The organism is Vibrio sp. 1641 (assembly GCF_033339995.1).
In the GTDB taxonomy this organism is placed as follows: domain Bacteria; phylum Pseudomonadota; class Gammaproteobacteria; order Enterobacterales; family Vibrionaceae; genus Vibrio; species Vibrio alginolyticus.
Map to the genome: position 1 here is coordinate 1 of NZ_JAWOVP010000011.1, position 115,343 is coordinate 115,343.

Below are 115,343 nucleotides of genomic sequence, written 5' to 3' on the forward strand. Positions count from 1 at the left end.
AGTTGGTTAGAATACCGGCCTGTCACGCCGGGGGTCGCGGGTTCGAGTCCCGTCCACTCCGCCACTTATATTAAGCCTCAGTCGAAAGACTGAGGCTTTTTTCGTTTTGGTTACCTGACTTACCTTAAACCCACTTTCATATTGAAACCTTGCATCGAGAGGCAGGCTTCCCTCTGGCGATGCTTTCTAAGCCCTGTCATGAGTGAAGTGGAACGCAGTTTTGTGTGGTTTCTGCAGTCTCGAGCGCTAGTTTTGAGCCTCTTCATTCACCAAAGCTCCTTTTATTCGATATTAGAAAATCTAGTTATGTGACAGAGTTTAATTGTTTGAAGTGTCGCTTGTTTCTAATTTGAAAATAGGATGACTTTGAATACAAGTTTAGTCTCACTGAGATCAAGAGGGAGGGGGCTAAATTTCTGTTAAGGCTTTGATCTACTGAATGCTAGCTCAGTTTTATCTTGGTGAGGTTGCTAACCTGTTTGGGTTCTGAACGCAATCACCCTAAATGTCTCTTTCTCATAAAAATACAAACTCGCTCATTGCTAAGTATTGTGGAAGTTTAGCTTTGATGTTTGCGAGGAGCCTATATTGCCAAGGGAAGAGAAGTGATACAGATGAAAATGGGTAAATTAAAAGGCTCGTCTATGAATACTATCTATCGGCAATAGTTAGTATCTATGAAAATGTAGCGTAGCGATTCTTAGTATATTTGAGGGTATATCAAAGAATAAGGAGCATTCGTCCTTGAAGGGGAGTCTGAAAATTAGTTATGAAAAAAGCAGCTAGGTAGCTGCTTTTTATTTATTAAGTTACGTGTCTTTAAGAGTCCAATGGCTCCGTATGTTCCGGAGTGGTTATTGCTTGGTTATTCTCTTCCATCTTCTTCTCTTCTGCTTTTGCTTTTTCAATCATTGGAGTGATTGTTGAGCCTTGAATGAGGATAGAGAAAACAACGACGGAGTAGGTCATTACAAGAATAATCTCTTTTACATCGATTAACTTATCTTGAATCACCCAAATACCAGATGGAATGGAAAGTGCCATTGCCAATGCAAGGCCCCCGCGTAAGCCGCCCCACGTCAAAATACGCACTGACCATGGATTATATTTTCTGTAACGTTTAAAGCCTATGTAAGAAAGAAATACACTTAGATAGCGAGCTGCTAGTACAAGAGGGACCGAAATAGCCATCATGATCCAGTCTTCTTTGTGGAATTCAAATAGCAGCATCGACATACCGATCAGTAGGAATAACACACCATTCAAGAACTCATCAACAAGCTCCCAAAAATGGTCAAGGTGATCTTCACTCTCTTTTGAAAAGCCAATAAAGCGTGTCCAGTTGCCAATCATAATACCGGATACAACCATCGCGAGTGGGCCTGATACATGGATGTATTCAGCAAATGCGTAACCTGCTGTTGGGACACCAATGGTAAGTAACAATTCCATTGAGTGATCATCGGTGGCACTGATCAAGTAGTGGAATAGCAAACCGAGGACGAAACCATATGTGATACCACCGATAGCTTCTTGGATGAAGAGCAAGGTGACACTACCTACAGTTGGTGCCTCAGTGCCAAATGCAATCGTAAATAGAGTGACGAAGATAACCAAACCGAAGCCATCATTGAAGAGCGATTCTCCTTCAATCTGAGTGGAGATACGTTTAGGAGCATCTAGTTTTTTCACAATAGCCAATACAGCGATTGGGTCAGTTGGCGATATTAGAGCACCAAATAGTAAGCAGTAGACCAAATCAAATTGGATGCCAATTAACTGACAAAACCCATACAGTGCAAATCCAATAAAGAACGTGGAAAACAGTGTGGCTCCAAGGGCTAAAACAGTGATCTCCCACTTTTGATCTTTAAGGTTCGGGAGTTTGATGCCTAGTCCACCAGCAAATAGTAAGAAGCCAAGAATGCCTTTGAGCAAGAAATCTTCGAAGTTAATCCTTGTGACCGTCTCCGTCGCAATTTCGGTGAGATGGAACCAGTTGTTTTGACCCGCAATTAAGATTAGAAGTGAAAGCACCATTGAACCTGCAGTAATCGCAATGGTGGTTTGCATCTTTCCTATCTTGCTGTTTACAAAAGCAATTAGCATCGCAGCTGCGGATAGAAAACATAAAGTATGATAGACCGACATAGAGCTCTCTATTTGTAACATTTTATGAATGGAATTCTCGGCTGATGCTGCTTAAATAGCAAACATTTTTTCGTGATTATTTTGTAAGTTAAGAAGGATATAAAATAATCATTAATTCTACGTTTAGACGTCTAGACTCCTGAAGTTTGTGTGATAGGATGGAAAGATAACTAAAGGAATGAGGCTGTACTGTGGGAAGTAACGTAAGACAACAGATTGAAGCTCAATTGAAGCAACGTATTCTTTTGATTGATGGTGGTATGGGAACCATGATTCAAGGGTACAAACTTGAAGAGCAAGACTATCGAGGAACGCGCTTTGCGGATTGGCATTGTGATCTAAAAGGTAACAACGACCTGTTGGTTCTAAGTCAGCCTCAACTTATCAAGGAAATTCACGCTGCATATTTAGAAGCGGGTGCAGATATTCTTGAGACCAATACTTTTAACGCAACAACCATTGCGATGGCTGACTACGAGATGGAAAGCCTAAGTGAAGAAATTAACTTTGCAGCTGCCAAGCTTGCACGTGAAGTTGCAGACGAATGGACCGCAAAAACACCCGATAAACCACGTTATGTCGCAGGGGTTTTAGGGCCGACAAACCGAACTTGTTCTATTTCTCCTGATGTAAATGACCCCGGATATCGAAATGTTTCTTTCGACGAGTTAGTTGAGGCTTACTCTGAATCGACTCGAGCGCTTATTAAAGGTGGTTCAGACCTTATTCTTATCGAGACCATCTTCGATACGCTTAACGCTAAGGCTTGTTCATTTGCTGTTGAAAGTGTGTTTGAAGAGATGGGGATTGAGTTACCTGTGATGATCTCGGGGACTATTACTGATGCTTCCGGTCGGACATTATCCGGTCAAACCACAGAAGCGTTTTACAACTCATTACGTCATGTTAAACCTATTTCGTTTGGTTTGAACTGTGCACTTGGTCCAGATGAGCTGCGTCCTTATGTTGAAGAGCTCTCTCGTATATCAGAATCTTTTGTTTCCGCTCACCCAAATGCTGGGCTTCCGAATGCATTCGGCGAATACGATTTGTCGCCAGAAGATATGGCTAAGCATGTTAAAGAGTGGGCTCAAAGTGGCTTTTTAAACTTGATTGGTGGGTGTTGTGGTACAACTCCTGAGCACATTCGCCAAATGGCACTCGCGGTTGAAAATATCGCCCCTCGTCAATTACCTGAACTTCCCGTTGCTTGTCGCTTGTCTGGCCTAGAGCCACTCGCTATTGATAAAGACTCTTTATTTATCAATGTCGGTGAGCGTACGAATGTAACCGGTTCTGCGCGTTTTAAGCGCTTAATTAAAGAAGAGCTGTACGATGAAGCGCTCGATGTGGCTCGTCAACAAGTTGAAAATGGCGCTCAAATTATCGATATCAACATGGATGAAGGCATGTTGGATGCACAAGCTTGTATGGTTCGCTTTTTAAACCTTTGTGCGTCAGAACCTGAAATCTCAAAAGTACCAATCATGGTTGACTCTTCCAAGTGGGAGGTTATTGAAGCCGGTCTTAAGTGCATCCAAGGCAAAGGCATTGTTAACTCGATCTCTCTCAAAGAAGGCAAAGAGAAATTCGTTGAACAAGCTAAGTTGATCCGCCGTTACGGTGCGGCTGTGATTGTGATGGCGTTTGATGAGATTGGGCAAGCAGATACACGTGAGCGCAAAGTAGAAATTTGTACCAACGCTTACCGAATTCTTGTTGATGAAGTGGGCTTTCCACCAGAAGACATCATTTTTGACCCAAACATTTTTGCCATTGCTACGGGGATCGAGGAGCATAATAACTACGCGGTGGATTTCATTGAAGCCGTTGGCGATATCAAACGTGATTTACCACATGCGATGATCTCGGGTGGTGTTTCTAACGTCTCATTCTCTTTCCGTGGCAATAACTATGTACGTGAAGCGATTCACGCGGTGTTCCTCTACCACTGTTTTAAAAATGGTATGGATATGGGGATTGTGAATGCGGGTCAGTTAGAAATCTACGATAACGTGCCTGAAAAATTGCGTGAGGCTGTGGAAGATGTCGTTCTTAACCGTCGTGATGACGCCACTGAGAGATTGTTAGATATCGCGGCGGAATATGCAGGCAAAGGGGTAGGTAAAGAGGAGGATGCCTCTGCACTTGAGTGGAGAACTTGGCCTGTTGAAAAGCGCTTAGAGCACGCGTTAGTGAAAGGAATAACTGAGTTCATCGTTGATGATACCGAAGAGGCTCGTGTCAAAGCTTCAAAGCCATTAGAGGTGATTGAAGGCCCACTAATGGATGGGATGAACGTCGTCGGAGACTTGTTTGGTGAAGGTAAAATGTTCCTTCCTCAGGTCGTAAAATCTGCCCGAGTGATGAAGCAAGCAGTCGCGCATCTCGAGCCCTACATCAATGCAGAAAAGCAGGTGGGACAAACAAACGGTAAGATTTTGCTAGCGACGGTCAAAGGTGATGTACATGATATCGGGAAAAATATCGTTGGCGTTGTATTGCAGTGCAATAACTACGAAATTATCGATCTTGGTGTCATGGTTCCTTGCGAAAAGATCTTAAAAGTAGCGCAAGAAGAAAACGTCGATATTATTGGTTTATCAGGGTTGATCACGCCTTCATTAGACGAAATGGTGCATGTTGCAAAAGAGATGGAGCGTCTCGACTTTAACTTACCTCTTCTCATCGGTGGCGCAACAACGTCAAAAGCCCATACAGCAGTTAAGATTGAGCAAAATTACAAGCATCCAGTGGTTTACGTGAACAACGCCTCACGTGCAGTGGGCGTATGTACTTCTCTTTTGTCAGATGAACGTCGCCCTGAATTTGTTGAAAAACTTGAAGCTGATTACGAACGAGTACGTGATCAACATAATCGAAAGAAACCGAGAACCAAACCAGTGACATTAGAAGCTGCTCGAGCGAATAAAGTTGCTATCGATTGGGAAGCTTACACCCCTCCAGTGCCTGTTAAGCCTGGCATTCATATCTTCGATGATTTTGATGTGGCTATATTACGTCAATACATCGATTGGACACCATTCTTTATGACTTGGTCACTTGTGGGTAAGTATCCAACAATTTTCCAACATGAAGAAGTTGGTGAAGAAGCAAAACGTTTATTCGAAGATGCCAACGAGTTACTTGATCGAGTTGAGCGAGAAGGCCTGTTAAAAGCGCGTGGAATGTGTGGCTTATTCCCTGCTGCGAGCGTGGGGGACGACATTGAAGTTTATGCTGATGAAACTCGTACCGACGTTGTGAAAGTATTACGTAACTTGCGACAACAGACCGAGAAACCAAAAGGATTCAACTATTGTTTATCCGACTACATCGCATCTAAAGAGTCGGGTAAACATGATTGGATAGGGGCATTTGCTGTCACTGGTGGTATTGGTGAACGAGAGCTTGCTGATGAATACAAAGCACAGGGAGATGATTACAACGCAATTATGATTCAAGCGGTGGCGGATCGCCTAGCCGAAGCGTTTGCTGAGTATTTGCATGAGCGTGTCCGTAAAGAAATTTGGGGTTATGCTGCGGATGAAGATTTATCTAACGATGATCTCATTCGTGAAAAATACCAAGGTATTCGCCCTGCACCAGGTTATCCAGCGTGCCCTGAGCATACTGAAAAAGGACCGCTTTGGGAGCTACTTAATGTGGAAGAGAATATTGGCATGACTCTAACCTCCAGCTATGCAATGTATCCGGGCGCGTCAGTCTCTGGTTGGTATTTCTCTCATCCTGACTCACGTTACTTTGCGATCGCACAGATCCAAGAAGATCAGCTAGAGAGTTACGCCGATCGTAAGGGGTGGGATAGGATCGAGGCTGAAAAATGGTTAGGGCCAAACATTAACGGTTAAATTGATGTTTACCTCGTCCAAATGTAACAACTAATGAAACGACAAAGGGCTGCAGATACGCAGCCCTTTGTTTTATTGAGTTGAACTTACTTCTCAAACAACTCAGTGTGGAGTTTTTGTATGGCTTGTTTCGATACTGATTCATGGAGCAAGAAGCATAAGTTGTGAGGGCTAGCGCCATAACAAATCATGCGTAGGTTAAAATCTTCTAGCGTGCCAAAAACCTGTTTCGCGTAGCCTTTACTCTCACTCATGTTGTTACCAATTAGGGCAACGAGGCATAGGTCACGTTCAACTTCTACCTTACATAACTCTTCTAACTCTTCTCGTACAGCTTGCGGCAGCTGCGGCGCGCCGCCGGATGTATCGGTTTGATCAAGTGTTAACGATACACTGATTTCAGATGTTGTGATCAAATCGACAGATATCTTATGCTTTGCAAGGATCTCAAAGACCTTTGCTAAGAAGCCGTATGCGTGGAACATATTGGCGCTGCGTAGCGTTACCATGGTTTGGTTACAACGCAAAGCTAGCGCACGGAATAACGGTGAGCTTTCGACTTGGTGGCGAATCCAAGTTCCCCCTTTTTCAGGCTCTTTCGATGACCCCACAAATACCGGAATGTCGTGGCGCAATGCAGGTACTAGCGTAGAAGGGTGAAGGATTTTAGCGCCAAAGTTAGCCATTTCTGAAGCTTCACTAAAGCTGATCTCGGGAATTGGTGAGGCTTTTGGTGCAATTCGCGGGTCTGTTGTGTAGATACCCGGAACATCAGTCCAGATTTCTAGCCCTGCCGCTTTAACGCTCTCAGCAATTAAGGCGGCGCTGTAATCGCTGCCCCCTCGACCTAATGTTGTTGTATTACCGGCTTCGTCAGATCCTATGAAGCCTTGAGTAACAACAACGGATTGTTGGCAAAGTGGTACGAGTTTATCTTGCGCAAGCGTCGAAATTGCTTCAATGTTTGGCTCCGCGCGACCAAAGTTGTCATCAGTACGCAGCACATCGCGGATATCAAAGCGCACTGCTTGAATGCCTCGCTCACACATTAACTGAGTTAGAATGTGCGTCGACATGAGTTCACCACATGCGACTAAATGATCGGTTAACTTCGCACTAGCTTGGATAGATGCAGCCTCGGCCAGGCTGGTTACGGTATCTAATATGCCATACACCTCGGCAGCAGTTTTCGTGCTGTCTTCGAGCTGAGTTAAAATGGCGTCATGAATGTTGGCCAGATTTTGCAGCAGCTCAGTACGGTGCGTTTGATCCTGAACGCCGTTGGCGAGTTCTACCAATAGGTTGGTGACGCCAGAGCAAGCGCTGCTCACGACCAGGCGAGTATTTGGATTGTTTTCGATAATGGTGGCGCAACGACTCATTGCCTCAAAGTTGGCAACACTGGTTCCACCGAATTTAGCTACGTTAAATGCGCTCACTGCGTTCTCCCACGACTTCCTAAAAAATTGTACATCCAATGTTTAGTGAGAAAAGGAACAGAGCAAAAAGAGAGGTATTTAGAATGCTATTTGAAAAATTTACCCTCAGAAGCCCTTCATCAGACTGCGCTGATGACAGTTGATGGGATTCAGCCCAATTCAACCGACAAGTCAAATCCTGCAACTTTGACTTACCTCGGCACTACTCCCCCTCAATGATTGGTGTTGGAATTGCGGTTCCACAAATCATCTACCTGGGTAGCGCTCCTCTTCTACATAAAGCTCAAACATTGAACGGTTTTGAGGCCTTAATGTCAATCAATATTTCAACCTTTATGGTGTTTTTTATTAACGATTTTGTGACACTGGTTTGACCTCCATACTTACGGCTAATTGCTGATAGAGGAAAAATCTATTAGGGTGAAGAACCCTACACCTGAGCCATGTTATTGAATAGAACTTTTAGAATGCTCAGGATAAAAGATAATCAAGGAGCTGACATGTCGATCCAAAGCTTTATTCCGCCTCACCGTATTTTAATGGGACCTGGTCCTTCTGATATTTATCCTCAAGTGTTACAAGCACTAAGCCGTCCTACTGTAGGTCACCTTGATCCTCTGTTTATCGGTATGATGGATGAGCTCAAGCAGCTATTGAAGTATGCCTTTCAAACTGACAATGAATTCACTATTGCGGTTTCAGCGCCAGGTAGTGCAGGGATGGAAACCTGCTTTGTAAACTTGATCGAGAAAGGCGATAAAGTGATCGTCTGTCGTAATGGTGTATTTGGTGAACGCATGCGCGAAAATGTCGTCCGTGCTGGTGGCGAAGTTGTTATCGTCGATGATGAATGGGGGACACCTGTTTCCATTGATAAAGTCGAGCAAGCACTCGAACAGCACCCAGATACAAAAATTCTTGCTTTTGTGCATGCGGAAACCTCAACTGGTGCAGTCAGTGATGCTCAAGCATTGGGTAAGCTGGCGAAACAGCATAATGCATTATCTATTGTTGATGCGGTGACATCGCTTGGTGGTGTGCCGTTAAAAGTGGATGAATGGCAACTGGATGCGGTTTACTCTGGTAGTCAAAAATGTTTGTCATGTGTACCTGGGCTCTCACCAGTGACGTTTTCTCCTGCCGCGATTGAAAAGATTCAAGCAAGAACAACACCAGTACAGAGTTGGTTCCTCGATCAGAGTTTAGTTTTGGGGTATTGGAGTGGAGAAGGCAAGCGTAGTTACCATCATACGGCGCCAGTTAATAGCTTGTATGCGCTTCATGAAGCTTTATTGATACTGAAAAATGAAGGATTAGAAAACGCTTGGGCTCGTCACCAACTGATGCATGAAAAACTCAAAAATGGCTTACAAAAGTTAGGCTTTGAATTTGTTGTGGACGAAGCCCATCGGTTGCCACAATTAAATGCGATTTACGTGCCTGAAGGAATTGATGAAGCAAAAGTTCGTGCTCACTTGCTAGAAACCTATAACCTAGAAATTGGTGCAGGCCTTGGGGCATTAGCTGGTAAAGCGTGGCGTATTGGCTTAATGGGTTACGGCGCTCGATCTGAAAACGTTGCGCTGTGCTTAAAAGCGTTAGAAGAGTCACTCACTGAATAAAATCATACAGCAATGAGATAAAGAAAAGCGAAGGTCATCCCTTCGCTTTTTGGTATTTATTACTCAGCTCCTGAAGTGGGGGCTGGTGAGGCAGAGATTGCTTGAGAAGGTGGTTGGTAATTGACGTCACTGAAATCAATCTTCGGGAACAAAAACTGCGCTTCAGCTCTAATTTGCTCCGCTTTACTTGAGTCATCTAAGCCTTGGTAGGCCAAAATCAAATTATTATAAAATGCAGGGCGAGGCTTATCTTTGATGATTTTTAGCGACCAATTGATATAAGGCTGAATCAAGGTTGCGTCTTGTTGGTACAGCCCAAGGTTTAAAAACGTGCTATAGACATCCCAATCAAACCTGTCTTTCCAAACCACAGGGTTACTGACTTGATTCAGAATATCAGGGTTAGTTGGTCTAGTGGTCTCAAACTTCGTCAATACATAGTTCGTATGTAATGCGCTTACCATGTAAAACGTAAACGCAACGGGAAGTACCAAACTAAAAACACGCAGCAAGCTTTTGGTCACATTACTAAAGCCGACTTGTCGATAACGAGAGACGCGCTGATCGACCCAGTACAGTAGGATAACGAAGATCAACCAATGCACGAGAGAGTGGTAGAAAGGGTATTCCAGTTGTGAGTGCAATATGATAGGTATAAACAAGGCCAGCAACGCAAGACGAGTTCCGCGTTTGGCTTGATAGATTCGATACAGTACCAGTGCCATCGCTAAGAAGATGCCGAGTATTGGCAGCAAGCCACCTTCTACTCCCCAGTAAAGTAGCTCATTATGCGGATGATCCATTGCTGGCAAACCAGCTGGGTAATTCTCATTTAGGGCATGTTGACGAGCCGTATACAGCATGTACTCAGATTCAAACTTACCATATCCATAACCAGTAAAAGGCTTTTCAATCACCATGTCTAATGTTTGCGGAAAAGTATACGCTCGAGGAGACTCCATATTTACTTTTTCTGCGGCTAACCCACCCCCATCAGGAAAGGCAAGATGCATGACAACGACTGAGAATAAGAGCCCACTTACAAGTGACACAACCCAGCGGATAAAGCGCCCTTTGGTTGCAAAACGGTACATGTATGGAATGACCAACAACACGGCGATGACCGAGGCTAACCAACCAGTGCGTGAAGCCAACGCCACAATTAGTGGTAAAGTTAAAACTGGCACGGCATAGAGAAGGTAAACATCGCTTAACTTACGGTCGTATTTGTAGGGCTGACGTGCAAGTAAATAGCTGGCAATCACCAACCCTGTCGCAAGAAAGCTGGCCATTACATTGGGCTGTTGGAAAATACCATAAGGACGATTGGCCACCGTGTCGTAACCAAACGGATTGCCTGGTTTGAGATGCAGATATTGTGTCAAACCAAAAATGGCTTCGATAACAACCGCAAGGACAATGAACCATAATAGGCGTTGGCGATGTTTATTACTGAAATGAAATTGTTGTAAAACAATAAAGAACAGGACACCACACCACAGGCCTATGAGCTTATTGGCTGCCAAGCTGCTATTCGCATTTGGGTACAGAATGGGCACTGTCATGATAAGGGCACTAATGAACAAGCCGATGGTTAGTTTTGAGTAACGTAGCACTCGATTATTCGCGAGTTGGTAACACCCAATGCCTAATGCAAAGCTAAAAGCAATCCAAGTTGTCGCATTGAACGAAAGCGAAAGCCCCGAACCGCCGGGGTTGGGCATGAAAAAGTGCATTGCCAACACAAATAGTGTTGCCAAGGCAATGAGAAACTTGCGATTGAGGGGAACCTGTACTTTTTCGGGAGAAAGCTTTGTTCCACTTACATGTATAGTAGCCATAGTTATTGCGTTGTTTTGAATGAAAAAAGACCAGCACTTGCTGGTCTCGATACTTTACCTGTTTTTTCTACTTCAACATAGGCTTGAGGAAGTGAGCTGTGTGCGAACCCTCGATTTGCGACACATCTTCCGGAGTGCCTTGAGCGATTATCTCGCCGCCACCCTGACCCCCTTCAGGACCAAGATCGATAATCCAGTCCGCAGTCTTAATGACGTCCAGGTTATGCTCGATCACCACGACAGTATTTCCGTGGTCGCGAAGTCTGTGCAGTACAGTGAGCAACTGCTGGATATCATGGAAGTGAAGGCCGGTTGTTGGTTCATCCAAAATGTACAAGGTTTTTCCTGTATCACGTTTGGATAGCTCTCGCGCCAGTTTCACACGCTGTGCTTCACCACCGGAGAGTGTTGTTGCCGCTTGACCCAATCGTATGTACGACAAACCGACATCCATCAGTGTTTGTAGTTTGCGAGCGATGGCAGGAACTGGATCGAAGAAGGTGCGTGCATCTTCGACCGTCATTTCTAGCACTTCATCAATAGTTTTACCTTTGTAACGTACTTCGAGCGTTTCACGGTTGTAGCGTTTACCTTTACACACATCACATGGCACATAAACATCTGGTAGGAAATGCATTTCTACTTTGATAACACCGTCACCCTGACAGGCCTCACAACGACCACCGCGTACGTTAAAACTAAAACGGCCCGGTTTGTAACCGCGAGAACGCGACTCCTGTGTGCCTGCAAACAGTTCACGGATTGGTGTAAAGATCCCCGTATAGGTTGCAGGGTTAGAGCGAGGTGTACGGCCAATTGGGCTTTGATCGATATCGATGACTTTATCGAAGTGCTCTAGACCTTTAATCGATTTATAAGGTGAAGGCTGAGCCGTTGTCGCTCCGTTAAGTTGGGTATGCGCAATTTTAAAGAAAGTATCATTAATCAGCGTTGATTTACCTGAGCCAGATACTCCTGTAATACAGCTGAATAACCCAACAGGAATTGAAAGATTAACGTTTTTAAGGTTATTACCTGTAGCGCCTAATAGCTCAACCGTTTTTTTCGGATCTCGCGGCGTGCGATCTTTCGGTACTGCGATTTCTTTAACACCACTTAAGTACTGACCTGTCAGAGAATTCGGATTCGCGACTATCTCTTCCATGGTGCCTTCCGCAACAACATTACCACCATGTATGCCAGCACCAGGACCAATATCTATGACATGATCTGCACAGCGAATCGCATCTTCATCGTGTTCTACCACAAGTACGGTATTACCTAAATCGCGCAAATGAGTCAGTGTTTTTAGGAGTCGTTCGTTATCACGCTGGTGGAGGCCAATCGACGGTTCATCTAAGACGTACATGACACCAACAAGACCTGCACCAATTTGGCTTGCTAAACGAATACGTTGAGCTTCACCGCCTGATAAGGTTTCTGCACTGCGTGATAAGTTTAGGTAGTTCAAACCGACGTTAACTAAGAATTGCAGGCGGTCGTTGATTTCCTTCATCACTTTTTCAGCGATTTGGGCGCGTTGACCTTCCAGTTTCAAGGAATGGAAGAATTCCAATGCATCAGCAATGCTGAGTTCAACAATCTCAGGTAGTGTCGTATCAGCAATAAACACGTTACGTGCTTCAAGGCGTAGACGAGTACCGCCACAGCTTGAACAAGATTTAGTGGAGATGTATTTCGCGAGCTCTTCACGGACAGAGTTGGATTCTGTATCACGATAGCGACGTTCTAGGGTATTCAGAATACCTTCGAATGGATGGCGCTTAACGCGAATATCGCCACGATCGTTGATGTATTTAAACTCAATCTCAGTACGACCAGAGCCCTTTAGAATGACATCTTGCGTTTTCTTTGGCAGAGAATTAAAAGGGGCATGGAGGTCAAAACCATAATGATCGGCCAATGAGGTGAGCATTTGGAAGTAGTAGTAGTTCTTTTGATCCCAACCGCGAATCGCACCTTGTGCCAAGCTTAATGAATCATCTTGAATGACTCGGCTTGGATCGAAGTATTGTTGAACACCCAAGCCATCACAAGTGCCACATGCTCCAGCAGGGTTGTTGAATGAGAAAAGTCGCGGCTCTAACTCTTGCATGCTGTAACCACATTGTGGACAAGCGAAGTTGGCGGAGAAAATAATCTCTTCACCGTCGCCATCCATTGGCGCGACAACTGCAATTCCGCCTGATAATTCGAGTGTTGTCTCGAAAGATTCGGCCAAGCGCTGTTGTAAGTCTGGACGAACTTTAAAGCGGTCTACCACAACTTCAATGGTGTGCTTTTTATGTAGTTCAAGGGTTGGAGGATCGGAAAGATCGCAAGTTTCTCCATCAATACGCGCACGAATAAAGCCTTGAGCCGCTAAGTTCTCAAGCGTTTTAACATGCTCACCTTTACGTTCTTTGACAATAGGTGCCAATAGCATCATTTTGCTGCCTTCCGGCATCTCTAGGACTTTGTCCACCATTTGGCTGATGGTTTGCGCAGCAAGAGGAGCATGATGCGTTGGACAGCGGGGTTCGCCCACACGAGCATACAATAGACGTAAGTAGTCGTAGACTTCGGTAATTGTACCGACGGTTGAACGCGGGTTATGAGAAGTAGACTTCTGTTCAATAGAAATCGCGGGTGATAACCCTTCAATGTGGTCGACATCGGGTTTTTCCATCAGAGACAAAAACTGACGAGCGTAGGCAGAGAGAGACTCTACGTAGCGTCGTTGGCCTTCTGCATACAATGTATCGAAAGCGAGAGAGGATTTACCGGAGCCACTTAGTCCAGTAATGACAATCAGTTTATCGCGAGGGATTGTAAGATTAATGTCTTTAAGGTTATGGGTTCGGGCACCGCGAACTTCTATTTTATCCATCGTTTTTGCTCTATGTATAACCAAGTGGGGCAAGTATTACATAGTGTGAGAAATGTGCAAAGAAAATTACTGGATAAAAAAACAGTAAAGTAAAAAGCCCAGCTTTGTGCTGGGCTTTCGATACAGTAATTTCGTACTACGACGATGCTTTATACAGCTTTTTGTGTTGCGTGCTTACCTAGCTCAGAGGTTTTTTCATCTTTTAGATACAGGTTTTCAAAACAATAGTTAGTTGCTTCGATGTAACCTTCAACGCTACCACAGTCAAAGCGTTTGCCCTTGAATTTGTAAGCCAACACACAGCCCGCTTTTGCTTGCTTCAGCAGCGCGTCAGTGATTTGAATTTCACCACCTTTACCAGGTTCGGTGTTTTCGATCAGTTCAAAAATATCGGGAGTCAGGATGTAGCGGCCAATGATAGCAAGGTTGCTAGGCGCCGTGCCTTTCTCTGGTTTTTCTACCATGTCGTCTACGCGATAGATGTCGTCTTTGATCATTTCACCAGAGATAACGCCGTATTTGTGCGTTTCTTCGGCTGGTACTTCTTGTACTGCAACGATAGAACAGCGGAACTGCTTAAATAGTGCCACCATCTGAGCCAGTACGCCCTCTTGCTCGTTCACACAAAGGTCATCAGCAAGAACAACAGCAAATGGCTCATCGCCTACCAATTCTCGTCCAGTTAGAATCGCGTGGCCCAAGCCTTTCATTTCGCGTTGACGTATATAAGTGAAGTTTGCAGATTCAATGATTTCACGGATATCTACCAACAGCTCTTCTTTGTTGGTACCGCTAATCTGATGTTCCAGTTCGTAGTTCTTATCAAAGTGGTCCATGATCGAGTGCTTGCCACGACCTGTCACAATACACATGCCGTTCATACCAGCTTGGATTGCTTCTTCGACACCGTATTCAATAAGCGGTTTGTTAACGACTGGCATCATCTCTTTTGGCATAGATTTCGTTGCCGGTAGGAAGCGTGTGCCATAGCCTGCAGCAGGGAACAGACATTTTTTTATCATTGGGGGAATATCCTATCTCGTTTTTATCAAGAATCTGCGCATAACTTTAACACGAGAGGTATCAATGAATCATGAATAAAGTAGGAAAAAATGTGAGACTCGGTGCGGAAAAAAGATGAGCGACTCGTCATTTCAGTTATCAGAGCCGCTAACATTGCATCACGACATTAAGTTTTGGTCTGCCCAGGCGATTGCCTGTACTCGGTTCTTTACGGATAGCTTTTTGAATATCTGATACAAGTGCGATTTGATGGTGAATTCACTGACGAATAACTCTTCGGCCATCTGACTGTTCGAGGCGCCAGCTTGTAGGCAACGCAGTACTTGTAGCTCACGAATGGTTAGGTCTACCGTAGCTGGTGCAGTATGAGTATTAATGACATTGCGGTAATAGTGTAAAAGTTGACTGGTTACATTACGCGGCAGCCAGTTTTGACCGTTAACAATGCCTTTTAACCCTTCTCCAATTTGCTCTAGCGTATCTTCAGAATAAAACACACCTTTTAATTGACCAAATGAAAGAAGTTCATCTGTGGTTAGTCTTTTAGGCACGTTGAAGACAACGGTTTCAAAGTTTTTCCATACAAGAGGCAAATTTTTGATCGATTGAACAAGTGATTTATGTTCACTGAAGTCGATCAGTAGAATTTTATTACGGTGTTGTGGCTTGGCTTCCATGAGTGCTGCGGTTGAAATCACCGGGATGCTCATATCAACGTACTTTTCGAGTGCCGCCACTTTTTTTTGCGCATTATCTTCCATACTGATCAGAAATAGCTTTCTTGCGTAAGCCGACTTTCTCACGTGTTCCAATCTCCCTGGGTTCAATAGAAGCCATAAACTGGCATTAAAGAGAGGCCATAACCATCGCTTTACTGAATAAATGCGTTCGAATTCAAAGCTTCACGAAACGATGTCTGCAATGCGAATCAAAAATGCTACACACGTAAGTTGAAATACGATTTGGGTTCTAGAGGATGACTCAATAGATCACAATGGTATTAGACTTTAATCAAAACATTAAAGCGTGCTATTCTAATGCGCTAAAATTTTATATATCCAGAGTGAAACGGAGCACATCATGGCCAGCCGTGGAATTAACAAAGTTATTTTGGTGGGGAATCTAGGTAACGACCCTGAAATTCGTTACATGCCGAATGGCGGTGCAGTAGCAAACATTACTATTGCGACTTCTGATTCATGGCGTGATAAAGCGACTGGCGAACAGCGCGAAAAAACGGAATGGCACCGTGTTGTGTTGTTCGGCAAACTTGCGGAAGTAGCAGGTGAGTACTTGCGTAAAGGCTCTCAAGTTTACATTGAAGGGCAACTGCAAACTCGCAAATGGCAAGATCAAAGTGGCCAAGATCGCTACTCAACTGAGGTAGTTGTTCAAGGCTTCAATGGTGTTATGCAAATGCTTGGCGGTCGTGCTCAAGGTGGCGGCGCACCAATGGGCGGTCAACAGCAGCAACAAGGTGGATGGGGTCAGCCTCAACAGCCAGCTCAGCAGCAGTACAATGCGCCTCAGCAACAGCAACCACAACAACAGGCTCCGCAGCAACCACAGCAGCAGTACAATGAGCCACCAATGGATTTTGACGACGATATCCCGTTCTAAATTCTGCTTATGCTTGAATCGAAAAGGCCGCGAATATCGCGGCCTTTTTTATTGTCGCAATCTAATGATTTCACAGGCTTCTCTTGGCAAGGTTAGGCGTAACAATAAAACTTATCAATGAGTGTGATTTTCTTTATGCTCCAGCCTCTCACTATCAGACTAATCCGATTGTTTGATGAACTCTTATCAAGTATAAATATTTCAATAAGGTATATGATGAATAAAAAAGGAATTTGGTATTCATGAGGTATACCCCAACTCTTAAGTTAAGCACACGGCTGGTGGCCTTTGTCACCATGATCGTTATCTGCGCCATGTTTATCTTGTTTGTCGGTGGCACCCTCTCTTTTAAACGTCTTGGGCAGGAATATCTCACCCATTATTTAGAAGGGATCGTAGAGGTGGTCGACAAGGAGATGGAAGATCCTGACGCCGCTTATTCTATGCAGCGCTGGATGCCGAAAATGCTGCAGGCTTCCAATATTGTCGAAATGACGTTGTCGACCAACAACGCCGTTGTTTATCGCTTCAAAGATACTTCTCATCAAATGGAAGCGTCAGTCTTGTTTGAGGCTGAGTACCAGTTGACTCACAATCAAGATTACACGATTCACTTTAAAGCAATTCCCCCTTACTTAGGTTACAGCTACTCAATGCAGGCGCTTTGGTCGATCACGCTTGCCGTTATATTGATCATCTTCTGCTTAATGCGCGGCGTGGCATGGCTTAAAGAGCAATTAGAAGGCTCTGAAATGCTCGAAGAGCGAGGCAGAATGATCCTGGCTGGTAGGGTGGAGCAGTATGCCAAAGGTGACAAAAAAGAATGGCCTTACACCGCCAGTGAAGCGCTCGATGTATTAATCGAAGAGTTACAAGATGCGCGTCAAGAGCGAAGCCGATTTGATACCTTTATTCGAACTCAAACCTTCCTTGATAAGCTAACCGGTACCGCTAACCGAGTGTTATTTGATAGCAAGTTGGAATCGGCGTTACTAGAAAGTGGGGCTCGCGGCGCCGTGTTGCTAGTGCGTATTCAAGACTGGAAACTGGTTGAAGAAGAGCAAGATAAGCAAATTACGGATGAGTTTATTGTTGAAGTTGGGAGTTTATTGTCCAATTTAGTTCAACGATACCCAGATGTTGTATTTTCCCGTTATTACGATGCTGATTTTGCGCTTTTTCTACCGCACCAAAGTGCGAAAGATGTGGCTAACCTTGCCTCGCAATGCATTCGCCAGTTAGAAAAGTTAATGCCGCCAGAGCCACTTGATCCAGACAACTGGTGCCATATTGGCATCACCACTTATAAAGAAGGTGAGCGACACAGCCAAATCATTGATGAAGCCGAGACTGCTTTGCGTAGTGCGCAACTACAAAATAACAATAATTGGAGTCGCTTCAAAAAATGGAACCACGATGAAGAAGCTCGCGGAAGTGTGAGGTGGAGAACGTTATTTGACACAGCACTTACACCTGAAAGTGTGATACTCTACGCACAATCTGTGCACCCAATAAGTGACGCGACGCATAAAAAATCATTATATGAAGAGTTAACATGTCGGATTCGCGATCCTGAGAATGGGATTGTTAAAGCGTCTCGGTTCATTTCTGCGATCAGACAGGTTGGTTATGAAGCGCAAATGGATAAGTCGGTTATTAATAAATTCTTAAGAGAGTTTAAGGATAATTTTGATAACTCAAGATCGTATGCGCTCAATTTGAATGTAACGCCATTTTCTAACCGAGAGTACTTTAAATGGTTTCGTGATGAACTCTTACAGTTGTCACGTGAGCAGAGAAAGTGTCTCAGTTTTGAGTTTGTTGAAGCACAATTTGTAAGACACTTAGACTTTATGCGACCAGTCGCTAAAATGCTGGCCGGTTTGGGGTGCCACTTAATGGTTGGGCAGGCTGGGCGTACCATCGTCAGCACTCACTATTTAAAAGAAGTGGATATTCGTTACCTTAAACTTCATCGCAGTTTAGTAGCAAAAATCGACCAACGACATGAAAACCAGCTATTTGTCCGCAGTATGCTAGGTGCGGCGGCAAACAGTAAAACTAAAATTATAGCAGTGGGAATTGAGAATCAGAACGAGCTCAACACATTAATTGAGCTCGGGGTTTATGGTGGGCAAGGGCGTTACTTTTCTGCGGAGCAGCAGTTTCTTCCTCGTCCCCAAGCGTTGCCGAATTCTCAATCAGAATCCCAAGTTAAATTGGGAAGACGAAATCGCTGGCGGAAAAAATAAAGATAATAATCATGGATTTCAAAGCACTATTCGACAAGCTTAAGCGATCATCTAGTGGTGATCGCTCCTGCTTTTTGGTTATTCAGCCAGACGCCGTTTATTTATCATCTTCAATCAAAAGTAGTCGTCCATACCAATTTGATATTTCTGAGTCCAATTGGGAAAAAGCCGTTGAGCAAGCATTGAGCGTTGCAGCGAGTACGTATGATTCATTAACGGTTATTCTTTCTCATAACTATTACCAGATGTACCAAATCGACAAACCGGTCATGCCGCGTCAAGAATGGCCAGCCGCATTACCGTTTTTGTTGAAAGAACTGATCTCTGAGCGTGCTATCGACATTATTGCCGATGCGGTCGAGTTACCGAATTCAACCAAAGTGCAAGCATACGTCTTATCGCGAAAAATATTGGATAAGATTGTGTTACTGGCCAGTCGAGCCCAGTTACCATTAGAAGCCATTCTTCCTGAAGACGATATTTGGGGAGAGACTGCTGGTGAACTAGGAAACTTCCTATTATTACAACGCAGTGTGCGTGGTCATTTCCGTATAAGCGCTTTTGTCGAAAATACTATTGCGTTCCACCGCTCTATTCGCAGTGTGACGCCACCGTTAACGGGGGTTCCGTCTAGCGATTTACAGATGGACAGTCTGTCGTTAGAACTGCAACGTTCGATTGACTATCTTTCATCTCAGTTACGCCACGTGCAATTACATCAATTGAAAGTGTGCTGTGATGAAGAGGATGAGAGCGAGCTTGTTCAGGCTCTGAACTACCGTTTAAGTACTAAGGTTTCACCGTTATTACCACCAGAACATGAGCTATCAGGACATGTTTTGGCTGACACTGCGGCTACTTCAAATACTCGACGCGTCAACTTATATCCCGATTACTTAAAGCCGAAAAAAGAGCTCCTGACGCTAAAAAATATCGCGTTATCTTGGGGCGTTGCGGCGGCTGCAATTCTATTTTCTTACGGTTATGTCACTTGGCAGAGCAGCGGTTTGGAAGATGAGATTGCTATTGTAAAAAGTAAAGGCGATATCATGAAGTCAGAGCTTGAACGTTATCAAGTCAAGCTACGTAAACATCAACCTGACAATAATAAGCTGGCAGCTAAAGCCCGCTTAGAGCGTGAAGTCAAGGCGAAGCGAGACTCGCTTAAAGCTGTCGGGAAATACGATGACTCGCAACGCACGGGTTACTCTGGCGTGATGCAATCATTAGCGAAGCTAGGAAACCAAGAAATTTCTTTGTCCGAAATTCGAATCAATACCCATACCTTAGACCTGAAGGGGCTAGCGAAAAAACCGAGCTCAGTGCCAAATTGGGTCAGCCAATTTAAAAACGAAATTAGCTTGGTTGGTCGAACGTTTGACGGCGTCAAAATAGGTCGAAATGATAAGGATATTGTGACGTTTGAACTAAAAACGCGCGAGGATAAAGAGAAATGAACGAATTCTGGCTCTCATTAGAAGGGCGCTTTGGCGAAATGAGTACGCGTGAAAAAGTGCTCACCGCATTGTGCGGTTTAGTTGTTGTGATCATGTTGCTCTTTACGCTGGTATTGGAGCCAAAGCTTAACGAGATCATCAGTAATGAGAGGCAACTAAGTAATTTAAAGCAAGCCAATCAAAAGATTGAAATCGATACGCTACGTATTCAGGCGCAACTTAAGAAAGATCCAAATGCTGAGATTGATCGCGCGATATCTAATCTGTTAGCTGAGAGTCAGCATCTTTCGATGCAATTAGCGGAGATCATCGAGCATCTTATTACACCTTCGCAAATGGCTGAGCTGCTTGAAAATGTGTTGGAGCAGCAAAGTGGCATTCACCTTTTGTCTCTGCAAACCTTGCCATCTGAGCCAATAACGGAAGATAAAGAAGCATCGCAATACTCTGGTTACTACGTGCATCCTGTTCGTATGGAACTGACTGGTGACTATTTTTCTATTGCTAATTATCTGAATAAATTGGAGAGCCTTCCTGCGAGTTATTACTGGCGCAGCTTTAGTTATAAAGTCGAAGAGTACCCGAAAGCGAAGCTTGTGTTAGAAGTCTACACACTAGGATCTAGAGAGGAGTTTATTGGTGGTTAACAAACTCATCATCTCATTGCTTGTTATGGCAGCGGCAGGAACCGCTTGGGCAAACCAGGACCCAACGGCCCCACTTGGTTGGGAAAAGCCAGCGGTTGAAACGTCAGCGAAACCAAAAGTTAAACGGTATCGACTGCCTAAGCTCAACAGTATTGTGTGTAAGCCAAGTACTGATTGTATCGCGATTATGGATAACAAACTTGTCGAAAAAGGCGAGCTATTTAAGGGTTATCGCGTCGCGAGCATTAATAGTGAATTTGTAACTTTAAAGCGTGGTAACCGTCAGTGGGACCTAGAGCTTTTTGATTTAAACGTAAAACAATAATAACCAGAGCCCGATCAGATATGCGCAAATTAGTTGTAGGAATAACGATTGCTTCTTTAATGGGATGTTCAATGGGTCATCGGAATCCAGTGGAAGTTAAAGAAGCGCTCAATGAATCGATCAATCAAGCGAACAGCCGCACATTGGAAGAAATCCCTTCTTCTGTTGAGGCAGACTTGATGCCAAATTTAGACTCGAACGTTGCATCAGAGCAAGGCACCTCGAAGCGTTTTCGTATTCAAGCGAATGCGGTCGATGCAAGAAGCTTTTTCGCCTCATTAGTGAAAGGCACTGAGTACAGCGTGGCGATTCACCCATCGGTACAAGGTAATATCACCGTCAACTTGTCAGATGTGACATTGGATGAAGTTCTGAATGTCGTACAGAATATGTATGGCTATGACGTGGTGAAGTCTGGCAAAGTTATTCAAATCTACCCAGCAGGTATGCGTACTGTGACCATTCCAGTCGATTACCTGCAGTTCAAGCGTTCTGGTCGCTCATTAACCAGCATTGTTACGGGCTCTGTAACCTCGGCTGGTACGTCTAATTCTGGTGGTAGCTCAGACAGTTCTGACTCGTCAGACTCTAACAATGGAAACAACAACGATAGCTCGACCACATCTACGGGTGGTACACGCATTGAAACCATCACTGAGAGTGACTTCTGGCCTATGCTGCAGCAAGCTGTTGCGAATCTAATTGGTTCAGGCAAAGGGCAAAGTGTGGTTGTAACGCCACAAGCGGGAGTTATTACGGTTCGAGCATTTCCAGATGATATTCGCGAAGTACGCGAGTTCTTAGGTGTATCGCAGGAGCGCATGCAGCGCCAGGTCATTCTTGAAGCTAAAATCCTAGAAGTGACGTTGAATGATGGCTACCAACAAGGCATCAACTGGTCAAACTTATCGGCGTCAATTGGTAACTCGGGTAGTATCGTAGTCAACCGCCCTGCATCGGCATTACCACCATTGGATGCGATTGGCACGCTCTTGGGCGGTCAAACCAACGTGACTATTTCGGATGGTAACTTCAATGCAGTGTTGAGCTTTATGTCTACGCAAGGTGACTTGAACGTCCTTTCGAGCCCTCGTATTACCGCTGCCAACAACCAAAAATCTGTCATCAAAGTCGGTACCGATGAGTACTTTGTTACCGAGCTATCGAGTAATGCAGGCAACGGTGAAAACTCAAATGCAGTTCCTGAAGTGGAACTGACGCCATTCTTCTCGGGTATTTCCCTCGATGTGACTCCGCAAATTGATAACAAAGGCAATGTGTTCCTGCATGTTCACCCCGCAGTTATTGAAGTTACAGAAGAAGTGAAGCAATTGAACTTGGGCGGAGATTTCCAAAACATCCAACTGCCATTAGCGAAAAGCTCTATTCGTGAATCAGACTCGGTTATTCGTGCTAAAGATGGCGATGTTGTGGTTATCGGCGGGTTGATGAAACAGCAAAATCGTGAGCTTGTTTCTAAAGTCCCATTTTTGGGCGATGTACCAGCATTGGGGCATTTGTTCCGCAACGTGAATAACGTAACTGAGAAAACAGAATTGGTCATCTTGCTAAAACCGACCGTAGTTGGCGTGAACTCTTGGCAGAAAGAGCTAGAGCGCTCTCGTGATCTGCTGCAAGAGTGGTTCCCAGATGCGCAATAAGCGCTGGGAAAGGTTCTGTTTTTCAATAGGTTTGTGATTCGAGTATGTACTTGTCACACTTTGGATTCCGAGTTCAGCCTTTTTCGTTAACCCCAAATACAGAAATGTTCTTGGGGTTAGTCCCTCACTATGAGGCGATCCAAACCATCCTAGCCGCCGTGCAAATGGGAGAAGGGGTGATTAAGGTGACGGGAGAAGTAGGCACTGGAAAAACCATGGTATGCCGTAAGCTGATCGAGCAGATTGAATCTGAAGTTGAGCTTATTTACTTACCCAATCCAGTGTTGAATGGGGAACAGTTGCAGTTTGCTGTCGCCAGAGAGTTGGGTATCGAGAACGATGATCCGCTGCGTATCGTTTCCCTCATTCAAGAGCACTTGATTCAAGTACATGCCTTGGGAAAGAAAACCGTCTTGATCGTTGATGAAGCGCAAGCTCTTTCCCCACAAGCTTTAGAAACATTGCGTCTATTTGGCAATCTAGAAACGGAACAAGATAAGCTCATTCAATTGGTGTTATTCGGACAACCTGAGTTGGATGAAAGATTAGCTAACCATGAGCTAAGGCAATTTCGTCAACGCATTACGTTTAGTTGCCAGTTACGTCCTCTCTCTATCGATGAAGGCGTGGCTTACATCAATAATCGTTTAGATAAAGCAGGCAATGGGGCGCACATTTTTTCTATTGAACAGAAAAAAGCGATTTGGCGTTCATCCATGGGGATTCCGCGCTTGATAAACCAAATTAGCCACAAGTCGTTGCTTGCTGCATTTAATGATCGTTGCACACTATTAAAAAATCATCACGTTTACGCCGCTATGCACGATACGTTTGATGCCCGTAAACCTAAGTTTAAAACACCCGTATTTTGGGGATGGAGTCAACCTTGAGTGCCATCAATAAAGCATTATCAGAACTTGCTGAAAAAACATCGCCGTCAGAGCTTACTCGTGCGGAGATTCCAAGTGTCTCACGCAGTAAACCTTGGCTTTGGCTTGTCGCCGGTTTTTCGTTAAGCCTTGCGGTTGGTAGCTGGGCGGTCTCTCGCGGTCCTGTCCCTTCAGGCGAGCTATCACAGTTTCAAACCGACGCTATGCCACTGTCGTCTGTGAATGTCTCACCAATTGTTTCATCGGAGCGCACTCACTCGCCAACGAGTAAAATGACGCCCGATACAACTCATGTGGTTTACACCAAACCAGCCACGCAGCCAGTAGCGCAACAGCCTCACATGCAAGAGACTGATAGGTTCACGCCAAGATCTGAGATAAATACCGCCTCTGAAGAGGCAGTTTTACTCGCGCAGTTAGCAACGATGCCGAGCGAGGAACAATACGATCCCGTAACCCACACGACATCAGAAAACAGCTCAATGCGTATTGAGCAGGTTGAGCTTACACATCGTCAGCTTTCTCTTAAGGCAGTTAGTCGAGCGGAAAAAGCACTCGATGCTAACGATATGCAAACGGCGTTATCGGCTTATGCCGAGGCGTTGCGTTATGAGCCAATGAATGCAGACACGCGTCAAAAGCTATCAGCGTTGTACTTTGGTAAAGGTGACACGCGTAAAGCATATGAGATTATTCAAGAAGGTATCAACCTAGATACGAACAACCAAGTACTTCGCTTGGCCTTGTCTAAGTTGTTAGTGAAAGCTAATCAACCTGAAGCGGCGCTGAGCCCGCTTGTTCATTTGCCTCCAGTACCAAGTCGAGATTACTTGGCGATGCGTGCGGCATTGGCACAAAAACACAAGCAAAATGACATTGCGCTTGAGAGCTATCAACTCCTAACTCAGCGTGAGCCGGAAAACGCGCGCTGGTGGTTAGGTTTGGCTATTCAACAAGAGCGCGCCCTGGCTTTTACTGCCGCGATCAACTCTTACAACCAAGCTCTGGGTAAAGTTGGCATTTCGAATCAATCGCAAGCATTTATCCGTGACCGTTTGAGCATCTTGAAAGAGTTGGAGAGCGCACAATGAAAATTCAGTTGAGAAAACGCTTGGGCGATCTTCTGGTTGAGGAAGGTATCGTCTCTGAAGAACAAATCCAGCAAGCACTAAACGCACAACGCAGTACCGGGCAGAAGCTAGGGGATGCGTTAATTGACCTTGGCTTTATTACCGAAAAGCAAATGTTGGACTTCTTGTCTCAGCAGCTTGGTTTGCCACTGATCGATCTTGGTCGTGCACCTGTGGATGCCGAAGCCGTGCAGATTTTACCTGAGGTACACGCACGTCGCTTACGTGCGATGGTCGTTGCTCGAAATGGGGACACACTGCGCGTTGCTATGAGTGACCCTGCGGACTTGTTCATCCAAGAATCATTGATGAACTTGTTAGGTCAATACAACCTTGAGTTCATTGTTGCTTCAGAGCGTCAGCTTATTTCAAGCTTTGACCGTTATTACCGCCGTACTAAAGAGATAGCCTCCTTTGCTGAACAGCTGCATGAAGAGCATAAAGATGTACAAAGCTTTGATTACGGTATTGATGAGGCCGACAGTGAAGAGGTTACCGTTGTAAAGCTGGTTAATTCCATGTTTGAAGATGCGGTACAGGTTGGAGCTTCGGATATTCATATTGAGCCAGACGATCAAGTATTGCGTTTACGCCAGCGTATTGATGGCGTATTGCATGAAACGCTCTTAAATGAAGTGAATATTGCATCGGCTTTGGTTCTTCGACTGAAGTTGATGGCACACCTAGATATTTCTGAAAAGCGCTTGCCGCAAGATGGCCGATTCAATATCAAAGTTCGTGGCCAATCAATTGATATTCGTATGTCGACGTTACCAACGCAGTACGGAGAATCCGTAGTAATGCGTCTGCTTAACCAGTCCGCTGGTTTGCGTCCGTTAGAAGAGTCGGGCTTGCCGCCAGACTTGCTTGCTCGCTTACGTCGACAGTTGGCGCGTCCGCATGGCATGATTTTGGTTACCGGGCCGACAGGTTCCGGTAAAACCACCACGCTTTACGGCGCATTGAGTGAGCTCAACGAACCTGGGAAAAAGATCATTACAGCAGAGGACCCGGTTGAATATCGTCTGCCTCGCATCACTCAGGTACAGGTTAACAGTAAGATCGATCTAACTTTCTCGCGTGTTCTGAGAACCTTTTTACGTCAAGACCCAGACATCATTCTTGTTGGTGAGATGCGTGATCAAGAGACGGTAGAAATTGGTCTGCGAGCTGCACTAACGGGTCACTTAGTATTGAGTACTCTCCACACCAACGATGCTGTCGACAGTGCGTTACGTATGATCGATATGGGTGCGCCGGGTTACTTGGTTGCTAGTGCAGTCAGAGCCGTGGTGGCGCAGCGTCTTGTGCGCCGAGTTTGCCCAGATTGTAAAACAGAAGACCACTTAGATGAGTCTCGCCAGCAGTGGTTAGCTGGGCGTTTCCCAAATCAAGTTAGCACCATTTTTTATAAAGGCGCAGGTTGCCAAAACTGTAACTTGACTGGTTATCGAGGCCGAATCGGTGTGTTTGAAATGCTCGAACTTGAGCAAGAGATGATGGATAAATTGCGCGCCAATGATGCGGTTGGCTTTGCGCAAGCCGCGCGCCGCTCAGAAAACTATAAGCCACTGCTTGCTTCTGCAATGGAACTGGCGCTACAAGGCACCGTCAGTTTGGATGAAGTGATGACCCTAGGTGAGGGTGATGCTTCTGGTAAGACTGATCCCATTTTCATATAGGTAAGTGAATGCCAACTTTTCGTTATCAAGGCCGCACGCTAGACGGCTCATCCACTAACGGCAAAATCGAAGCAGTGAACTCAGAAGCTGCGGCGGAAGCATTGATGAATAAAGGGGTCATCCCGCTCAATGTACGTTTAGAGAAAGAGTCGGCAAAAAGCCAAGTGAGCTTATCTAAGCTGTTTGTGCCTGCTATTCCGTTGGAAGTAATTATTCTTTTCTCTCGCCAGTTGTTTAGTTTGACTAAAGCTGGCGTACCTTTGCTGCGCTCTATGCGTGGCTTGTTGCAAAATTGCGAAAACAAACAGCTTAAAGAGGCGCTAGAAGATGTCGTTTCTGAACTGAGTAATGGCCGAGGTTTGTCTTCTGCGATGCAGCAACACAGTAAAGTATTCAGCCCACTGTTCGTTTCTATGATCAACGTCGGTGAGAATACGGGTCGGCTTGACCAAGCGCTATTGCAACTGGCGAATTACTACGAACAGGAACTTGAGACTCGTAAACGCATTAAAGCGGCGATGCGTTATCCGACGTTTGTCATTATCTTTATCACCATTGCCATGTTTGTATTGAATATCTTGGTGATCCCTGAGTTTGCATCGATGTTCATGCGCTTTGGGGTGGAGCTACCATTGCCGACGCGTATTTTGATCGCGACTTCTAATTTCTTTGTTAATTATTGGGTGTTGCTGGTTGTGGCAATGATTGGCGCGTTTACGGTGTTCAGAGCGTGGGTGGCGACGGCTGATGGTCGGGAGAAGTTCGATAAGTTTCGGCTTCGGCTGCCAATTGTAGGCGATATCGTTAATCGTGCGCAGCTTTCTCGTTTTGCCAGAACCTTTTCGTTGATGCTGAAATCAGGGGTGCCACTTAACCAGTCTTTGGCTTTGGCCGGGGAAGCCTTAGGGAACCGTTTTTTAGAAAACCGAATTCTTGAGATGAAGTCCGCGATTGAAGCGGGTAGCACCATTTCAGTGACGGCCATCAACAGTAAAATATTCACCCCATTGGTGATTCAGATGATTGCAGTAGGTGAAGAAACTGGTCGTATTGATGAGCTGCTGCTGGAAGTGTCGGATTTTTACGATCGAGAAGTCGATTACGATCTAAAAACACTGACCGCAAGAATAGAACCATTACTTTTGGTGATTGTCGCAGGCATGGTCATGGTGCTGGCATTGGGTATCTTCCTACCAATGTGGGGAATGCTCGACATCATCAAAGGCGGCTAATGCGTGGTTGAAAATCAAAGCCGAGCAACGCTTATTGTGTTTGGGGTTATTGCTACGATTATGGCGGTGGGTTTGGCGGTCAAATTACGTCCTGTGACCGAGCAAGCACAAGTAACTGGAGCGAAGTTAGCGAGAGTTTGGATGCAAGATAGTGTTCAGCGTTATCGTCAAGCTTGGCTAGTACAAGGCGAGCCAGAACATATGCTGATGGATGGCTTAAACCTTACTATGACTGAGGACGGGTTAGTGTCTCCCTTTACTCAGCAAGGTGTATTAGATTGTGGTTATTGGCTAGCGGTGCATTACCCCCAACGTAAAATAATGACCAACAAGTTAATAGATATCAGTGGAGTCATCAAAACTGATCGTTATGTCTGTCAATACACTTATGAAAATGGTCAGTCGATTGTAGTTATTTCAACAGCTAATCAACTGAAAATAGACGTCGAAATGTCGGCGGAGTGAATTTTTTGACACCTAATCACTATAATTGGTATTGAAAGTCGGTATAATGCAATCATTACCATAAGTAAGAAGCTGTAATAGAGGGTAAACAATAATGTGTTTTTCTCATTGCAGCATGAACTGAATAATGGCGAATCGTCATTCTGCTCAAGCGGTAGATACAGTATCCACTTCACGGTCAGTTTTAGTGAACGTTGCTGCCCCAAACCGTTTTGACAATATCCAAAATGGTCGCGTGACCTAAACGAAACTTTGCAGTTGTACTGCATGCTTACATAGAGAGAGTAAACAATGAAAAGACAAGGTGGTTTCACCCTTATCGAATTAGTAGTGGTAATTGTAATCCTAGGTATTCTAGCGGTCACTGCAGCACCACGTTTCCTTAACCTGCAAGATGATGCCCGTAATGCAACTCTAGAAGGTCTTTCTGGTGCAATCAAAGGTGCTGCGGGTATTGTATATGGTAAGGCTGCAATTGAAGGGGTAGAGGCTCAAGCGAAATCTGCAATTTCAGTTGGTAGTAATAGCATCAGCCTTGTATATGGTTATCCGTCAGCAACTAGTGCATCGATTAACCCGCTTGTTGATGGGCTGCAAGATGGTGGTGACTTTATTGCAATCAGCGGTGACGGTGATGATGCTTATTTTGGTATCAGTGGATACACCAAAAGCTGTGTTCATTACCAAAAGGCAGCAGAAGATGATGTGCCAGCAATTAAAGTAGTAGATAATGACGACAGTAACGTGTGTGATCCTACTAAGTAAGTCAATTTTGCTTTCAAAGGCCAGCTAGTCTGGCCTTTATCTCCTTATTTTGATGAATCTCGGAATAGCTCATATGCGTAAATCATCGGGTCTTAGTGCAATAGAGTTTGTGGTTGTGCTGATTATCTTGGGGGTGATCGGTTATGTGGTATTACCAAGATTTATCAGCTTCGAGCCAGAAACTTACGAAGCGAAGTGGGAGCAAACCAAGCAGACCGCTGAGCACGTTTCTGAAACGCTGAGCAATAAAGAAACTTACGATCGAATTGAAGAAGAGATTGGTCGTTCAAAAGGGCAAAATAACTAGACATTGGTTATTTGTTCGTCTGTTCACACTTCGAATCGAAAAATTATAAACCTATCATTAATCTCATAATTTCATCGTATACTTATCTCGCTTGTTCTAAGCCTAAGGTTGGGTTATGAAAATTCGCAGCTCTGCATTAGGGTTCACGTTAATGGAGTTAATCCTCGTGATTGTTCTCCTCTCTATCCTTTCACTTTTTGTAGCCAGCCGTTTTATGGGATCTGGCAATTTCTCTGCATATGCATTACAAGAACGCGTGATTTCTGTGATTCGCCAAGTGCAGGTGAATCGTATGCAGTCGAATATCAGCATCCCAAACAAGTCTTATCCTGAAAGGTGCCTACCTAGTAGCTACGAAGCTGGAGAGGACTCTAGCTACACTAATTTTTGTTTGTCGATTACAAGCTCTTGCATAGGGTCTAGTGCTGCATGCGGCCTGGCTAGCAAGGTAAAAGACACTCGTAGTGACATGGTTGTTGATAAATCCGCAAAGTTTTCACTGACCAACGCTGTAACTAATCCAATCGAGTTTGATTTATTGGGTAATCCAATAAACTCAGCGAGTGGTGGGGTTTCAATCCTGATTGAAGATAAGCATGGTCGAAGCCGCTGCCAAGTTGAAATTAATACTCAAGGTTATGTTTCAAAAGGTACATGCTCATGAAGAAATCTAGTGGCATGACTTTGATAGAAATGATCATCGCGATTGTTTTAATGGGCATTGCGATGGTGGCGTTTACTTCTTTTCTTGTCCCTCAAATTCGAGATTCCGCCATGCCTCATTATCAAACCCGCGCGGCCGCATTAGGCCAAGGTTTCATGTCTCAGATATTGGCGCGAGGCTTCGATGAAAACAGCGACTTTGATGGTGGCACCGTTCGGTGTGGTGAGAATGGAGTGAGCTGCACTGACGTAAATAAATTAGGTGCGGATAAAAAACTAGACGGTTCCTTGGAAACAACGCCTAGTGATTTCAATGATGTCGATGACTATATCGGGTGTTGGAGCACATCTACAACGGCTTCTCAGTGTGATGGTATCCCTAGAGGGAATATTAGTGATGTACTTGGTGCGGACAGTACTGAGCAGTACAAAAACTTTAGATTAGAAATTAGCGTTGCCTATGATGATCTGACGGATAAAGCTCCCGATGAAATAACCGAATACAAAAAAGTAACATTAAGGATTTTTGCGGGGAACACGCAGCCCCTTACTTTAACAGCTATTAAGGGGAACTACTGATGAAAGATCGTGGTTTCACCTTAATGGAAATGATAGTTACGATTGTGGTCGGCAGCTTCATCATGTTGGGGATAGCTGGGTATGTCCAGTTAGGAATGAAAGGTTACGCTGATACTATCGATCGCCAACGAATACAAACACAGGCTCAGTTTGTTTTAGAAAAGATGACGCGTGAAATCCGCCATGCTGTACCTAATAGTTTTCATGTGCCAAAAGGAACAACTAATTGTCTAGAGTTTGTGCCGATTGAATATTCTGGTTTTTACACGTTTAAGAATAACGACTTAGAGTTTTTGCTAGGTAATGACTCAACGCTTAATCCTATTCCTGCGAATCGCAGGATGGTGATAAATCCGAGCCGATATGAAGATTTACAATCAACTTCTTCGCGAAATATAGCCATTGGTGGTTTAGCTAAAACAGGTAAGGTTTTTGTTGTTAGTGGGGGGGCAAGTACGATTACGGGATCCTCTGTTTCTAGCCGTCTTTATATTTATCAAGAGAAGTCGGAGGTTCGCTACTGTTTTGATACCAAGCGAGTTACGCGAAATGGTATTACGGTTGCGGATAGTGTCGATACGTCCGTAAGTGGTATGCGTTATCTAGAGCCAACTCTGCAACGAGGTGGTTTAGTTCATATCAATTTAGAGTTTGAGCAGGATGGTGAATGTAGTGTGTATCAACAAGATGTGCAGGTGCTCAATGTCCCATAGAAGAAACTCCAGCGGAAATGTACTAATCATCGTGTTGTTCGTCATTATTGTAATGGGATATTTGGCTTCCTCTTTAATGAAAGTGACATGGTCGAATCAAAGCGGATTAACAAGAGAGTTTTTGGGAACAAAAGCTTGGTTTGTTGCTCAGTCTGCAAATGAGTGGGCATTGACCAAGATGTATCCGTTAAATGCCAGTACAACAGATATCGCGACCGTATGTAGTGGGGAGGTCAGCGGTGCCGTTCCGCTGGTAGCTGTGGGAAGTGGGTGCAAGGTTAATGCGATGGCATGTACAAATATAGGTACTTTCAATGAGGGTACCCCTGATGCTGAATCTCTTTTTAAGGTGCAGGCCACGGCAACGTGTGGTTCTGGGGCTACACAGGTACAGCGTCAGCAAGAGGTTTGGGTAAAGGATTAGAATAATGAAAAAGACCATACTATTTTTAATTTCGCTATCACTATCTGCCTTTTCATACGCGGATACTTGGCAAGCTACGGAGTCTTGTTCGGTCCATCTAAAAGAGTCATTTTCGGTCGAAGCTAATTACCAGGTGGCAGTGAGTAATGGTGCTATTTACTTGAAAAAGCAGGGAAAGGGCAACGTCACTCTCTATCCGCTCTGGTCCGTTGAAAACTACTACCGCAGCTCTTACCGAGGAATATTCCATGAGCAGGATCTGGAGCCCGGCCAGAAGTACGTAGTTCGTATTGAATATGATAACGTTGCGAAGCATGGACATACGTATACGGCGGATTTGGCTTATTTGCTTTATAAAGAAGGCTTGCTTGTAAAAGAAGTTACCGCTAAAGGCCAATCTTTTTCACAAGTTTCAGATAGCGCTGACGTTTTGTTTGAAATCGGTAATGGGTTATCTGATTTAGATTGTGAGCCTGGGGCAAGGCCTACTCCTCCCATCCCTCCAGCATCAAGCTTTGCTGTACCGGATCACGTGTGTCAACTTTTCCCTGAACCTATCCAAGGCTGGCAGCAGGAAGAAAGCAAACTGATTGTGACTAATTCAACTGTCAGGACGTTGGGCTGGTCTGACGAGTATCTTGCCGACAACCGTAACTATTATACCTATAAACAAAACTGGAACAGCGGCAGCGAGTGGCCAAACCTGCGTGTGGGTTTTGATAAGGGGGAGCAAGCCTCTAACTTATATCAGTATGGAACACCCCAGATATGTAACGGTATGGGCTGTTTCCCGGGTGACGGTCTGGGTGGAAAAGATGAACAATCTGGTCATGATGGCCTAGTTGAGGTGCGTAAGGCGCTCAAACCTACGGCGTTGAATGTTAAATTTAGTGCCAGTAAGAAACTGACCATTCGTATGCAGCCAGAGGATAGTAACTATTACGGTAAGGTTTGTTCCCCATCATCAGATTTATGTGGTTATCAGCAGAGTGGCAACGACGTCACTATTTATCTTAAGCGCGATGTGCGACGGTTAGATATCAACGGCTACAACACCGATAAAACAGTGGAGTTAAAAATCGACGGTGAGCGGAAGATCAAAAATCTGGTGTATGAGTCAGGGGATCATTTGTCGCTTTACTTAACTGATAACGCAGTGTTGACGGTGAAGCGGTTTAAAAATAAGGGCGCTAAGCCTAAGCTAATTTTTGGCAGTGATGTTACCTGGAACGTGGTCGGTACAGACCAAGCGCCAGGCTCGTATACCGGAAATGATGCGGACTTCAAACTCGAAGATGCCTATTTTGACTACCGCACTACGCAAAATGATTTGGTATTACCGGTGATCTATGGGCCGCAAGCCAGCGCGCACTTCAAAACTGCTGCCTCGCAACAGTTTAAAGGCTTCATTATTGCTAAGAGCTTGGTGCTGGACACCAGCGAGCAAATTTATGGTGCAGTCACAAGCCGTTGGCTTGATATGCGAGGTTCAACTCAAGTTGTCAAACCGGACTATCCGCAGCCGTGCTGGACGCCGCCGCAGCCTAAGCAGTGTAAGCCATTACCACCCGAAAACTTCGATAACGGCAGCCTGGCCAACTGGTCAGTGATGGGTTTTGAAAGCAGTACCCAGCCGCAGACGAACAATGGGCGTTTCAGGCTGAATGAAAGTATACGTCGTCAGGCAACGGCGTCGGCCTACAATTATGTCTTTCCATCGGCACAAAACTATTTGCAGATTGAGTTTGATCATTACGCCTTTGGTGGTGATGGTGCTGATGGTATAGCTCTGGTGCTGTCGGATGCCAATGTGCTGCCGAAAACCGGTGCCTTTGGCGGCCCGCTGGGCTACGGGATGAAGCTGCAGAAAAACCACAGCGAAGAAGTGACTAAAGACATTGAAGGCTTTGCTGGAGGTTGGCTAGGAATCGGTCTTGATGAATACGGTAACTATTACCGTACTGGTGGAGAGGTTGTTGATAAATATTCACCACGAAAACAGAACTTGATAGGTGTTCGTGGTCCCGGCTCCACGGACTCAAATGGTCAGTGGCTTAAGGGCTATAAATACATTAAGGGCTATGAACCTAGTCGAAAAGATCTGCCAGTTGAAGATATTGATGGTCCCCGCAGTGGCTTACATAAATACAGAATCGTGCTCAACTCACGTGAGTCAGGTAAATATTATCTCACGGTCGAAAGAAAAATAGATACAGGAGAATGGAAAACACTAATCGAGAAGTTTGATGTACTTCAGCAGGGCAGCTTTAATACGGTGCCAGAGAACTTCCGCCTTTCTGTCACCGCATCAACCGGTTGGTCGACCAATACTCATGAGATTGATAACTTCCAGGTTTGTGCCGATGAGGCCATCCCACTGACCGAAGGCATCCACCACTTTGAGTTTGATTATTCGGGCTCAGGCAGCACTTGTCAGGCCTCTCAAGTGGAGCTGCGAGCGTGCATGAATGCGGACTGTAGCAAGCGCTATCCGCGCGACGCATACAATAACGGGATGCTTAAGCCACTCAATGTGACGCTGACGCCTTCGGCGGGGCATGACATTGCTAACTGGGTCGGTGGTACACAGGTAACTGTTCAAAACCAGAAGGAATTAGCGCTACAGGCTTCGGAATCTGGCACTATTACCATGGGCGTGGCCAGCAGCTCGGTACCGCAGTTTGGTTTTGAAGGTGCACGCTGTCGTATTAATGGCGGCGAGCTCTTGGCAGAGAACTGTGAGGTGACTTTCGTTAAGAATGTTTTAGCGGTCAACGTGGCCGATGTGGTGGCCAACCGCCAGAGCCAGGGTGAGGATCACTTGTCGTTCTGTTCTGCTCAGGCAGATGCGGACGGTGAGTCGCGCAACGTGAGAATGTCGATGGCGTATGAAGTTGCACCGGTTGATAAAACTCAGCCGGTGTCGATCTGGTACAAGAGAAAGGTCGGCAACAACACGGTCGACTGGACAAGTGAGCCAACTTTACTTAAGACACAAAGTACAGTGTTGAAAAATGTGTATTTTGACTCGCAGGGCAAGGCGTACTTTAAAATTAAGTATCCGGAAGCAGGTAAAGTGAAGCTCAATGCGAGCGTCGATGGTGTGGGCGATTCTGCTGGCTTTGCCAGCTTTGTCAGCTTCCCTGAGTATCTGAAGCTAACAGCAACCAAAGCGGATAAAAACGGTACCTGCACCAAGGCCATTTCTGGCTGTAGCAACAGTTTTGTTGCCGCTGGTGAGTTGTTTGACCTGACCGTGACCGCCTATCAGGCGGCGGATGAAAATACAGAAAAGGTCGCCAAAAACTACCAGGAGCCGGCCATTACCATCGCCAACAGCGTGAAATACCCGGCTGAGGGGGCGTCAGCCACGCTGTTGAATACCTCATTGCCGGAGGGGAGCAAATGGGCCAATGGTAAGGTGATGCTGCCGCAGTCGGTCTCGGAAGTCGGCGCATTTGAATTTAGCGTAGCTGCACCAGTTGCGAGTGATGAAAACGGCAAACCGCTGGGTACCTCAAGCTATTTAGGTAGTAGCGCGTTCAAAATTAAGGATGCAATAGCGACAATAGGTCGCTTCTATCCGGCTTACTTTAACGTTACGGAAACCAACTGGGACTATCCGGATAACCAGGGAGAGTCGGCCTACATGGGGCAGGCTTTCGATTCGGTAAGCTTTGCTGTGACCGCCTATAATGCCAGTGGCGGCGCGACACAAAACTACGGTTTGTTTGCTAGTGGATTAAAAGCCGATTTCTATCTGTCCGGTGAACATTCGGATCGCTTGAATATCGCGAATGCGGATCTCGGCGATAAAAACTGGAGCGGCGCGGTGTGGCGTAAGCAGTGGGATAATTCGGTTCAATGGAGCAAACCAATTTTGCCCGATGGGCCGTTTAACTCGAAAGTGGTGGCGGACAAATCTACCAGTACCACGATTAGCCTATCACTGAGCAATTCTGGTGGTAAAACCAGTAGCTATGTTGACCCGACATTATTCAGGTTTAAAAGTAGCGTTAACGGCAATGAACAATTGACTACCAGCGTGGCACAAGTGTTGCTGGCACAACCGGATGTTCGCTTTGGTCGCGTTGATCTAGATGATGTAGGTGGTAATCAAGGTTCGACATTACATGTGCCACTTCGAGTTGAGTACTGGAATGGTAGCCGCTTTATTGCTAACTCTGATGACAGCCAGACAAAAGTTATGGGATTGATGGAAAAGGATTCCTTGAGTCACATTTGGCCGACAGATAACAGTGCAAAAGAGGTAACTCTAGGCGATGGCGGGACTGTTTCTTCAGGTTCTTCTCGCTCTATTACTGCAACTCAAGCTGAACCATACCGTCAGCAAACACGCGTTTGGTTAGATCTTGATGATTCAAAAAATGGCTTACCTTGGCTCAAGTACAACTGGGACAATAAGAAAGCTGGTGAAGAAAACCCATCCTCCGTCGTCACCTTTGGTATTCATCGTGGTAACGATCGCGTGATTTACCGTGGTGAGCCAGGGTTAACCGGACAGTAACAACTTAGGTTTTTGCCCTTAAGTTAGGAAACTGCAAGAAATTGAGGCTTTCTGCTCATGTTTGTGTACCAATACCTTGCTGTGACAGCGAGGCATTGGTACATTTAGAGCAATTTTTGTCTTCTATATTTTTGCAGGATGAGCGAAGAGTATGTTTAAGAAACTTCGTGGCATGTTTTCTAACGATCTATCTATCGATTTAGGTACAGCCAACACTCTAATTTACGTAAAAGGGCAAGGAATTGTCCTTGATGAACCTTCTGTAGTTGCTATTCGTCAAGATCGTGTAGGTTCTGCAAAAAGCGTTGCTGCAGTCGGTCACGCAGCAAAACAGATGCTTGGTCGTACACCTGGCAACATTTCCGCTATTCGCCCAATGAAAGACGGCGTAATCGCTGACTTCTACGTAACCGAAAAAATGCTTCAGCACTTTATCAAGCAAGTGCACGATAACAGCATCCTAAAGCCAAGCCCACGTGTTCTTGTTTGTGTTCCTTGTGGTTCTACCCAAGTTGAGCGTCGCGCAATTCGTGAATCAGCACTTGGTGCTGGTGCGCGTGAAGTTTACCTAATCGACGAGCCAATGGCGGCGGCAATTGGTGCTGGTTTACGCGTATCTGAGCCGACAGGTTCAATGGTGGTCGATATCGGTGGTGGTACAACTGAAGTTGCCGTTATCTCTCTAAACGGTGTGGTTTACTCATCGTCTGTACGTATCGGTGGTGACCGCTTTGATGAAGCTGTGATCAACTACGTACGTCGTAACTACGGCAGCTTGATTGGTGAAGCAACGGCTGAAAAGATCAAACACGAAATCGGTTCTGCTTACCCTGGTGATGAAGTTCAAGAGATTGAAGTTCGCGGTCGTAACCTTGCAGAGGGTGTGCCACGCAGCTTTAGCTTGAACTCAAACGAGATCCTAGAAGCGCTTCAAGAGCCGCTATCTGGCATCGTATCAGCAGTCATGGTTGCACTAGAACAGTGTCCACCAGAGCTTGCTTCAGACATTTCTGAAAACGGTATGGTACTAACCGGTGGTGGTGCACTACTTAAAGACCTAGACCGTCTACTAATGGAAGAAACTGGTATTCCTGTGGTTATCGCGGAAGATCCACTAACGTGTGTTGCGCGTGGTGGCGGTAAAGCTCTAGAAATGATCGACATGCACGGTGGCGATCTGTTCTCTGAAGAATAAAGGTTTAGGTGAAGCTCATGTCGGGCTTCACCTTCATTTCTGCTCTCTCTGTAATTCAAACATGCTCCATACCTAAAAGTATTTAGTTAAGTATTTTTAGGTTGCCAAGTAAGGCTCAATAATCATGGAAGCAATCAGGTCAAAAACAAGATGAAACCGATTTTCGGCAGAGGTCCGTCTCTGCAATTACGTCTGTTTTTTGCTGTCATCGTGTCGGCGAGCTTAATGCTGGCCGATAGTCGTCTAGATACGTTTTCCAACGTTCGATACCTACTAAACAGTATGGTTGCACCGATTCAGTACGCAGCGAATTTGCCTCGTAGTATGTTCGATGGCGTATTTGAACGTTTTAATTCTCATCAGGCATTGGTTGAAGGCAATCGCAGCTTAAAGCGAGAAGTGTTGCGCCTGAAAAGCGAGCTTATCTTGCTCGACCAATATAAAGAAGAAAACCAACGCCTACGTAAGTTGTTAGGATCTTCATTTGTCCGTGATGAAAAGAAAGTCGTGACAGAAGTAATGGCGGTTGATACTTCACCTTATCGTCATCAAGTGGTGATCGATAAAGGCCGTATTGATGGTGTTTACGTTGGTCAGCCTGTTATCAACGAGAAAGGCATTGTTGGTCAGGTCACGTTTGTCGCAGCGCACAACGCACGTGTTCTTCTGCTAACGGACGCGAAAAATGCAATTCCTGTCCAGGTGATCCGCAATGATATCCGAGTGATCGCATCGGGCAATGGGGAAATGGATGAAATCCAACTAGAGCACATTCCAACCAGCACAGATATTCAGGTTGGTGATTTATTGGTGACATCCGGTTTAGGTGGCATTTACCCTGAGGGATATCCAGTCGCGACGGTTACCAATGTGGATCACGATACGCGTCAAGAGTTCGCTTCAATCAAGGCTGAGCCGGTTGTGGAGTTTGATCGCTTACGCTACCTACTGCTGATTTGGCCGAATGAAGACCGTCAACACAAAGTACTGCGGTCCAATGTAGATGAAGGGTTAGAGCAAGAACAAGAGGTAACCGATGGCCAATAATGTATTGAGTAGCCGAATGGTGATTGGCGTCAGTTTCTTCGTTGCGCTGGTACTGCAAACCATTCCATGGCCAGGTGTGTTAGATGTGTTACGTCCGTCATGGTTGTTCCTTGTCACGTGTTATTGGGTGTTGGCACTACCGCACCGAGTGAACGTCGGAACTGCGCTAGTGTTGGGCTTATTGTGGGATATCTTGATCGGCTCAACGCTTGGAATTCGTGGCATGATGATGTCGATCGTTATCTACCTTGTGGCGCTGAATTTCCTGTTGATTCGCAACATGGCATTGTGGCAACAGTCGATTTTAATTGCCTTTTTTACTGCGTTATTGGAAGTTTTGATATTCTGTGGGGAATATTTGAACCAGGACGTAGTATTTAATCCATTATCTCTGTGGACGGCGGCAATAAACTGTATACTTTGGCCATGGATGTTTTTATTAATGCGACGAGTTCGTCGTGCATGGCACGTAAGGTAAAGCGGTGAAGAAAAGCTTATCTCTCGTTCTCGCATCGGGTTCTCCGAGAAGAAAAGAGCTGCTTGCTCAACTGGGTTATGATTTTGAGATCGTATTGCCTGATATTGAGGAAGCCAAACAGGCTCATGAGCAAGCACGAGATTACGTGTTGCGTCTTTCTTTGGAAAAAGCTCAGGCAGGCTTAGCGTTGGCTAAGCCTGATTCCGTTGTATTGGGCTCTGATACGGTCGTAGTATGCGATGACCGTGTGCTAGAAAAACCAAAAAGTTTTGAAGATTCAAAGCGTATGCTTACTGACTTATCCGGTCGTCGTCATCAAGTGATGACTGCGGTGAGCGTTGTATCATCGGAACAACAACATTCAGTGGTCGTTACCACTGACGTGTGGTTCAAACCACTGACTCACGAAGAAATCGAACAATATTGGCAGTCAGGAGAGCCATGCGATAAAGCTGGAAGTTATGGTATTCAGGGACTCGGAGGGCGATTTGTCACCCGAATCGAAGGCAGTTATCACGCTGTAGTAGGCTTACCTTTGTTCGAAACCGATCAGCTAATTCAAGAATTTTTATAATTGTTTTGAGGTGTGCACATGAGTGCAGAATTGCTGCTTAACGTGACCCCGAGTGAAACTCGTGTGGCCATGATTGAAGGTGGAGTACTACAAGAAATACATATCGAGCGCGAATCGCGTCGCGGTATTGTGGGCAATATATACAAAGGCAAAGTAAGCCGAGTGTTACCAGGTATGCAGGCGGCTTTCGTCGACATTGGTTTAGATAAAGCGGCGTTTTTACATGCGTCAGATATTGTTCCTCATACCGAATGTGTGGCAGAAAACGAAAAACAGCAGTTTCAAGTCCGTGATATCTCTGAACTGGTACGCCAGGGACAAGACATTGTTGTGCAAGTGGTCAAAGATCCGCTCGGCACGAAAGGTGCGCGTTTAACGACGGATATCACCTTACCTTCGCGTTATCTTGTTTTTATGCCGGGGGCCAGCCATGTCGGTGTTTCGCAGCGTATTGAAAGTGAGAAAGAGCGTGAGCGTTTGAAAAAGGTGGTGAACCATTACTGCGATGAGCACGGTGGTTTTATCATTCGTACCGCGGCAGAAGGCGCTGATGAAAAAGAGCTATCTCAAGATGCGGCATTTCTAAAGCGTTTGTGGCTAAAAGTCATGGAGCGTCGCTCAAAATACAAAACGCGTTCAACACTTTACGGTGAACTCGGCTTAGCTCAACGCATTCTGCGTGACTTTGTTGGCACAGAGCTCGATAAGATCATGGTCGACTCCCGCCTTGAATACGAGAACCTGAAAGAATTCACTTCTGAGTATGTACCGGAGTTAACAGATAAGCTTGAGCTTTACGAAGGTGACAAGCCAATCTTTGACATGTACGACACCGAAAACGAAATTCAGCGTTCTTTAGAGCGCAAGGTCGAGCTAAAATCGGGCGGCTATTTGATCATCGATCAAACCGAAGCCATGACCACCATCGACATCAACACGGGTGCATTTGTTGGTCGTCGTAATCTCGAAGAGACTATCTTCAATACCAATATAGAGGCAACGCAAGCTATTGCGCGTCAGCTACGTTTACGTAACCTCGGCGGTATCATCATTATTGATTTTATCGATATGGCATCCGAAGAGCATCGTCAGCGAGTACTTACCTCACTGGAAACGGCGCTGGCGAAAGACCGAGTAAAAACCAACATCAACGGCTTTACCCAGCTTGGCTTAGTTGAAATGACGCGCAAGCGCACACGAGAAAGTATTGAACATATCTTGTGTTCTGGCTGTCCTACTTGTGAAGGCCGTGGCAGCGTGAAAACGGTCGAAACCGTATGCTTTGAGATATTACGCGAGATTACTCGTGTGAACCGTGCTTACGACGCCGATAATTTTGTCGTGTACGCATCGCCGTTTGTTGCTGAAGCGCTATTGGGCGATGAGTCTCATGCGTTGGCTGAGCTCGAAGTATTTATTGGCAAGCAAGTGCGAGTTCAGGCTGAACCCCTGTACATTCAGGAACAGTTTGACGTCGTAATGATGTAATTTGGAACATTTGTGAATTCTGGTGTTAACCGTTTTGGGCGTTTTTGTGCGTGGAGTTTAGTTACTGTATTGGTGTTATTAGCCATATTAGTAACCACGCTTCGCGTCACACTGCCGCAACTTAACCATTTCCAAGATGAGATCAAAACCTGGGTCAAACAAGGCACAGGTTTTGACGTTTCTATTGCCAATGTCGCAGGGACGTGGCGCAATAATCATCCCTCAATTGCGTTACTGGGTTTAGAGGCAAATCTACCAAACGTGCAAGATGCACGCTTCGCTGTTGAAGAAGTCCAAATTGAGTTCGACCTTATTCAATCTCTTTTTCAACTTAAACCTGTAGTTGCAGACCTTACCATTCATAACCTCGCTTTAGACATTCACACGGTAGACATTCTGCCGACTTCTCATCGTCAAGAACCGAAGCCTGAAGTGGATAAGAGCGAAGTGAAACTCATTGACGAACTCGACTCACTTCTTTTACGTCAGTTCGAAGACTTCACTATTAGCGATTCACGGATTTGGTATAAGTCTGTGTCAGGTGAAACTCGCCGTTTAGATATTGAGCAGCTTCGTTGGAGCAATCAAGGGAAACGTCACGTAGCCGAAGGCACGGTTAGCATTGCCGATGTTCGCCTGAACTCATTATTAGTAAGCGCTAACTTTAAAGATCATGGCTCGTTGCGCGATGTATCTGGTGAGTTTTACGTGAGTGCTCAAGATGTCTCGGTCACACCTTGGCTGACCACTTACATGCAAGAAGAGTCAGGAGCAGAATCGGGTAAAGTCAGCTTAAATACTTGGCTGACGCTCAAACATAGCCAACCGCATGATGCTTATGTTGAATTGCTGCCTTCCGAGTTGGTGTGGAATGAAGATGGACATCATGAGCTGTTTATTGAGTCTGGAATTTTCAATCTTCGACCAGATAAACAAGGCTGGAAAGTAAATGGCCACTCACTTCAGATCAGAACCGATAATACCCCTTGGCCAGAGCTAGACGTCGCGTTTGATTGGCAACCAAACGGCTGGATGCTTAATCTCTCTCAACTCGACATCGAAGCACTCATTCCGCTCATCAAGCTGGCTCCGGAGTCAGAGTCGACCAGTGACCTTATTAACAAACTAGCACCGAAAGGTCGGGTCGAAGATGTCCGATTGTCAATGAACGGTGGTTTAGACACCTTACGCTACTCGGCTGAACTGGATGAACTCGCGATGACACAATGGGAGCTCCTACCCGGGTTTCATCACCTACAGGGCTGCGTATCGGGGGATGTGAATCAAGCTAAAGCAAAAGTCACCGTCATTGATGATGTCTTTCCGTACGGCGATGTATTCCAAGCTCCGCTGAATATCAAACAAGGTGAAGTCGATATTATCTGGCAGCAAGATGATGCGGGTTGGCGTTTGTGGTCGGATAAAGTGACGGCAGCAACGCCTGATCTTCAAGTCTTGGGGGCATTCCGTCTTGATTTTCCAAAAGAACAAAGCCCATTTTTATCGTTCTATGCCGAAGCGGATCTCTACAACGCGGGTGAAACATGGCGCTATCTACCGACTCTGGCACTTGGACAAGACTTGACAGACTATCTTTCGACCGCGATTCAGGGCGGAAAAGTGAATACAGCGAAATTGTTGTGGTATGGCGAGTTAGGTGATTTTCCTTACAAAGAACATAATGGCATGTTCCAAGCTTGGGTTGGATTAAAAGACGCGAAATTTAGCTTTGATACGGCATGGCCAACCATCACGGATTTGCAGCTAGACTTGCTGTTTGAAAATGATGCCATGTATTTGGATTCAAAATCAGCCACACTAAATGGCGTTCATGCCAAGCGTATCACTGGGCGAATCCCTGAGTTGGCAGAAGGTGGACACATCGAGATTGAAGCGAAAGCAAGCGCGCCGGGTAATGAAGTCCGTGACTACATGATGGCGACGCCATTAGTGGATTCAGTCGGTGCCGCATTGACAGCGCTGCAAGTGAGTGGTCCCGTTTACTCTGAGTTTCAACTCAATATACCGTTTGATTTTGAGAAAGAGTCTCGCGCTTGGGGTTATGCCGATTTAACAGAAAATCGTGTTGATGTTGAAGCGCCGCCAATGACGCTTGAAAACGCCACAGGGCGTATCACCTTCGACAATGATGTGGTTACCACATCGGGTTTGTCGGCCGAATTATTACAACAGCCTATCTCTCTTGATTTCCATGGAGAGAGTGCGGAGCAAGGCTACAACGTGACAATTAATACACTAGGAGATTGGGATGTCGAGCCTCTCAAACCCTATGTCGGTGAGCGTTGGTTAAACCTTGTTTCTGGCCATGCGCCGTGGCAAATGGATATTGACTTGCAACTCAATGATGTTGGTTTCACTTATCAGCTTGAAGTGCTGGCGCAGCTAAATCGTCTGGCTAGTCAATATCCTTATCCTTTAGCGAAAAAAATTGGTGAGTCTGGGCAAGCGAAACTGCAAGCATCCGGCAACCAAGAGAGTATTTCAGCACGACTACAGATCCCAAATGTTAAGTATCAAACTGAGATAGATATCGCTGGCGATGTCCCGGTTCTGACTGCGACTCATTTAATGGTTGGCAAAGGTGGCTTCCGGATTAGTCCTATTGTCGGGCACGATGCTTCGGTGCGTGTCGAAGAACTGAATTTAGACCAATGGGCGGAGCTTGCGCAGGTCTCTGAGAGCAAGCCTTCATCGTCTGTTTTGGCAAGCATGAAAACGCCGACCATTCCATTGCCGACACGCATTGAAGTTGAAACGCCAAACTTACAGCTCGGTGGGATTGAGTTTCATGATGTGGATTTTTCAGCAAGCAAGAAAAATTTGAGTTGGCAACTCGATGTGGACAGTCAAGAGGTTAAAGGGAAAGCTAACTATCTGAAACCCTATGATCTATCGGTCTCTCTAGAGCACTTGCATCTGTACATCCCAGGGTTTGAAGAGATGACCAAAGAGCGCAGTTCAATCTTTGCGAGTGAAGATCAAAACGCACCTTTGATTACCAATTTTGACCGCAAGTTTCACGCAGAGATGCCAAACTTAACTTTGAACATCGATGATTTTTGGCTGCAAGGTTACAAAGTGGGCAAAGTTAATGTTGATTTGCAGCGTCGCGAGAACCGCTTGGAGTGGAAAAATATCACCTTTAGTAGCGGCAAAAACCGCATTGATATGAGTGGTTGGTGGGACCTGACGAAAGAGAGTAGTCATTCCAACTTAACCATGAAAATGAAAGGTGATAACAACACCGATCTTATGGAGCGCTTTGGTATTACATCAGGCATTCAACAAGCACCATTTGAGATCAATGCCAATATGGAATGGGACGGCGCACCTTGGTCAATGAAGACACAAACCTTGCAAGGAAACGTCTCAACGGAATTTGGTAAAGGCGTGATCAGTGAAGTTAGTGGTGCGGCACGCTTGTTAGGCTTGTTTAGCTTGGATTCTATCATCCGTAAGATGCAGCTCGACTTTACCGACGTATTCGATAAAGGCATGGCATTCAACTCGATCACGGGAACGGGCAAAATCCAAGACGGTGTGTTTATCACCAATGATATTGTAATGGATGCGTTAGCAGGGGAAATGCAAATCCGCGGCATCGCTAATATGAACAGCAGAATGGTTGATGCGGAAGTGAAATTCACACCAGACATCACATCAGGCCTACCAATGCTGACCGCGTTTGCCGTTGCGCCTCAAACTGCTTTGTATGTCTTGGCCATCTCTACGGTGATATCTCCGGTGGTTGAGGTCTTCACTCAAGTCAATTATGAAGTGAAAGGCCCACTAGATTCACCAACGGTGAAAGAAATTTCGCGAAGTAAAGGTGAATACAAGCTGCCAGAAAAACTGCGTGAACAGGCCAAATAACTCACCGAATATAATGGAATAGGGAGGAAACACATGGAGCGTGTTGGCATTATTCAAATGACTTCGGGTCCGGATATTAACGCGAATTTGGACTTCATTGAAAAACAGTGTGCTTTAGCGAGCAAGCAAGGTGCCAAACTTGTTCTTACTCCTGAAAATACAGTGCTATTTTCCAGTCGCGAAGCTTATCATCAACATGCAGAGCCACTTGGCAGTGGCATGATTCAACAGCGGCTCTGTGAAATCGCCAGAAAGAACCAGTTAACGCTGATTGTCGGAAGCATGCCCATTCAAACCGCAAAAGGTGTCACCACCACAACACTTGTATTGCCGCCGCACGGTAAATGCATTGCTCACTATGACAAACTGCATATGTTTGATGTCGACGTAGCCGATGGTTATGGTAGTTATCGTGAGTCGGATACGTTTATGGCGGGTAATCAAATAGTCGTTGCGGAAACTGATATCGGCAGTGTTGGATTGAGCATTTGTTATGATTTACGTTTCCCAGAACTTTATAAAGTATTGCGTCAAGAAGGGGCGGATATCATTGTGGTGCCCGCTGCGTTTACCGCTGTGACGGGGCAAGCTCACTGGGAAGTATTATTGCGAGCTAGAGCGATTGAGACACAATGTTGGATTTTGGCAAGCGGACAAACTGGAACGCATCCATGTGGACGAAAAACATGGGGACACTCAATGGTCGTTGACCCTTGGGGACGTATCCATAAACAGCTTCAGGATGAAGTAGGTTTATTGGTGACTGAGATAGATTTGTCACAAAGCCAACAAGTAAGGCAGAATATGCCGCTGACTCAACACAGTCGCTTTCAAAATGAATTGAGACGGAAATAAAAGAGCTAACTATGAGCACAAACCAAATAGAACAGGCACTCCTTGCCCCAAATGGTCTGACAGAACAAGACATTGCTGACACGCTTGCCAGCATTGCGACGCGCCAGATCGATTATGCGGACATTTACTTTCAGTCCAGCTGGCATGAGTCTCTGGTTCTAGAAGACAGCATCATCAAAGATGGCTCTTTTAACATTGATTGTGGTGTTGGTGTCCGTGCAGTAACTGGCGAGAAAACCGGCTTTGCCTACTCTGATCAAATCCAGCCTGAAGGCCTGAAGCAGAGTGCAATGGCGGCGCGCGGTATTGCTCAGCAAGGGCAAAATGGCAAAGTCCAAGCGTTTAAACGCACCGAAAACCAAGCGTACTACGCGGCTGTGAATCCACTAGCTGAATGGGAAAAGCAGCAAAAAACAGAATTGCTCAAATCTCTAGATGCTTACATCCGCACTAAAGAACCATTGATTAAAGAAGTTTCGATCAGCATCAGCGGTGTGCATGAGCAGATGCTTGTTGCGGCAACAGACGGTACTTATGCAGGCGATATTCGTCCTTTGGTGCGTTTGTCTATTAGCGTGCTTGCACAAAAAGGTGAACGACGTGAACGCGGTAGTGCTGGTGGCGGCGGCCGTTTCGGTTACGATTTCTTTTTAACGGAAAGCAATGGAGTGAAACAAGCTTTCCATTATGCAGACGAAGCGATTCGCATGGCGTTAATCAACCTTGAAGCAGAAGCAGCACCAGCAGGCATGATGCCAGTGGTATTGGGCTCTGGCTGGCCTGGCGTGTTGCTACACGAAGCGGTAGGTCATGGACTAGAAGGTGACTTTAACCGCAAAGAGTCGTCAGTGTTCTCTGGAAAAATGGGTCAACAAGTGACGTCTTCACTGTGTACCATCGTCGATGACGGCACGTTAAAAGACCTTCGTGGTTCACTGAATGTGGATGATGAAGGGGTAAACGGTCAGTACAACACGCTTATCGAAAATGGTGTGCTGAAAGGTTACATGCAAGACAAGCTAAATGCGCGGCTAATGGGTGTAAATCCAACGGGTAATGGTCGCCGTGAATCGTATGCACACTTGCCAATGCCTCGTATGACCAACACCTACATGCTTCCAGGTGAACATACGCCAGAAGAAATTATCTCGACGGTCGAGAAAGGATTGTATGCGCCAAACTTTGGTGGCGGCCAGGTGGACATTACTTCGGGTAAGTTTGTGTTCTCTGCATCGGAAGCGTACTTGATTGAAAACGGTAAAATTACGCGCCCTGTTAAAGGTGCGACGTTGATTGGCTCAGGTATCGAAGCAATGCAGCAAGTGTCTATGGTCGGTAACGACCTAAGTATCGACAAGGGCGTTGGCGTATGTGGTAAAGCAGGTCAAAGTGTGCCAGTTGGTGTTGGTCAGCCGACCTTGAAGCTGGACTCACTGACAGTGGGTGGCACTGAGTAACTCAGTCGAATCGTTATAAAAAGAGCGCTCATTAGAGCGCTCTTTTGCTTTGTGAATCGGTGTCAATTACAGGTTTTCTTCAGCAAATTCCGCCAAGCGGCTACGAACCACGCCGTTGAGGTGAATATTTGCGCTGCCTTCAAAGTTCTTGAAGCGCTCAACCATGTACGTCAATCCTGATGTTACTGGGGTGAGGTAATGAGAGTCAATCTGCGCCAAGTTACCGGAGCAGACGATTTTGGTTCCTTCACCACAGCGGGTAATGATGGTTTTGATTTGTGATGCAGTGAGGTTTTGACACTCATCAAGCAGTACAAACGCATTTTGAATCGAACGGCCACGCATAAAGTTGATCGATTTAAATTGAATGTTGGCTTTATCGCAGATGTACTTCAATGAGCCTTCAGTGCAGTGATCGTGTTTATGTAGTGCTTCCAAGGTATCGGTCACCGCCGCTAACCACGGCATCATTTTCTCCTCTTCGGAGCCGGGTAAGAAGCCGATGGATTCACCGATATCTGGCGTGTTACGTGTTACGATAATTTTATCGAACATGCTTTTTTCAATGGTTTGCTCCAATGCTGCTGCCATTGCCAGTAATGTCTTACCACTACCCGCCGCACCCGTTAGAATCACCAAGTCAATTTCTGGATCGAGTAAGGCATCTAACGCCATTCCCTGGTAGATATTTTTAGGTGTGATGTCCCAAGCCTTACGATGCATTAGACGTTCGCGGCTCAGGTCGAGAAGCGTTAGCTTGTCTTCATTGATGGTTTCTACGCGACCAGCAAAGTCACTGTCTTCATCAATAACGTATTGGTTGATAAAGGTTGGGTCGAAGGGTTCGCGACTGAGTTTGTGGTAAGTTTTTCCGCCCAGTGCATAGCTTTCTACTTCCTCAATACCGCTCCAGAAATCACCTTCACGTAATTGAAAGCCTTTGGTTAGGTATTGAATGTCGTCAATCAGTTGGTCGGTTCTATAGTCCTCAACAAAGCGTACACCAGCCCCTTTGGCTCGCAGACGCATGTTGATGTCTTTCGTGATCAGTACCACTTCACGTGGTGCACGTTTATTTTGCAGATAAAGCACCGCGTTGAGAATACGGTTGTCACCGGCTTTGTCGGCGAAGGCTTTGACGGTTTCCTGCAGTTCAAAATCCGCCAAAATGGAAATAGTACCCTGGTCGGGGTTGTCTTTAGAAACAGGAATGCCTTCAGAGATTTCATCTGGCGTTGCTTCTTTAAACAAATCTTCCAAGGTGCGAATAGCCACGCGCGCATCTCTTGCAACGTCGCGCTTACTGTCTTTGATTCGGTCGAGTTCTTCCAACACGGTCATGGGGATAACGACATCGTGTTCTTGGAAAGAGAAGATGGCAAAGGGTTCATGAAGAAGAATGTTGGTATCGAGTACAAACAGTTTCCGATCGGTATCGCCCATAGCGTCTCCTTGCCGTAGTACGGCTCTGCATGCGAGTTGTTAGGTCGTTTCCAAATAGGTGTGAAGTGACCTAACTCTGATTGCTTGCAATAGAGGTTGTCGGGCTGATGTCGGCTAGTGTGCAACCGAGTAGCAAGACAACTTACTGCAAACCCGTGTTGATCCTAATCGTGTACTAACGCGCTTAAATCATATGCAATGGTTTTAAACGCCCCTCATTAGAAGTATACGTAATATTTACGTTCTACAACTTAATAATTGGCATGAGTATTTTACAATTTGATTGCATTTAGAGTTTGGGAAAAAAAGTTTCTGCTTGGTGCGGTTTCGGCGTGACCTAAATCACAGCTTCAAGTAAGATTAGCGACCTTTTTCTGCGTATAGGCTACGTCCGATTTATCATGTTGAGCTGGCTTAAAAAATACTCAGTTCATACTGAAATGACGAATGCTATCGGCATAGCAGAAGCCAGAATCAGATCTAAACTATTATCCATGCCCACGGGCATGAGTAGACCAACAAGAAATACGAATCAAGAACTAATAACGAGGTAGTCAATTCATGACATTTGCTTTGGGGCAGCGCTGGATTAGCGATACGGAAAGCGATTTAGGTTTAGGTACCGTTGTAGCAATGGATGCTCGTACTGTGACATTGATGTTTGCAGCGTCAGAGGAAAACCGAGTTTACGCACGTAACGATGCACCTGTTACCCGAGTCACCTTTAATGTTGGGGATGTCATCGATTGCCAAGAAGGTTGGTCTCTAAAAGTAGAAGAAGTACTGGAAGATGAAGGTCTTTACACCTATTTCGGTACTCGTGAAGACACGCAAGAAACCGCTGTTGTTCTGCGTGAGATTTTCCTTAGCAACCAAATTCGTTTTAACAAACCTCAAGATAAGTTGTACGCCGGTCAAATCGACCGTATGGACAACTTTGTTCTGCGTTACCGTGCGCTAACCAACCAGTTTGAGCAGCATAAGAGCCCAATGCGTGGCCTATGTGGTATGCGTGCAGGTTTGATCCCTCATCAGCTTTACATCGCGCACGAAGTTGGCCGTCGTCACGCGCCACGTGTCTTGTTGGCGGATGAGGTAGGTTTGGGTAAAACCATCGAAGCGGGCATGATCATCCACCAACAAGTTCTGTCTGGTCGTGCCGAACGCATTTTGATTGTGGTGCCTGAAACACTGCAGCATCAATGGCTGGTTGAGATGATGCGTCGTTTCAATCTGCATTTCTCTATCTTTGACGAAGAGCGCTGTATCGAAGCTTTTGCGGATGCAGAAAACCCATTTGATACTCAGCAATATGTGCTGTGTTCTTTGGATTTCCTACGCAAGAGCCGCAAGCGTTTTGAACAAGCACTGGAAGGTGAATGGGACCTACTAGTTGTCGATGAAGCGCATCACCTTGAATGGAGCCAAGATAAACCGAGCCGTGAATACCAAGTGGTAGAAGGCTTGGCTGAACGTACTCCAGGTGTGTTGCTACTGACTGCAACGCCAGAGCAGCTTGGTCGTGAGAGTCACTTTGCTCGTCTGCGTTTATTGGACCCAGACCGCTTCTATGATTACGAAGCATTCGTTGAGGAAGAAGAGCAATACGCGCCCGTAGCAGATGCGATTACTTCACTCTTTTCCGGTGAAAAGCTACCTAATGAAGCAAAAAACCAGATCACTGAGTTATTGTCTGAACAAGACGTAGAACCACTTTTCCGCATTATCGAAAGTGAAGCGGACGAAGAAGCTAAAGCGTCGGCACGCCAAGAGCTGATCGATAACTTGATGGATCGTCATGGTACAGGGCGTGTTCTGTTCCGTAACACGCGCGCGGCCATCAAAGGCTTCCCTAAGCGTAACGTGCATCTGATGCCAATGGATATTCCACCGCAATACACTACATCAATGCGTGTTGCTGGGATGATTGGCGGTAAGATGAGTTCTGAAGCACGTGCGATGAAGAACCTTTACCCGGAAGAAATTTTCCAAGAATTTGAAGGCGATGACGCGAGCTGGTGGCAGTTTGACTCGCGTGTGAATTGGTTGCTTGAAAAAGTAAAAGAGAAGCGCAGCGAGAAAATCCTCGTGATTGCTTCTCGTGCGAGTACCGCACTGCAATTGGAACAAGCACTGCGTGAGCGTGAAGGTATCCGCGCCACCGTTTTCCACGAAGGTATGTCGATTCTTGAACGTGACAAAGCGGCGGCTTACTTTGCGCAAGAAGAAGGTGGAGCACAAGTTCTTATCTGTAGCGAAATCGGCTCTGAAGGTCGTAACTTCCAGTTTGCCAACCAACTTGTCATGTTCGACTTGCCATTCAACCCAGACTTGCTTGAGCAACGTATTGGTCGTTTGGACCGTATCGGTCAAAATCGCGATATCGACATTCATGTTCCTTACCTGAAAGGCACATCGCAAGCGATCCTAGCACGTTGGTTCGATGAAGGCCTGAACGCTTTTGCGGAAACCTGCCCAACAGGCCGTGCTGTTTACGATAAGTACTCCGATGATCTGATTGAAATTCTTGCCTCTGGTGATACCAGCACGCTAGATGAGATCATTGAAGCGTCAGCAAAAATGAATAAAGAGCTGAAATCCCAATTGGAGCAAGGCCGTGATCGCCTATTAGAAATGCATTCAAATGGCGGGGAAAAAGCACAACAAATCGTTGAGAAAATTGAATCAACCGACGGCGATACCAATCTGGTCACCTTCGCACTTTCTCTTTTTGACACGATTGGCTTGAATCAAGACGATAAAGGTGAAAACGCCCTGATTGTGACCCCATCTGAGCACATGATGGTGCCAAGCTACCCAGGTCTGCCATACGAAGGAGCGACGATCACGTTTGATCGTGATACAGCGTTATCTCGTGAAGATATGCACTTTATCAGTTGGGAACACCCAATGATCCAGGGTGGTATCGATCTTCTTATGAGTGAAGGGGTGGGGACGTCTGCGGTATCTCTATTGAAAAACAAAGCGTTACCAGTCGGGACTATTCTTCTTGAGTTGATTTACGCGGTAGATGCGCAAGCGCCAAAACGCAGTGGTATCGCGCGCTTCTTACCGAAAACGCCAATCCGTTTAATGATGGACTCGCGTGGTAATGATTTGTCTGCTCAAGTGGAGTTTGAAAGCTTTAACCGCCAGCTCAGCCCTGTAAACCGTCACTTAGGTAGCAAGTTGGTTACGTCGGTACAGAAAGATGTACACCGCTTAATTGAAGCCGGTGATGTTCTTATTGAAGAGAAGGTTGAAGAAGTACGCAAACAAGCTCATCAAGATATGCAGCACAGTTTGAATGCAGAACTTGAGCGTTTGCAAGCACTGAAAGCGGTGAACCCAAATATTCGTGACGAAGAAATTGAAGCTATCGACGCACAAATTAAAGAGCTCACTGGTTACATCAACCAAGCTCAGGTTCAGCTCGACTCGCTGCGTTTGATTGTGGTGAGCCACAACTAAGTAAGTATTTATTGCTCATTAAAAAGGTCTTCAGTTGAAGACCTTTTTCTTTATTTACGGTTTAGTTTCTTTATGCGGAATGCATTAATCACTGATAGCTACCTCATTTACATCAACCACTTCCACCAGATAAATACAGCCAAGAAGCCAAACAAGTAAATCAGGCCTGCAATCGACAACCACTTTAGTTTAGGTCCAACAGCCAAAGGCTCAGGTAACTCAGTTTTGCTCACTAAGGTGTAATTTAGCAGAGCAAAGAATGGCGTGGTCATAAAGGCGAGGATCATCGCAAAGTTCAGCATAGGCAATAACGCAGAAGCCCAGAAAACCACAATACCCAATGCAAGTAAGGAGACTACCAGCATGATCGCTGAAGTGGTTTTAGGGTTAGTGTCTGGTTGCGAGCGCAGTAAGCGTTGAGAATCCGAAATAACGCGCGAATAGCCATCAATAACGGTAATCGTGCTGCCAAAGATACAGAAAAACGCAATTACCGCGATCAAGTAACGAGACCATTCGCCAATCGTTGCCGCATATAAGCCAACCAATTGGTGGGAGAAGCCAACGCCAGAGCTTTCAAGCGCAACGCCAGAACCATAAAGCATCAAAGAGCCTAGCGATACAAAGATAATGGCAAGAAACGCCGTGCCAATATAACCGACATTAAAGTCAAATAGAGCAGAGCGGTATGTTACTTCTTGCTGGCTTGATTGGCGTTTTAGCCACGCTGAGGTTAAACAGGAGATCTCTATCGGTGCAGGCATCCACCCCATTGTCACGACGATAAAACCAATAGCCGCAATAGACCAAGGTGACGGCGGCTCGAAGTTGGCTACTTGCTCAACAGGGTTACCAAAGGCGATAGAAACAGCGAGTAAAGTCGCGATGGTTAACACCGACATGATCACCTTAGATAGCGTATCGAGCGCTTTGTAATGGCCAGCAAATAATATGATCAGGCAGGTGACAATCACAATGATGCTGAGTGATGCCATTGATAGTGAAAACGGAATGAAGTAGCCCAGCAAGCTAGCGCTAAACATCAACAAAGCGGCGGTATTGATGACGGCCGATACCACGCTCAGAAATAGAAATAGCCATAGATAAGGCCGACCTAATTTCGCGTAGCCCTCAACCAAGGTCAGCCCTGTCCCCATGGTGTACTGTACGCCCGCTCGGAAAAAAGGGTATTTAAACAGGTTTACGAGCAGAATCAGTGCAGCCAATTGCCAACCATAAATCGCACCAGCCTTGGTTGATGCCACGAGGTGAGAGCCACCGACCGCAGCAGATGCCATTAATATGCCGGGGCCTAGCGAACGAAAAAATAAGGAAAGTTTGGATTGGGGTTTATCTATAACGGCGGAGTCCATTGCTTATTGTCCTTTTTATCTTATGTATCTTTCTAAAGAGATACATACCGCAGTACATGACAAGCTGAGCGAACGCCCTATACTGCGCAACGGTAATGTCTTTTAAATGCTGTGTTTTGGTGTATTTATTTTAAGTATTCTTTGCGAATATCATGCTGTGTGCATCTAGCACTCTATTCAGTTATGCGTCTTGTTGTCAAACTAAATTTACAACGTGCTATTTTTAGTTTTTATGCTAAAGGATTGACTTTGTTTTATTGGGTTGAACTTTTCTTCAGAATCCTGCATCTGGGTGCTATTTGGGTATATAATCGTGGCGTTTTTATTTTGTAGAGATCTCCCATGGCAATGCTTGAATATACCCCTCCCACCGACCCTTGGGTTGATATCGTTTTTGAGGATGACGACATTCTGGCAGTGAATAAGCCATCAGGGCTGCTGTCTGTCCCTGGTCGCCTTGCAGAGCATTACGACAGCATGTGGAGCCGCCTCAAAGAGTTGCATCCAGAAATTCAAGTTGTGCATCGCTTGGATATGTCGACATCAGGGTTGATGTTGCTGGCGAAAAACAAACCCGCGGAGCGAGCATTAAAAAAGCAGTTCCAATATCGCCTCACTCACAAGGTGTATTACGCACGTGTTTGGGGGCATGTTGAGCCGCAAGAAGGGAATATTGATCTTCCATTAATTTGTGATTGGCCAAATCGTCCACGACAAAAAGTATGTTTTGACGACGGCAAACCATCTCAAACTTTATTCCAAGTAGTGAAGCGTGAAGTGCACCCTGATGGCACCCATACAACCGTTGTGCGGTTACTCCCCATTACTGGTCGATCGCATCAGTTACGCGTGCATTTGATGGCGATTGGTCATGCGATTGTGGGTGATGAGTTTTATGCAAGCGAAGAGGCGTATCAGTTTTCAGAACGTTTAGAGTTGCACGCTGCGGAGCTAAGTTTTTATCATCCAGCTACGGATCAGCTGAGCAGTATTTTTGTACCCTGTGACTTTTATTCTGAAGCCGAGGCGATGATCTTTAACTATTTTTCGCCAGAGCGTACATTGCCTGATTATAAAACGTTGCCACACCCTTAATGCCAATTGCACTCAACAGCGGTTCTTTCTAGTTCGCTATTTTTGGCTATTTCGTTACTGTGGTTGATGTATCCTGTCTTTCAGCCGTGAACAAGGAGTTGTTATGTCTTTGCCAAGCATCGTATTTTTAGACCGAGCGACCATCCCAGAACATATTGAGGTCCCACGACCTGGCTTTCCGCACCACTGGCGTGAGTACGACCTAACTGCGCCTGAGCAGGTAATAGAAAGGTTAGCAGATGCCGATATCGTGATTAGCAATAAAGTCCTGCTTGACCAACATGTATTAGAGCAACTACCAAAATTACGGATGATCGCGGTTGCCGCAACTGGTTTTAACAACGTCGATGTGAACTACTGTGCTAATCATGATATTGCGGTTGCTAATGTACGTGGTTACGCGACGCGTTCGGTGCCCGAGCACGTGATGGCAATGTTATTCGCTTTAAGACGGAATTTATTTGGGTACCACCAAGATATTGCCGCAGGTGAGTGGCAGCGTAACCAGCAGTTTTGTTTTTTTACTCACCCAATCGGGGATATTGGTGGTAGCACGTTAGGTGTTGTTGGTAGTGGGGCACTAGGGCAAGCGACGGCGAATCTGGCTCAAGCGTTAGGAATGACCGTCTTGTTTTCTGAGCGTAAAGGGGCGGCAGAATGTAGACCAGGTTATGTGCCGTTTGAGGAAGTATTAAAACGCTCCGATGCGCTGACTTTGCATTGCCCGCTCAACGATCGTACTCAGAATTTAATTGGTCAAGCTGAGTTGCAACAAATGAAGTCCAACGCCATTTTGATTAATACAGGGCGTGGAGGTTTGGTGGATGAGAGCGCGCTGGTGGATGCCTTAAAACAGCAAGAAATTGCAGCGGCTGGTTTTGATGTTTTTACACAAGAACCGGCTGATGAGAGCAATCCGCTGATTGCCAATATGAGTTTACCTAATTTGTTACTTACACCGCATGTTGCATGGGGCAGCGACTCATCTATCCAACGTTTAGCGGAAATCTTGATTGAGAACATTAACGCTTTCGAGCGCGGAGACCGCGTGAATCGCTTAGTGTAACGCTGACAGTAAAACCAAAGATAAAAAAAGCAGACATTGACGTCTGCTTTTTGCGTTTAAATCGAATGCTCATTGCTTGAGCCGTCGAATTAAAACTCTTCTTCGTTTAGACCTTTAAGGATCTGAAAGATTTCGCGGTACGCTTTTGCTGGTTTCCCAGCTTTTTTCTCTTTCGCTGCTTGGCGAGCAAGTTGGCGTAGACGCTGACGATCCGCTTCTGGGTACATTTCCATTACGTCATCAATGGCTTTGTCACCTTCTTCCACTACGCGATCACGCAACGCTTCAAGTTTGTGGAATACCGCCGTTAATTGAGAGTGCTTATTACGAATTTTATCCAGTGCGGCTTGGATTGGCTCTGGATCTTCGTAACGCATCAATTTACCGATACGTTGTAATTGGCGACGACGCGCTTCATTTTTAAAGCGTTGCGCGTCAGCAATTGCTTCTCGCAAATCTTCACTCAATGGAAACTTTTCTAGAACTGAAGGTTTGAGGCCGACAAGCTCCTCACCTAGCTTTTGCAGTTCTTCCATGTCTCGCTTCATCTCGGATTTACTTACCCAGATGATCTCTTCTTCTGGTTCCCATGGCGCTTTTTGATTCTTACGTGCCATTTCAGTTGCCTGTGTTTTGATTAATATTATGACTATTTTAACAAGAATCATGGGGAGAAAGCGAAATTCTTGTTATCCTATTGTTCATCAAAGACAAGATGTGAAAGACAATGGATATTAAACAGCAGGTTGCTGAGCAACGTACCGAGCTAGAGCAAGCCGTCGCAAGAGCCTTAAAGCTTGCATCGGCAAAATCTGACGCCGCCGAAGTCGCAATTACTAAAAGCACTGGTTTAAGTGTTTCAACTCGTATGGGTGAAGTAGAAAATGTCGAGTTCAACAGCGATGGTGCGCTGGGCATTACCGTTTACCGAGGTCAACGCAAAGGCAGTGCTTCCACGTCTGATTTAAGTGAAGCGGCAATCGAGCAAACCGTTATAGCGGCGCTAGATATTGCACATTACACATCTGAAGACCCATTTGCAGGCCCTGCAGCAAAAGAATACATGGTGCAAGAGATCCCGGAGCTTGATCTTTTCCACCCTGACGCACCCGATCCAGACTATGCTGCCGATGTGGCGATTGCCGCTGAGAAAGAAGCGCTAAGTTATGACAGAGCAATCAAGCAAAGTGATGGCGCGAGTTATGATAGTCATTATGGCGTGAAAGTGTATGGCAATAGCCATGGCTTATTAGCTAGTTATGCGTCTAGCCGCCATAGTACTAGCTGTTGTGTAATTGGCGTTGGTCAAAACGGCGAGATGGAACGTGATTACAGCTACACCGTGGCACGTCATCGTGATGACTTATGGACCCCAGAAACGGTGGGTCGTAAGGCGGCAGAGAATACGGTTAACCGCTTAGATGCGCAGCGTCTAAAAACAGGTCAATACCCAATCATGTTTGCGGCTGATGTTGCGACAGGCTTGATTGGCCATCTCGTTATGGCGATCAGCGGTGGTAACCTGTACCGAAAATCTTCTTTCTTACTTGACCATCTAGGCAAACAAGTGCTTCCTGAATGGTTCAATATCTCAGAACGTCCGCATGTATTGCGTGGTTTGGCATCAAGTCCATTCGATAGTGAAGGTGTGTACACTCAAGACCGTGAGATCATTACCGACGGTGTGCTAGCAACTTATCTGTTAACCAGTTATGCCGCACGTAAAATGAAGATGACGCCGACAGGTCACGCTGGTGGGATTCATAACTGGTACGTGAAGTCGACAGGCCAAAACTTCGAGCAAATGCTTAAAGAGCTCGGTACTGGTCTTCTAGTGACAGAAGTCATGGGACAAGGTGTGAACGTGGTAACGGGTGATTACTCTCGCGGTGCCGCAGGCTTCTGGGTTGAGAATGGCGAAATCCAATACCCAGTATCAGAAATTACCATCGCAGGTAATCTAAAAGACATGTTCACCAAGATTGTGGCGGTTGGTAGTGATATTGAAACGCGCTCACAAATCCAAACGGGCTCTATCCTACTGGATAGCATGAAAGTGGCGGGTGAATAAGCTTTTCTAGCAATTCAGAATCAAAAAAGCCTGATGTGTTCATCAGGCTTTTTCGTTTTTTCTGTTAGGTAATCAGTATTGTGGCAAGCCCTAAGAAGACAGATAAACCAATCACATCCGTCACCGTTGTTAATGCCATACCACCAGCTAAAGCGGGATCGATGTTCATTTTTTTCAATAGGATTGGAATCGTTACTCCGGCAATACCTGCGACCAATAAGTTGGTCAGCATGGCGGCGGAAATGATTCCTCCGAGCATCCAGTTACCTTTCCAAGCAACAACAATACCACCAATAATCAGCGCCCACATGATACCGTTGAGTAAGCCGATCGAGGCTTCTTTCATTAACAGTTCGCGTTTGTTTGAGTCACCGATATGACCAAGAGCAAGACCACGAATCACTAGTGCGACGGTTTGGTTACCAGCGACACCACCCATGGACGGAACAATCGTCATCAATACCGCAATGGCCGCCATTTGATCTAATGTGGCCTCAAACATGTTAGAAACGGAAGCAGCAGCAAGGGCGGCTAATACGTTAGCGCCAAGCCAGATACTGCGTTTGCGAGCTGATTTTACAACAGGCGCGAAAGTATCTTCGTCATCGTCCATACCCGCCATACTCATCATCGAGTGTTCCGCGTCTTCACGAATAACGTCAACCACGTCATCGATGGTGATACGGCCGACCAAATGCAAGTTTTCATCAACAACAGGTGCAGATACCCAATTACGGCGTTCGAACAGACTCGCAACATCTGAGTCGCTAGTATCGACGGTGATGGCCTCGTCCGCGTCTTCCATTACATCAATGATTTTTACGTCTGGCTGAGTGGTAATAAGCGTCGTGATCGGCAGTTCACCGATGAGCTTACTCTCTTCATCGATCACATACAGGGCATCCGTAGCTTCTGGAAGCTCGCCTTTCATACGTAGATAACGCAAAACTACGTCCACATCGACGTCACCACGAATTGTGATGACGTCGGTGTTCATCAGTCCACCCGCGGTGTCTTCTGGGTAGGATAGGGCGGTTTCGACCCGTAGACGGTCAGAGGAGTCCATTTGCGACAGGACTTCGCGTGACAGGTTGTCAGGCAAGCTACGCAGTACGTATGCCACGTCATCGGTATCCATGCCTTCTGTCGCTTCTGCAAGCGCTTCTGGTGCCATTTTGGATACGAGGCTGTCTTTGACGTCTTCGTTCAGCTCGTCAAGGATTTCACCATAATCTTCAGGGTCGGTGAGTTGCCAAAGAACTTCACGGCTCTTCCGTGGGGAGGCTTCTAAAAGGTGAGCGATATCCTCAGGTTCCATGTCCTGTAATTGACGACGAACATGGACGAAGCGGCCATTTTCTAGCGCTTCTGTGACTTCTTGGAGGGCTTGGTGAGCTTGGTCGAATTCAATTTGCTCTGCCATTCATTCCTCCCAATTCCTGATATTTACAATGCGTTGAATAATAACTTAATTCTAGGCGCCTTTTAATAACAACTTATGATACTAAGCAAATTTATTTATTAGGTCAGGGAAGAGAAAGATAATGGGAGGTAAGAAAAAAGCGAGTAAACTACTCGCCTTCATCAAATTTATCTTCGATCAAGTGGCAAACGGCATCCAGTGCTTCTTCCGCTTGCCCACCCGTTGCGTGGATCGTGACGTATTGTCCTTGAGCGGACTCTAGCATTAACAGGCCCATTACGCTGTCTGCTGTGGCGGTTTTGTCTTCTTCATTGTCGATGGTGATGACCGCTTCAAAGCTCTGTGCCAGTTCGACCAGTTTGACTGCTGCACGAGCATGTAAGCCAAGGCGGTTTTGAATCAATACTTTACGACTTAACTCCACGGCTATTCCTTAGCGTTTTTCTCTAGTGAGGTATGGCGAATTTGTACTTGGTGTCCTTTGTTGGCGAAGTATTCACCGATTTGCTGAGTTAAGTACACCGAGCGGTGCTTACCACCAGTACAACCGATTGCAACGGTCAGGTAGCTGCGGTTGTTTTTCTCAAGCAGAGGTAACCAATTCTCTATAAAGCTTTCAATTTGATATTTCAAACTTAACACCGATTGGTGTTGCTCTAAAAATGCGGCGATAGGAGCATCCAGACCTGTAAGCGGGCGTAGTGCTGGTTCCCAATGTGGGTTAGGTAAGAAGCGAACGTCGAATACGTAATCGGCATCGGAAGGCAGGCCGTATTTAAAACCAAAAGACTCAAATACCATAACGAGCCCTTTGCGATCTCTGCCTTCAACGCGCATACGCACGGTTTCACTCAATTCATGCAAAGACTGCCCACTACTATTTAGGACCAGATCTGCATGCGCTTTGAGTGGCGTCAAAATTTGCTTCTCACGCTCGATGGCTTGATCGAGCGAGAGGGAGGTGCCACCTAAAGATAACGGGTGAATTCGGCGTGTTTCGCTGTAGCGTTTGAGTAGCGTTTCTTTATTGGCGTCCAAGAAAAGCACGGTCACATCAAGCTCAGTTTTTAACTGTTCTAGTGTACTCGTCAGTTCTTTTAGCTTTTTAGGAATATTACGAATATCAATGCTGACTGCAACATTCTGTTTGCTGTCAGCAACAGAATGAACAAATGCGTCCAGCAAGTTAACTGGCAGGTTATCAACACAGTAGTAACCTAAGTCTTCCAGTACACGAAGCGCAATACTTTTACCGGCACCTGAGTGCCCGCTAACAACGATTAGTCGCATGGAGTTAGTCCTGCTTATTGGTGAATCATGATGTCGTAAAGTTCTTCATCACTCTGAGCATTACGCAGTAGTTTTAATACTTGCTTATCGCTCAGACGTTCTGCCATAGAGGATAGAGTCTTGAGGTGCTCTTTGCACTGTTCTTCTGGTACAAGGAGCGCAAAAAGAAGATCGACAGGTCGATTGTCAATCGCATCAAATTCGATTGCTTCATCACATTGCAGTAAGACAGCAATGGCCTTGTCGCTTGATTGCATTCTCGCGTGAGGGATCGCAATACCGTTTCCGATACCGGTACTGCCCATTTTTTCTCTATTGAGCATGCATTCGAACAGCTCGGTAGAATCTTGGCCCGTTTGATCAGCCACGATACGGCTGATCATTTCAAGGGCGCGTTTTTTACTCGTGCAGTGGACCGCACTTTTGGTGCAGTCCAATGACAGTATTTCGCTCAGTTGCATGATTAATGACTGTTTAGTTTTTCTTTGTGCTTATTAAGTTGGCGAACCAATTTATCTACCAGCGAATCGATCGCGGCATACATATTTTCGTCATCGGCTGATGCGTGGATTTCGCCTTGATTTATGTGAAGCGTAGCTTCCGCGATTTGAGTGATTTTTTCAACTTTTAGTACAACATGCACTTGATTGATATGGTCGAAGAACCTTTCGAGCTTCTGAAACTTAGAATTTACATAGTCTTGCATTGAATCGGTAAGATCAACGTGATGGCCTTGAATATTGATTTGCATAGACTTTCCTTTTCAGTTAGTGCCTTATAATAGGCGTTTACGCTGACTTGAAGGGGCAATTCCCAAGGATTCGCGATATTTGGCTATCGTACGTCTTGCGACCTGAATCCCTTGGTCAGCCAGAAGAGCAGCAATCTTGCTATCACTCAGTGGTTTGGCAGTATTCTCTGCTGCGACCAGTTTTTTAATGAGTGCACGAATTGCTGTTGACGAACATTCTCCGCCGTTGTCAGTACTAACATGGCTAGAGAAGAAGTACTTCAATTCAAAAATACCACGTGGTGTATGCATAAACTTTTGCGTTGTTACACGAGAAATCGTGGATTCATGCATGTCCACAGCCAAAGCGACATCATTGAGTACCATTGGCTTCATGGCTTCCTCACCATACTCGAAGAAATCTTGTTGATGTTCAACAATACATCTTGCAACTTTGAGTAGCGTCTCGTTTCTACTCTCTAAGCTCTTAATTAACCATTTTGCCTCTTGCAAATTGCTGCGGATGTACTGGCTATCCGCGCTATTACCTTTGCCTAATTGAGCATATTGTTGATTTACTTTTAATTTTGGCACGCTATCCGGGTTTATAGAAACGGTCCATTTGCCATTGTCTTTAAAAACGGATACGTCTGGAATTACGTACTCGGTATCATCAGGAGTGATGCGACTACCTGGACGAGGATCTAACTGTTGGATAAGCTTTAAGACTTCACGAAGATCGGCTTCTTTCAGCTTAGTCTCTTTGATGACGAGCTTGTAGTCTCGGTTGCCTAGGTGATCAATATGATCCGCAAGTATCATTTTGGCTTCAGCAAGCCACGGCGTGTCTTCTGGGAAGGTCGTCAGTTGCAGTAACAAACATTCTTGTAAGTTACGCGATGCAACGCCAAGAGGATCGAATTGTTGAATGCGTTTACGAACAGCTTCTACTTCGTCTAACTCTATCTCTTCATTATCGAAGCTCTCATGAATCTCTTCAGGCGACAAAGTTAAATAGCCGTAGTCGTCAACAGCGTCAATAATCGCTAATGCAATCGTGCGGTCGGTTTCACTGAATGGTGTTAGGTCAAGCTGCCACATGAGGTAATCATGTAATGATTCAGTGGTTTCGCCCTGGTAGACGGGCATATCATCATCAAGAGCTAAGCCAGTGCTACCAGTATTCGCGCTGTAGACGTCATCCCAAGTCGTGTCGATTTCAAGTTCAGAGCTAATTTCTGATTTCTCTATCACATCGGAGCTATCTGGAACGTCAATTTCTGTTGGTTCGCTAGCACTGTTGCTATCAGCAGCCTCGACCGCTGACTTATCTTCACCGTTTGCTAGAGGCTCGTCTTGGCCTTCTTCAACTTCCAATAATGGGTTGGAGTCCAACGCTTCTTGGATTTCTTGTTGAAGATCGAGTGTCGACAATTGCAATAAGCGAATCGCTTGCTGCAACTGTGGCGTCATGGCTAACTGCTGACCTAGCTTGAGTTGTAATGAAGGTTTCATTCAGTGTTACTTACCTTGTAATGCTCAGAATCTTACCGTTCCTAATATAATCATAGACGGAATTGTTCGCCGAGATAAACTTGTTTCACCTGTTCATTATTGAGAACTTCTGCCGGAGTTCCCGATGCAATTAGGTGCCCTTGGCTCACGATATAGGCTTTTTCACATACGTCCAGTGTTTCACGTACATTATGGTCAGTGATTAACACTCCGAGACCACGATCGCGCAGATGCTCAATGATTTTCTTGATGTCATTAACCGAAATTGGGTCAACACCAGCGAAAGGTTCATCCAATAAAATGAACTGAGGGTTGGCCGCTAAAGCTCGAGCGATTTCCACCCTGCGTCGCTCACCCCCTGATAGTGCCATACCAGCACTGGTTCTGATGTGCTGGATGTGGAATTCTTCCAACAAATCTTCCAGTTTATCTTGGCGCTCTTCCCTCGTCATTTCTTGACGAGTTTCAAGTACGGCCATGATGTTATCTTCTACTGAAAGCTTACGGAAAATCGACGCTTCTTGCGGAAGATAGCCAATGCCAAGTCGTGAACGGCTATGCATCGGCAAAATACTGATGTCATTGTCGTCAATGGTAATGGTGCCTTCATCGCGAGGTACTAAGCCGACAATCATGTAAAACGAGGTGGTTTTACCCGCACCGTTTGGACCGAGCAGCCCAACAATCTGACCAGATTCAACTTCTAAGCTAACATCAGTGACGACTTTGCGTTTTTTGTAGCTTTTCGCCAAGTTTTTCGCACTCAGTACTGCCATATTAGTTCTCTATCTGATTGGGTTGCAAAATGGTCGTAACGCGCTCTTCCTTAGAGCTATCTGCGACTAGCTTTTGTTTACCAATTTGGTAACGAATCGAAGAACCTTTAATGGTGTTGTTGTCTTGCGCCAGCTGCGCTTGACCTTTCATGGTCAGTTCGTCTGTAGAAATACGGTAATCCAACTCCGTAGCTTGACCGCTAAGTGTTTTACCATCGTCCATCAGCTGAGAAAACTTCGCAGGTTTACCAAATGCTTGAATCTGTTTAATTGCTTCGGTTTTAGGATCGCGAGTTACCACGATTCTATCAGCATCGATATTGATGCTCCCTTGCTTAAGAGATACATCGCCTTCAAAAACAACCTGGTTACTCTTCATGTCCACCTGTTGGGTGTCAGAGTTTATGTAAACCGGCTGTTGAGTATCCGACTTGAGTGCCAGCGCTTGAGGCGCCGCCAATACCAGTGCCAGTAGGCTAAGGTGTAACGGTTTCATATCGACCTTGAACTTCATCTGTCAGAGTCGCAGTATGCTGTTTTAAGTTGCCTTGCATTGCGCCTCCAGTAGTTTCAAATTGTGGTCCAACCAACATCACTTGTTGGTCAGCTTTAAAATCACGATTGGTTAGATTAATGACCAATTTGTCTGTTGCCATGGTATCAAAACTCGCACCAGGCAGAAGATTTTGCATTAAGACTTTGTCATATAAAGTCAAAACTTGGTCTTCATCTAACACTGCTCTTGTGGCAGTCACCTTCCATTCAATGACGCTACCTTCACGGTAAACCATCAAAGTCGGGTTATTAAAAATAGTATCTCCACTCTTAGCATAATGGTCTAAGTTAGTGGAGCGAATGATGTAACTGCGGACACCATCTTCACCGTAGGTGATGTTTTCTAATCCAGAACCACTGAACATGGGCAGTTCAGAATCTGGTGCTACTTGAATTGCGTCGTTGCCTTTAGGGGTTAGTAGGTAATAACCGCACCACGCTACAACGAAGATCAAGAGCAAATAAATAAGGCGAGTAAAACTCATATAATGAAGGCCTATCGTTTAGCTCAGTACTTCCCTGACCATTGCCTTTATTCGTCTAATAAATGATTTAAATGTTTGTGCTGATATTACATCACGCCAGCTTTTAGTAAATCGTGCATGTTCAGTGCACCCACAATTTTTTCGTCTTTACATAAAATCAGAGCGTTAATGTTTTTATTCTGCATCAAGTTCAAACCTTCAACCGCCAGCATATCAGGGTGTGCTGTGGTTGGGTTTGTCGTCATGACCTCGCCAATTGCCGTCGTATGAATATCGATACGCTTGTCTAAGGTACGACGTAAATCACCATCGGTGAATATACCAAGCATAGCATCGTGCTCATCGACGATGGCTGTCATGCCTAACCCCTTTTCTGAAATTTCAAGCAGGGCATCGCGAATTAATGCGTCAGGAGAAACTTTAGGTAACGCTTCTCCAAAGTGCATAATATCAGACAACTTAAGTAGCAGTTTTCTCCCCAGTGCACCACCTGGGTGAGATAGGGCAAAATCTTCGGCAGAAAAACCACGAGCTTGAAGCAGAGCTACGGCTAATGCATCTCCCATCACTAATGTGGCAGTCGTACTGCTAGTTGGCGCCAGGCCTAACGGACAAGCTTCTTGAGGTACCGTAATTTGCAGGTGTAAGTCAGACAGCTTGGCCATATTTGATTCTGGCTTACCTGTCATGCTGATGATCTTAATATTCAGGCGCTTTAATACTGGAAATAGAGACAGAATTTCGTTTGATTCACCAGAGTTAGAAATTGCCAGCACAATGTCACCAGGGCTAATCATACCCAAGTCACCATGTGCGGCTTCGCCTGGATGAACGAAAAACGCCGAAGTCCCAGTGCTTGCCAGAGTGGCGGCAATCTTGTTACCAATATGGCCTGACTTGCCAATACCCATAACGACAACTTTGCCGTTGTTGGAAAGGATAAGTTCACACGCTTTTTCAAATTGATCATCAAAGTAGGTATCTAGCTCTTGCAGAGCAGCAACTTCGATATCAAGAACTTGTTTAGCAGCAGCGCGAAAATCAAATTGATTGGACATATCAGATCTCTACTTATTGATCGTGGTAATTAAGCGGTCATGTTTGCGAATAAGTACACTTGGTAACCTAAGAAGCACACAAACAAGATGGCACCTTCAATACGGTTAATACTGCGTGATTTACCCAAACACATCGCGACAAGTAACAATGAAACGCCTAACATGACCCAGAAGTCACGTCCCATCGCGTACTCACTGAGCACCGATGGATTAATGATGCCAGGAATCCCCATTACCGCCAGAATGTTAAACACATTCGAACCGATAATGTTACCGACAGCCATGTCGTCTTCACCCTTTAAAACTCCCGCAAGTGATGCGGCTAGTTCTGGCAGGCTAGTGCCAATGGCGATAATAGTTAGACCGATAACAAGGTCGCTCATACCAAAGTGTTTAGCAATAATTACCGCGTTATCAACCAGCATGCTGGCTGCCAAAGGAAGCAGTATCAAGCCAATAACCACCCACATGATTGCTTTAGGGTTACTGACGCCTTCTGGGATCTCTGACTCTTGGTCATCAAGAAAAACATCACCTGATTTTTGCTCTTTGCGGCTGATTTGCAACATAGCAAATAAAAATGCCCCAAAGAGTACAAACAATAAGACACCCTCATAAAAACCGAGATGGCTATTCCAAAGCAGAATACCAGCGAGTACGGTTACGGCTATCATGAGTGGAAGTTCTCGGCGGATGACGGCGGAGCTAATCGACAAAGGCTTGATCAGCGCTGTAATACCTAGGATTAACGCAATGTTCGCTATGTTTGAGCCTAATACGTTACCCACCGCTGTATCTGTTTTGCCATCCCAAGCAGCGGTTGCAGATACCATCATCTCAGGGGCGGATGAGCCCATCGCGAGGATTGTCATGCCGATGACAAGCGGGGAAATACCGACGTTGCGGGCTATCGCTGAGAGCCAAAAACAAGTTTATCTGCACTCCAAACAAGCAAAACAAGACCGACTATAAGCAACGCAACGGCTTCGAGCATGAGAATTCCTAAGTATTAAATAAGTAAAATGAATAACCGCTAATTTTGACCTTTTGCGGCCTAAAATGGAAGATAAACGAAGAATAAATTAAAGGTTAGTAACGAAAATGTATGTAAATCTCACTCATTTAAATGAGCAATTCTGGTCTAGGATTTAAACACTTCGTGCTAATTCGGTCATAAACCATGAGAAATTGCAGGGATATACTCGACTTTATTTAATTGAACAGTGCTTTAAATTCAACGCCAATGTGCTTATGATTGCAGCCTAATAAATGTACCGACGTTACTTTATTAAACGTAGAATTCAACTCCGATGAGTATCTGCTTGATGATTCCGTGAGTTGCAACGCTCCTACAGTAGAAGAGATGATATGTCGAACAACGATTTAGTCACCGTGAACAACCTCACTTTTTCACGGGGAGAACGCATGATCTTTGATGATATTGATCTGCATGTTCCTGAGGGCAAAGTGACGGCCATTATGGGACCATCGGGAATTGGTAAAACAACACTGCTGCGTTTGATTGGTGGTCAGTTGTATCCCGAGCAAGGAGAGATCTGGTTTGATGGCGACAATATTCCCTCTCTCTCGCGTAAAAAACTCTACCATGCTCGAAAGAAAATGAGCATGTTGTTCCAGTCAGGGGCTTTATTCACTGATTTGAATGTTTTTGATAATGTCGCCTTTCCATTGAGAGAGCATACCGATTTATCGGAAGATTTGATTCGCACCATGGTGTTACTCAAGCTCGAAGCTGTCGGTCTGCGCGGCGCGGCGCAATTAATGCCGAGTGAGCTTTCAGGTGGTATGGCAAGACGCGCTGCTTTGGCTCGTGCAATCGCACTTGATCCTGACCTGATCATGTACGATGAGCCGTTTGTGGGGCAAGACCCAATCACTATGGGCGTTTTGGTTGAGCTAATTAGCAATCTAAACCAAGCGTTAGGTTTGACCTCTATTGTGGTTTCTCACGACGTACCTGAAGTCATGAGTATTGCTGACTGGGTATACCTGATGGCCGATGGAAAAATCATCGCCTATGGTACGCCAGAAGAGCTGACTCAAAACTCTGATCCTCGTGTCCAGCAGTTCTTACAAGGTGATGCCGACGGTCCTGTACCGTTTCGTTTCCCTTCTCAAAGTATCGAAAAGGACTTATTTGATGGTCGATAACTTCATTCACTTTGTCGCCTCGCTGGGTCGACGCACGCTTTCTATTTGCGGAGCATTTGGTCGTGCGACTTTCATGTTGATTGGGGCGCTATTTTCTAAGCCACAACCGATCAGAAGTTTTCCTCTACTTGTTAAGCAACTTTATTCTGTTGGTGTTCAGTCGCTGGCGATCATCGTCGTATCTGGTCTGTTCATTGGAATGGTTTTGAGTCTACAAGGCTATGTTGTGTTGGTGGATTACGGCGCAGAAGGCAGTTTAGGGCAAATGGTAGCGCTTTCGTTACTCCGTGAATTAGGACCTGTTGTTACTGCACTTTTGTTTGCTGGTCGTGCCGGTTCTGCGTTAACCGCAGAGATAGGTCTAATGAAAGCAACGGAACAACTGTCTAGCCTTGAAATGATGGCGGTAGACCCATTGAAACGAGTGATTGCCCCACGGTTTTGGGCTGGGGTTATCTCAATGCCTTTACTGGCTATGATTTTCATGGCTGTGGGAATTTGGGGCGCTCAGCTTGTTGGTGTTGACTGGAAAGGCGTTGATCACGGCAGTTTTTGGTCAGCGATGCAGTCCTCTGTTGAGCTAGGACAAGACATTGGTAACAGTATGATCAAATGTTTTGCGTTTGCAATTACGGTTACTTGGGTCGCTCTATTTAACGGTTATGATGCTATTCCAACATCGGAAGGGATCAGCCGAGCAACTACGCGCACTGTTGTGCATTCTTCTTTAGCAGTACTAGGATTAGACTTTGTACTGACCGCATTGATGTTTGGGAATTAATCATGCAACAAACACGTAAAACTGAATTATGGGTTGGCAGCTTTGTATTAGCGGGAATTTGCGCGATTCTTGTGATGATTTTTCAAGTTGCTGACGTAAAAAGCATTGGCTCTGGTGATACTTATACCCTCAAAGCCGAGTTCGATAATATTGGCAGTTTAAAAGTTCGGTCTCCCGTAAAAGTGGGGGGCGTTGTGATTGGTCGAGTAAGTAGTATTTCGCTTAACCCAGACAACTTATTGCCAGTTGTAACACTATCTATCAATAGCAAATACAATCAGTTCCCAGAAACGTCGAGCGTACAAATTTTGACATCTGGCCTGATTGGTGAGCAATACATTGGTTTAGTACCTGGCTTCGTTTTTGATGATGAAGTCATGCTGGTGGATGGTGATACCATCGAAGACACCAAATCGGCGCTTGTGCTTGAAGACTTAATTGGTCAAGTACTCTACAGCGTAGGTGGTTCAGACGACTCAAGTAAGGAATAACTATGTTAGCGAGATTACTACTTTCAGTTTGTGCTGTGTTTAGCGTCTTTGGAGCAACAGCAGCAGAGGTGGATAAAACTGAACCTTATAAAATGATGAAGCAGGTAGCTGAAGTCACGTTCGAAAGATTGAAAGCCGAACAGCCGAAAATCAAACAAGATCCAAATTTACTTAAAGTGATCGTTGAAGAAGAGCTAATGCCTTACGTCAACTACCGCTATGCAGGGTTAAAACTTCTTGGTCCAAACTTAAAAGGTGCTAAGCGTGAAGATGTACTTGAGTTTATCGATGCATTTCGTGCGTACCTGATTGCGTCTTATGCACAAGTGTTGACGCAATACTCTGACCAAAAAATTGAGTTTGGTCCTGAGCCTAGCATTGATGACTCTAAGCGTATTACAAGCATTAAAGTTGATATCATCGATACTCCGCGTCCAAACATCAAACTTGAGTTTAAACTGCGTAAAGACAACCAGTCTGGTGAGTGGGAAGCATTCGATATGATTGCAGAGGGCATTAGTTTGCTTTCTAGTAAACAATCCGAATGGAACAGTAAAATTCGTCAAGAAGGTATTCTATCTGTTGCTAAAGACCTAGAAAAATTGGCCGCAGAACCGATCCGCTTCGAGGCGAAGAAATAATGGCCCAGACTCCCGCTCAGTGGCAATTGGATCAAAACATTCTTAAGCTAACAGGGGCACTTGATAGAGATACAGTGCCTTCATTGTGGGCGTATGCACAGCAATGGCAACCTGCTCAATCGGAGCTGGAATGCTCGCTAAAAGAGATAGAGCGCGTCGACTCTGCAGGAATGGTGATGTTAATCCACTTATTAGAGCATGCAAAAAAGCAAAACTGTCATATAATGCTCAGTTTCGTGCCGGCGCAACTGCGCACTTTGTTTCAACTGAGCAATGTTGAATCTTTAGTGGCCAAACACATACAGAATTATCAGGGGTAAATTGTGGATAGCGCAAAAGTACAACAGTTATTAGAAGAAGCACTAAACCTTCAAGAAGTGCATGTGAAAGGTGAAGGTAGCCACTATGAAGTGGTTGCTGTTGATGCTTGTTTCGATGGAATGAGCCGCGTTAAGAAGCAGCAGCTAATTTATGCTCCTCTGATGGAATACATCCAGCGTAACGACATTCACGCATTATCAATCAAAGCGTTCACACCAGAAGAGTGGGCTCGTGATAAGAAATTGATGTCGCTTTAAGGTTTATTGATGGAAAAGTTTCGAGTTATTGGGTCAGATAAACCACTAGTTGGTGAAGTGACCATTTCAGGTGCAAAAAACGCAGCACTGCCGATTTTATTTGCGTCTATCTTGGCGGAAGAGCCAGTAGAAGTGGCAAACGTACCACACCTTCGTGATATCGACACAACGATGGAATTGCTTAAGCGTTTAGGCGCGAAAGTAAGCCGCAATGGCTCTGTTCATGTTGATCCAAGCAGTATTACAGAATACTGTGCGCCTTATGACTTGGTGAAAACCATGCGTGCTTCTATTTGGGCTTTGGGTCCTTTGGTGGCGCGCTTTGGTCAAGGTCAGGTTTCTTTACCAGGCGGTTGTGCTATTGGCGCTCGTCCTGTGGATCTACATATTTCTGGTTTAGAGCAGCTTGGCGCAACCATTACATTAGAAGATGGTTATGTGAAAGCAGAAGTGGATGGTCGTCTAAAAGGCGCGCACATCGTGATGGATAAAGTCAGCGTAGGCGCGACGATCACCATCATGTGTGCTGCAGCGCTGGCGGAAGGCACAACAACACTAGATAACGCTGCGCGTGAGCCTGAAATCGTCGATACCGCTGATTTCCTAAATAAGCTTGGCGCAAAAATCTCTGGCGCTGGCACAGATACCATTACGATTGAAGGTGTTGAGCGCCTAGGCGGTTGTAAACACAACGTGGTTGCTGACCGTATTGAGACGGGAACATTCCTTGTCGCAGCAGCAGTATCTGGCGGTAAAGTGGTATGTCGCAACACTAATGCTCATTTGCTTGAAGCGGTTCTCGCCAAGCTGGAAGAAGCTGGCGCGCTTGTCGAAACGGGTGAAGATTGGATCTCCGTTGATATGACCGACCGCGAGCTAAAAGCGGTAAGTGTACGTACTGCGCCACATCCTGGTTTCCCGACGGATATGCAAGCTCAATTTACGCTACTGAACATGATGGCGAAAGGTGGCGGCGTAATCACTGAGACTATCTTTGAAAACCGCTTTATGCACGTACCAGAACTCATGCGTATGGGCGCTAAAGCTGAGATCGAAGGCAATACGGTTATCTGTGGTGATGTTGAGTCACTTAGCGGTGCGCAAGTGATGGCAACCGATCTACGAGCTTCGGCTAGTTTGGTTATTGCAGGTTGCATTGCTAAAGGCGAAACCGTCGTTGATCGTATTTACCATATCGACCGTGGTTACGACAAAATCGAAAATAAACTGGCTGCACTTGGCGCAAATATTGAGCGAGTGAGCTAGGCAAGTTAAACTGCACCGCAGGTAACTTGGATATCAAGAGAGCCGAAACCTGAGTTTCGGCTTTTTTATATCACTCTCATGACCATATTTTCCCTTTATGGAAAGAGAGATATTAATAGCTGTATCTGGCAAAAGCCGGTTCCTGGAGAACAAGAATGATTGCACTGTTACGTGTATTTGCTGTCGCTATCTTTGCGATTGTTATGTTTATTGGTGGTTGTGGTTACTGCCTATTAAGCCCTAGAAACCCTAAGCACGTTTTCACTTTTGGCCGTTTGTTTGCCAAGATGTCTCGTGTGTTTGGGATTAAGTTAGAGTTGCGTATCCCTGAAGATGCGTATTCACGCGGCCAACATGTTTACATTGCTAACCACCAGAACAACTGGGACATGTTTACTGTTTCTGCGGCTGTGACTCCGAAAGTTGTGACAGTAGGTAAAAAGAGCTTGGCTTGGATGCCACTGTTTGGTCAGCTTTACTGGCTTACGGGTAACATTCTGATTGACCGAGCGAATCGTTCTAAAGCAAAAGGTACTATCGATCAGGTCGTGAGCAGCATGAAAGAAAGTGATGTTTCGGTGTGGATGTTCCCAGAAGGCACGCGTTCTCGTGGACGTGGTTTGCTGCCATTCAAAACAGGTGCTTTTCATGCGGCAATTGGTGCAGGTGTGCCAATCATTCCTATCGTATGTAGCTCGACGAATAAAATTAAGCTGAACCGTTGGAACAATGGTCATGTGATTGTTGAAATGCTACCTCCAATCAGCACTGAAGGCTATGGTAAAGAGGGCATTCGCGAGTTAGCGAATATCTGTCGTGAACAGATGAAAGAGAAGCTTGAATCGTTAGATGAAGAAGTCAAACAGCGCAACGCTGCTTAAGTTTTACTGCGATATCATCACGAAAAGACAATAAAAAACGGGTAGCCTGAGCTACCCGTTTTTTATTGTTTGTCAGCAAGTGCAATTATTTGCGAACAGCGATTGCTTCAATCTCGATGCCAACATCTTTTGGTAGGCGAGCCACTTCTACACAAGAGCGTGCAGGGTAGTTTGCTACGCCGTGCTCATCAAAGAACTTGCCGTAAACTTCGTTCACCGTGCCAAAGTCATTTAGGTCTTTAACAAAAACCGTTAGCTTTACAATATCAGATACTTTAAGACCTGAAGATTCAACTACAGCCTTTACGTTTTCTAGAGACTGACGAGCTTGTTCTGCGATATCAGCAGACACTTCACCTGTCGCTGGGTTTACTGGGATTTGGCCTGAAGTAAGAACCATGTTACCTAGATCTACGCCTTGAACGTAAGGACCGATTGCTGCTGGTGCAGACTCAGTGTGAAGTACTTTCGTCATTTGATTTTTTCCATCAGTTGTAGGGAATAAAGATTCTCAGTTTGCCTCTAAACCCTCGGTAGGTAAAGAGCAAAATACCCTGACATTGCAGGGTATTTTAAACGTATCACAGCCTAGTCGTGCGGCGTGTTTATCGCTCGGTTACGATCTCGCGTGAGAACACTTTCTCGCAGTATTTACACTTTAGGCGGATTTCTTGTTTTTTCTCGAACACGCTAAAGCTGCTTTCTACTGGTTCATTATGAGAAATACAGTTTGAATTCGGGCATTCAAATACATCATTGATGCGCTCAGGAAGCTCTAACGCGAGCTTTTTCACCACTTCATAATTCTCGATTTGATTCACGGTCGCGTGAGGAGCATACAACGCTAGCTTGCTCGCTTGCTCTTCATTGATAAACACATTTTCGATTTTGAGTAGATCTTTATGACCGAGTGCTGATGATGGCAAGTTCAGTCCAATCGTTACGCGTTGTGATGAATTGTGCATATCGAACAGTCTTAATACTTTGATGCCGATTTGCGCAGGGATGTGGTCGATGACCGTACCATTTTTGATTGCTTCTACCTGCAATTGAGTTTCTTTAGCCATGATTTTTCCCCTCGATTACAGTGTTTCGTTTAGAACAAGCGCCAGCAGTGCTTGGCGAGCATACACGCCATTTTGAGCTTGCTGGAAGAAGTAAGCATGAGGCGTTTTATCAACATCAGTTGTGATTTCATCCACACGTGGTAGTGGGTGCAGTACTTTCAAGTTCTCGCGCGCGCCTTCTAGTAGTGCTGCCGTTAGGATGTAAGCCGACTTAATATGTGCGTATTCCGATTCGTCAAAACGTTCTTTCTGTACGCGTGTCATGTACAGAATATCCAGTTCAGGAATCACACTTTCCATGTCTGTGTGTAGGCTATATTGAATGCCAGCTTCATCTAGTTCTTCGCAGATGTAATCTGGCATTGCCAGCGCATCTGGTGCAACAAAGAAGAAGCGGATGTTGTTAAACTTTGCTAAGGCTTGAGTCAGTGAGTGCACTGTGCGGCCATATTTTAGATCACCTACGAATGCGACGTTCAGGTTGTCTAGACGCCCTTGTGTTTCCGCGATGGTGTATAGGTCGAGTAGCGTTTGAGTTGGGTGTTGGTTTGCACCGTCGCCCGCGTTGATCACTGGCACGCCATTTGAAAATTCAGAGGCCAAGCGAGCGGCGCCTTCTTGTGGATGACGCATCACAAAGGCATCGACGTAAGAAGAGATGACTTGTACTGAATCTGCGAGTGTTTCGCCTTTTTTCGCCAGAGAGGTATTACCATCATTATCAAAGCCAATCACGTCACCACCAATGCGCTGAATCGCTGTTTCAAACGATAAACGTGTACGTGTTGATGGTTCAAAGAAACAACTTGCAACGACTTTGTTTTTAATCAGTTCTGGTCGAGGTGCTTTTTTAAGGCTACCTGCTGTTTCTACGATAAGTTCCAGTTCTTCGCGTGAAAGCTCTGGAATAGAGATGATGTGCTTCTGGTAAAGCGAGTTCGCCATGATCTTCTTCCCTATAACATTGATGACTACATCCAAATAACCGAAAGGAATTTTGGACATAAAAAAACCTCCCCAATGGGGAGGTTTTAAAATTCAATAGAATTAACGAAAATAACACCACGTAAGCGTAGTCGCTTAGCGAGAGCAAATCGCGTTTTTACGTCAGCAATCAGCGTGGTCATTTCTTAATCCTCAGACAAATTGTCGAGCATTATACGCTTAACTTTCGTGAGCGCAAGCGATTACATCATGGTTTTTATCGGCTGTTTTTGCGCGCTGGTTTAGCTTCCTAGCGTCGCAACCATTACGGCTTTGATGGTATGCATACGGTTTTCAGCTTCGTCGAATACGATGGAGTATTCCGATTCAAATACCTCTTCTGTTACTTCAAGGCCTTTCATACCGTATTTTTCAGCGACTTCTTTGCCGACGGTGGTTTCATCATTGTGGAAAGCTGGAAGGCAGTGCATGAATTTCACATGTGGATTACCCGTTTGCTCAATCACGTTCATATTGATTTGATAAGGTGTCATTAACGCTACACGCTCATCCCATGCCTCGGCAGACTCACCCATAGACACCCAAACGTCGGTGTATAGGAAGTCACAACCTTTCACACCTTCCTCAACGCTTTCTGTTAACGTGATTTTTGCACCGGTTTGTTGCGCGATAGTTTGACAAGTTGCCACGAGCTCTTCTTCAGGCCAGAACGCTTTTGGCGCGACAAGGCGAATATCCATGCCCATTTTCGCTGCGCCCACCATAAGTGAGTTACCCATGTTGTTGCGCGCATCACCTAGGTAAGCGAAGGTTATTTCATGCAGCTGTTTACCACGGCCGTGCTCTTGCATGGTCAGGAAGTCAGCAAGGATCTGGGTTGGGTGGAACTCATCCGTTAAACCATTCCACACTGGAACATCAGCATAAGTACCAAGCTCTTCAACAATTGATTGGCCAAAGCCTCGGTATTCAATCCCGTCGTACATACGACCAAGAACACGAGCGGTGTCTTTCATCGATTCCTTATGACCGATCTGCGAGCCAGAAGGGCCGATGTAAGAGACTTGAGCACCTTGGTCAAAGGCAGCGACTTCAAACGCACATCGGGTACGAGTCGAAGATTTCTCAAAGATTAGTGCGATGTTTTTACCTTGAAGTGTCTTCTGCTCTGTTCCTGCATATTTAGCTTTTTTCAGCTCTGCAGACAGTTCGAGCAAAAACTGGATTTCTTTGGTTGAGAAGTCCAATAGCTTCAAAAAGTTGCGGTTACGTAAATTGAAAGCCATAGCTCGTCCCTTAGTACATGTGATTAGATTAATAGAATTCATTAAAACATATAAATGCTTTTATTGTGAATAATTATTTTTAATTAAAGCTAAAAAAGGTTGATGTATTCACATCAACCTTAGTTTTGATTCACCTAATGTAAAGGGACGAGTAAGTTATATATCGTCTCGTTCTATTGGACAGCTCATACAGCGAGCGCCACCGCGACCACGACCAAGCTCGTTACCAGGTACTGTCAGTACTTTGATGCCAGCTTTATCGTATTTTTCGTTGGTGTATACGTTACGTTCGTAACCAATTACTACGCCCGGTTTTACAGTTAGAACGTTATTGGCATCATTCCATTGTTCGCGTTCCGCTTCATAGCTGTCGCCACCAGTGGTGATGATTTTCAGCTGATCTAAGCCAAGAGCGGACTCAATCGCGTGCAGATAGTTATGTGAGGCTTCAACATGCATTTCACCGTTGCCTTTTGGTGTTAAGCGCCATGTGTCGAGATCTTTGCGCATGATCTCAGGGTAGACAGAGAAAGTATCTACATCCATATGGGTCATCACGGTGTCTAAATGCATACATGAGCGGTGTTTAGGCAGATCAATTGCAATCACTTCGGTCGCTTGGCCTGCTTTAAATAGGCTTGCTGCAAGGTTCTCTACACCTTGTGCAGTCGTACGCTCAGACATACCGATAAGAACTGCACCTTTACCAATAACCAACACATCACCGCCTTCGACATTCGCATTATCATAATGCAGATCATCGTCACCGAAGTATTTGATAAAATCTTGGCCAGCAAAAATTGGGTGCCAACGATAAATCGCACGTAAGTGGTTTGTTTCACGTTGGCGTGCAGGCATCATCATCGGGTTAAGAGAAACGCCGCCATAAACCCAGCATGAGGTATCACGAGTAAAGAGGTGATTAGGCAGTGGCTCAATAACAAAGTCGAGAGGACGCTTCATTTTTGGCAGCATAGAAGATGAGGAGATCGGTAGCTCTGAGTAAGCTAAGCCACCTAAAAAGATGCAGGCAAGGTGTTCATCATCCATTTCTGAAAAGTATTGGCGTAGGTCTCGCGCAAAGGTTGGCCCGTAACGAAAGTCAGAAATCTGAGTGTTCAGCAGCCATTGTTTTGCTTCTGGAACGGCGAGGGTTTCGACCAGTAAATCGTGGAGGAGAAGCACTTCAACGTCTTGCTCGCGCAGCGTACGTGCGAATGCATCGTGCTCTTCACCTGCCGCTTCTACAGCAAGAACGTCATCAAATAGCAACTCATGACAGTTTGACGGAGTTAAGTGGGTTAGGGCGCGTTCAGGGCGATTTAATAGAACTCGTCGAAGTTGACCAACTTCTGATCCAACGTACAGCTTGCTCATTTTGTATCCTTACAAATTTTCCAGCCATTAGTTATGACAAGCTTCCTAGAAAGATGCAAGTTATCAAGCTTTGTTTATATTCTGGTGTTTCTGGTTTTGTGAGTTTTTTATTTTTATTTTGATTCTTATTAAATTTATTATTAGATATAAATGCTATTTTGCTAAAATTAGAGTGCGTGCGTTTTTATTCTAATTTTCCCGTTGAGAAAGAATACACGCACAGTGCATAAAACGTGCATTTTTATTCTAAATTATGCATTATTAAAGTGAATTTATTCGTTATGCTTCTTCGTTTTACACGTGAGTGTATTCAAGAAAGCATCATAAACACGCATAGAAAGAGAAAATAACCACATTAAGTGTCAATTAGGATGTTCTGAATATTAAAAAATGCCATTCTTTGTTAATTTTTTGTTTCTTTGTGTGGTCGGTTTAATATTTAGATTCAAATAACCGATAAGAATCGCAGTGGTATGATGTTTGTTTGTGGCTTTTCATCGCAATCCATGCCATATTTCACCGGATCAGCATACTCAGTATCGGGTATTGTGTTTCCATCAAGTAACTAATCTGGAGCCAAAACATGTCTCACGAAGATGAATATCTATCAGTAGAAGAATTAATTGAGATTCAAAAGGAAGAGACTCGCGATATCATTGCAGCATTGCTAGAAGATGGCAGCGATCCAGATTCGCTATACGAAATTGAGCACCACCTGTTTGCCGAAGATTTTGACACGCTAGAAAAAGCGGTAGTTGAAGCATTCAAGATGGGCTTTGAAGTTCTTGAAGCAGAAGAAACTGAAGATGAAGATGGTAACAAGTTGCTTTGCTGTGATGCGACTATGGAGTCCGCACTAGACGCAGAAGCGATTGATGCGCAAGTTGAAAAATTGATTCACTTGGCAGAAAAATACGACATCATCTATGACGGTTGGGGTACGTACTACGAAGGCGAAGATGCGCTTTACCCTGAAGAAGATGAAGACGACGAGTAATCAAAGCTCACTACTTTTGGAAAAACCAGCGTTTAACGCTGGTTTTTTTATACCTTGAAAAACTGACGAATGTGGAGGCGATAAATAATTCACATTGAGTTTATAGGGGATTTCTCCCTATAATGCGTGAAAATTGATCTAGCTCAAGGTGTATATGCAACTCTCACTCGCCGGTTTATGGCAAGTCTCTCCACTGACGGACCTTTCTATCCCACAGGATGACATTACTTTCCCTGCTCCTTTGAGTCAGGTATTGCCAGCTGAACTGACAGAAGAAGCAATTCGTCAGCAAGAGTGGCACCTGATGCATGACATTGAAGTGGACGAATCCATGATGGCATTCCCAGCGGTAGAAATGGTGTTGGGTGGTGTGGATTACCATGCAGAAGTGCGTTTGAACGGAGTAGCATTGTTCGACTGTGACGGTTCTCAAAATGTCTACAAGAAAGACATTCGTCCGTTCATGCAAATGGGGCGTAACCGCTTTGAAATCTTGTTCTTAGAGGAAGAAGAGGATCTTCTGTTTGATGAAGATAAACCTGAGCTGTGCTCTCTGTCCGATCATGAATATAAAAAAAGTGATGAGCGCTTAGGGGTATGGCAAGAACCGTATCTGCAGTTCATTCGCAATGTACGTTTAGACCGCGTGGCAACCGAGCAGATTTGGCACCACGGTGGTGGTTGCGAGTTTAAGGTGGATTTGTACTACCAAACTTTTGCGCCGGGTTTAGTATCGGCATCGGTTAAGTTCAATGGCATGACTTACCATATTCCTATTGATGTCCGAGCGGAGCATGCGAGCGCTTTATTCCAGATCGAAGCGCCAAAGTATGCCGATCTTACTGATCCTGATCCAAGTGATCTCTACCAGTTGTCTGTTGAGTTGGATGGGCAGCACCAAAACTTCACTGTTGCCTTGAGCCAGGAGCTTTGTGTTACCCATGTTGTGCTTTAACTCTTAGTAATGCTCTTTATTACAGTGTTTTAAGCATCACTACTTCACATGCATCATGCCCTGTTTGTCCAAGCGGGGTATCGAGATGCTCAAAGCCTAGCTTTTCATACAAGCTTACCGCTTCTCTCAGACATTCAGTTGTCTCTAAATAGCACTGCTGATACCCAAATTGTTTCGCCAATTGTAAGCTCAATGCGACGATGCGTTTGGCTAAACCGTGCCCTCGTGTTTGAGGTAAGAAGTACATCTTTTGTAGTTCACACACATTTGGCTCGCCAGCTAAAGGGGCAAAGCCACCGCCACCAACGATCTCTCCGCGATGTTCAATGACCCAGTAGGCGGCCCCGCATTGATTGTAAACCGAATACATATCATCAAGCGTTGGATCGGCCACACCATAACCTTTGTCTGCGGTTAAGCCGTATTCTGCAGAGACTTTACGAATCACATCTGCGACTTGCGGGTTGTCTGCTTTAGTAAGAGGTCGAAGAACGTATTCCTCAGACTGACACACTTTTGTTAGCCCTTTTAGGTAAGTCTCTAGACCAAGTTTGAGTTGCTCTTGCTCGCTGTCATCGAGTTGGGTAAGCAGTTGTTCAAAGAAGTGGTTTTGCTGTTGGTCCAGTTGTGATAACGCCTGCTGGCCTTGCTCTGTAATCGCTACGAGTTGACTACGTTTGTCTTTTGGGTTTTCGATGCTCTCGACCAAACCTAATTTAATCAAACCAGTAACGGTTCGGCTCGCGTTGGACTTGTCGACATTAAGCTGCTGTGCCAGCTGATTGATGGTCAATGGCTGCAATTGGATTTCACCCAATGCGTGCGCTTGCACTGGAGTGAGAGCGACATCGCCGCATTGTTTATCAAGTATACCAAGCAATCGGACGGCTTGACGGGAGTAGTGTCGAAGTTGACGAGCGTTCATTATCACTTACCTCTAAAAATAAAGTTGCGCACCGCAATTAAATTAATTGCGGTGCGCAACCTTGTCAATGGTAAATGTCATTTTTCTCGTTAGGAGACGTAGTGAGCCTCCATGTTTAAGCGTGGTGATGTAAACAAAACTGCGGTGCTGGAGCTTTTTCTGATGATTTACGCATCCATACTTTCTCGTGGAAGTAGTAAGCCACCGTGTTCAAACTCGGCTCTAGCATCGCCATTACGCCGCCGACGAATGCATCACCTGTTAGTAAGTAAACCACTGTAAAAGCGACGCTGAAGTGCACGGTCGCAAAGCTTGCGGTTTTTAATTTGGTCATCCACTGACGAGCTTTAAGTGCTGGGACTTTTGCCCATGCCTTTTCATGAAAGTAGAAGGCTACGGTGTTCACTGAAGGCTCAATCATGGCAATTAAACTACCAATTAGAATGTCGCCTGTGAGTACGTAAGCGACACTAAATGCGATAGTAAAATGCAGTGCTGCGAAAGTTAGTGTCTTTTTCATGATAATTACTCAATCGTGTTTGTTTCGATGAGTTTATTATCGATAATAATTCTCATTAATGCTAATGGGTAATGAGTATTGTTGTGATAGGGGGAAGCTATTGATGATGGTTTTGGTGAAATGTATACAAAAAAGGTTGGCCATGATGACCAACCTTTTGAACCAAAAGTGAGAAGTGTTAGTTCTTCTCTTTCACTGAGGCTTAAAGTGCAGCGATCGTTGTCTTCTGCTCTTCTAGCTTAGCTAGTGTCTCTTTGTAGCCTTCAAGCTTCTCACGCTCTTTAGCAACAACTGCTTCAGGTGCTTTCGCTACGAAGCCTTCGTTACCTAGTTTGCCTTCGATACGCTTGATTTCGCCGTGAGTCTTCTTGATTTCGCCATCTAGACGAGCAAGCTCAGCATCTTTGTCGATCAGACCTGCCATTGGGATCATCAACTCAGACTTACCAACCAGTGCTGTCGCACATGCAGGAGTTTGTTCGCCAGTTTCAAGCACGCGTACTGCTTCTAGCTTCGCTAGTGACATCAGTACTTGCTTGCTTGCTTCTAGACGAGAGGCATCTTCTGCATTTGCTGCTTTCAGCATAACGTCAAGCGGCTTACCAGGGTTGATGTCGTATTCAGCACGTAGGTTACGGATGCTGGTAATGAACGCCTTCACCCATTCGATATCATCTAGCGCTTCTTGGTTGAAGTTTGCTTCGTCGAATTGAGGAAGTGTTTGTAGCATGATTGTCTCGCCTTCTACACCTTCAACTAATGGCTTGATGCTTTGCCAGATAGTTTCAGTGATGTAAGGAATCACTGGGTGAGCTAGACGTAGAGTCTTCTCAAGAACCGTGATTAATGTACGACGAGTACCACGCTGTTGTGCTTCAGTACCTTTCCATAGAACTGGCTTAGTAAGCTCTAGGTACCAGTCACAGAATTGGTTCCAGATGAATTCGTAAAGCGTGTTCGCAGCCATATCTAGACGGAAGTTGTCGATATGGTTGTTGAACGCTTTCGCTGCAAGTTCAAACTGAGACTCAATCCACTTGTCTGCTAGTGAGTATTCAATCTCACCACCGTTGAAGCCACAATCTTGCTCTTCTGTGTTCATCATTACGTAACGGCTAGCGTTCCATAGTTTGTTACAGAAGTTACGGTAACCCTCAAGACGCTTCATATCCCAGTTGATATCACGACCTGTTGATGCCATTGCTGCAAGAGTGAAACGCAGTGCATCTGTACCGTATGCTTCGATACCGTTTTCAAACGTCTTACGAGTGTTCTTCTCGATCTTCTTCGCTAGTTGAGGCTGCATCATGTTGCCACAACGCTTCTCTACGAGAGACTCTAGGTCGATACCATCGATCATGTCGATTGGATCAAGGACGTTACCTTTCGACTTAGACATCTTGTCGCCGTTTTCGTCACGGATTAGACCAGTAACGTAAACCGTCTTAAATGGTACTTGTGGCTTGCCGTTTTCGTCTTTCACGAAGTGCATGGTCATCATGATCATGCGCGCAACCCAGAAGAAGATGATGTCGAAACCAGTTACTAGTACGTCTGAAGGGTGGAATACTTTCAGATCGTCAGTTTGCTCTGGCCAACCTTGAGTACCGAACGTCCATAGTGCAGAAGAGAACCACGTATCCAGTACGTCTTCGTCTTGGTGCAGTTCAATGACTGACTCTAGGTTGTTGTTCTTACGAACTTCTTCTTCAGTGCGACCTACGTAAACATTACCTTGGTTGTCGTACCAAGCTGGGATACGGTGACCCCACCATAGCTGACGAGAGATACACCAGTCTTGAACGTCACGCATCCAAGAGAAGTACATGTTTTCGTACTGCTTAGGAACGAATTGGATGTCGCCGTTTTCTACTGCTTCAACTGCGGTTTTCGCTAGAGGCGCAGTACGTACGTACCATTGGTCAGTTAGCATTGGTTCGATAACCACGCCACCACGGTCGCCGTAAGGAACTTGTAGATCGTGATCTTTCACTTCTTCAAGTAGGCCTAGCTCGTCGAATTCAGCAACGATAGCTTTACGAGCGGCAAAACGCTCCATACCGTGGTATTTAGCTGGTAGCTCAGTGCTGTAAGCGTCGCTTGCTTCGCCGTTAGTGTTGAATACTTCTGCTGAGTCGCGGATGTTCGCGTCGAAAGTCAGAATGTTGATCATTGGTAGCTGGTGGCGCTTACCTACTTCGTAGTCGTTGAAGTCGTGCGCAGGTGTGATTTTCACACAGCCAGTACCTTTTTCCATATCTGCGTGCTCATCGCCCACGATTGGGATGCGACGATCAACGATAGGAAGGATGATTTCTTTACCGATAAGATCTTTGTAACGTGGATCTTCTGGGTTAACTGCAACACCTGTATCGCCTAGCACGGTCTCTGGACGAGTCGTTGCAACAACGATGTAGTCTTTGCCATCCGCTGTTTTTGCGCCATCTGCTAGTGGGTAGCGGAAGTGCCACATGTTGCCTTTAGTGTCTTTGTTCTCTACTTCTAGATCTGAAATCGCTGTGTGTAGCTTTGGATCCCAGTTAACTAGACGCTTACCGCGGTAGATTAGATCGTCTTCGTATAGACGTACGAACACTTCTTGAACGGCGTTAGATAGACCATCGTCCATCGTGAAGCGTTCACGATCCCAGTCTACAGATGCGCCAAGACGACGAAGCTGCTTAGTGATAGTGCCGCCAGATTCGCCTTTCCATTCCCAGATTTTGTCGATGAAAGCTTCACGACCGTAATCGTGTTTTGTTTTGCCTTCTTCTGCAGCGATCTTACGCTCAACAACCATCTGAGTTGCGATACCAGCGTGGTCAGTACCTACTTGCCAAAGGGTGTTTTTACCCTTCATACGTTCACAACGGATAAGCGTATCCATGATCGTATCTTGGAACGCGTGGCCCATGTGTAGGCTACCAGTGACGTTCGGTGGCGGGATCATGATGCTGTATGATTCTTTAGTAGTGTCACCGTGTGGCTTAAAGTAGCCTTTCTCTTCCCAAGTCTGATACAGAGCTTGTTCGATTGAAGTTGGGTTGTATGTCTTTTCCATAGCGCTCTTTTAATGGATACGTTGATGGTTGAATCTTAGTCAATCTTTATAAGTGAGGGATCTTAACAAGATCGCCTTAACTATAAGGATTGACCGTTAAGGATATTGAATTTCGATCGTTTGCAGCTGGTAACCTGCTTGACGGTAAATTTTATATCTTTCTCTTGCGAGTTGTTTAGCTTTTTCTTCGCAGGGCACGAAGTCTACCACTTGAGCAAACTTGTTCGCAAAGGTTGTCTCATTTTCCGCCAAATTAATTACCAGCTGACGGTTCCAATTAGGTTTTACACCTTCATGGCCGATTTCAATGTTGGTGGCGTATTTCGGTCCCTCGCCTACGAGGTTATGTGCCATGAACTTGTCTGCATCAACTTGCCAAAAGGCTTCAGCGAGCTGCTCGGCGTGTGGTTTGTCTTGGCAGTTTAAATACACTTTAGCGCCTTGGCGAGCAAAGTGCTGAGCCAAAAACACGATGTATTCTTCAAAGCCAGCCACCGTTGCTTGCGGGCTCTCTTCGTTAATGATGTAGAAGGTTGCAGTTTGCATCATTCTCTCACTTGCCTTGGGTCTCTTCCTAAGACCATCTTAAGTCCCACTTTCATTTTAGAAAATTAGGATAATAAAAAAGGGCCTTGCGGCCCTTTTAGATTCTGTTCAGAAATTACTCTTCTGTCTCTTGGCCGCTGCGGTTCAAAAGGAATTGGACAAGCATTGAGACAGGACGGCCCGTTGAGCCTTTCGCTGCGCCTGATTTCCACGCGGTACCTGCGATATCGACGTGTGCCCAGTTATACTTCTTCGCGAACTTAGATAAGAAGCAACCCGCAGTAATTGTGCCACCAGGGCGACCACCAATGTTTGCCATATCCGCAAACGGGCTCTTCAACTGTTCGTGGTACTCGTCTGCCATTGGTAGACGCCATGCACGGTCACTCGCTTGCTCAGAAGCGTTTACTAGCTCATGAGAAAGAGGGTTGTGGTTAGAGATTACGCCGCTGATATGGTGGCCTAGTGCGATAACACAAGCACCAGTTAGCGTTGCAACGTCAACCACGCAGTCTGGTTCGAAACGCTCTACGTAAGTCAGTGCGTCACAAAGAACAAGACGGCCTTCAGCATCCGTGTTCAGAACTTCTACAGTTTGACCAGACATGGTCGTTAGGATGTCACCTGGACGGTAAGCGTTGCTGCCAGGCATGTTTTCACAGCCCGCTAGAACACCAATAACGTTGATTGGTAGGTTTAGCTTCGCCAGCGCTTTCATTGTACCGAATACCGATGCCGCACCACACATGTCGTACTTCATCTCATCCATACCTTCACCCGGCTTTAGAGAGATACCGCCTGAGTCGAAGGTTAGACCTTTACCTACGAGCACAATCGGTTTTGCATCTGAGTCAGGGTTACCTTTGTACTCGATGATAGACATCATAGATTCGTTTTTAGAACCACGGCCTACTGCTAGGTAAGAGGTCATACCCAGCTTTTCCATCTCTTGCTCACCAATAATTTTGGTGGTTACGGTTTCGTAGTCGTCCGCTAGACGACGAGCTTGAGAAGCAAGGTAAGCTGGATTAGCTACGTTTGGCGGCATGTTGCCAAGGTCTTTTGAGGCTTTGACACCTGATGCGATAGCAAGACCATGAGTGATTGCTTTTTCACCCAAGTTCAATTCACGACGCGTTGGTACGTTGAAAACAAGCTTGCGCAGTGGGCGGCGAGTCTCAGGTTTCACGCTCTTGAATTGATTAAATGTGTATAGACCATCTTTAGTCGCTTCTACAGCCTGGCGCACTTTCCAGTATGTATCACGACCCTTAACATGCAGTTCAGTTAGGAAACATACCGCTTCCATTGAGCCTGTCTCGTTAAGTGTGCTGATCGTCTTTTGAATGATTTCCTTGTACTGGCGCTCGCCAAGTTCACGCTCTTTGCCGCAACCGACAAGTAAAACGCGCTCTGACAAAACACCTGGTACTTGATGCAGTAGCAGCATCTGACCAGGTTTACCCTCTAGATCACCACGGCGAAGTAGTGAACTGATGTAACCGTCACTGATTTTATCAAGTTGTTCGGCTACTGGAGAAAGGCGACGTGGTTCAAACACACCAACAACGATACATGCGCTACGTTGTTTCTCTGGACTGCCACTTTTTACACTGAACTCCATGCGTACTCCTACATCCTGAAGACAAATTGCTCTAAATGTTAGATAATGATCGCTTACTTGTTGAATTTTAGCTCCAGACTTAACATGCAGAGCTGATTAAGCGACTAACATCTAGTTTATAATTTTTAAAAAAATAAATGGTTCAACGGGAAACTATAGTGATTCGACCAAAAAAACAAGTTTTGTATAGGTAATTTCAGCGTGATTATTGTTAGATATTTGATCCGCGAAACACTCAAGAGCCAATTTGCGATTTTTTTCGTACTTTTTTTGGTGTTTGTAAGCCAGAAATTCATAAGTGTTCTTGCTGATGCTTCTGATGGGGATATTCCTGCTGGATTGATTTTCTCTATTGTTGGTTTGAACATGCCAGCAATGGGTCTGTTAATGCTGCCTTTAAGTCTGTATATCGGCATATTGATCACATTTGGTCGTCTGTATGCAGAGAGCGAAATTGTCGTAATGAACGCGACAGGTATTGGTAATAAATTCTTAGTTCAAGCGGCCTTATACCTAGCGTTGATTACTTCAGCGGTGGCGGCTTTCAATGCGTTGTGGCTATCGCCGTGGTCTCAAGACCGCGTTGAGCAGCTTTATGAGCAGGTAGCGTCAGAAAACAGCGTTGACCTACTTAAAAAAGGTCAGTTCCAAGGTACACCAGACGGTTCATCGGTTGTGTTCATCGATGACATTAAAGACAATACCTTGAGCAACGTTTTTGTTGCGCAGATGCGCCCTCGAGATTCAGTGTTACCGAGTGTGATGTTCTCATCTTCTGGTGAAGTAAAAGAGCTTTCGGACGGTCGTCAGATCATCACTATGAAAGAAGGTACGCGTTATGAAGGTGTGCCTACTCGCGTTGAATATATGATCACGAAATTCGATGAATACGAAGGTGTTATCGGCCAACGTGAGGTCAAAAAGAAAGGGCGAGACTGGGAAGCATACCCAACGGTTGACTTGATAGGTCACCCAGATCCAGAGGCGCAAGCGGAGCTACAATGGCGAATTTCGTTATTTGTGTGTATTCCACTCTTAACAATGCTCGTTATTCCTTTGTCTGCGGTGAATCCGCGTCAGGGACGGTTTGCCAAAATGGGGCCTGCGATTCTGATCTATCTAGCGTATTTCTTGGCGATCAGTGCAACCAAATCTGCATTAGAAGATGGTGACATCCCGGCTGCTATTGGTATGTGGCCAATCAATGCGATGTTGCTGATTGTTGCTATCATGGCGAATATGATGGACAGCGTTGCTGCTAGACGAATAAAAGACAAATTCCGCAAGAAGAGGCTCGCGTAAGCTGTGTTCAAAATCTTAGACCTTTACATCGGTAGAACCATCATCTCTACCACTGCCTTGGTTTTAGCGACGTTTGTTGGCTTATCGGGCATCATCAAATATGTAGAACAGCTACGTAAAGTAGGGCGAGGTGTGTACGACCTCACTCATGCGTTGTACTTTGTGTTACTCAGTGTGCCGCGTGATATCGAAATGTTCTTTCCAATGGCGGCATTACTCGGTGCCCTGATCGGCTTAGGTATGTTGGCTTCAAGCTCTGAGCTGGTGGTGATGCAAGCTGCTGGTTTCTCTAAGCTGGATATCGGGTTATCGGTACTAAAAACGGCCGTCCCGCTCATGATTGTCGTTATGGCGTTAGGTCAATGGGGCGCTCCTGAGGCCCAGAAGATGGCCCGTGACTTACGTGCGTTTGCGATATCAGGTGGTAGCATTGTGTCTGTGCGCTCAGGTGTGTGGGCTCGTGACGCAAACGACTTTATCTTTATAGGTAAAGTCGAAGACGACAAGCTTTATGCTTTAAATATGTGGCGTTTTGATGATGATAAGAATCTACAAAAAGTTATTTTCGCCGAAGAAGTCGACTACCAACAAGATAACAACTGGCTGATGCGCTACGTACAAATTACGGACATGGAAAATGAAAACGTAATTTCAAAGCAAGACATCGAACAGATGGAGTGGCACACCTCTTTGGCACCAGATAAGCTAGCTGTGGTGACCGTGAAGCCAGAAGAACTGTCGCTGAGCGGTTTGTATGATTATGTGACTTACCTGAAAGCATCGGAACAAGATGCATCTCGCTATGAGTTGGCGTTTTGGCGTAAGTTGACTCAGCCGCTTTCAATTGCTGTGATGATGTTAATGGCGCTATCTTTTGTTTTCGGTCCACTCAGAAGCGTGACCATGGGGGCAAGGGTATTGTCGGGCGTGGTTGCCGGGTTTACTTTTTACATATCCAGTGAGTTCTTTGGTCCATTAAGCTTGGTGTATGGCATATCCCCAGTGTTTGGTGCTTTGGCCCCGAGTTTGGTGTTCTTAGCTATTGCGATTGCACTACTACGAAGAAAGCTATAACTGAAGCATCATCGAATAAACCAAGTTTTACCGAACCAAATGTAAAGGAAGGCATTACGCCTTCCTTTTTTGTGTTCCTAGACAAGTTAGTTTGCCTTAGGTAATACAACAACCTCTGTTTTGGCCCAAATGTCGTGGAAACCACGTTTCTTCGGATCAATCGGTACAGTCAAATTTGCCAAGCCAAAGCCAGATGTCGAAATACGAATCAGAGCTTGAGTTACCGTAATTGGTGCTCCGTCTTTGGCATTGCGAACTCGAAGCTTCCAAGCGCGCATCCCAAGAGTTTGTCCTGCTCGCGTCCAGAAGAACACAAAGAAATATATCCACACACCCGCAAGATAAAGTGTAAATAGAGGGCTCAATACAGGGTGCTTTCCGAGCATATCTGCGGCATCAGCGTACTCGCCATAGCTCAACAATCCTGCTGCATTTAGTGCAAACACAACGGCCATAACAATACCTGCGGCCATCATTTCAATTGCGATAATAATCAATGTGTCGTAAATCAACGCTGCAAGTCGACGAAAGAGACCAGCAGGTGGAAGAGTTGTAGACGTTGTCATTATTCCATCACTTACCTTAAAAATTGTGCGTCAGAATATAGATTCCCTCACCAAGAGAAAAGAGACCTAACGCACAGAGTCTTTAATTGTGTATAAACGAAGAGACTTTTCTGCCCTACGTTATCAGCACATGTCATGATACACGAGGCCGTGCAGCAATATGTTTCAACTGAATTCGACTCTCTTAACCATTGGCTTTTTGGTCTGTGACCAGATTAGATAGCTGAGAGAGTTGGTGTTTCTCATCTTCGGTATAATGTTGGCTTAATGAAAGCTCTAAAGCTTTTTCTGACAGCTTGATTGCTGGTGACAAAAATAACTTAGGGTGCATACTAGAGAGAGCTAGCAAGGCCTTTTGTAGGCGAATCTGTATTTGGAGTTGCGCTGCACCATCGTGTGCTATCGGCAAAAAGACATCATCGAACAAATCCTGGCAGCTCAATGCGGGCACAAATAGTCTAGGATATCGAGTTTTGGTAGGAGGCTCACTGAGTAGGTCTCCCCATAATGAAAGTGCTCGTACAGAACGCCCAAGAACGTCAATTGCGGTGCCATTATCATTTACAGCCGGAGATAGTGCTCGTGAGGCGATTTCCGCCATAACGACTAAACCAAAGCGAGGGTCCTGATCATATGAACGCTCCGTTCGAATCGTGAAGGCTGCCGTTACTTCGCTTTCGTCTGGCAATTCTCCACAAACCCAAGCCAATGGTTGACCTACGTACACAAAACTTCCCGGTTGTCGCTCAAGATAGATGGTGCATTGGTTTGCTTCAGCAATACTATCGAGATGATGCATATCAACATGCTGTAAGTAGCCAATTTCTTGGCTCAAAATAGGTTTACTTCCTCTGGGTTTATGTTCTGGGTGGCTCCACGGGTGAGCACCTAGCCAACGCTCTTTGCCCCGTTTTCTTATCGCATCTAACAAGGCTTGCTCCACGTATGAAGTGGTTTCACTGACCCTTCCTAGTACGGAAAGGTGCTGAATCCAACGTAGCAGAGTGAGTATGATCATCACGATTACGGCGATAGTCACGATGAACAGATAAATTTGTGCTTGTTGATGATAGGCCCCAATACCTAGCGCGATAATTCCTACCAAACTAAATAGAAAAGAGCCAAGAAAGGTTGCTAAGGCATTTTGTGTTGTGCTGTCTTCCATCAACAGTTTTGTCGCTCGCGGCGTTACCCCTGCACTAGCGGCACTGTACGCTGAGACCATAATATTGAGAGAGAATGTAGTCACTGCAAGCATGGAGGTTGCGAGGATATTTAATATGTTGTTCAACAAATCCTTGCTGACGTTGATGGCAGGGGGCAGAGTAATGAACTGGTTTAAAACAATCGACATTAAGGCGGTAGCAACAGCTAGTAATGCGTAGAGTGACGTCCGGACCCACAGTTTTCGTGTCATCTGTTTCAGTAACCACTGCCATTTTGACCCAGTCATTCTTTGCTCCTATTCAGTTCTCACTAGAAAGTCGATAGAAAATTCAGAAAGTTATTCTTGCTTAAGCATAGGTTAAATGCCCGTCGTTCTGCTTGATATTTCATGCATCACGAAAGTAAGAAAGCTGCTTGCTTCAAAGAATGGTGCTCTTGAGGTGTGAATTACCACGATTCTGTTACCTTAATTGATAGATGAATTAAAAGTATGTGATTGAAAAGAGGTAGCGCATGATTGTAGTTACAGGTGCAAGTAGCGGTTTAGGGGCGGAACTAGCAAAGCGTTATGATGCGGAAGGCAAAGAGACGTACGTAATAGGAAGAAACACAGAAAAACTATCCGCACTAGCAAAACAACTCTCTCATAACGTCGGCTATCAAGCTTGCAACCTCTCATTACATCAAGGTGTGAAACAGCTCTTTGATGGGATGAAACAGCCGCCTGAAATGGTCATTCATAGTGCAGGAAGTGGTTATTTTGGCTTACTGGAAGAGCAGGAGCCGGAAGAGATTCAAAAGTTGATTGATAACAACCTGAATTCTGCGATTCATGTGTTAAGAGAGTTAGTAAAGCGTTACAAAGATCATCCAATAAAAGTGGTCATGATCATGTCCACAGCCGCGCAACAACCTAAAGCGCAAGAGTCTACGTATTGTGCAGTGAAATGGGCCGTCAAAGGATTAATTGAGTCGGTTCGTTTGGAGATAAAAGGAAAACCTATGAAAATTATCGCGGTTTATCCTGGTGGAATGGATACGGAATTCTGGAAAACAAGCGGCAATACGATGGACACGAGTCACTTCATGCAAGCAGAAGATGCCGCAGAGATGCTCCATAATGCGTTGTCGAGCATTGGGAATGGTTATGTTTCTGATATTACAGTGAATAGAACTTAAAAAGAGTTTCGTATACTCATTTTCATCTGGAAGAGTAGTAGAAAATGGAGCGTACGTTTCTTATGAGTACAGCTTTGTCACACTTTGTGGCGAAATTATCAGCAAACGATAGTTATTTAAGGTATTTATGCTTGCGCAGGTCAAAAGCTTACGTATAATGCCAACCATCAAAGGGCAATAGCCCAAAGATGCCGGTGTGGTGAAATTGGTATACACGACGGATTCAAAAAAAGTTTTAAATCAAGTCGTTATACAAAAAATAAAAATTTTATCACCAAAGCATTACTAAGAAGTCGCTATTTAAAGCGGCTTTTTTTATGTCTGTAATAAACTACCTTCATACCGAACTATGGTGCATACATGGTTCATCCCTTCTAAATTTACTCTTTTAATTTCCCAAACAACACCAAGTAACTGCCATCTCACAAGTCAGTATTACCAAGTGCTCAACGCCGCCAGAACCATGTTACGACCATGGTGACTTTACGGTACTATGCGGTTTTGGCTTTGCCTTTATGGAACAACTGATCGTTTTGATGGATAGTCGAAAAGTCGGTTTGAGATAGGAGGTTTTGCGGTGTGTGTTGTAAGTGCGTTGGAGATATTGACATAAGATATTCACGCACAGGTAGTAATGATAAGAATAAATGGGGGCAGGGTAACCGCCCCCATATATGATTAAGGCTTACTGCTCGCAATTATCCCCTGTCTTAGCTACCCAAGTTGCTCCGTTGTCATAAGAGCACTGTTCAGCGTAAGTACCGTTTGTGTATATGAGAGTACGAGACCAATGACCTGCATTGTTGTGAGAGGTTGTGCGTTGTGATAATTCTGATGTTGGTTCGTATTCCGCAAGAATACGCCCCCAAAGGTAAGCACCGTAGTCATTAGTGTCATTAAAGTCAGTACTAATGAAGTTGACGGCATCGAACTCGCTTGCATCTATAGTCGCTGGGTCAACCATGACAAGGTGACCAAGGCCCGTTTCCGTCGTGCTGGCAAAGAAGTGCTGTGAACCTGCGTTACTATTCGGGGTTTGCACACGTGTGGTTAATTGTTGTTTTACAGTATCTTTAAGCGTTGACCAGTCTTCGTTTATACAGTTATTTGCTTCTTTTGCGGTTGAGCTAAACACATTCAGGACACCGTATGCGGTATCAGTTGTTTGCTCAATCCACTCCATCGCAGAGCAGTCATTTGCATTTAGATTGTCATTAAACGAGATGGTCCATTCGTAGGTGATATCGTCCAAATTAATACGATAGCCTGAATTGTACTCAACAGTTTTTAATACAGTATTTAGATTGTCAGTCACGGCTTCAGTTGTAGTAGACCAGCCTTCAGCCTCGCCTAAATTTAGATATGTTTGTTTGTACCACCCATCTGCGAAATGAGTTCGTCCATCCCAGTCACTCTTAAAGTACTCCACCCATGCAGCAACGGCATTAGGGTTATTAGCTTCAATAGCCACGGTATCTGCGTATGAGGCTTTCATGGATGGGACTAGTGCAGCAGCTATAGCGTGAAGGTTAGTATCACCTGTTTTGATATAGTCACCATAAAGCTCATCAACGGTTACGTTATAGCGTTGTGCAACACGGAATTCCTGTTCTTCTAAACGGTCTTTGATGCGTTCACGCGTATCAAAGCTTGCTTTTACATTGTCACACGTCAGTTTTTCACCATCAGCATGCAGCTCTTTCTGTATAGTTCCCCAAACAACAGTAGTTAGTGGGGTAGTGTTCTTGATTTCCTGATCGGATGTTATCGCAAATGCTGGTGGGTAGGTCATTTGGTAAGCTTCTGTGACTTCACCGTAGTCAGAGTCTATAGCGCCTACAGGAACATCGACAACTAACGGTACGTATTCAGAACATTCTGCATAAGATCCTGTTGTCAGGAGTTCCCATGAACCATCTTCACCTGTAACGACGCTAGGCTCACCAGCGTTTAATTTGCCATTATAGTTGACGTCTAAAAATACTGTTGCACCAGTTAAGTACCCGTCGATAGCTGTACCTTTTAGGGTTTTTGAGCTAGGTGATGAACCACTCGAAGAACCTCCACCACCGCCGCAAGCTGCGAGACCAATAGAAACCGATGTTACAAGAAGGATTTTATTTATATTTTTCATTTTGATTCTTTATTTCAATGATTTAGATAGCCAACGGCGAAGGGTAATATATGAGGCTTATTTCATTCTGTGATCTTTGTTGAGTAATTGCTCTTTAATCTGACTGTTCAGTTGTGTGTATCAGTTCTTTCTTTATATACAATCTGTTGATATCGATATGCAACTGTGTAATCTTCTTTATAGTGGTGGACAAATGGAGCTTGACCAACTATGAAGATGATTTTCGTCGATGCTGAAAATGTAGGACTGAAGGAGCTAGAAAAAATTAACGCTTCTGTTGTTGATAAAGTCTTTGTTTTTTCTAAGTCAGATTCAGTCAAGCTTGTTTGTGAAAAGTCGTTGTACCTGTTCTTATCTGACTATCCGACAGGTCAGAACCAAGCCGATTTCTATATCATTGCATATCTGTCTAGGGTGCTACTTGCTTTAGATAAAAAGCAGTTGGGCTCTGTTCATTTTGAGCTATACAGTAACGATGAAAGCTTGATTTCAGCATTTGAGTTTCAGTGCAAGCAATTAGGCGCACCTTTTCAAAGCATCAGAACTAGAGAGAACACAGTTGTTCCAATTGTTAAGCCACAGCAGACACCCCAAAAATCTCCTGAAGACAAGCTTCTTCATGCTTTGAAGTCTCCTCGTGCTTTAGATCCTAGCTTTCAAAAGCAGCTAGGGCTGTCAAAGTCAGATTTTACCAAGGCAATCAATGAGCTTTCCAAGAATAACCAAATCAAGCGCAGTCCTCAGTCCAAGAAAAAATGGGTTAGGTGTTAGTCGGCTGACTTACCGACCTCATTAAAGAGTAATAAATGGCGGTATTATCCATCGCTACTACTAACCATCAGTGTGTGAATATCGCTGTCCTAAGCTCATTCGGTGGCTACTAGAGTACCTTCTGGTGGTAATTGTACGGGATTAGTGTCTCGACTCTCGGTGTGCTCTGAACAATGTCCTTTCGGTAGAGTTTCTATGCGAGAGATAGGGACTCGCTTTGCTTCGGGTGTCTGTGACTAGTTGATTTTGTAAATGTGGTGGAATGGAGTGGGAGCTAGGTTTCGGATAGGGTATTGATATTAAATATATAATAACCAGTACAACAGCTTGCCGTAGGCCGCTGTTGTACTGGTTATTATTAATATGTTAGTGGTTCGGGTGGTGAAATTCGGTGTGCGGGTTTGCATGAGCTTTAAGGAGAAAGTGTGAGTAAGATAATTTTGGTTCGAAGCCCAAGTGAATTAATTTCTAAAAATTTAGCTGGGTACGGGTGGGACTGTATTGAGATGTCGTCTTTCTCTGACTTTGAAGATTTAATGAAATATGTTGAAGATGAGCAGATCAATATTGGTCGACAGAGAAATCAAATTTCTCGATTTTTCCATGCTAAGCCCGGAGATATAGTCGTAGTTCCTGTACATAGAGCTATTGTTATTGGAATTGTTCGAGGCGGAAAGTCTTATGATGAAAATGGCGGCTATGGAGCTAATCGTATTAATGTCGATTACTTTAAAAATGAACATGGTGAGCCGATTAAAATTCCTCGCGCGAAGTTATCACAGCGATTGGAAAGTCGATTAAAAATCAGAATGACGATTGCTTCATTGAATGAATTTGCAGATGAAATAGAGGGGTACGTCACTCAGTTAAAAGACAACAACCAAGTCTGTTTTGACAGTATTTTTCAACAGAAGAAGGATAAACAAGTTGCTGACTTTAAAGAGACTCTACTTTCTAGATTAAGAAATGGCTCGACTACTTTGGCAAGTGGAGGTTATGGCTTAGAAAGGTTGGTTAAAGAGCTCATGGAGTTGGAAGGATACTCTGCTCATATAGCTGCGAAAAATAAGACCTCAGATATTTCTGATGTCGACATTGAGGCAAGTCGCACTGACCCGGTATCGAGTAACCGAGTGTTTATCCAAGTTAAGCACCATAGAGGTGAAACTAGTGGTTGGGGAATTCGCCAACTGGCTGCTATCGAAGAAGATGAACATGTTGATAAATGGCTTATTACTACAGCAAATGTAGCTGATGAGACTTTGGAGCTTGCCAAGAAAGAGAATGTTTCCGTAATGGATGGCTCAAAGCTTGTTGATTGGATTTACGATAGAATTGATGAGTTGTCACCTTCAAGCAAAGAACAACTGGGTATCGGGATATTGCCGCAGGTAATCACATCTTAGACTTCAAATCAATATTCGGTCAGTGTGCATATCTGTATGAAAAGTAGCCGAAATAAAACCTCCTTCAAGCATTTAATAAGATTAAGAATCTATATCTTAATGGAGGTTTGAATGAGTAAATCACAACGACTCACTACCACTTTCCTCAACAACCTTAAACCCAATCCGGCTAACGCTAAGTCGACCGATTACGAAGTCAATTTATCTGCTATGAAAGACAGTGGCTTACCTACTGGTGTTCGCTGCTTAGTGGGTAAATCTGGCGGGAAACGCTTCCTGCTGCGTTATACCAGTCCGGTAACAGGTAAGAAGGCATCTATTGGTCTTGGTAAGCACCCTGAAACTGACCTCGCCACATTGCGCAAAACAGCCAAAGAGTATCGCCAGCAAATTATAGAAGGCGTTGATCCTAAGCTTGAACGTGACAATCAGACTACCGAGAAGACGATGACTCTTGAACGGTTCTTTGATGAAGTCTATTTGCCTCTCGCTAAACAGAAACGTAGTTGGAAGGATGATGTCGCTCGGTTTCGTTTAGCAAAGTCGATACATCATATCTCGATTCACGACCTAACTGCCGCCGATATCATCAAAGTCCAAATGGAGATGCAAAACGCCGTTACGATTAAGGGGAAACCATATGCTCCTGCTTCGATTAATCGCGTTCTGGCTCTATTGAAAACTATTAACCGTCAGGCATACAAGTTGATGGACGCGCCGCTCATTGCTGACAAGGTGAGCTTGTTGAAAGAAGATAACGTGCGAACTGGGTACTTGTCCGAATCACAGCTAAAGGAGTTTATAGGTCACGCACTGAACCATGAAGACAAAAGTATTGGCGCGTACCTAGCTTTGTTGTTTTTGACTGGCGCGAGGGATAAGGAACTGCGTTTACGCTTGAAATCCGATGTGAATTGGGAGGAGAAAACACTCACTATTCCACATACGAAAAACGGTAGTAGTCACGTTATTTATCTAAGTGATTACATGCTTGATATTTTGAGGTCGGTGCCTCATGTGGCGAATAATCCGTATCTCTTTCCTGGACGCAAAAAGGGTAAACCAGTAGGGCAACCTAGGCATGCTTTCAAGGCTATCAAAGTCAAGATGGGACTGCCCGACATACCCGGAGATAAAGCGAATCTAACTCTGCACAGTGCTCGCCATACGGTTGGGAGTTTGTTAGCTAGCCAAGGAGTCTCGTTACACGACATAGCCAAGCAGTTGAATCACGCAGACCTTTCATCAACAAGACGCTATTCGAAGCTGACTGTAGGGCGTCGGAGGGAGATTGGCTCTCGTTTATCGGATATGGTGACTGCGAAGCCAGAGATACGTTGGGAATAAAGAAGTTAGGTTTAACCAGTTAATTTAGACATGACATTAGAAAAGCCCCTGTTTAGCTCATCGCTAAACAGGGGCTTTTTCATTCTTAAACGGAGATTAGACATGAAAACAGTAAACAAGTTTGAAGACATTCAATCACTACCAATGCCTGATGGTGTGAAAGCAAAATTGCTAGAGCACCTGATAGAACCATTCGGTGATGAAGAAAATACGAAAGCGTTCTGGGATGAAGTCGGTACGACCTTGTACTTGATTGAGGAAGGGGATACCAACGAAAAACTTAATGAAGAATCTGAGGAAGATCTGCACTTCCTTCGCTTTGTCACTAATTACCCTGAATGGGTGTTGTTGTTAAACGATGATGCCTGTCCTTGGTTGCTGGCGGTCGCCATAGTGACCATGGAGGGCTCAGGTGTGTACTGCTGCGCTCCAATGAACAGTCCAACGTTCCCTGTCGCCAAGTTAGCTGACCAAACTGAATCTTAAAACCAAATTAAACCTGAACAATTCCATCTTAAAGGAGGTGTCCTATGGCACGTAAATCAAACCAACAACAAGAAACGGTTCAACCTGAAATCGTAGAAGGCAATGAACAAGTCACAGTCACTAACGATCAACCAGTAGACCATTTCACTAATATCGTGTGCGAGGGTAAAGCGAAGAAGTTAAGTCCGAAAACGGAGAACCATGTGTTCTATGAAATCGCCTTACATGACGAGGAAAACGAACTCTATATCCGTATGACTGGAAATCAGGGCTCTGGACTGCATAGTAAAGAGATGATCCCGCTTAAAGATATCACCGCTGTTCTAGACGTGCAGGGCGATAAGCCGTTCAAGAGCTCTGTGCTGAAGTGTGTATTTTCTGGACAGTCAGCGAACAACGCGGGTTTTATGGCAGCTTGCTGTAGGGGGCTTGGTCTTATCATCCAGTCGGAGAAGTCAGTGTTTCTCCACGTTCTAGCGCCAGACTACGAGCAACGTCGTGATGAGTTGCTGTCTCTCGTGGACGCTGAAACCAAAGCGAAATAACCCCAAAACCACATTACCCATTACCATCCAAGCCAACTCTGGCTTTCATACTGAGCACTTAGCAAGAGTGCTTCCCTGACAATTTAAACGAGATTTTATTATGAAATTAGTCTTTGATACTGAGCGCCTTTTGTTACCGATATCAACTAGTCTTCAAGATGCTTTAAACCGAGTGATCAGCGAATCAGGCAAATGGACACCCATGATCCAATCGGTTGTGATCAACTTCCGAGATTCATCCTACAGTTCGGAAAACGGCGGTTGGCACCCTGTTGAAATCAGGCTTGTTCGTCTCTACGACCAGTGGATTTTTGATTACATCACTGACTTTGCGTATTGCGGTGGTCCTTATCCCGAACTGGTTAAGGAGGTGGATTTTAACTTCTCATCTGGAACAGCGAGTTTTTCCTATGTTCCGGAACTGCCGATAACAAGTAGTGAGGTAATGGAGTTCTACTCGATGTGGGAATCCAACTTTCTTAGCTACGTCGAAATGGGCGTGTTCGATGAGATAAAAGTCACTGTGGATTAGCCCATCGGTAACAAACCAAGTAGAAAGCACCATGTATGTACCATAAAATAGTCGACTCACTTCCTCGTGACACTAAGGCTTCCCATTGTCCCATGTTCGTCATGGTGTGATGGGAAGCTTTTTTCATTGGGGCAAGTTTTAGCAACGTTTACCCAATCCGTTGCCTTCGGGATTCAGAGGGGATGAAGTTGCTGGATGCAATGGACGGTGGAAACACCAAGGAAGGAAGCGTTAATTTTAACGAGTTTGGTTGGTTTACACTGGTGTTTTGTTATTAAAAGCTCCCATTGCTATGTCGAAGCAATGGGAGCAGTAAGGGATGGGAGGCCTATATAAAATACCGAGAGAATGATTTGTCTGATGCTATCTCTGCAACTAGGGGTAAAGGCTTCCCTTAATATGCAACGAGAGGTGCCCTTAGTAATTTGTTAGTGGCTTGGCGTGAAAACTTGGTCATTTTCAACGTTACTATGCGCTGTAAGCGGTAATCCACGACTCCCACACATTAATCTCAAACCCGTTGAGTCAAAAAGGAACTTGTCACCGGAATCTATAGTGACAAGTTCAATTCATGGCTCTGTTTATCCAGTCATCATACCCAGTAGATAGCCAACGGCGGTGAAGCTTAACAAGTTAGCGATATCAACTAGGTAAAAATACGGACTGGACTGAGTGATTTGGAGCAGAGTTCGTGCATCAGACATCATGGTTATACCCCTATTAAAATTTTACCTTCTTCGAAGTTATTTTAGTGTTTGCTAATTAACGACCAAAAACGGCATCATTTTGAGTTTTCCCTTGCACAGTATCGGTTTGAGGTTTCGCTAAATCACCCCTTTCCCTTATCCAACATAGGTAAACGCAAAATCGGTACATAGTGACAAGTTCATGGGTAGGACTGTCTGTAGCAGCGTAGTGAAACGACATTATGTCGGGGTTCTTTGTTGACTTGGAGCTGTGCTTTTAGAGAGAACGCTAGGGCGTTATTTATTAACGTGACAAAGTCATTACACGACACTTACGTACGGCAAATAAAGTATTTGGATCATCATGATCTAATTGCTCAGTAAGCTGATCGGTTTCGGTAGTCTGAAACGTGTCGACTACTTGTAACGATCCAATGTGGCGTGGAGATCGCGTATAAGTTCAAGCTTGAGACTGACTGGGGAGAGAACCTCGACTTGAGGTATCCAGGACTTCAACAAGGGCAAGATATCGCTCAATCTTGATACTCGACTGCTAAGCAACAAACTACCGTCGCTCAGTTCTTTCAATAGCTGCTGGTGGGGAAGAATCGTCCCTTCAAGAAAGCGTGGAGCTACTTCCCGATCAACCTGTACAAGCACCTCAGCATCATCCGGAGTTAGCCACTCCATCCCTTGTTTATATATCTCCTCGTGGACTTTTTGACTCGGTTTGTATTTATCTTCCCGGCGGTGAATCCGTGAAATATTCGGCAGTCGGTACGAATGTAGCTGATCACAGTAGGTCGCAGCGAGGAACCAGATACCACGGTCATTCACCAAGCGATAGGGATGGGCAGATTCAAACGTTTTGCCATTGTAGGTAAGGTCAATAACAGAGTGAGTGGTAATAACTTCGGTCAACTGTCTAAACAGCGCATCGAACTTCCCGATGGATTCGGAGCGTGGATTCTTAAACAGAACGGGGGTGTGACCGTTGAACTTGTAATGATTAGGTAGTAGCGCAGACAAACCCGTATCGTGCAGTACCTTGTTGGTATTCGCATTACCATTATTTCGAGTTACCGGATCTAACCGATAACCCTCATTGGTGCGGATAATCGGAGCGTTGACTAGCCTTTCATTGAAATCGCGTCTCAGGGTTTTCTCGCTTACCTGATAATCCGCGACTAACTGCTCAGGGGAGAGCACTTCTCCCATAAACAATCTCGTCAATATGTCACCTAGCCTTAAAGCTAGCTTTTCACTCTTATCGCTCATGCTACTAGCGTACGGTTTCCCTTGGACAGGTTGAGGGCAAAACATTTTTAAATGTTTCAAACCGTCGCGCACTGAGATTTGGCATAGCTTTCATTGGATAAGGCAGGGCAATGACGATGACTATTTTCACACTCATTCTGCGGTCTTGGACATACCCTGTCCGAGCGCAGTGGGATACTACACAACGTAGATTTACTACAACGTCAATTAAAGGAAACTATAATGAAAGTGACATTCATTAAGCCACTTATGGCATCAGGTTATTCATGCCGCTCTTTAGGTTGTCCCGGTTGGGTCAACAAGGGTGGGTCATGCGATACGTGTGGCGCAATGGATTACAGTTAAGAAGGAGTATTCGTTATGGGCGGTTGGACAGAAGACCAAGGTGACTATGATGATGGTACAGAAGATTCTGGCTTCAGTCAGGACTTCGACATGGAACCGGGCGACGATGGTTGGCTTGGCGGTGACTTCATGGCTGATGATGACGATGATTAAGTCCCATCACTAAATTTGGCTTATCAACAAGGGCGGTATCGAAAGGTATCGCCCTTTTCTGTATCTATAGAAAAGGAAAAACATTATGGCAAAAACACATTTTCATTCTAACCCTCAACAGCGCTGGTTTAAGCCGAGCGTATCAATGGGACTAAAAGGAGCGCATTACGGTTTTATTACAGCATCCCGACTTTGCCCTCAGTTTGTCGTACTTGGCGGAGCCATAGGATTTGTAGCAGGATCCATCGTCGGAGGGGCACTAGAGGAACTAGATGTTATCTAGTAAAGGAAGAAGTAGGGGGGACTCTGCTTCTTTTTTTGGTAGTTTCGTACCGACATTATGTCGTTTCAAGAGTGGAAAGCAGAAGGTCGAAAGGTGCTTGCTAACGTCCGTCAACAAACACCTTTCAGATAGGGCATGGAAATTCTTGCATGAAATAATCGCTAAGGTCTGGGCAATTTATTTGATAAAAAACGTACTATTAAAAAACTATTAAGTAGTGAGAGTAACTTGTAACACGTTAGTGACCAGTGACTTCGCTAATGACCTGCTTCAAGCGCTTCGCTGTCTCCTTGTAACCGAAAGAATCGCGTTTAGTGTCATAGTCGTGCACCAGCGCGGTTTCAAGCTCATCAAGGATTTGATCCCAGTGTTGGATCTTGCCACCTTTCGACTCGATATTCTGACCAACTTTACGAACCTCACGAAGGCGAGTTCGGCGGTTCTGGTTAGTGCGATTTGCTTCAGCGGTGAAAGCATTAACGATTAAATCATAGATAGACATGTTCATAATTTATATTCCAATAGTTAAGTAAAAGATGCAGTTAAACTGCGCTTTGATGGAAGTCCCAGTTAGGTTTGTAACGACGGGACGGTGATGAGGCTGCTGTAGCCTTCTGAATTTCCTGTTTGATCATTAACTGTGTATCTAGATCATCACAGGGAATAAATGAAAGAATCCGGTTACCTTGAGTTCTCAGGATAAGTCCTTGATATTTTTCACTAAGGTGACATTCATATCCTAGAATGGCGTTTTTCCGCACCCAACTACCTGTTGGGAGGGTTATCCAGTAATTCGCGTCTCGGATACAAAGCTTCTCAAGGTCAGCAAATAGCGTATCGAGATTTTGCTCACTTTCTTCATCTTTAAGAGTCAAATGAGCTAGCTGTTTACCGCTCGCTGCTCTGACACTGATATTGCCATCAGTGATATTGATTGATGCCAAGATACTCGTTGACACCTGTAACTTGACACTGAATAAATTCACCGTGTTCTTTTTTACTTCGGTTGCCATGGGTGTTCCTTAATAGTCGATAGCAAAACCGAAACGTCATAATGTCGTTTCGGTAACAAGTTACGCAGCTTCAAGAGTGGGTTGACCTTCTAACTGTTGACGTAGGTTGGCATTTTCCTGCTCTAGCTCTTTGAGGCGAGCTTCCAGCTCCGATACTTTGTCAACCAAGTCATCATTCACAACGGGGGTGGCCTGTTTCTTCTCTGTTTTTAATTGAGTTGTAAAATCGTTGAACATTTCATTGATAGTGTCGGATTCAACATCCGGGTGTTGTTCTAGGTATTGTTTAATTTGCTCACGCAAAGGGGCATAGCGTTTACTCGATAACTTGTAAACTTTGGTAAATCCTACTTTACGACATTCATCTAGCGTTCCGAATTCACATAAGTTAGTCCAACGTGTAAGCGTGCGCTTATCTACCGTACGTTTACCGTTGCCGATAATATTTTCATCACGCCATTTACCGAACTTATTCTTGTTTCCTTGAAAGAGCTGTTTAGCTTCGCGCATTGCAGCACCAATATCGTACTGGGCTTGCTCACACAGTTCCTTATCAACAACACGACCAGCACCAGCGTTCGACAACGCGTTTACTATGGCATCGGCTAATTCATTTAGACGGCTTTCAGTGAGTTCTAGTACTTTGCTTGCATCAGTCATTTTCTTGTCTCCATATTTAAAAAGAGCTCCATTTAAGCCCCTTTTAAGTTTTTGGTCAAATGGTAAAATGCTTTGAAAACAAAGGTTTATTGTTGGTCTTTGACGTTTTATAGAGAAAGGACGAGAAGTTGATTACAAGGGGGTACATAGTCGTTTAAAAGGCGTGTAACGAGGGTATTACCGAATTGCTTGTCACTAAAAAGGGAAATTCATCCACTCGGGAGAATTGGTTTAAGAACCTGCTAGATGTGTATCGGGATGTTTTTTGAACAGGCAAAAGCAAGATTCTCTGTGTTTGTTTTTTGTGATGGATGTCTCAAAATTTATATTTGGAAGAAGTCGAAGTACTGACCTTTTTAAGGTCAGATAAAGGCAAAAGATCAGGATAGGATAACTCGGTTAGGGACTAATAATGATATTTAAATCATAATGTTATGAGAAAAGATGGATGTTGTATCTTGATAGTGTAATTAGGTCACGCAATTCCCCTCTGATTACGTCAGTAATCCCATCACGAAATCGTTAACCTAATCCCCTATCAAGATATAACATCCATTTATGTTGATATAATTTATTAAAATCAACCAGTTATATGTTTGTGTGTAAGCGGTTCTCTTCACGTTTTCCGCTATCGTTACCAACTATCACGAGTTCTTCAGCATCATTTTTACTTCATCCAGTTCGTCTTTATGGAAAAAGTGTTCTATCTCCATGTCAGGGAACGTTGCAATTAACCAACGTAATAGTGGTATCAGTCTTGGGGTTGCAGCGAGTACGTTAGGACGGAAGGCTGTGTCTCGTGAATTACTAATGGCATTATCTGCAATCCTAAATCCTGCATTGTTAAACAGTTCAGTAAGTTGTTTGAGAGTAAGTTTCTTACCATTAATGGTTTTGGTGAGTCCGTAGCTCTCTTTAGATAGAGCTCTTAACGCGAGTTTTAGCAGGGCACCCTGTGAACCGCCTTCCTCATACTTGATGTATGATCCCTTCAGTAGTGGTTTGGTTTTGCTGTAGTCGATCCAGTTCTCCCAATCTTCCATTGTTTTAAGACAGTTATCGCGTCGCCATCCATCAAACAATGCGCGAGTCTGTTGTCCTTCTTGCTCGTTCTTCCAAGGTACGGTATCGAAGTAGATATGCTCGACGATGTGACCTTTAGGGTGGCGGATTTTAGTCATGCGAGGATTAACGGGTTTACGCTTAAAGTCGAACTCTAAGTTGAGCGTCTTTTCTCGTTGGATTTCTATCAAGTCCATGTCTTTAAGGTACATGTCACGAGGTGAAATCAATGAGTTGTTTGGGATCTTCTGTCCGGGGTAGCGGTCTAAGAACAGTTCGACCATATAAGCATTTTCATCCTTTGCCGATGATAAGGCTGATTCTGGTGGCTTAACGCCTGCTTTTGCTATGACAGGTTCGGTATCGCCATATTCACCAGTGATTTGTCCACGGGTTTTCATTGCGATGATTTGTTTAGCATGGTGCTTATGCTTAATCATCTTACCGTCACCCGTTTGCTCGCATATCTTACTGAACCGTTGGCTAATGGTTCCTGAAACATGGAGTTGTTCTTCAGTACAGTCTACGAGATACCCATCTGTTGTGGCACTTACAATGGTAACGTCGTCGCCATGGTGTTTATGAATCCCTGCCAATTGCTCTGAGAGAACGGCTCTAACGAACCCTGTGGCACTGGCAGCAAAATATGGATTAGTAACAGGAGAGTGCGGAATATTTTTGCTTAACCCATCTAATGAGTTGAAACCGCGCTTTCCTTTGAGTCCTTGCCCTAATTTACCGTATAGTGTGTTGCCAATCTCCTTCCAGAGCTTCTCTCTGAATTTATCGCCTTCATCCGTGTATTTTTGTCTTTGCTCTCTGATGAGTTCCGTAAAGCCTTTGAAAAGTGGCTCTTGATCTTCAATCCATGGAACTATCACTCCGAACTGAATTTCAATATCACATCCCATGTTATATGCGACTTCTATTTCAGGTGCGGTGCAGTAAGAGTAGCCCTCTAGCGGATAATATAATCCATAGAGGTCAGTTCTAACGGGTAGGCATGGAAATTTCGTAGTGTCTTTATTGAAGCTGAACTTAACGTAAGCAAACCCCATTTTATGACCGAGATAGTCATTGATATTGGTTGAAGTGAAGCTTCTCTCAAATGAAACGGGTTTAATGTCCATTAAGGCATTGACGTACGCCGTAGCAAGATCGAAATCGTTGTAATCACCTAAGTTTGCACCACCAAACACGTAACACTCGTTTCTACCGCCATGGAAACAATCGACACTGAGCTGTTCGAAGATACGACGACCAGCAGTGATGACAGTTTCTTTCTTCTGCATGACACGACCTTTTGTTTGATTCCAGTATTGAATCGTTTTGGTCTCCATACCGAGTGCTTGGTTCAGATCGTCTTTATCACCCGTGAGTGCTTTGAAGAGTGATACTGAGAAGTTACCCAGTGTTGATGGTAGATGTTCAAATTGAAGTTTATCTAACCGTTCTTCTGGAACTTTATCTTTGAGTGATTTTTTAATGTCTTCGAGGGCGAAGTGTTGCATTTCCAATCCGTACTTAACGGTGATTTCGGCGTCTCTCAATGCGTAACGAAGGAAGAGTGGTTCATTTTCTACTAGTAGTTCATCCATTCGGTCTTTGCGATATGGAGCTGGGATCACTTCTTTTGGTATGCCGATGAGTTCTCCCACACTATCAAGTCCACTTTGTCCCGGACTAAGTAGTAAAGTATCTACAAAGCGGACACGGCTCTCACGTTTCTTTCCATTCTTGTCTGTAAAGTGAACGGGCTCTGAAGCTTGCTTGGTTCTACCCACTGCGTCGAGGTCGATGCCGTATGCGCCACGCGTGGAGGTTAATGTGCTTCTGACGACTTCCAGTTTCGCTTTCTGACTGGTATCCCAGAACGCTTCGAATGACACCATGTCAGCTCTAAGGTAGTGGGCATAGATGTAGATTTTCTTTGGCCATCCTGTGATGAATCCGCGCCCCATTGCAGTTTGGAGTACTTCAACCAAGAACTCTTCAAATTTCTTACGTGGTTTCTTGATTCGATTAATCGCTTTAAGTTCATCTTCACGGCTTTTGTTCGCGGCTCTGGACTTCTTGATAACATCAGCAACGGGGGTAAGTACCACATCGCTCATATGGTGTTCACCTGCGATTAGATAATACTGATAGGACAGAATGTCGTTTCGGTTTTCCTCGACGTTATAGACGTACTCACTGTCTATACCAATGTGAACCGCTTCATCATCACCTTTGAGTGCTTGCCATGGTGACTGCTGTTCATTCTCGAAGTAGATATCGAGCTCATCATCGACAGCTTTACTTGAGTATTCATCGGTTTGCTCTTGCGCTAGAAAAGCGTCGAGTTCAATGCTGCTTGATTCTGTGGTTTGGTCGGTGGTTTCTGCTTGGAAGTATTCGTCGAGTTCTTTATCTATGGCTTCAACATGGTCAGGTTTGTTTTCATTGTTCATCGTTGTTCTCTTATAACCAAGTGCATTGTTGGCGGGTGATGCGTCCCTCTTTATACCACAGAGCTCATCCACTGATGAGTGTGGCTTCGTCTTGGTTTTGTGTGTGAGTGATAAGGTTGTGTAGAAAGTGAGAGGGACAGAACGATGATTTTTGAGATTTTGATGTGTGATATGGATAGTGGGGCAATTGATGAAAGTAGAAACCCATACCGGGTATGGGAACTCTCAAAACGGTGCTGTTTTTCATTGTATGCAAGTAAACACATAAATAACTCTGCAAGAGGCCGAATTTAAATATGATATTACCCTGATAGTAAGTGATGAACGATTTGGTCTGACTGTATGTGCGGTATAGAAAGCCTGATCCTTTTGTGGGATCAGGTCTTTGTTACTGCTTGATTGCATTATGAGCTGCTTTGTCTCGTTTCTGGCGGTGATTTGGGTAAAGCTGTTACCTCGGTGAATGACAAGGCTCGTCGAGCCAAGAATAGCGGTGAAGTTCGTAACCTATCACTGGATCAAGTTTCTGCTGAGTATCGTTTGGTGAAAATTGGGTTTGCTGATGAGTTTGATGGTTTTGTTGCGCAGTTAGTGGAACAAGTTGGTGAAGTGGTTTTGACCGAGCTGTTCTATGAGCTGAAGTAGTCGATAGCATGGTTTTTTGAAGGCCGCAGTTGCGTAAGGTGACTGCGGCTTTCACTCACATTTTTTACTTATTTTCTATAATATAACCATCTATGAATGCTAGAAAACCTTCTTCAGATAGACCTTTTCCTTGGAGTGGTTCTGGCAGGTTTGACCAGTTCACATAATTTAACTCGCGAGATTTTGCTGTGTTTTTAGAGAATGAACGAAACCATTTTTTTATTTCGGTACCGTTTCTTATTGCACTACTGGAAGAGTTTTCAGAATTGTCTCGGTTTTTAATCTGATATGCACACCAAGTACCATCATCATCGTGGATAAAATCAATAGCTCTAACAAAATCGCCACAACACCAATACCAATGACCATCTCTCAATTTCGAGTCAATATATCTTTCAAGTAAGCCTCCGACGCTATTTTCTGCTCCCATTGATTGCTGATGTTGTAACTTTATTTCTTCAGTTTTTTCTTTGGTGTAACCAAACGTAGAAGACAGTACGTTGCTAACGGCAGGATCTGGTACTGTGGAGGGATGCGTTGGAACATCGGATTTACGATAACCACTAAAATGTTTTTTAGCTAGTTTTTCTAGGGTAGAACGTTCGTAAACTGAAGGTTTAAAACCTTCCGCTTTCTCACGCTTTGTTGCAGCCAAGGACAATCTATCAGGGTTATCATCAAGGAATTTACAAATTGCAATAAAACTATCAACTAGAAAACCTTCATCATCTTTGGCCTGAGCTATTGCGATATCTTCCACCATTTTTAAGTCTAATGTTGGCATGTTTGCTTTCCCTATGTATGAATTTGCATACATAGAACAACATTACCAACAGCTAGTCAATTTTAGTTCCAACAATTCTATGACTGACCATAACTCAAAAAAGTTGAGATAAGTTTAAGGGAGAAGTACAGAAAACATTAAAATTTATCTGTTTATTCTCCCTACTACTTCTAGCTGACTTTTCTAAGTTCGTAATTATTTAACTCGAACAAGTCTTTGTGTTTTTTTCTCCACGTTACATCGTCAGTATCTTTATAACGAGAGTATTTAAATGTTAGAGGAGGGGTTATTTCGTCTCCAGCGGTATGACGTACTAGTAAGTCACCAATTGCTTTACCTACACCACATGGAACGGCGTTTCCTATCTGGCGGTATTTGGATAATGTTTTGCCTTTAAAAACCCAATTCTTAGGGAACTGCTGTAAAGCTGCGTATTCAGCAACACTTAACGGACGAAGTTCTTCAGGATGTGCTAGGCTTGTCGCTGGCATTATAGGGCTCGTTACCAATGTTGGTGATGGCTTGTCCCAAGGCACTCGTCTGTAAAAACCTGTTTTACCACCTCCAGAATTATAAGCGTTTCCTAATGCTTCTTTTTGTAGGTGCTCTGGCAGATGTTTCCAGTACTCACCTGGTCCCAGCAATTCGAAAAACTTCAAACGTTTTTCTGGGAACTCCAGACGTTCTTGGTTATCTTCATCGCTTAGATGTTCAATCGCATTTCTGGTTGTGTTCCACTTTAGTAATCCATGTGATTCGTGTTCAGAGTGAGTTGGTCGTAAGTAGGGGAGCTTTTGGCCATCTCTAGATGCAATTATAATCACACGTTCACGGACTTGAGGTGTTCCAAAGTTTGCAGAATTATAGAGATTAAAGCTTACTCCATACCCTGACATTTCTAGGTATTTTATAATGTAAGCTAGTGCTCCGCCTGCTTTTTCATCACTTCCTAGATCTGGATATTCGGCACCTCGTTTATTATGTGGTCTATGTTTTAGAGGTGCAGATAAAAGACCTCGTACATTTTCAATAACAATAAACTTTGGGGCAATCTCAGTTGCTACTTCTAAGTACTTTAAAAAAACGTTTCCGCGTTCATCTTCAAAGGATTTTCGAGCACCTGCTGTTGAGAAGGCTTGACATGGTGGCCCCCCAACGATGAGGTCTACTTCCTCATGCTCCTTGATGCCTGCAATATCTAAAATTTGTTTTGCGTTGTAATCTCGAATGTCACCAATAACTGGTAAGCAAGGTTTGTTTGCTGTAATCGTGGCAGTGCAATCTTTATCTACCTCACATGCGAGCAATGGCTCAAACCCAGCAGACTCCAAACCTAGATCAAGACCTAGTGCACCACTAAAAAAACTTAAATATTTCACAAACACGCCTCTTCTATCTCTTATGTGAGTAGATTACTTCTTTTCCTAGTAAAGGTCCAGATGTTTTTCTATTGAAACGAAGAAAGAGCTCTATTGAGCTCTTTCTTCGTGATCTCATCATCCGGGCGAGGTTGATAGATCGATTCATACTATAAAGTGTTGTCGGTAAGATAGCTATGCCGCTGAAGAAAATCCTTGCAGAAAAGCTTCTTTTCTGGTGTTGAAACGCTCTACAAGATCCTCAACTGCTTCTTGGTTATAAGGTTTTAAGCCTGTAGCTACCATTCGCTTTTTCCCGGTACCAACTTCTTGACCATCTTCCTTAAAAGCGAAGTTAAGTGTCACCACTCCTCTCTTTCCCTCTACATCGAAAGTTGCACCAGTAAAGTCAACTTCAGGGTGTTTGAGCTCTAGTCTGGAAAACTCGACTTCCATGCTTTCGTAAATGACTAATGGACGTTGGCAGTTAATCATCATTTGTTTCTCTTCCATTAGAGGAACCATGATATGTGGGAAGTTCATACCTGAAAACTGCACGTAGTTTGTTACAACATGCTCGATAAACTCGGGATCTTTACTTACATCTCCTTCGCGAGTCATGTGCAGATATTCTTTGCCATTATCGTCTACTAAAGAGCTGTGTTTTTCACATTTATTGTCAATACTGAGCGCTTTGTTATCACCCACCATACCTGAGAAATCAAAGCGCATACTCTGACTAATTCCTTCTTGGCTGAGTAGAACCGCAAATAATAAATCACCCGGGACGCAGAAGCGTTTACTGTCTTCATCGTGTATAGGGTTAAAATCTCCAGCTACTTTTTTTGCAAAGTGACTAGCTTGCTGCTTTGTAAACTGGAAGTGATTGTTATTACTTGAGAAATAAGGTGATAAAAACATACTGTGATCAATGTGGCTAAAACTGCTCGCGATTATACAGTATGATTCCAAAGTCAATGGTCTATCCAGATAGAAAGTGGTTACAATTGAGTTTGATTTTAGGTTTTGATTTTGTGTTCATTACGAGTTAACCCGATCCAACTAAATCCCAAGGTATGGTCATTGTTATCCAATAACGTCCTTGTAAATACAAATAGTTAAAATGTCATACAAGGAACACAAATCCGTTTCCATTATCTCGTAACACTATAATTCATATGGATTGATGGAATCGTCTATTTCAGCTGTAGTTCGTTGAGAGTTTCTTGGCGAACTATGGGCAAACGTGATGGTTGGATGGGTTTCCTTACTGATTAGCCACGCCCGAAGGCAACGGTATTTTGAATCCGAAAGTGACCACGAAAATTGATCTACCCTTTATGGTGCATATATGGTCTTTTCTCTCTTGCTCTGATTCAGTCGAGGAGGCTGGTGGAGTTAGCACTAATCATCGCAACAGCCGAAAGCTCAGGAGTCCACATACTGCGCAGTTAAGTGGGCGGTAAAAGGTCTGATAGAGTCAGTTCGTTTAGAACTAAAGGGCAAACCAATGAAAATTATTGCGGTCTATCCGGGAGGGATGGCGACGGAGTTTTGGGAAACCAGTGGAAAGTCATTAGATCTCAGCAGTTTTATGCAAGCAGAAGATGCGGCCCAAATGATTCATGATGCGGTGTCGAGCATCGGTAACGGTTATGTTTCTGATATCACGGTTAACAGGTTATAAACGCCATAGATATTGGGAAGATAGCTGTAAACTAGGTTGGCGGAGATAAGATTACGGGGCTCGAGCTCTCCTTTGTCACAGTTTGTGGCGAAATTATCAGCAAACGATAGTTATTAAAGGTTTTTCTGCTTGCGCAGGTCAAAAGCTTACGTATAATGCCAAACATCAAAGGGCAATAGCCCAGAGATGCCGGTGTGGTGAAATTGGTATACACGACGGATTCAAAATCCGTTGCCTTCGGGCGTGGCGGTTCAAGTCCGCCCACCGGTACCATATTAGAAAGGTCGCTTTTATAGCGGCCTTTCGTCGTTTTAGGTGCTCGTAAATATCAAAAGGAAGTTAGCGTTGCCTTCGCGGTGGCGGCAGGGATGCCAGTCCAATCAACTCCGTCCACCGGTACCATATTTTAAGACAGAGCCTCGATGAAAGTCGGGGCTTTGTTGTATCTGGATCTTCAAAACAAAAAAGCGCGAGGGGTATGCCTCGCGCAAACTACTACATGGTGATAGTAGGAACAGCCTATAGAGCTGTGAACAAGGTATTTTGAGTGTTCGGAGTCCAGTCTGCTTGGGACACGTGCGGTACATCAACTAGATAACGCAAACCTTGATAAGTCACCACATCGCCTTGTTTATAGGAAACATTTTGAGTCCAGTTAGTGGCTGGGTCCGCATTTGTCCAGAGGCTAGAGGTTGGAGACGGTGCCCAATCTTGTTGTGCAGCATGGTTTGTTACAGCCTGGTATACAGTACCTAGGTGTAAGACGTAATCGCCAGCGTCGTAGTTATGACCAACTTGCCAGTTCGGTGTGTAGTTATCCATTGTGTCGAAGTCATAACCCGCTTGTTTTGCTAACTGTATAAACTTAGCGAGCTTAGGTAGGTTTTGCGTTGCACCCATGCCACGCTTACCATCTTCAAATAGGAACTCGTGAGTTAATACGATAACTTTATCGGCGTGTAAAGGTGTACCACATGGGAACTCTTGAGCTTTGGAGTTGATCGGGTTAATCGTTGTTGGTGCACAAGTGTTTAACGCGGAATCCACATATCCAAGAAATGCTTCTGCTTCTGTAAGGCTGTTTGCTGGCATTTCAATGCCCCAATTTTCAGGTGCCCAGTCCACATCCCAACCATGAGTTTGATAGCCGTTATTCGCTAGGATATTTTGAACCTCGATAGCTGCTTTTACACTGTTGGATGGGTTGGATGTATTGCACACATATCCTGGTTCCCAAGGTTTCAGGTCATCAGACGTGGCACATAACCCATCTGCTTTGAAGTCTTTCGTCACTCGCCAACCGTTGGTGTAGGGCAGTCTAGCAAATTCTGTTGCCTTGTAGTTCGGGTAGCTTGTAATGTTCGGCAAATACTTTGCTAACACAGATAAGTTTTCCGTAAACATGGAGGCGTCGTAAACAGGGTCTTGATACGAGTTAAGCTGGTGGTCCCCGGTCGCATTACACTCCGCAGCACTGTTCGGTCCAAATTCATCCACGCAGTTGTGCACCATGTGATCGTAACTGTGGTTCGCAACAATATGACCAGTGTCTAATGCGAGCTTTAAGGCTTCTAGGGAACGGTCTTCATTCTCATCACCAATTCCATCTAAATGCCAAGCATTAAAGTAAAACGTCGCTTTGATATCTTCCTGGTTAAGTACTTGAATAACGTCAATAGATGCATTGATTGGTCCATCATCAAACGTTAGATAAATGGTGCCTTTAGAGCCGGTTTGAGCAAATGAGTGTTGTGATAGTGCGGCACTTACAAGCGTTGCAATAGCCAATTTATTAAATTTCATTCTCTATTCCTTTTAAGAAATTAATAACGACGTTGTCAGTAGTAAAATATTGATAATTTGAAACTTAATGTGATGTCTTAAAATATTTTATGACTTTTATCCTAGACCTAAATAATTACAAAAAAATAGGTGGTATTTTCTAAATTGGGATTGTGTTCACGAATAATGCAACCGGTTGCGCTTTTTTGTCTTGGTTATTTTTGCTACAGTTTTTATAGGTTGAAATTTACACAACGGGAGTAAGGCTATGAAAAAGATCCTTTTATGCTGTAGCGCAGGGATGTCCACCAGTATGCTTGTTAAGAAAATGGAGCAAGCTGCTGAAAATAAAGGAATTGAGTGCAAAATTGATGCAATGTCAGTGAATGCGTTTGAAGATGCAATTAAAGAGTACGATGTTTGTCTTCTCGGGCCTCAAGTACGTTTTCAGCTAGAAGAGCTAAGAAAAACGGCGCAAGAGCATGGTAAAAACATTGATGCTATTTCTCCTCAGCATTATGGAATGATGAAGGGAGAAGAAGTACTAGAGCAAGCATTAGAATTAATTAACTAAACCATAGTTTTAAATTAAAAAGATAACTGTACATCAAATATAAATATTTGATGCGGGATTCTTTTGCCTAAAATAAGGATGGACTCTATGAAGCTTTATGACGCAATTATAGGCGCAGTCGAAAAGCATATAGCCCCTATAGCAGCTAAAGTGGGGAATCAGCCCCATGTTCGCGCAATGAGAGACGGTTTTATTGTCGCAATGCCGTTTATTATTGTCGGTAGTTTCATTTTGATTTTTGCATTCCCCCCATTTGCCGAAGATACAACCTTTACTTTTGGTCGAATTTGGCTCGATTTCGCCACTACACATTTTGATACCATAATGATGCCCTACAACATGTCGATGGGGATCATGACCATTTTTGTTTCGCTGGGCGTTGCTTATAGTTTAGCTAAGGCTTACAAGATGGATGGGATCACGAGTGCTGTATTGTCACTAATGTCTTTTTTACTCATTGCGGCCCCAGCTAAAGATGGCGCGTTGTCTATGTCTCACATGGGCGGAACCGGGATCTTCACCGCAGTGATGTGTGCATTTTTCTCGGTGGAGCTCTACCGTTTTATGAAAAAGCACAATATTACGATTCGCATGCCAGAGCAGGTGCCACCGGCGATTGCGCGATCATTTGAAGTATTGCTACCAGTCTTAGCGATATTCATTACCTTATATCCACTTAGCCTTTTCGTACAAACCCAGTACGACATGCTGATTCCAGACGCTGTTATGGCTATCTTTAAACCGCTAATTAGTGCGTCTAACTCATTGCCTGCCATTATTGGCGCTTTATTGCTTTGCCAGCTGCTTTGGTTTGCGGGTATTCATGGTGCTGCAATTGTTGTTGGACTGCTTTCTCCAATCTTTTTGACCAACATTGGTGCCAACATTGAAGCCTTTGTTGCAGGTGAACCGATTCCAAACGTATTTACTCAACCGTTCTGGGATTTTTACATCTTTATTGGCGGCTCTGGTGCAACACTTGCTCTTGTTATGCTGATGTCGTTTAGCCGTTCTGTTCACCTTAAGAGCATTGGTCGAATGAGTGCGGTGCCTGGCTTTTTCCAAATCAACGAACCTGTGATCTTCGGTAGCCCAGTTGTGATGAACCCGACCTTGTTTATCCCGTTCGTCTTCGCTCCAGTCATCAACGCTACGATTGCGTATTTTGCTGTGCATGTCGGCTTTGTGGGTATGGGTGTCGCTACAACACCTTGGACAACACCGGCACTGATAGGTGCTTCGTGGGGTAGCGGTTGGACCTTTGCGCCAGTATTGCTCGTCATTGGTTTATTAATTCTTGATCTAATCATCTACTTCCCATTCTTCAAAATGTTTGAGAAGCAAATGTTGGAGCAAGAACTACCAACGACGAAGGAAACTAAAGGTGACACGCAGCCGTCAGGCGAAGGCGTTACTGCTTAACTGTACTTAATGGGCCGCAATTACCGCGGCCCGATTTTCGGAGAGAAAATGATGGAACAAGAATTGGTTGTAATGGAGATCATTTGCAATGCTGGTGAAGCCAGAAGTTTAAGCTACGAGGCATTGCGTTTATCTCGAGAACAAGATTTTGAAGCGGCTGATGAGAAGCTCTCTCAAGCAAGAGAGTGCATTAATAAAGCCCACTTAATACAGACTCAGCTTATTGAAGAAGATCAGGGAGAAGGGAAAGTCCCGATGACGTTAGTGATGGTGCATGCTCAAGATCACCTAATGACTACGATTTTGGCTCAAGAGATGGCTGTAGAAATCGTCGCACTGAACAAAAAAATCTCGAACAAATAAAGGGGGATGAAAATGTCTAGAGAGGCGATCAAACTTGCCATTATTGGCGGTGGTAGTAGCTATACCCCGGAATTGGTTGAAGGGGTTATTAAGCGCTTAGAATATTTACCCGTTAGGAAAATTCATTTTGTGGACATTGAGTCAGGAGCTGAGAAGCTTGAGATCATCAAAGGATTGGCTCAGCGAATGGTCGATAAAGCCGGAGCAAAAATTGAGATAAAAGCCAGTTTCGATCGCCGTGCTGCGATAAAAGATGCGGATTTTGTGATGACGCAGTTTCGTGTTGGTGGCCTTGCTGCTCGCGCTAATGATGAGCGAATCCCAATCAAGTACGACGTCATCGGCCAAGAAACAACGGGCCCTGGTGGTTTTGCTAAAGCACTGCGAACCATTCCGGTCATTCTTGATATCTGTAAAGACATTGAAGAGTTGGCTCCAAACGCATGGATGCTCAATTTCACCAACCCAGCGGGTTTAGTTTCCGAAGCGGTCAGTAAGTACACCAAAGTAAAAAGTATTGGTTTATGCAATGTGCCCGTTTCAATGGAAATGATGATTGCAGAAATGATGGAGTGCGAGCCAAAAGAGCTACAACTTGAGTTTGCTGGGTTAAACCATCTCGTGTGGGTACACAAAGCATGGCTCAATGGGGAAGATAT

At 44.8% G+C, this 115,343-nt stretch carries 102 protein-coding genes, 1 tRNA gene, 2 pseudogenes and 1 riboswitch (1 of these 106 running past the window's edge); of the genes and pseudogenes, 61 read left to right on the plus strand and 44 right to left on the minus strand.

Translation table 11 applies throughout. The features are described 5' to 3' along the window. Nucleotides 1-819: 819 nt before the first annotated feature. Nucleotides 820-2,151, minus strand: coding sequence for a cation:proton antiporter (locus tag R7Z47_RS18215; protein WP_031781147.1), 1,332 nt, complete (start codon nt 2,149-2,151; stop codon nt 820-822). 191 nt (nt 2,152-2,342) lie between these two features. Between R7Z47_RS18215 and metH the strand changes: the two genes are divergently transcribed. Next, entirely contained in the window at nt 2,343-6,023 is a 3,681-nt protein-coding gene (gene metH / locus R7Z47_RS18220) for a methionine synthase (protein WP_262607053.1), read from the plus strand. A gap of 86 nt (nt 6,024-6,109) precedes the next feature. On the opposite strand, the gene lysC is transcribed toward metH, so the two are convergent. Next, the gene (lysC, locus tag R7Z47_RS18225) at nt 6,110-7,462 is read right to left on the minus strand and encodes a lysine-sensitive aspartokinase 3 (protein ID WP_053350596.1); all 1,353 of its coding nucleotides are present in this window, start codon (nt 7,460-7,462) and stop codon (nt 6,110-6,112) included. Between the two features lie 101 nt (nt 7,463-7,563). Continuing rightward, nucleotides 7,564-7,742: riboswitch (Lysine riboswitch) on the minus strand. Nucleotides 7,743-7,962: 220 nt separating this feature from the next. Here lysC and R7Z47_RS18230 point away from each other — a divergent pair. Then, nucleotides 7,963-9,084 carry a pyridoxal-phosphate-dependent aminotransferase family protein gene (locus R7Z47_RS18230; RefSeq protein WP_017821323.1) on the plus strand — a complete coding sequence of 374 codons (1,122 nt, stop codon included), beginning with the start codon at nt 7,963-7,965 and terminating at the stop codon, nt 9,082-9,084. 59 nt (nt 9,085-9,143) lie between these two features. Here R7Z47_RS18230 and R7Z47_RS18235 read toward each other — a convergent pair whose 3' ends face one another. The 4 genes from R7Z47_RS18235 to R7Z47_RS18250 form a co-directional block, all read right to left on the minus strand. Next, nucleotides 9,144-10,925, minus strand: a complete 1,782-nt coding sequence (locus R7Z47_RS18235) for a PglL family O-oligosaccharyltransferase (protein WP_262607052.1) — start codon at nt 10,923-10,925, stop codon at nt 9,144-9,146. 67 nt (nt 10,926-10,992) lie between these two features. Continuing rightward, complete coding sequence (gene uvrA, locus R7Z47_RS18240; protein ID WP_262607051.1) at nt 10,993-13,815, minus strand: excinuclease ABC subunit UvrA; 2,823 nt, start codon at nt 13,813-13,815, stop codon at nt 10,993-10,995. Between the two features lie 149 nt (nt 13,816-13,964). After that, nucleotides 13,965-14,837, minus strand: coding sequence for a UTP--glucose-1-phosphate uridylyltransferase GalU (gene galU / locus R7Z47_RS18245; RefSeq protein WP_005381239.1), 873 nt, complete (start codon nt 14,835-14,837; stop codon nt 13,965-13,967). Between the two features lie 159 nt (nt 14,838-14,996). After that, on the minus strand, nt 14,997-15,641 hold the full coding sequence (locus R7Z47_RS18250; protein WP_005381237.1) for a LuxR C-terminal-related transcriptional regulator: 645 nt from the start codon (nt 15,639-15,641) through the stop codon (nt 14,997-14,999). Between the two features lie 277 nt (nt 15,642-15,918). Between R7Z47_RS18250 and R7Z47_RS18255 the strand changes: the two genes are divergently transcribed. From R7Z47_RS18255 to tldD, 26 genes are all read left to right on the plus strand, one after another. After that, nucleotides 15,919-16,458, plus strand: a complete 540-nt coding sequence (locus R7Z47_RS18255; protein ID WP_005387798.1) for a single-stranded DNA-binding protein — start codon at nt 15,919-15,921, stop codon at nt 16,456-16,458. 242 nt (nt 16,459-16,700) lie between these two features. Beyond that, nucleotides 16,701-18,710 carry an RNase E specificity factor CsrD gene (csrD, locus tag R7Z47_RS18260; RefSeq protein WP_005381201.1) on the plus strand — a complete coding sequence of 670 codons (2,010 nt, stop codon included), beginning with the start codon at nt 16,701-16,703 and terminating at the stop codon, nt 18,708-18,710. A gap of 11 nt (nt 18,711-18,721) precedes the next feature. Then, nucleotides 18,722-20,167 (plus strand): MSHA biogenesis protein MshI, encoded by a 1,446-nt coding sequence (locus tag R7Z47_RS18265; RefSeq protein ID WP_318130379.1) that lies wholly within the window; start codon nt 18,722-18,724, stop codon nt 20,165-20,167. Then, the gene (gene gspM / locus R7Z47_RS18270; protein WP_005381197.1) at nt 20,164-20,814 is read left to right on the plus strand and encodes a type II secretion system protein GspM; all 651 of its coding nucleotides are present in this window, start codon (nt 20,164-20,166) and stop codon (nt 20,812-20,814) included. The genes R7Z47_RS18265 and gspM overlap by 4 nt, the downstream gene beginning before the upstream one ends. Beyond that, entirely contained in the window at nt 20,807-21,139 is a 333-nt protein-coding gene (locus tag R7Z47_RS18275; RefSeq protein ID WP_005381196.1) for a hypothetical protein, read from the plus strand. The genes gspM and R7Z47_RS18275 overlap by 8 nt, the downstream gene beginning before the upstream one ends. 20 nt (nt 21,140-21,159) lie before the next feature. Next, entirely contained in the window at nt 21,160-22,800 is a 1,641-nt protein-coding gene (gene mshL / locus R7Z47_RS18280; RefSeq protein WP_033907420.1) for a pilus (MSHA type) biogenesis protein MshL, read from the plus strand. A gap of 44 nt (nt 22,801-22,844) precedes the next feature. Further along, nucleotides 22,845-23,690, plus strand: coding sequence for an ExeA family protein (locus R7Z47_RS18285; protein ID WP_005381192.1), 846 nt, complete (start codon nt 22,845-22,847; stop codon nt 23,688-23,690). Continuing rightward, on the plus strand, nt 23,687-24,781 hold the full coding sequence (locus tag R7Z47_RS18290; RefSeq protein WP_025767599.1) for a tetratricopeptide repeat protein: 1,095 nt from the start codon (nt 23,687-23,689) through the stop codon (nt 24,779-24,781). The genes R7Z47_RS18285 and R7Z47_RS18290 overlap by 4 nt, the downstream gene beginning before the upstream one ends. Then, nucleotides 24,778-26,502, plus strand: a complete 1,725-nt coding sequence (locus R7Z47_RS18295; RefSeq protein WP_005381188.1) for a GspE/PulE family protein — start codon at nt 24,778-24,780, stop codon at nt 26,500-26,502. The genes R7Z47_RS18290 and R7Z47_RS18295 overlap by 4 nt, the downstream gene beginning before the upstream one ends. Before the next feature lie 8 nt (nt 26,503-26,510). Beyond that, a complete protein-coding gene (locus tag R7Z47_RS18300) occupies nt 26,511-27,734 on the plus strand; it encodes a type II secretion system F family protein (RefSeq protein WP_225474125.1) in 1,224 nt (407 codons plus the stop codon). Nucleotides 27,735-27,737: 3 nt separating this feature from the next. After that, the gene (locus tag R7Z47_RS18305) at nt 27,738-28,199 is read left to right on the plus strand and encodes an MSHA biogenesis protein MshF (protein ID WP_262607050.1); all 462 of its coding nucleotides are present in this window, start codon (nt 27,738-27,740) and stop codon (nt 28,197-28,199) included. 291 nt (nt 28,200-28,490) lie between these two features. Next, nucleotides 28,491-28,964, plus strand: coding sequence for a prepilin-type N-terminal cleavage/methylation domain-containing protein (locus R7Z47_RS18310; RefSeq protein ID WP_025631920.1), 474 nt, complete (start codon nt 28,491-28,493; stop codon nt 28,962-28,964). 73 nt (nt 28,965-29,037) lie between these two features. Next, entirely contained in the window at nt 29,038-29,271 is a 234-nt protein-coding gene (locus tag R7Z47_RS18315; RefSeq protein ID WP_005388453.1) for a type II secretion system protein, read from the plus strand. Nucleotides 29,272-29,386: 115 nt separating this feature from the next. Next, complete coding sequence (locus R7Z47_RS18320; protein WP_262607049.1) at nt 29,387-29,935, plus strand: type II secretion system protein; 549 nt, start codon at nt 29,387-29,389, stop codon at nt 29,933-29,935. Beyond that, entirely contained in the window at nt 29,932-30,513 is a 582-nt protein-coding gene (locus R7Z47_RS18325; protein ID WP_262607048.1) for a type II secretion system GspH family protein, read from the plus strand. Before R7Z47_RS18320 ends, R7Z47_RS18325 begins: the two co-directional genes overlap by 4 nt. Next, a complete protein-coding gene (locus tag R7Z47_RS18330) occupies nt 30,513-31,226 on the plus strand; it encodes a PilW family protein (RefSeq protein ID WP_262607047.1) in 714 nt (237 codons plus the stop codon). The genes R7Z47_RS18325 and R7Z47_RS18330 overlap by 1 nt, the downstream gene beginning before the upstream one ends. Next, entirely contained in the window at nt 31,216-31,650 is a 435-nt protein-coding gene (locus R7Z47_RS18335) for a hypothetical protein (protein ID WP_064368795.1), read from the plus strand. The genes R7Z47_RS18330 and R7Z47_RS18335 overlap by 11 nt, the downstream gene beginning before the upstream one ends. Before the next feature lie 4 nt (nt 31,651-31,654). After that, nucleotides 31,655-36,178 carry a DUF6701 domain-containing protein gene (locus tag R7Z47_RS18340; RefSeq protein ID WP_318130385.1) on the plus strand — a complete coding sequence of 1,508 codons (4,524 nt, stop codon included), beginning with the start codon at nt 31,655-31,657 and terminating at the stop codon, nt 36,176-36,178. Nucleotides 36,179-36,329: 151 nt separating this feature from the next. Then, nucleotides 36,330-37,373 carry a rod shape-determining protein gene (locus R7Z47_RS18345; RefSeq protein WP_005381144.1) on the plus strand — a complete coding sequence of 348 codons (1,044 nt, stop codon included), beginning with the start codon at nt 36,330-36,332 and terminating at the stop codon, nt 37,371-37,373. Nucleotides 37,374-37,523: 150 nt separating this feature from the next. Beyond that, entirely contained in the window at nt 37,524-38,420 is an 897-nt protein-coding gene (gene mreC, locus R7Z47_RS18350) for a rod shape-determining protein MreC (protein ID WP_005381142.1), read from the plus strand. Then, the gene (gene mreD, locus R7Z47_RS18355) at nt 38,410-38,898 is read left to right on the plus strand and encodes a rod shape-determining protein MreD (protein ID WP_005381141.1); all 489 of its coding nucleotides are present in this window, start codon (nt 38,410-38,412) and stop codon (nt 38,896-38,898) included. Before mreC ends, mreD begins: the two co-directional genes overlap by 11 nt. A 4-nt stretch (nt 38,899-38,902) precedes the next feature. Further along, a complete protein-coding gene (locus R7Z47_RS18360) occupies nt 38,903-39,472 on the plus strand; it encodes a Maf family protein (protein WP_005381139.1) in 570 nt (189 codons plus the stop codon). An 18-nt stretch (nt 39,473-39,490) separates the two neighbouring features. Then, the gene (gene rng, locus R7Z47_RS18365; RefSeq protein ID WP_005381138.1) at nt 39,491-40,960 is read left to right on the plus strand and encodes a ribonuclease G; all 1,470 of its coding nucleotides are present in this window, start codon (nt 39,491-39,493) and stop codon (nt 40,958-40,960) included. Nucleotides 40,961-40,972: 12 nt separating this feature from the next. Then, nucleotides 40,973-44,854, plus strand: coding sequence for a YhdP family protein (locus R7Z47_RS18370; RefSeq protein WP_318130387.1), 3,882 nt, complete (start codon nt 40,973-40,975; stop codon nt 44,852-44,854). A 33-nt stretch (nt 44,855-44,887) separates the two neighbouring features. Next, nucleotides 44,888-45,709, plus strand: a complete 822-nt coding sequence (locus tag R7Z47_RS18375) for a carbon-nitrogen hydrolase family protein (protein ID WP_005388437.1) — start codon at nt 44,888-44,890, stop codon at nt 45,707-45,709. A gap of 11 nt (nt 45,710-45,720) precedes the next feature. Next, the gene (gene tldD / locus R7Z47_RS18380) at nt 45,721-47,166 is read left to right on the plus strand and encodes a metalloprotease TldD (protein WP_005381134.1); all 1,446 of its coding nucleotides are present in this window, start codon (nt 45,721-45,723) and stop codon (nt 47,164-47,166) included. Between the two features lie 66 nt (nt 47,167-47,232). On the opposite strand, the gene R7Z47_RS18385 is transcribed toward tldD, so the two are convergent. Beyond that, on the minus strand, nt 47,233-48,609 hold the full coding sequence (locus R7Z47_RS18385) for a PhoH family protein (RefSeq protein ID WP_005381133.1): 1,377 nt from the start codon (nt 48,607-48,609) through the stop codon (nt 47,233-47,235). A gap of 561 nt (nt 48,610-49,170) precedes the next feature. Between R7Z47_RS18385 and rapA the strand changes: the two genes are divergently transcribed. After that, complete coding sequence (gene rapA, locus R7Z47_RS18390) at nt 49,171-52,080, plus strand: RNA polymerase-associated protein RapA (protein ID WP_005381132.1); 2,910 nt, start codon at nt 49,171-49,173, stop codon at nt 52,078-52,080. Nucleotides 52,081-52,187: 107 nt separating this feature from the next. Here rapA and R7Z47_RS18395 read toward each other — a convergent pair whose 3' ends face one another. Next, nucleotides 52,188-53,453, minus strand: coding sequence for an NRAMP family divalent metal transporter (locus R7Z47_RS18395; protein ID WP_005381130.1), 1,266 nt, complete (start codon nt 53,451-53,453; stop codon nt 52,188-52,190). 342 nt (nt 53,454-53,795) lie between these two features. On the opposite strand from R7Z47_RS18395, the gene rluA reads away from it, so the two are divergent. Both rluA and R7Z47_RS18405 read left to right on the plus strand, forming a co-directional pair. Next, complete coding sequence (gene rluA / locus R7Z47_RS18400) at nt 53,796-54,548, plus strand: bifunctional tRNA pseudouridine(32) synthase/23S rRNA pseudouridine(746) synthase RluA (RefSeq protein ID WP_042523486.1); 753 nt, start codon at nt 53,796-53,798, stop codon at nt 54,546-54,548. Between the two features lie 103 nt (nt 54,549-54,651). Continuing rightward, nucleotides 54,652-55,614: a D-2-hydroxyacid dehydrogenase gene (locus R7Z47_RS18405; RefSeq protein ID WP_151514342.1), complete on the plus strand. Its 963-nt coding sequence runs from the start codon at nt 54,652-54,654 to the stop codon at nt 55,612-55,614. Nucleotides 55,615-55,703: 89 nt separating this feature from the next. On the opposite strand, the gene yjgA is transcribed toward R7Z47_RS18405, so the two are convergent. Next, a complete protein-coding gene (yjgA, locus tag R7Z47_RS18410; RefSeq protein ID WP_005381124.1) occupies nt 55,704-56,231 on the minus strand; it encodes a ribosome biogenesis factor YjgA in 528 nt (175 codons plus the stop codon). Nucleotides 56,232-56,341: 110 nt separating this feature from the next. Here yjgA and pmbA point away from each other — a divergent pair, with 110 nt between their 5' ends. Next, on the plus strand, nt 56,342-57,685 hold the full coding sequence (gene pmbA, locus R7Z47_RS18415) for a metalloprotease PmbA (RefSeq protein ID WP_238843935.1): 1,344 nt from the start codon (nt 56,342-56,344) through the stop codon (nt 57,683-57,685). Between the two features lie 64 nt (nt 57,686-57,749). Here pmbA and mgtE read toward each other — a convergent pair whose 3' ends face one another. The 11 genes and pseudogenes from mgtE to R7Z47_RS18470 form a co-directional block, all read right to left on the minus strand. Then, entirely contained in the window at nt 57,750-59,108 is a 1,359-nt protein-coding gene (mgtE, locus tag R7Z47_RS18420; protein ID WP_005381121.1) for a magnesium transporter, read from the minus strand. A gap of 148 nt (nt 59,109-59,256) precedes the next feature. Continuing rightward, nucleotides 59,257-59,532: an HPr family phosphocarrier protein gene (locus R7Z47_RS18425; protein WP_005381120.1), complete on the minus strand. Its 276-nt coding sequence runs from the start codon at nt 59,530-59,532 to the stop codon at nt 59,257-59,259. Nucleotides 59,533-59,534: 2 nt separating this feature from the next. Next, nucleotides 59,535-60,398 (minus strand): RNase adapter RapZ, encoded by an 864-nt coding sequence (gene rapZ, locus R7Z47_RS18430; protein WP_005381118.1) that lies wholly within the window; start codon nt 60,396-60,398, stop codon nt 59,535-59,537. A gap of 14 nt (nt 60,399-60,412) precedes the next feature. Continuing rightward, nucleotides 60,413-60,859 carry a PTS IIA-like nitrogen regulatory protein PtsN gene (gene ptsN / locus R7Z47_RS18435; RefSeq protein WP_005381116.1) on the minus strand — a complete coding sequence of 149 codons (447 nt, stop codon included), beginning with the start codon at nt 60,857-60,859 and terminating at the stop codon, nt 60,413-60,415. A 2-nt stretch (nt 60,860-60,861) separates the two neighbouring features. Then, on the minus strand, nt 60,862-61,149 hold the full coding sequence (gene hpf / locus R7Z47_RS18440) for a ribosome hibernation promoting factor (RefSeq protein WP_005381114.1): 288 nt from the start codon (nt 61,147-61,149) through the stop codon (nt 60,862-60,864). Between the two features lie 24 nt (nt 61,150-61,173). Continuing rightward, complete coding sequence (locus R7Z47_RS18445; protein ID WP_005381112.1) at nt 61,174-62,643, minus strand: RNA polymerase factor sigma-54; 1,470 nt, start codon at nt 62,641-62,643, stop codon at nt 61,174-61,176. A 50-nt stretch (nt 62,644-62,693) separates the two neighbouring features. Beyond that, a complete protein-coding gene (lptB, locus tag R7Z47_RS18450) occupies nt 62,694-63,419 on the minus strand; it encodes an LPS export ABC transporter ATP-binding protein (RefSeq protein ID WP_005381111.1) in 726 nt (241 codons plus the stop codon). Nucleotide 63,420: 1 nt separating this feature from the next. Then, a complete protein-coding gene (gene lptA / locus R7Z47_RS18455; protein WP_005381109.1) occupies nt 63,421-63,915 on the minus strand; it encodes a lipopolysaccharide transport periplasmic protein LptA in 495 nt (164 codons plus the stop codon). Beyond that, the gene (gene lptC, locus R7Z47_RS18460) at nt 63,896-64,459 is read right to left on the minus strand and encodes an LPS export ABC transporter periplasmic protein LptC (protein WP_005381106.1); all 564 of its coding nucleotides are present in this window, start codon (nt 64,457-64,459) and stop codon (nt 63,896-63,898) included. Before lptC ends, lptA begins: the two co-directional genes overlap by 20 nt. Before the next feature lie 86 nt (nt 64,460-64,545). Continuing rightward, a complete protein-coding gene (gene kdsD, locus R7Z47_RS18465; RefSeq protein ID WP_005381104.1) occupies nt 64,546-65,517 on the minus strand; it encodes an arabinose-5-phosphate isomerase KdsD in 972 nt (323 codons plus the stop codon). A 29-nt stretch (nt 65,518-65,546) separates the two neighbouring features. Beyond that, a pseudogene (locus R7Z47_RS18470) lies at nt 65,547-66,511 on the minus strand (calcium/sodium antiporter). A 374-nt stretch (nt 66,512-66,885) separates the two neighbouring features. Between R7Z47_RS18470 and mlaF the strand changes: the two are divergent. The 8 genes from mlaF to R7Z47_RS18510 all read left to right on the plus strand — a co-directional run bounded on the left by mlaF (nt 66,886) and on the right by R7Z47_RS18510 (nt 72,327). Further along, nucleotides 66,886-67,689, plus strand: a complete 804-nt coding sequence (gene mlaF / locus R7Z47_RS18475) for a phospholipid ABC transporter ATP-binding protein MlaF (protein WP_005388422.1) — start codon at nt 66,886-66,888, stop codon at nt 67,687-67,689. After that, on the plus strand, nt 67,679-68,470 hold the full coding sequence (mlaE, locus tag R7Z47_RS18480) for a lipid asymmetry maintenance ABC transporter permease subunit MlaE (RefSeq protein WP_005381100.1): 792 nt from the start codon (nt 67,679-67,681) through the stop codon (nt 68,468-68,470). Before mlaF ends, mlaE begins: the two co-directional genes overlap by 11 nt. 2 nt (nt 68,471-68,472) lie before the next feature. Further along, nucleotides 68,473-68,961 carry an outer membrane lipid asymmetry maintenance protein MlaD gene (gene mlaD / locus R7Z47_RS18485; RefSeq protein WP_005381099.1) on the plus strand — a complete coding sequence of 163 codons (489 nt, stop codon included), beginning with the start codon at nt 68,473-68,475 and terminating at the stop codon, nt 68,959-68,961. Between the two features lie 2 nt (nt 68,962-68,963). Beyond that, a complete protein-coding gene (gene mlaC, locus R7Z47_RS18490) occupies nt 68,964-69,602 on the plus strand; it encodes a phospholipid-binding protein MlaC (protein WP_005381098.1) in 639 nt (212 codons plus the stop codon). After that, nucleotides 69,602-69,922: a lipid asymmetry maintenance protein MlaB gene (locus R7Z47_RS18495; RefSeq protein WP_005381093.1), complete on the plus strand. Its 321-nt coding sequence runs from the start codon at nt 69,602-69,604 to the stop codon at nt 69,920-69,922. The genes mlaC and R7Z47_RS18495 overlap by 1 nt, the downstream gene beginning before the upstream one ends. 3 nt (nt 69,923-69,925) lie before the next feature. Continuing rightward, nucleotides 69,926-70,180, plus strand: coding sequence for a BolA family iron metabolism protein IbaG (gene ibaG / locus R7Z47_RS18500; protein ID WP_005381092.1), 255 nt, complete (start codon nt 69,926-69,928; stop codon nt 70,178-70,180). A 9-nt stretch (nt 70,181-70,189) separates the two neighbouring features. After that, nucleotides 70,190-71,446, plus strand: a complete 1,257-nt coding sequence (gene murA, locus R7Z47_RS18505) for a UDP-N-acetylglucosamine 1-carboxyvinyltransferase (RefSeq protein ID WP_005388419.1) — start codon at nt 70,190-70,192, stop codon at nt 71,444-71,446. Between the two features lie 155 nt (nt 71,447-71,601). Further along, complete coding sequence (locus R7Z47_RS18510; protein ID WP_005381088.1) at nt 71,602-72,327, plus strand: 1-acylglycerol-3-phosphate O-acyltransferase; 726 nt, start codon at nt 71,602-71,604, stop codon at nt 72,325-72,327. Nucleotides 72,328-72,412: 85 nt separating this feature from the next. On the opposite strand, the gene R7Z47_RS18515 is transcribed toward R7Z47_RS18510, so the two are convergent. The 6 genes from R7Z47_RS18515 to arcA all read right to left on the minus strand — a co-directional run bounded on the left by R7Z47_RS18515 (nt 72,413) and on the right by arcA (nt 77,002). Further along, nucleotides 72,413-72,802 (minus strand): RidA family protein, encoded by a 390-nt coding sequence (locus R7Z47_RS18515; protein WP_005381087.1) that lies wholly within the window; start codon nt 72,800-72,802, stop codon nt 72,413-72,415. A gap of 130 nt (nt 72,803-72,932) precedes the next feature. Next, nucleotides 72,933-73,394 carry an aspartate carbamoyltransferase regulatory subunit gene (gene pyrI, locus R7Z47_RS18520; RefSeq protein ID WP_005381086.1) on the minus strand — a complete coding sequence of 154 codons (462 nt, stop codon included), beginning with the start codon at nt 73,392-73,394 and terminating at the stop codon, nt 72,933-72,935. Nucleotides 73,395-73,409: 15 nt separating this feature from the next. Continuing rightward, on the minus strand, nt 73,410-74,339 hold the full coding sequence (gene pyrB / locus R7Z47_RS18525; RefSeq protein ID WP_005381085.1) for an aspartate carbamoyltransferase: 930 nt from the start codon (nt 74,337-74,339) through the stop codon (nt 73,410-73,412). A gap of 86 nt (nt 74,340-74,425) precedes the next feature. Beyond that, nucleotides 74,426-74,521, minus strand: coding sequence for a hypothetical protein (locus tag R7Z47_RS18530; RefSeq protein WP_005381084.1), 96 nt, complete (start codon nt 74,519-74,521; stop codon nt 74,426-74,428). A gap of 99 nt (nt 74,522-74,620) precedes the next feature. After that, nucleotides 74,621-75,625 carry an ornithine carbamoyltransferase gene (gene argF / locus R7Z47_RS18535; protein WP_154205011.1) on the minus strand — a complete coding sequence of 335 codons (1,005 nt, stop codon included), beginning with the start codon at nt 75,623-75,625 and terminating at the stop codon, nt 74,621-74,623. Nucleotides 75,626-75,781: 156 nt separating this feature from the next. Beyond that, nucleotides 75,782-77,002, minus strand: coding sequence for an arginine deiminase (arcA, locus tag R7Z47_RS18540; protein WP_005381082.1), 1,221 nt, complete (start codon nt 77,000-77,002; stop codon nt 75,782-75,784). Between the two features lie 583 nt (nt 77,003-77,585). Between arcA and rraB the strand changes: the two genes are divergently transcribed. Continuing rightward, nucleotides 77,586-77,999 (plus strand): ribonuclease E inhibitor RraB, encoded by a 414-nt coding sequence (gene rraB, locus R7Z47_RS18545; RefSeq protein ID WP_005381081.1) that lies wholly within the window; start codon nt 77,586-77,588, stop codon nt 77,997-77,999. 154 nt (nt 78,000-78,153) lie between these two features. Next, entirely contained in the window at nt 78,154-78,954 is an 801-nt protein-coding gene (locus R7Z47_RS18550; protein ID WP_033906208.1) for a glycosyl hydrolase 2 galactose-binding domain-containing protein, read from the plus strand. Between the two features lie 19 nt (nt 78,955-78,973). On the opposite strand, the gene R7Z47_RS18555 is transcribed toward R7Z47_RS18550, so the two are convergent. From R7Z47_RS18555 to pepA, 5 genes are all read right to left on the minus strand, one after another. Next, complete coding sequence (locus R7Z47_RS18555; protein WP_262607043.1) at nt 78,974-79,879, minus strand: bifunctional helix-turn-helix transcriptional regulator/GNAT family N-acetyltransferase; 906 nt, start codon at nt 79,877-79,879, stop codon at nt 78,974-78,976. A 115-nt stretch (nt 79,880-79,994) separates the two neighbouring features. Continuing rightward, nucleotides 79,995-80,399: a DUF2061 domain-containing protein gene (locus R7Z47_RS18560; RefSeq protein WP_005381078.1), complete on the minus strand. Its 405-nt coding sequence runs from the start codon at nt 80,397-80,399 to the stop codon at nt 79,995-79,997. A gap of 202 nt (nt 80,400-80,601) precedes the next feature. Continuing rightward, nucleotides 80,602-83,460, minus strand: a complete 2,859-nt coding sequence (locus R7Z47_RS18565; protein WP_213874933.1) for a valine--tRNA ligase — start codon at nt 83,458-83,460, stop codon at nt 80,602-80,604. 96 nt (nt 83,461-83,556) lie between these two features. Next, entirely contained in the window at nt 83,557-84,006 is a 450-nt protein-coding gene (locus R7Z47_RS18570; protein WP_031777270.1) for a DNA polymerase III subunit chi, read from the minus strand. Nucleotides 84,007-84,121: 115 nt separating this feature from the next. Further along, nucleotides 84,122-85,630 (minus strand): leucyl aminopeptidase, encoded by a 1,509-nt coding sequence (pepA, locus tag R7Z47_RS18575; RefSeq protein ID WP_005381073.1) that lies wholly within the window; start codon nt 85,628-85,630, stop codon nt 84,122-84,124. Nucleotides 85,631-85,831: 201 nt separating this feature from the next. Between pepA and lptF the strand changes: the two genes are divergently transcribed. Both lptF and lptG read left to right on the plus strand, forming a co-directional pair. Beyond that, complete coding sequence (gene lptF / locus R7Z47_RS18580) at nt 85,832-86,932, plus strand: LPS export ABC transporter permease LptF (protein WP_005381072.1); 1,101 nt, start codon at nt 85,832-85,834, stop codon at nt 86,930-86,932. Between the two features lie 3 nt (nt 86,933-86,935). After that, nucleotides 86,936-88,006, plus strand: coding sequence for an LPS export ABC transporter permease LptG (lptG, locus tag R7Z47_RS18585; RefSeq protein ID WP_005381071.1), 1,071 nt, complete (start codon nt 86,936-86,938; stop codon nt 88,004-88,006). An 86-nt stretch (nt 88,007-88,092) separates the two neighbouring features. On the opposite strand, the gene R7Z47_RS18590 is transcribed toward lptG, so the two are convergent. Then, a complete protein-coding gene (locus tag R7Z47_RS18590) occupies nt 88,093-88,572 on the minus strand; it encodes an RDD family protein (RefSeq protein WP_005381070.1) in 480 nt (159 codons plus the stop codon). A gap of 184 nt (nt 88,573-88,756) precedes the next feature. Next, the gene (locus tag R7Z47_RS18595; protein WP_005385537.1) at nt 88,757-90,025 is read right to left on the minus strand and encodes a DUF2254 domain-containing protein; all 1,269 of its coding nucleotides are present in this window, start codon (nt 90,023-90,025) and stop codon (nt 88,757-88,759) included. Between the two features lie 227 nt (nt 90,026-90,252). On the opposite strand from R7Z47_RS18595, the gene R7Z47_RS18600 reads away from it, so the two are divergent. Then, on the plus strand, nt 90,253-90,918 hold the full coding sequence (locus tag R7Z47_RS18600) for an SDR family NAD(P)-dependent oxidoreductase (RefSeq protein WP_262607042.1): 666 nt from the start codon (nt 90,253-90,255) through the stop codon (nt 90,916-90,918). 685 nt (nt 90,919-91,603) lie between these two features. Here the strand turns inward: R7Z47_RS18600 and R7Z47_RS18605 are convergent. Beyond that, nucleotides 91,604-93,052 (minus strand): hypothetical protein, encoded by a 1,449-nt coding sequence (locus R7Z47_RS18605; protein ID WP_061871905.1) that lies wholly within the window; start codon nt 93,050-93,052, stop codon nt 91,604-91,606. 210 nt (nt 93,053-93,262) lie between these two features. On the opposite strand from R7Z47_RS18605, the gene R7Z47_RS18610 reads away from it, so the two are divergent. The 6 genes from R7Z47_RS18610 (at nt 93,263) to R7Z47_RS18635 (ending at nt 98,139) form a co-directional block, all read left to right on the plus strand. Next, a complete protein-coding gene (locus R7Z47_RS18610) occupies nt 93,263-93,823 on the plus strand; it encodes a hypothetical protein (protein ID WP_029841376.1) in 561 nt (186 codons plus the stop codon). Between the two features lie 425 nt (nt 93,824-94,248). Then, complete coding sequence (locus R7Z47_RS18615; protein ID WP_069529929.1) at nt 94,249-95,229, plus strand: restriction endonuclease; 981 nt, start codon at nt 94,249-94,251, stop codon at nt 95,227-95,229. A gap of 111 nt (nt 95,230-95,340) precedes the next feature. After that, nucleotides 95,341-96,576 (plus strand): tyrosine-type recombinase/integrase, encoded by a 1,236-nt coding sequence (locus R7Z47_RS18620; RefSeq protein ID WP_069529927.1) that lies wholly within the window; start codon nt 95,341-95,343, stop codon nt 96,574-96,576. A 102-nt stretch (nt 96,577-96,678) separates the two neighbouring features. After that, a complete protein-coding gene (locus R7Z47_RS18625; protein WP_025628537.1) occupies nt 96,679-97,062 on the plus strand; it encodes a hypothetical protein in 384 nt (127 codons plus the stop codon). Nucleotides 97,063-97,106: 44 nt separating this feature from the next. Beyond that, a complete protein-coding gene (locus R7Z47_RS18630; protein ID WP_025628538.1) occupies nt 97,107-97,607 on the plus strand; it encodes a hypothetical protein in 501 nt (166 codons plus the stop codon). Between the two features lie 100 nt (nt 97,608-97,707). Further along, entirely contained in the window at nt 97,708-98,139 is a 432-nt protein-coding gene (locus tag R7Z47_RS18635) for a DUF2787 domain-containing protein (protein WP_062867450.1), read from the plus strand. Between the two features lie 581 nt (nt 98,140-98,720). Here R7Z47_RS18635 and R7Z47_RS18640 read toward each other — a convergent pair. Both R7Z47_RS18640 and R7Z47_RS18645 read right to left on the minus strand, forming a co-directional pair. Beyond that, on the minus strand, nt 98,721-98,846 hold the full coding sequence (locus R7Z47_RS18640; protein WP_255212448.1) for a hypothetical protein: 126 nt from the start codon (nt 98,844-98,846) through the stop codon (nt 98,721-98,723). Nucleotides 98,847-99,242: 396 nt separating this feature from the next. Continuing rightward, a complete protein-coding gene (locus tag R7Z47_RS18645; RefSeq protein ID WP_079884759.1) occupies nt 99,243-100,148 on the minus strand; it encodes a helix-turn-helix transcriptional regulator in 906 nt (301 codons plus the stop codon). A gap of 177 nt (nt 100,149-100,325) precedes the next feature. On the opposite strand from R7Z47_RS18645, the gene R7Z47_RS18650 reads away from it, so the two are divergent. The 3 genes from R7Z47_RS18650 to R7Z47_RS18660 all read left to right on the plus strand — a co-directional run bounded on the left by R7Z47_RS18650 (nt 100,326) and on the right by R7Z47_RS18660 (nt 100,884). After that, nucleotides 100,326-100,448 carry a hypothetical protein gene (locus R7Z47_RS18650; RefSeq protein ID WP_257978028.1) on the plus strand — a complete coding sequence of 41 codons (123 nt, stop codon included), beginning with the start codon at nt 100,326-100,328 and terminating at the stop codon, nt 100,446-100,448. A 15-nt stretch (nt 100,449-100,463) separates the two neighbouring features. Next, nucleotides 100,464-100,601 (plus strand): hypothetical protein, encoded by a 138-nt coding sequence (locus R7Z47_RS18655; RefSeq protein WP_023585706.1) that lies wholly within the window; start codon nt 100,464-100,466, stop codon nt 100,599-100,601. 85 nt (nt 100,602-100,686) lie between these two features. Next, a complete protein-coding gene (locus R7Z47_RS18660; protein WP_025534413.1) occupies nt 100,687-100,884 on the plus strand; it encodes a hypothetical protein in 198 nt (65 codons plus the stop codon). Between the two features lie 238 nt (nt 100,885-101,122). Here R7Z47_RS18660 and R7Z47_RS18665 read toward each other — a convergent pair whose 3' ends face one another. The 4 genes from R7Z47_RS18665 to R7Z47_RS18680 form a co-directional block, all read right to left on the minus strand. Next, a complete protein-coding gene (locus R7Z47_RS18665) occupies nt 101,123-101,392 on the minus strand; it encodes a hypothetical protein (protein ID WP_025534411.1) in 270 nt (89 codons plus the stop codon). A 34-nt stretch (nt 101,393-101,426) separates the two neighbouring features. After that, the gene (locus R7Z47_RS18670) at nt 101,427-101,897 is read right to left on the minus strand and encodes a hypothetical protein (RefSeq protein WP_061871896.1); all 471 of its coding nucleotides are present in this window, start codon (nt 101,895-101,897) and stop codon (nt 101,427-101,429) included. A gap of 60 nt (nt 101,898-101,957) precedes the next feature. Beyond that, nucleotides 101,958-102,557, minus strand: coding sequence for a hypothetical protein (locus R7Z47_RS18675; protein ID WP_069529918.1), 600 nt, complete (start codon nt 102,555-102,557; stop codon nt 101,958-101,960). A 644-nt stretch (nt 102,558-103,201) separates the two neighbouring features. Continuing rightward, nucleotides 103,202-106,069, minus strand: a complete 2,868-nt coding sequence (locus tag R7Z47_RS18680) for a DNA-directed DNA polymerase (protein ID WP_065765576.1) — start codon at nt 106,067-106,069, stop codon at nt 103,202-103,204. Nucleotides 106,070-106,507: 438 nt separating this feature from the next. Between R7Z47_RS18680 and R7Z47_RS18685 the strand changes: the two genes are divergently transcribed. Then, nucleotides 106,508-106,714, plus strand: a complete 207-nt coding sequence (locus R7Z47_RS18685; protein WP_226984077.1) for a hypothetical protein — start codon at nt 106,508-106,510, stop codon at nt 106,712-106,714. A 64-nt stretch (nt 106,715-106,778) separates the two neighbouring features. Here the strand turns inward: R7Z47_RS18685 and R7Z47_RS18690 are convergent, their stop codons facing one another. The 3 genes from R7Z47_RS18690 to R7Z47_RS18700 form a co-directional block, all read right to left on the minus strand. Further along, the gene (locus R7Z47_RS18690) at nt 106,779-107,498 is read right to left on the minus strand and encodes a SinI family restriction endonuclease (protein ID WP_025534268.1); all 720 of its coding nucleotides are present in this window, start codon (nt 107,496-107,498) and stop codon (nt 106,779-106,781) included. A 170-nt stretch (nt 107,499-107,668) separates the two neighbouring features. Continuing rightward, on the minus strand, nt 107,669-108,877 hold the full coding sequence (locus tag R7Z47_RS18695; protein WP_049878854.1) for a DNA cytosine methyltransferase: 1,209 nt from the start codon (nt 108,875-108,877) through the stop codon (nt 107,669-107,671). Between the two features lie 174 nt (nt 108,878-109,051). Continuing rightward, nucleotides 109,052-109,777, minus strand: a complete 726-nt coding sequence (locus R7Z47_RS18700) for a DUF3581 domain-containing protein (protein ID WP_025534270.1) — start codon at nt 109,775-109,777, stop codon at nt 109,052-109,054. 487 nt (nt 109,778-110,264) lie between these two features. Between R7Z47_RS18700 and R7Z47_RS18705 the strand changes: the two are divergent. Both R7Z47_RS18705 and R7Z47_RS18710 read left to right on the plus strand, forming a co-directional pair. Continuing rightward, nucleotides 110,265-110,543: pseudogene (locus R7Z47_RS18705) on the plus strand (SDR family NAD(P)-dependent oxidoreductase); the annotation flags it as partial. A gap of 188 nt (nt 110,544-110,731) precedes the next feature. Beyond that, a tRNA-Leu gene (locus R7Z47_RS18710) sits at nt 110,732-110,816 on the plus strand. Nucleotides 110,817-111,062: 246 nt separating this feature from the next. On the opposite strand, the gene R7Z47_RS18715 is transcribed toward R7Z47_RS18710, so the two are convergent. Then, nucleotides 111,063-112,346, minus strand: coding sequence for a carbohydrate-binding protein (locus R7Z47_RS18715; protein ID WP_054577132.1), 1,284 nt, complete (start codon nt 112,344-112,346; stop codon nt 111,063-111,065). A gap of 247 nt (nt 112,347-112,593) precedes the next feature. On the opposite strand from R7Z47_RS18715, the gene R7Z47_RS18720 reads away from it, so the two are divergent. The 4 genes from R7Z47_RS18720 to R7Z47_RS18735 all read left to right on the plus strand — a co-directional run. Beyond that, nucleotides 112,594-112,899 (plus strand): PTS sugar transporter subunit IIB, encoded by a 306-nt coding sequence (locus R7Z47_RS18720; RefSeq protein ID WP_025767645.1) that lies wholly within the window; start codon nt 112,594-112,596, stop codon nt 112,897-112,899. 87 nt (nt 112,900-112,986) lie between these two features. Further along, complete coding sequence (locus tag R7Z47_RS18725; protein WP_005381064.1) at nt 112,987-114,321, plus strand: PTS sugar transporter subunit IIC; 1,335 nt, start codon at nt 112,987-112,989, stop codon at nt 114,319-114,321. A gap of 51 nt (nt 114,322-114,372) precedes the next feature. After that, nucleotides 114,373-114,684: a PTS lactose/cellobiose transporter subunit IIA gene (locus tag R7Z47_RS18730; RefSeq protein WP_031777269.1), complete on the plus strand. Its 312-nt coding sequence runs from the start codon at nt 114,373-114,375 to the stop codon at nt 114,682-114,684. Between the two features lie 12 nt (nt 114,685-114,696). Continuing rightward, on the plus strand, nt 114,697-115,343 hold the start of the coding sequence (locus tag R7Z47_RS18735) for a 6-phospho-beta-glucosidase (RefSeq protein WP_054579417.1). 676 nt of this gene lie beyond the right edge of the window; only the first 647 of its 1,323 coding nucleotides appear in the window; the start codon lies at nt 114,697-114,699; its stop codon lies off the right edge, out of view.

Bases quoted from the DNA above. Each gene is read 5' to 3' on its own strand.
- ptsN (WP_005381116.1), bottom strand. From the start codon at position 60,859: ATGCAACTGAGCGAAATACTGTCATTGGACTGCACCAAAAGTGCGGTC.
- R7Z47_RS18595 (WP_005385537.1), bottom strand. From the start codon at position 90,025: ATGACTGGGTCAAAATGGCAGTGGTTACTGAAACAGATGACACGAAAA.
- R7Z47_RS18285 (WP_005381192.1), top strand. From the start codon at position 22,845: ATGTACTTGTCACACTTTGGATTCCGAGTTCAGCCTTTTTCGTTAACC.
- uvrA (WP_262607051.1), bottom strand. From the start codon at position 13,815: ATGGATAAAATAGAAGTTCGCGGTGCCCGAACCCATAACCTTAAAGAC.
- tldD (WP_005381134.1), top strand. From the start codon at position 45,721: ATGAGCACAAACCAAATAGAACAGGCACTCCTTGCCCCAAATGGTCTG.
- mshL (WP_033907420.1), top strand. From the start codon at position 21,160: ATGCGCAAATTAGTTGTAGGAATAACGATTGCTTCTTTAATGGGATGT.
- rapZ (WP_005381118.1), bottom strand. From the start codon at position 60,398: ATGCGACTAATCGTTGTTAGCGGGCACTCAGGTGCCGGTAAAAGTATT.
- R7Z47_RS18320 (WP_262607049.1), top strand. From the start codon at position 29,387: ATGAAAATTCGCAGCTCTGCATTAGGGTTCACGTTAATGGAGTTAATC.
- mgtE (WP_005381121.1), bottom strand. From the start codon at position 59,108: ATGGCAGAGCAAATTGAATTCGACCAAGCTCACCAAGCCCTCCAAGAA.
- R7Z47_RS18515 (WP_005381087.1), bottom strand. From the start codon at position 72,802: ATGACGAAAGTACTTCACACTGAGTCTGCACCAGCAGCAATCGGTCCT.
- R7Z47_RS18530 (WP_005381084.1), bottom strand. From the start codon at position 74,521: ATGACCACGCTGATTGCTGACGTAAAAACGCGATTTGCTCTCGCTAAG.
- R7Z47_RS18300 (WP_225474125.1), top strand. From the start codon at position 26,511: ATGCCAACTTTTCGTTATCAAGGCCGCACGCTAGACGGCTCATCCACT.
- rapA (WP_005381132.1), top strand. From the start codon at position 49,171: ATGACATTTGCTTTGGGGCAGCGCTGGATTAGCGATACGGAAAGCGAT.
- R7Z47_RS18640 (WP_255212448.1), bottom strand. From the start codon at position 98,846: ATGATGTCTGATGCACGAACTCTGCTCCAAATCACTCAGTCCAGTCCG.
- R7Z47_RS18385 (WP_005381133.1), bottom strand. From the start codon at position 48,609: ATGGGCGATACCGATCGGAAACTGTTTGTACTCGATACCAACATTCTT.
- gspM (WP_005381197.1), top strand. From the start codon at position 20,164: ATGAACGAATTCTGGCTCTCATTAGAAGGGCGCTTTGGCGAAATGAGT.
- R7Z47_RS18630 (WP_025628538.1), top strand. From the start codon at position 97,107: ATGGCACGTAAATCAAACCAACAACAAGAAACGGTTCAACCTGAAATC.
- R7Z47_RS18660 (WP_025534413.1), top strand. From the start codon at position 100,687: ATGGCAAAAACACATTTTCATTCTAACCCTCAACAGCGCTGGTTTAAG.
- R7Z47_RS18335 (WP_064368795.1), top strand. From the start codon at position 31,216: ATGTCCCATAGAAGAAACTCCAGCGGAAATGTACTAATCATCGTGTTG.
- R7Z47_RS18650 (WP_257978028.1), top strand. From the start codon at position 100,326: ATGAAAGTGACATTCATTAAGCCACTTATGGCATCAGGTTATTCATGC.
- R7Z47_RS18620 (WP_069529927.1), top strand. From the start codon at position 95,341: ATGAGTAAATCACAACGACTCACTACCACTTTCCTCAACAACCTTAAA.
- arcA (WP_005381082.1), bottom strand. From the start codon at position 77,002: ATGAGCAAGCTGTACGTTGGATCAGAAGTTGGTCAACTTCGACGAGTT.
- R7Z47_RS18720 (WP_025767645.1), top strand. From the start codon at position 112,594: ATGAAAAAGATCCTTTTATGCTGTAGCGCAGGGATGTCCACCAGTATG.
- R7Z47_RS18670 (WP_061871896.1), bottom strand. From the start codon at position 101,897: ATGGCAACCGAAGTAAAAAAGAACACGGTGAATTTATTCAGTGTCAAG.
- csrD (WP_005381201.1), top strand. From the start codon at position 16,701: ATGAGGTATACCCCAACTCTTAAGTTAAGCACACGGCTGGTGGCCTTT.
- pyrB (WP_005381085.1), bottom strand. From the start codon at position 74,339: ATGGCGAACTCGCTTTACCAGAAGCACATCATCTCTATTCCAGAGCTT.
- pepA (WP_005381073.1), bottom strand. From the start codon at position 85,630: ATGGAGTTCAGTGTAAAAAGTGGCAGTCCAGAGAAACAACGTAGCGCA.
- R7Z47_RS18700 (WP_025534270.1), bottom strand. From the start codon at position 109,777: ATGTTTTTATCACCTTATTTCTCAAGTAATAACAATCACTTCCAGTTT.
- rluA (WP_042523486.1), top strand. From the start codon at position 53,796: ATGGCAATGCTTGAATATACCCCTCCCACCGACCCTTGGGTTGATATC.
- mlaD (WP_005381099.1), top strand. From the start codon at position 68,473: ATGCAACAAACACGTAAAACTGAATTATGGGTTGGCAGCTTTGTATTA.
- kdsD (WP_005381104.1), bottom strand. From the start codon at position 65,517: ATGTCCAATCAATTTGATTTTCGCGCTGCTGCTAAACAAGTTCTTGAT.
- R7Z47_RS18645 (WP_079884759.1), bottom strand. From the start codon at position 100,148: ATGTTTTGCCCTCAACCTGTCCAAGGGAAACCGTACGCTAGTAGCATG.
- R7Z47_RS18560 (WP_005381078.1), bottom strand. From the start codon at position 80,399: ATGAAAAAGACACTAACTTTCGCAGCACTGCATTTTACTATCGCATTT.
- R7Z47_RS18325 (WP_262607048.1), top strand. From the start codon at position 29,932: ATGAAGAAATCTAGTGGCATGACTTTGATAGAAATGATCATCGCGATT.
- R7Z47_RS18635 (WP_062867450.1), top strand. From the start codon at position 97,708: ATGAAATTAGTCTTTGATACTGAGCGCCTTTTGTTACCGATATCAACT.
- R7Z47_RS18495 (WP_005381093.1), top strand. From the start codon at position 69,602: ATGGCCCAGACTCCCGCTCAGTGGCAATTGGATCAAAACATTCTTAAG.
- R7Z47_RS18730 (WP_031777269.1), top strand. From the start codon at position 114,373: ATGGAACAAGAATTGGTTGTAATGGAGATCATTTGCAATGCTGGTGAA.
- R7Z47_RS18510 (WP_005381088.1), top strand. From the start codon at position 71,602: ATGATTGCACTGTTACGTGTATTTGCTGTCGCTATCTTTGCGATTGTT.
- R7Z47_RS18570 (WP_031777270.1), bottom strand. From the start codon at position 84,006: ATGCAAACTGCAACCTTCTACATCATTAACGAAGAGAGCCCGCAAGCA.
- R7Z47_RS18550 (WP_033906208.1), top strand. From the start codon at position 78,154: ATGCAACTCTCACTCGCCGGTTTATGGCAAGTCTCTCCACTGACGGAC.
- galU (WP_005381239.1), bottom strand. From the start codon at position 14,837: ATGATAAAAAAATGTCTGTTCCCTGCTGCAGGCTATGGCACACGCTTC.
- R7Z47_RS18605 (WP_061871905.1), bottom strand. From the start codon at position 93,052: ATGAAAAATATAAATAAAATCCTTCTTGTAACATCGGTTTCTATTGGT.
- mreD (WP_005381141.1), top strand. From the start codon at position 38,410: ATGGCCAATAATGTATTGAGTAGCCGAATGGTGATTGGCGTCAGTTTC.
- yjgA (WP_005381124.1), bottom strand. From the start codon at position 56,231: ATGGCACGTAAGAATCAAAAAGCGCCATGGGAACCAGAAGAAGAGATC.
- R7Z47_RS18590 (WP_005381070.1), bottom strand. From the start codon at position 88,572: ATGACAACGTCTACAACTCTTCCACCTGCTGGTCTCTTTCGTCGACTT.
- lptA (WP_005381109.1), bottom strand. From the start codon at position 63,915: ATGAAACCGTTACACCTTAGCCTACTGGCACTGGTATTGGCGGCGCCT.
- R7Z47_RS18675 (WP_069529918.1), bottom strand. From the start codon at position 102,557: ATGACTGATGCAAGCAAAGTACTAGAACTCACTGAAAGCCGTCTAAAT.
- R7Z47_RS18230 (WP_017821323.1), top strand. From the start codon at position 7,963: ATGTCGATCCAAAGCTTTATTCCGCCTCACCGTATTTTAATGGGACCT.
- hpf (WP_005381114.1), bottom strand. From the start codon at position 61,149: ATGCAAATCAATATTCAAGGCCATCACGTTGATCTTACCGATTCAATG.
- R7Z47_RS18395 (WP_005381130.1), bottom strand. From the start codon at position 53,453: ATGGACTCCGCCGTTATAGATAAACCCCAATCCAAACTTTCCTTATTT.
- R7Z47_RS18680 (WP_065765576.1), bottom strand. From the start codon at position 106,069: ATGAACAATGAAAACAAACCTGACCATGTTGAAGCCATAGATAAAGAA.
- R7Z47_RS18625 (WP_025628537.1), top strand. From the start codon at position 96,679: ATGAAAACAGTAAACAAGTTTGAAGACATTCAATCACTACCAATGCCT.
- rraB (WP_005381081.1), top strand. From the start codon at position 77,586: ATGTCTCACGAAGATGAATATCTATCAGTAGAAGAATTAATTGAGATT.
- pyrI (WP_005381086.1), bottom strand. From the start codon at position 73,394: ATGGCTAAAGAAACTCAATTGCAGGTAGAAGCAATCAAAAATGGTACG.
- R7Z47_RS18330 (WP_262607047.1), top strand. From the start codon at position 30,513: ATGAAAGATCGTGGTTTCACCTTAATGGAAATGATAGTTACGATTGTG.
- R7Z47_RS18265 (WP_318130379.1), top strand. From the start codon at position 18,722: ATGGATTTCAAAGCACTATTCGACAAGCTTAAGCGATCATCTAGTGGT.
- mlaF (WP_005388422.1), top strand. From the start codon at position 66,886: ATGTCGAACAACGATTTAGTCACCGTGAACAACCTCACTTTTTCACGG.
- R7Z47_RS18235 (WP_262607052.1), bottom strand. From the start codon at position 10,925: ATGGCTACTATACATGTAAGTGGAACAAAGCTTTCTCCCGAAAAAGTA.
- R7Z47_RS18610 (WP_029841376.1), top strand. From the start codon at position 93,263: ATGAAGATGATTTTCGTCGATGCTGAAAATGTAGGACTGAAGGAGCTA.
- R7Z47_RS18725 (WP_005381064.1), top strand. From the start codon at position 112,987: ATGAAGCTTTATGACGCAATTATAGGCGCAGTCGAAAAGCATATAGCC.
- R7Z47_RS18345 (WP_005381144.1), top strand. From the start codon at position 36,330: ATGTTTAAGAAACTTCGTGGCATGTTTTCTAACGATCTATCTATCGAT.
- R7Z47_RS18600 (WP_262607042.1), top strand. From the start codon at position 90,253: ATGATTGTAGTTACAGGTGCAAGTAGCGGTTTAGGGGCGGAACTAGCA.
- murA (WP_005388419.1), top strand. From the start codon at position 70,190: ATGGAAAAGTTTCGAGTTATTGGGTCAGATAAACCACTAGTTGGTGAA.
- argF (WP_154205011.1), bottom strand. From the start codon at position 75,625: ATGGCTTTCAATTTACGTAACCGCAACTTTTTGAAGCTATTGGACTTC.
- R7Z47_RS18665 (WP_025534411.1), bottom strand. From the start codon at position 101,392: ATGAACATGTCTATCTATGATTTAATCGTTAATGCTTTCACCGCTGAA.
- pmbA (WP_238843935.1), top strand. From the start codon at position 56,342: ATGGATATTAAACAGCAGGTTGCTGAGCAACGTACCGAGCTAGAGCAA.
- R7Z47_RS18715 (WP_054577132.1), bottom strand. From the start codon at position 112,346: ATGAAATTTAATAAATTGGCTATTGCAACGCTTGTAAGTGCCGCACTA.
- R7Z47_RS18690 (WP_025534268.1), bottom strand. From the start codon at position 107,498: ATGCCAACATTAGACTTAAAAATGGTGGAAGATATCGCAATAGCTCAG.
- rng (WP_005381138.1), top strand. From the start codon at position 39,491: ATGAGTGCAGAATTGCTGCTTAACGTGACCCCGAGTGAAACTCGTGTG.
- R7Z47_RS18215 (WP_031781147.1), bottom strand. From the start codon at position 2,151: ATGTCGGTCTATCATACTTTATGTTTTCTATCCGCAGCTGCGATGCTA.
- lptB (WP_005381111.1), bottom strand. From the start codon at position 63,419: ATGGCAGTACTGAGTGCGAAAAACTTGGCGAAAAGCTACAAAAAACGC.
- R7Z47_RS18310 (WP_025631920.1), top strand. From the start codon at position 28,491: ATGAAAAGACAAGGTGGTTTCACCCTTATCGAATTAGTAGTGGTAATT.
- R7Z47_RS18565 (WP_213874933.1), bottom strand. From the start codon at position 83,460: ATGGAAAAGACATACAACCCAACTTCAATCGAACAAGCTCTGTATCAG.
- R7Z47_RS18445 (WP_005381112.1), bottom strand. From the start codon at position 62,643: ATGAAACCTTCATTACAACTCAAGCTAGGTCAGCAGTTAGCCATGACG.
- lptC (WP_005381106.1), bottom strand. From the start codon at position 64,459: ATGAGTTTTACTCGCCTTATTTATTTGCTCTTGATCTTCGTTGTAGCG.
- R7Z47_RS18555 (WP_262607043.1), bottom strand. From the start codon at position 79,879: ATGAACGCTCGTCAACTTCGACACTACTCCCGTCAAGCCGTCCGATTG.
- R7Z47_RS18655 (WP_023585706.1), top strand. From the start codon at position 100,464: ATGGGCGGTTGGACAGAAGACCAAGGTGACTATGATGATGGTACAGAA.
- R7Z47_RS18340 (WP_318130385.1), top strand. From the start codon at position 31,655: ATGAAAAAGACCATACTATTTTTAATTTCGCTATCACTATCTGCCTTT.
- mreC (WP_005381142.1), top strand. From the start codon at position 37,524: ATGAAACCGATTTTCGGCAGAGGTCCGTCTCTGCAATTACGTCTGTTT.
- R7Z47_RS18405 (WP_151514342.1), top strand. From the start codon at position 54,652: ATGTCTTTGCCAAGCATCGTATTTTTAGACCGAGCGACCATCCCAGAA.
- R7Z47_RS18295 (WP_005381188.1), top strand. From the start codon at position 24,778: ATGAAAATTCAGTTGAGAAAACGCTTGGGCGATCTTCTGGTTGAGGAA.
- mlaC (WP_005381098.1), top strand. From the start codon at position 68,964: ATGTTAGCGAGATTACTACTTTCAGTTTGTGCTGTGTTTAGCGTCTTT.
- R7Z47_RS18255 (WP_005387798.1), top strand. From the start codon at position 15,919: ATGGCCAGCCGTGGAATTAACAAAGTTATTTTGGTGGGGAATCTAGGT.
- R7Z47_RS18375 (WP_005388437.1), top strand. From the start codon at position 44,888: ATGGAGCGTGTTGGCATTATTCAAATGACTTCGGGTCCGGATATTAAC.
- mlaE (WP_005381100.1), top strand. From the start codon at position 67,679: ATGGTCGATAACTTCATTCACTTTGTCGCCTCGCTGGGTCGACGCACG.
- R7Z47_RS18315 (WP_005388453.1), top strand. From the start codon at position 29,038: ATGCGTAAATCATCGGGTCTTAGTGCAATAGAGTTTGTGGTTGTGCTG.